We start from the raw sequence: 115343 nt of genomic DNA on the forward strand, positions 1-115343 counted from the left end.
TCATCTGCTATCCGCAGAACAGCGCGGGGTGAGGTTTTCTGTCGACACTTTAAAGTTCGACGAGGGATTGATCGGCTATCGCGCAGGCTTCCTTGGCCCACGCGACAAACACGTCTAAAAACTGACCCGAGATGTCAATTCTTTGATCACTCCACCGGAAAGTCATGTCTTTAGACGACAAGCCAAAGTGAATCGTTCGCACAAATCCATTTTCCTCAATCGGCTTTGGAGCATTCTTGCGAGATAGGTACAGCCGGTCGTCGATATGCTCAAAGTGATCCCTGGCCTGCTTGTAAAAGGTTAGGTCAAGCGCGCTCAAATGATTAGCCATTTTATTACCTAGGACTTTAGCTGCCAAGGCAATGCCATCCTTAACTCTGTCTACGGAAATTAGAAAAAAGTGTAGTTCCACTAGGGCCCGCCTAGGCTGCTTTGCCTGCCACGCTTCCATCATCAAAGCGTGTTGCCTCACCGCCGCATCAAGGTATCTCTCAACCAACACAATGCCATTGTGAAGTTGGCCAGTATGATCCTTCCGCATGTATCGGAAGGTATATTCGGGATTTTCGGTCATCGTGTCACATTATCCAAGCGGAGAAAGAAAATCAGGTCCCCGTTGAAATAGCAGCAGGCAGATTTCAATCAGGTCCAAACCCCAGTGACGTCGCACTCCCGTCATCCAACTTCGACAGCCATTCCACCAAGGTTGGCCGATAGCGTGTGAGCCCCTTGTAGGTGGCGAGTTCCTCGGGCAGATCGCGAATGACGCGGTGCAGGCGTCGCGCCCATTTCGGCTGCGTCACGAGTTCGTCCATCTTGATCAGGTAGCAGCGGATCGGGAAGACGATGCCGTTGGAGCGCGGCAGCCGCCAGAAGCTTTGCAGCTCGACGCGCAGATGCACCTTGTCGCCGACATTTTCGGGCGTCACGGTTGTCCGGTCCGGACCCCATTTGTGGTAATTTTCCGGGCTGGTATCGAGGCGCGGATTGATGGTCATAGTCCAGTTGAGGCGCCGCGCCGGCTTACCCTGCTGGATGTTGGTGAGGAATTTCAGCGCCCTGGTGAAAATGCCCTTCTCATGCGCCAGCGGCACCGGTGCGTGCCACTCGAAAAAATTCATGCCGATGTCGAAATCGAGCGACCAATCGGCCTGGGTGGTGACCATGCCGGCATCCATCCACAGATTGCCGTCGCGCTGGTCGAGGATGCAGAAATCGCCCTGGCTCTGGCGGGTGATGTATTCCATCGGACCGTAAGGCAGGGTCGAGGTGTCGCCGAAGGTGAAGGTGTCGTCGATGCCGAGCGGCCGGTTGATCCAGCGCCAGCGGTCGCCGTCCCGCGTCAGCGTGAAATGTTCGGGATAGCCAAGGGCTTGCTGTTCCATCAGCAGTTCGAGCAGATCCCAGCCGGCCAGCGTCATATGCGGCAGCGACTGGCAGCGCAGCGGATCCTCGGCCAGCACCAAAGCGCGGTCCTGCATCTCGGCGACGTAGTGCTCGTCGACATCGATCAGGTTCTCCAGCACTGAGCCCTTTGGCCCGGCGACATGCGGCTCGATGTTGACCGCATACATGTAGGCGTCTTCATGGAACGGGAACGGGAACCGCCTGATGTGCTCCGGGCTGTTCCTGAAGGTGAAGTCGTCGCGGAAGGTTTCCTTGCGAAAGGTGATGCCCAAGCTCGCCTCCTATCTTTCCAGCACCAGCGACCGGCCCTCGAAGCGCGACACGCACGGCATGATCTTGCAGCCGGAGCGATGGTCGTCCTCGCTCAGCCAGTGGTCGTTGTGGATGAACTTGCCATCGTAGGAGATCACGTTGGTCTCGCACTGGCCACAGACGCCGCCGCGGCAGAGATAGGGCGGGTCGACCCCGGCCGCCTCGATCGCTTCCAGCAGGCTCAGCTGTTCATCGACGCGGATGGTCTTGCCGCTGATTGCCAGCGTCACATCGAACGGCAGGCCGGGCTGGGGTGCCGCGAAATGCTCGAAATGCACGGCCTCCGATGGCCAGCCCAAGGCGGCCGCGCGGTCGCGCACCCAGTTGATCATGCCGGCCGGGCCGCAGACATAGAGATGCGTGCCGAGCGGCTGCGTCGACAGCAATCGATCAAGATCGATGCGCTCGTCACGGTCGTCATGGTAGAGCCTGATGCGCCTGTCGTAGCGCTCCCGCAGCACGTCGGCATAAGTGCCCAGAGAGGCGGTCCGGCAGGTGTAGTGCAGTTCGAAATTGCCGCCCTCGCCCGCCAGTTGCGCGGTCTGCGCCATGAAGGGCGTGATGCCGATGCCGCCGGCCAGCATCAGGTGTTTCCTGGCACGCAAGTCGAGCGAGAACAGATTGACGGGATAGCTGATCACCATCTCCAGGCCCGGCTTGACGGACCGGTGCATGAACAGCGAGCCGCCACGCCCGACATCGTCGCGGCGCACCGAGATCGTGTATTCGCGCGTGTCGAGCGGCGAACCCATCAGCGAATAGGGGTTGAGCCGGGTGCGGTCGCCGTCGCGCATCTCGACCACGACATGGGCGCCGCCGGAAAAGGTCGGCAACAGCTCGCTGTCGCGCCTGCGGAAATGGAAGCGGGTGACCAGTTCGTTGACCGGAACGACGTCGCTGACGACGACATCGAGTTTTGTGGTGCCGGTGCTCATGGGAAGGCCTCCTCCATTGGAGGAATCTCCGAGCGATCCTCGGCATTGATGCAGACGCCCTGGAAAGCGGCGAGGCGCCGCGAATAGTGATCGCGCACCAGAAGCAGCAAGCCGCAATGCGAACAGGTCGATGGCTGTGTCGTGACATTCTCGGTGATGCCCTTGCAGTGAACGCACTGCATGCGCCTGGCCAGCGAGCCGCGATGCTCCGTCTGCATGGAGGTGTGGTCGATGCCGGCTTCGAGCGCCACCTGCATGGCCTGGCCGATCAGTCCCTCGGTGCCGGCGAGGTAGAGGCGCAAGCCCATATGGGCATTGCCCAGCGTCTGCTTCAGCCTCGGCAGCAGGCTGGCAAAGGATGGCGCCTGATGAAACTGCGCCGGCCTCAGCGCTTCGAGGGCGGCGACGTGTTTGTTGTCCGGCCCCGGGATAAAGTCGATTTCGGCGCCATCGAAAAACCCGGCAGGCGCTTTTGCGGCCATGTCTGAAATAGCGACCGCACCTTCGGCATCGGCGATGAAAAGATGGTGTTTGCCGGGCTGCGGAGAGAGCGTTCCGTAGACCGGCCGGCTGATGATGCTTTTTGCTGCCATTTAAATCTTCGTGCCTCGAACCCCTCGCTGTTGATTATGCCTCAGCCTTTCGCCGTGCGCTTGGTCTTCTTGGGATCGTCGAACGGCAATGGCTGCGCCGTCGCCTTGATCGACCCGCTCTTGTTGCGGATTTCGAGCTTGGTGTCCTTGACCGCGCAGTCGACGTCGAGGCGGGCGATGCCCATCGATTTCTTGACCAGCGGCGAATACATGGCACAGGTCACCACGCCGACCTTCTTGCCGTCGCGATAGACCGGCGCGCCTTCGTCGGCCGGCTCCTTGCCGTCGAGCAGCACGCCAAAAATCTTGAAGCGCTCCTTGCCCTTCAAACGGTAGTGTTCCTCGGCTCCGCGAAAGCCGGTCTTGCCGGGACTGACGGTAAAGTCGAGGCCGAGTTCCCACAGCGTATCGCCGGGGCCTTCATTCTCGAACGGATATTTTTGCGAATTGTCGTAGGGATAGAACAGCAGATAACTTTCGACCCGCAGCATGTCGAGCGTGGTGAAACGGCACGGAATGATGCCGGCGCTCTTGCCCTCTTCGAGGATCCTGTCCCAGATCGTGCCAGCATCCTGGCCACGGCAGAAGATCTCGTAGCCGCGCTCGCCGGTGTAGCCGGTGCGCGAGATCATGACGGGCAAGCCGAACAGCTGCGTCTGCATGTGATGGAAATAGTTCAGGTCGCGAATCCCCGGCACATGCTTGGCCAGATAGTCGACCGCGGTCGGTCCCTGAAGCGACAGATCGTGCAGATTGTCGTCGAAGCGTAGCGAGACATCGCGGCCCATCGCGGCGCGCTGCAATTCCTCATGGCCGGTGCCCGAGCCATGCACGACCATCCAGCTGTTCGGGCCGGTGCGGTAGAGGATGCAGTCGTCGGTGAATTTTCCCGCCTCGTTCAGCATGCAGGCATAGGCCGATTTGCCGGGGTAGATCTTTTCCACGTCGCGGGTGGTCGCGAGATCGATGAGATGCGAGGCGTGCGGCCCTGTGATGTGCACCTTCTTCAGGCCCGACACATCCATCAGCCCGGCCTTGGTGCGGATGGCGATGTACTCCTCGTCGGCATCCTTGTCGTAGGTCCAGGCGGTGCCCATGCCGCTCCAGTCTTCGAGCTTCGAACCCAGCGCGCGATGGCGATCCGCCAGGGTCGAAAATCTCCAGGATGCCGTCATCCGCTCGTCCTCCGTTCAAAAATCCACTGTTCCCCGCTCCTTGGCGCGGTGGCCGGAGCTTTGGAGCGAATATTGACCGCAAACGCGGGAGAGCCGCAATCCCCTGAATGCAAATAATTTCATTGTCAGGCAAAATTGGCCGCCCCAAGCAAACAGTTAACTCAGCGTAAATTCGTCTTGACAATTGCGGTAAACGGTCTGAATTTATGAAAAAAATTTCACTCTCTTGAAAGAGAGCGACGCAAGGTGGATTCGGAACCGGGCGTCGAAAAAAGGGGACAAACCGATGTCAGACCTGCAGCAGCGCATCGAGGCGCTGTACCGTTCCGATTTGCGCGGATCCGCGTTGCTGATCGTCTGCCTGTGGGCGACGATCCTCTTCGTCCTGTTCATGACATGGCCGTACATCCCGCACGCCGGCATCAAGGCCGTCGTCGCGATTGCCGCCGCCGCCGTGCTGATCTTCAACACGGCCGCGATCCTGGCGATGGTCAAACACTACAAGGAAGACAAGGATTTCATCTACGGCCTCGACATCAAGAACGCCGACGCATCCCGCAACCGCCAGTCCTGAGGGGTACAAGAAATGTCCCGCTATACGCCGCCGGAGCAGAGCAAGGCCGGCCAGGTTTTCGATATCGTCGTCGTGGTTGTCGCCATCTTCGTGGCGTTGTGGCTGCCGCTGAAGCTCGGCCTTGCCGGAGCCGCCAAATCCATCGACGCGCTCGATGCCAAGACCTGGGAAGCGCTTGGCCAGAACCCGACCATGGCAGCCATCTGGGAGAAGCTCGGCTACACACCCGAGACGGCGCATGACATCATCCAGAACCGCTTCCACTATGTCATCGACTGGCCGACGCTGATCATCATGGCGGCGGTGCTGATCGGTTATTTCGTCTTCCTGTTCCGAGCCTCCGACCGCGAATATCGCGACGTCATCAACGAAAAATTCAACGACAAGTAAGAGTTCCGAAGGCAAGCAATCGGGGACGCACCATGTGGATTTCACTCTCTTACGCATGCTGGGGCATCTCGATCGTGCTCGCCCTGTGGATGCTCTACGACTGGTTCAAGGTCGACACGACCTATTCCGAAGACGTTCTGACCTCGTCACGCGAAGGCGAGCTTGAAGCCGTTTCCGAGAAACACCGGATTTGAGTGGGGACGAACAATGACGACGACCGTACTTGAACCGGCAATTCACGGCGACAGGGTTTCACTGCTGCGGGTGCTCGGCCCGGCCCATGTCTGGGCACTCGGCGTCGGCATCGTTCTGGTCGGTGAATTCACCGGCTGGAATTTTTCGGCCGACAAGGGCGGCGCGCTCGCCGCGCTGATCGTCTGCTGGATCGTCGGGCTGCTCTATACCTCGGTCGCCATGATCGATTCCGAAGTGACGTCGACGGTGGCGGCTGCCGGCGGCCAGTATGCGCAGGCCAAGCATATTGTCGGGCCGCTGATGGCCTTCAACGTCGCGCTGTTCCTGGTCTTCGCCTACACGATGCTGGAGGTCTCGGACGCCATCCTGCTCGGCGACACCATCGTCGCCAAGGCCGGCGTCGAAGGGCTCACCCACAATTCATTCATCGCCGCCACCATCGTCGTGCTGGCCTGGCTCAACTATCGCGGCGTGCTGATGACGCTCAACGTCAACTTCGTCATCACCGCAATTGCCTATATCTCGATCGTCATCCTGTTCTTCTCGGTCAGCCCGTGGACGCAAGGCGCGGTGCTGAAGCTCAACGAGCTGGTGACGCCGGGCAATGCGCTGCCCTATGGCTGGATCGGCGTCATCGCCGCCTTCCAGTTTGGCATCTGGTATTATCTCGGCATCGAAGGCACCACGCAGGCGGCCGAGGAAGTGCGTTCGCCGGCCCGCTCGCTGCCCTACGGCACGATGGCCGGCATGATCACGCTTTTGATCGCCGCCGCCATGACCTGGTATGTCTGCGCCTCGCTGATGCCTTGGGAATATCTCGGCATCACCTATTATCCGCTGTGGGACGCCGGCAAGCTCACCGGCAGTCCGCTGCTGGAAAACCTGTTGTTCATCGCAACGCTGCTGGCTGCGCTGGCTTCCGCCAATGGCTGCATCAACGATGCGGCGCGCGCATGGTTCTCGCTCGGCCGCGACCGTTATCTGCCGAGCTGGTTCTCGGCCGTGCACCCGAAATATCGCACGCCCTACCGCTCGATCCTGTTCCTGCTGCCGATCGCGCTCGCCTTCGCCTTCATTGCCGACCTCAACCAGGCGATCACGTTCTCGATCCTGTCGGGCGTGCTGCAATACACCTTCATGAGCATCAACATCATGATGTTCCGCAAGAAGTGGCCGCTCGGCACGATCCGCCGCGGCTACACGCATCCCTTCCATCCGCTGCCGGCGATCGTGTTGTTCTGCCTTTGCGTGGTGACCTTCTTCGCCATCTTCCTCGGGTTCGGCTCACAGCTGATCGCGATGACCATCTTCTATTTCCTGATCTCGCTGTGGTTCCATTTCTACCGTTACAAATTCGTACGGCGCGGCGACCAGTTCACCATGCCGTGGCCGAAACCGCAGGGCTATTGATGGGAGACGGCCCGCCCCGATCCTTGGCGGGCCGGACATGACAAAATGTCCGACGTGACATCAGCACTGTTCGCCGGGGCCATTGTCCTGGTTCTCGCTCTCCATCTTGCGTGGCTGGCACGGCGCAGCCGCAACAGGGCCTTGGCGGCGCTCGCCGCCGAGGAGGCCGGCATACGCACCATTGTCGCCGACGCCGCTGATGTTTCGGACGGCACCGCCGGTGTCGTCACCTGGGAAGGGTCGTGGAACGGCCAACGCGTTCAGTTGCGCACCATCGTCGACACGCTGGCGACACGAAAACTGCCGGCGCGTTGGCTCAGCGTTTCGATCACCGAAAAGGTCGCCGTCCCAGCGACCTTCGACATGATGATGCGGCCGGGCTCGCCGACGACCTTCTCCAATTTCGACCATCTCCAGCATACGCTGCCCAAGGCTCCGGGATTTCCCCCCGAGGCGGTGCTGCGGACCGACCGCCGCGGCACGCGGTTCCCGCAAGGCATCATCGCCGAACATCTGGAACCCTTTTCGGAAGGGCGCGCCAAGGAGCTGCTGATCACGCCAAACGGGGTGCGCATCGTGTGGCTGCTGGCCGAGGCCGAACGGGCGCGCTACGGCGTTTTCCGGCAGGCCGCGTTCGGTGAGGCACAGATCGATCCAGCGCTGATCGACCGGCTGCTCACCTCGCTCTCGGCGCTGCGCGACGCCATCAACCGAAGCGAACGGCAAGCCGCATGACCGGTTCGAACACGCAGCCGGCGCCGGTGAGCCCTTATCTCGTCCTCGGCGCGTCAATCGTGCTGCCGGCGAGCGGCCATGTCATTCTGGGCGTTCCGGTGCGCGGGCTGCAGTTCCTTTTCTTCATGGTTATCCTGGCATGGGTGACCGCCAAGATCGCGCTGCCCGACGCTAGCTTCATCGGCCGTCACGCCGGCGGCTTTCTGATCTATGCGCTATCCATCCTGGACGCCTACAAGCTCGCCCGTATCCGCCATGCCACGTGGGTTCACAATGCCACGCAGGGCAGCGATAACTCGCATGGCGGCATTACGCCCCATACGTAACTAGAGGAAAATTTTTTTCATATGATTGAATTTGCGGGACTCATTCGATACATCATCTTCTAGCTACAAATGCCGGGAGGCTGACATGTGTGGAATTGTCGGACTGTTTTTGAAAGACAAGTCGCTGGAGCCGAAGCTCGGCGCGATGCTGTCGGAGATGCTGGTATCGCTCAGCGATCGCGGGCCCGACAGCGCAGGCATTGCCATCTATGGCGCGCCTTCCAGGAATGAAGCCAAGATCACCATCCAGTCGGCGAAGCCCGCGCGCGATTTTCGCGACCTCGATACCGAGCTTGCCAAGGCCATCGGTGCGCCGGTGAGCATTGCGGTCAAGTCGACGCACGCCGTCGTGCGGACGACGCCGGCCAAGATTGACGAAGCGCGCGAGGCCATCCAGGCACTTCGCCCCGACATCCGCATCATGGGCGCCGGCGACGTCGTCGAGATCTACAAGGAAGTCGGCCTGCCGGAAGCGGTGGTCGATCGCTTCGACGTCCGCAAGATGGCCGGCACGCATGGCATCGGGCACACCCGCATGGCAACGGAATCGGCGGTGACGACGATGGGCGCTCATCCCTTCTCGACCGGCGCCGACCAGTGCCTGGTGCACAACGGCTCGCTGTCGAACCACAACAATGTCCGCCGTGAGCTGATCCGCGAAGGCATGAAATTCGAGACCGAGAACGATACCGAGGTCGCCGCCGCCTATCTCTCGTCCCAGATGGCGCATGGCAAGAACCTCGGCGAAGCCCTGGAAGGCACGCTCTCGGATCTCGACGGCTTCTTCACCTTCGTCGTCGGCACCAAGAACGGTTTTGGCGTGGTGCGCGACCCGATCGCCTGCAAGCCCGCCGTCATGGCCGAAACCGACCAGTATGTCGCCTTCGGCTCGGAATATCGCGCGCTGACCAAACTGCCCGGCATAGACAATGCGAGGGTCTGGGAACCGGAACCCGCAACCGTCTATTTCTGGGAGCATTGAGTTCATGACGGCAACCAAACTTTCAAAGGCGGCGGCCCACGACCACGCCTCGCGGATCTTCGATCTCGATGTGTCTTCGCTGCGCGAGCTCAACCAGGCGCTGCACAATCTGACGCCCGGCTCGAACGAAACGGTGTGGGAAGTGCTGCACCCGAAGGGCAGCCATTCGGTCGCCGTCGGCGTCGACCAGCCCGTGACCATCGATGTGCGCGGCAGCGTCGGCTATTATTGCGGCGGCATGAATTCCGGCAGCACCATCACCGTGCACGGCTCGGCCGGGCCCGGCGTCGGCGAGAATATGATGTCGGGCTCGATCATCGTGAAAGGCGATGCCAGCCAATATGCCGGCGCCACCGGCAAGGGCGGCCTGCTGGTCATCGAAGGCAATGCCTCGTCGCGCTGCGGCATCTCGATGAAAGGCATCGACATCGTCGTGCACGGCAATATCGGTCACATGTCGGCCTTCATGGCGCAGTCCGGCAATCTGGTGGTGCTCGGCGATGCCGGCGATGCGCTGGGCGATTCCATCTACGAGGCGCGGCTGTTCGTGCGCGGCAAGGTCGACAGCCTCGGCGCCGACTGCATCGCCAAGGAGATGCGGCCCGAGCATCTGGAACTGCTGCAGGGCTTGCTCGACCGCGCCGGCGTCACCGGCGTCAAGCCATCGGAGTTCAAGCGCTACGGCTCGGCGCGCACCCTCTACAATTTCAATATCGACAACGCCGACGCGTATTGAGGCAGCATGACCTATCGCAACCCGCCGACGACGCCGCGCAAATCCGCGACCTTCGACGACTACACGCTTTCCGAAATCCGCCGCGCCGCGGCGACCGGCATCTATGACATCCGGGGCGCCGGCGCCAAGCGCAAGCTGCCGCATTTCGATGACCTTTTGTTCCTCGGCGCCTCGATCTCGCGCTATCCGCTCGAAGGCTACCGCGAACGCTGCGACACCAGCGTCGTGCTCGGCTCGCGCCATGCCAAGAAGCCGATCGAATTGAAGATTCCGATCACCATTGCCGGCATGAGCTTCGGTTCGCTCTCCGGTCCGGCCAAGGAGGCGCTCGGCCGTGGCGCGACGCTGTCGGGCACGTCGACCACGACGGGCGATGGCGGCATGACCGAGGAAGAGCGCGGGCATTCCAAGCAACTGGTCTATCAATATCTGCCGTCGCGCTACGGCATGAATTTGCGCGACCTGCGCCGTGCCGATGCCATCGAAGTCGTCGTCGGCCAGGGCGCCAAGCCGGGCGGCGGCGGCATGCTGCTTGGCCAGAAGATTTCCGACCGCGTCGCGGAGATGCGCACCCTGCCGAAAGGCATCGACCAGCGCTCCGCCTCGCGCCATCCCGACTGGACCGGCCCGGACGATCTCGAGATCAAGATCCTCGAGCTGCGCGAGATCACCGACTGGGAAAAGCCGATCTACGTCAAGGTCGGCGGCGCCCGCCCCTATTACGATACCGCGCTTGCTGTGAAGGCCGGCGCCGATGTCGTCGTCGTCGACGGCATGCAGGGCGGCACGGCGGCAACGCAGGAAGTGTTCATCGAGAATGTCGGCCAGCCGACGCTCGCCTGCATCCGGCCGGCGGTGCAGGCGCTGCAGGATCTCGGCATGCACCGCAAGGTGCAGCTGATCGTCTCGGGCGGCATCCGCAATGGCGCCGATGTCGCCAAGGCGCTGGCACTCGGCGTCGACGCGGTCTCCATCGGAACGGCGGCGCTGGTCGCGCTCGGCGACAATGATCCCCGCTGGGAGGCGGAGTATAACGAGCTCGGCACCACATCAGGCGCCTATGATGACTGGCATGAAGGCCGCGACCCTGCCGGCATCACCACACAGGACCCGGAGCTGATGAAGCGGGTCGATCCTGTGGCTGCTGGACGGCGGCTGGCCAACTATCTGAAGGTGATGACGCTGGAGGCGCAGACGATCGCCCGCGCCTGCGGCAAGAACAGCCTGCACAATCTCGAACCCGAGGACCTCGTCGCATTGACGATCGAGGCAGCCGCGATGGCCGGCGTGCCGCTCGCCGGCACCAACTGGATACCGGGGAAGAACGGCTTCTGATCAACGAAGGGCCGAAGCCCGCACGCTCTGGGGCAACGATCGACAAAAAAATGGGGAACTTCCGTGACAGCTGATCTTGCAGAATTCGCAAGGGCGAAAAACGTCAAATATTTCATGATTTCCTACACCGACCTGTTCGGTGGCCAGCGCGCCAAGCTGGTGCCGGCGCAGGCGATATCAGACATGCAGAAGGATGGCGCCGGCTTTGCCGGTTTCGCCACCTGGCTGGACCTGACGCCGGCGCATCCCGACATGCTGGCAGTGCCGGATCCAGACTCGGTCATCCAGTTGCCGTGGAAAAAGGAGGTGGCCTGGGTCGCCGCCAATTGCGTCATGGACGACAAGGAGGTCGACCAGACGCCGCGCAATACGTTGAGGCGGCTGATCGCGGAGGCCGCCGGCGACGGCATGCATGTCAAGACCGGCGTCGAGGCCGAGTTCTTCCTGATCTCGCCGGACGGCGGCGTCATCTCTGACCAATACGACACGGCCTCAAAGCCCTGCTACGACCAGCAGGCGGTGATGCGCCGCTACGACGTCATCGCGGAGATCTGCGATCACATGCTGGTGCTCGGCTGGGGACCCTACCAGAACGACCATGAGGACGCGAACGGCCAGTTCGAGATGAACTGGGCCTTCGACGACGTGCTCGCCACCGCCGACAAGCACTCCTTCTTCAAGTTCATGGTCAGGTCGGTGGCAGAGAAGCACGGCCTGCGGGCCACCTTCATGCCGAAACCCTTCCAGGGCCTGACCGGCAATGGCTGCCATGCCCACATCTCGGTGTGGGACAAGGCGGGCAAGACCAATGTCTTCGCCGACAATTCGATGGAGCTTGGCCTGTCGGCCAAGGGCAAGAACTTCCTCGGCGGCATCATGAAGCATGCCTCCGCGCTTGCCGCGATCACCAACCCGACGGTCAATTCCTACAAGCGCATCAACGCCCCGCGCACGATTTCGGGCGCGACCTGGGCGCCGAACACGGTGACCTGGACCGGCAACAATCGCACCCACATGGTGCGCGTGCCGGGCCCCGGCCGCTTCGAACTGCGCCTGCCCGATGGTGCTGCAAACCCCTATCTCTTGCAGGCTGTGATCATTGCCGCTGGCCTCGACGGCATCCGCTCGAAGGCCGATCCCGGCAAGCGCTACGACATCGACATGTACCAGCACGGCCACACGGTGAAGGGCGCGCCGAAACTGCCACTGAACCTGCTCGACGCACTGCGCGAGTTCGACAAGGACAAATCACTCAAGGCGGCGCTGGGTGAGGAATTCTCGTCGGCATACCTAAAGCTGAAGCACCAGGAATGGAATTCTTATGCTTCGCACTTCACGCAATGGGAGCGCGACCACACGCTGGACATATAGCCGTCCTGCCGGTGCGAGCGACCTCGGAATGAACGTATGAAATACTCGATCTTCTCGCTCGCCCGTGCCGCCCTTTCCGGCCACAAGAACTGGCAGCGCACCTGGCGCGACGCCACGCCGAAGGATCGCTACGACGTGGTGATCATCGGCGGTGGCGGCCATGGCCTGGCCACCGCCTGGTTCCTCGCCAGCGAATACGGCATCAAGAACGTCGCGGTGCTGGAAAAAGGCTGGATCGGCTCCGGCAATGCCGGCCGCAACACCACCATCATCCGCTCCAATTACGGCCTGCCCGGCAACACCGGCTTCTACGAATTGTCGATGAAGCTGTGGGAGCGGATGGAGCAGGACCTCAACTACAATGCGATGGTCAGCCAGCGCGGCGTCATCAACCTCTACCATTCCGACGCGCAGCGCGACGCCTATGCGCGGCGCGGCAACACCATGCGCATCAACGGCATCGACGCCGAACTGCTCGACCTCGCTGCGGTCAAGAAGATGATGCCGTTCCTGAACTTCGACAATGCGCGCTTTCCCGTGCAAGGCGGATTGCTGCAGCGGCGCGGCGGCACGGCGCGGCACGATGCCGTGGTCTGGGGTTATGCCCATGCGGCCAGCGGGCTTGGCGTCGACATCATCCAGAATTGCGAGGTAACCGGCTTTGTCAGGGACGCCAACGGCAAGGTGACTGGTGTCGAAACCTCGCGCGGCAGGATCGGCGCCGGCAAGGTCGGCATGGCGGTCGCCGGCTCCTCGTCACGCGTCGCTGAAATGGCGGGCCTGCGCCTGCCGATCGAAAGCCATGTGCTGCAGGCTTTCGTCTCCGAGGCGATCAAGCCGTTGATCCCCAATGTCATGACCTTCGGCGCAGGCCATTTCTATGTCAGCCAGTCGGACAAGGGCGGCCTTGTCTTCGGCGGCGACATTGACGGCTACAATTCCTACGCCCAGCGCGGCAATCTGCCTGTGATGGAGGATGTCTGCGAGGGCGGCATGGCGCTGATGCCGATGATCGGACGCGTGCGGCTTCTGCGCCAGTGGGGCGGCATCATGGACATGTCGATGGACGGCTCGCCGATCATCGACAAGACGCCGGTCGACGGCCTCTATCTCAACGCGGGCTGGTGCTATGGCGGCTTCAAGGCGACGCCCGGCTCAGGCTTCGTCTTCGCCCACCTGCTGGCCCGCGACACGCCGCACGAGGAAGCTGCACGGTTCCGCCTCGACCGGTTCCGGACTGGCGCCATGATCGACGAAAAGGGCCAGGGCGCCCAACCGAACCTGCACTGAGGACGGCCGGAAAATCATGCGCATTGTCTGTCCCTTCTGCGGCGAACGCGAACTCGGCGAGTTCACCTATCTCGGCGACGCCAAACCGGTGCGGCCGGCGGCGGGTGCCGGTGAAGATGCTATCTACGATTATGTTTATCTGCGCGACAACATCGCCGGCGTGATGAGCGAGAACTGGTATCACAGCGGCGGCTGCCGGGCCTGGCTGAAGGTCACCCGCAACACGCTGACGCATGAGATTTCGGCGATCGAACCGGCAGCGGGCGCCGGTGCGGCGAAGGTTGGCGCGTGATGGCCGGTGGGCAGACAAACCGGCTGAACAATGGCGGCCTCATCGACCGCTCGGCGCCGCTGAACTTCCGCTTCGACGGCAAGAGCTTTTCCGGCTTCGAGGGCGACACGCTGGCGTCGGCGCTGGTTGCCAATGGCGTCAAGCTGGTCGGGCGCTCGTTCAAGTATCATCGCCCGCGCGGCATCCTGACCGCGGGCTCGGAAGAACCCAACGCGCTGGTCGAACTGCGCACCGGTGCCCGGCGCGAGCCGAACACCAAGGCGACGACGGCCGAGCTTTACGAAGGCCTCGAGGCCGCCAGCCAGAATCGCTGGCCGTCGCTGCGCTTCGACGTGATGTCGGTGAACCAGCTGTTCTCGCCGATCTTCGTCGCCGGCTTCTACTACAAGACCTTCATGTGGCCGGCGAAATTCTGGGAAGCCATCTACGAGCCGGCGATCCGCCGCGCCGCCGGTCTTGGCCGTGCCGCCGGTGTTGCCGACCCTGACCACTACGACAAGGCCTGGGCGCATTGCGATGTGCTGATCGCCGGCTCCGGTCCGGCCGGTCTGGCGGCAGCATTGGCCGCCGGCCGAAGCGGCGCCCGAGTCATCCTGTGCGAAGAGGATTTTGCGTTCGGCGGCCGGTTGCTGTCGGATGGCGGCACGATCGATGGCCTGCCGGCCGCCGAATGGTTGTCGCGGGCGCTGGCCGAACTGGCGGCAATGCCCGATGTCCGCATCCTGACCCGCACGACGCTGTTCGGCGTCTATGACGGCGGCACCTACGGCGCGCTGGAGCGGGTCAACGACCATATGCCCTCGCCGCCCGAACATCAGGTGCGCCAGCGGATGTGGCGCATCGTGGCCAAGCGCTGTGTGGTCGCGGCCGGCGCCCTTGAGCGGCCGATCGTTTTCGCCGGCAACGACACGCCCGGCGTGATGATGGCTTCGGCGATGCGAACCTATGTCGGACGCTATGCCGCTGTTCCAGCAAAGCGCATCGCGCTGTTCACCAACAATGAGGATGGCTGGCGCACGGTCGAGACCGCGCTTGGTGCCGGGCTGCAGATCGCGGCGGTGATCGACGCGCGGCCGGACGTTTCGCCGTCACATCGATCGCTGGCCTCCAGGAATGGCTTCACGGTGCTGCACGGCTCCGTCAGCGGCGTTGACGGCGGCAAGGACGGTGTTCGGAAAATCGCAGTGTCGCTCACCGGCGGCGCGCGCGCCGAAGTCGAGGCCGACGGGCTCGCGGTTTCCGGCGGCTGGAATCCGGCGGTCGGGCTCACCTCCTATCATCGCGGCCGACCGAAATGGCGCGACGACATTGCTGCCTTCGTGCCCGACGGCGCGCCCCCCGGCATGGTCGCAGCCGGTGCGGCCAACGGCGACTTCGGACTTGGCGCCTGCCTCGCCAAAGGGTTTGCCGCCGGCGTGGCAGCGGCACATGGTGCCGGACATAGTGGCAAGGCAGGCACCGCGCCTGTTGCCAACGACGAGGCATTCTCGCTGACGCCGCTCTGGCACGTCGCCGGCAAGGGCAAGGCCTTCGTCGACTACCAGCACGATGTCACCGCCTCCGACATCGAACTGGCGCAGCGCGAGGGTTTTGAATCGGTCGAGCATCTGAAGCGTTATACGACGCTCGGCATGGCGACCGACCAGGGCAAGACGTCCAATGTCGCCGGCCTAGCCATCATGGCAGCGGTGACCGGAAAATCCATTCCAGAGACTGGCACGACCATCTACCGGCCGCCTTACGTGCCGGTCGCCATCGGCGCCTTTGCCGGCCATCATCGCGACGAGACGTTCCACGCGACGCGGCTGACGCCGTCGCATCACTGGGCCGCCGAACAGGGTGCTGTCTTCGTCGACACCGGCCTATGGAAACGCGCGCAATGGTATCCGCGCGCTGGCGAGAAGGACTGGCTGGAATCGGTGACCCGTGAGGTCAAGGCCGTGCGAAGCGGCGTCGGCTTTTGCGATGTCTCGACGCTCGGCAAGATCGACGTGCACGGTCTCGATGCCGGCGCCTTCCTCGACCGCGTTTACATCAACACCTTCTCCAACCTCGCCGTCGGCAAGGCGCGCTACGGGCTGATGCTGCGCGAGGATGGCATCGTCTATGATGACGGCACGACGTCGCGGCTGGCCGAGGACCACTATTTCCTGACCACCACGACCGCCAAGGCCGGTTTGGTGATGCAGCACCTCGAATTCTGCCGGCAGGTGCTGTTTCCCGACCTCGACGTGCAGCTGACCTCCGTCTCCGACCAGTGGGCGCAATTCTCGATCGCCGGCCCTAAAACCCGCGACCTGCTGAAGGAGATCGTCGACCCGGCGGAGGACCTGTCCAATGAAGGTTTTCCCTTCATGGGCGCGCGGGAAGTCGCATTGCGCGGCGGCATCAAGGCAAGGCTGTTCCGCATCTCCTTCTCCGGTGAGATGGCGTTCGAGATTTCCGTGCCGGCACGCTACGGCGAGGCGACGGCGCGCAATCTGATGCTGGCCGGCGAGCCGTTCGGCGTCACGCCTTACGGCACCGAGGCGCTCGGCGTGATGCGCATCGAAAAGGGCCACGTAGCCGGACCGGAACTGAACGGCACGACGACGGCGGCCGATCTTGGCCTCGGCAAGATGACGTCGACCAAGAAAGATTTCATCGGCCGCGTCATGGCTGGTCGCGAGGCGCTTGTCGCACCTGACCGGCAGGTCGTCGTCGGCGTCAAGCCGACGGACAGAGCGCGCCGGCTGCGCTCGGGCGCGCACATCATCCCGAAGGGGCAGACGCCCGGGCCAGGCAACGACCAGGGCTACGTCACCTCGGTCTGCTTCTCGCCGACATCAGACCAGTGGATTGGGCTGGCGCTTGTCGAGCGCGGACGCGAGCGCATCGGCGAGATCGTCCATGCGCATGACCCGATACGCGCCGAGGACTATGACGTCGAGCTCTGCAATCCCGTCTTCTATGATCCAGATGGAGGGCGCCAGCGTGGCTGAGTTTTCCTGGGACGTTCGCAGTCCGCTCGATCGCGCGCTCGCGGTGGGGCGGTATGGTGCGCGTGGCGATGCCGGCGTGACGCTGACCGAGATCCGCAATTTCGACCTCGTCCAGGTGATGGCGCGGCGCGGCAAGGCGGCGGAGATGGCCAAGGCCGCGAAGGCACGCTTCGGCAGTGCGGTTCCGAAAACACCGCAGGCGGTGCAAGGCTCGGATGCCACGCTGATCTGGTCGGGACCTGATCAGTTTTTTGTCCTGTCGAAGGGCGGCAAGCACGCGATTGGGGCGCTTGGCCAAGCGTTCGCGCAATCGGCTTCGCTCTCCGACCAGTCGCATGCCCGTGTGCTGATCAGCGTTTCTGGCGTCAAGGCGCGGGCGATGTTGGCCAAGCTGTCGTCGATCGATCTGCATTCGGGTGTGTTCGCCGTCGGCGCGGCGGCGGCCACGTCGATGGATCACACCAGCGTCACGCTCTGGCGTGGGAATGACCTGGCGGATGGGCTGGCGGTGTTCAACATTCTGGTGTTCGCGACCTTCGCCGAGAGCCTTTGGCACACGATGCTGGACTCGGCTGCGGAGTACGGCCTGGCGATCGCGCATTCAGAGCAACTGGCGTAGCCCTTGCGCGCTTTTCCCTTCTCCCCTTGCGGGAGGAGGTGGCCTCGCGAAGCGAGGTCGGATGAGGGGTGTTCCAGCTTGGCAAGGACGGCACTCCGTCACCCACCCCTCAACCGTCTCGGCGCTGCGCGCCGATCCACCTTCTCCCACAAGGGGAGAAGGAAGAAGGGGTGGTCTGCCTTGCCAAACGCAACCGCGCTGCTATTCTTGCTGCTAAAATAATTTCACACACAGGCAAACTTGTTTCTCGAACCGCAAGGCTGAGATGAGCCAGTCGCCCTACCCAACAGTCACAGCCGGACCGCCGCGCCCGAGCCTCATCCTGAGGCCCGGTCAGATCGCGCTGCCGCCAGGCATGGAGCGCCACACGATCCAAGGCAACGGGGCTTTGCTGATCGAGGTCGAGGCCGGCGATATCATCACCGTACGCAATGTCGAAGGCGGCCAGGCCTGCGAAGTTCTGGCCTGGGACACCACAGGCACCACCGATCCCGGCATCTTCGGCGAAAAATCCAACAGCAATGCCGCCGGCATCAAGGCGCTCCTCGCCGAGGGCGATGACAGTCTCGCGTCCCTACGCCGCGGGCTGGCGCGCCGGCAAGTGGTGCTCGATCAGGCAAAGGCGCTGCGCGTGTTCGGCAGCACAACGCCCGCCGGGACCGAACAGGCTTTCACCGTCACGCGCGACGGCTCGATGGTCATCGCCGCGCCCGGCGGACCGATGCTGGTCGACAGCCATGACACGGCGACGCCGCTCACCGTCATCGTGCGCCGCGCCACGATCCGCCTGAAAACAAAATCGCAGGTGGCCGATCCCCTCGCCGATCCGGTGCTTGACCTGCGCGTCCATTCAGCAACGGCGGAATCCTATTTCGTCAAGGCCGGCGACTATCTGCAGATCATCGATGTCGACGGCCGGCAATGCACCGACTTCCAGTGCTTTTCGGCGCGCAAGCTGGACAAGGGCCTCGACCATCCGCTCGACGTGACGACGACGCGCACGCTGATGGGGTCGAGTTATCCGATGCCTGGCCTGCATTCCAAATATTACGACCAGGACATGGAGCCGCTGGTCGAGGTGGTGCAGGACACATGCGGCCGGCATGATGCCTTCGCGCTGGCCTGTGCTGCGAAATATTACGACGACATCGGCTATCCCGGCCACACCAACTGCTCGGAGAATTTCAATGGCGCCCTGGCCGGCAAGGGCATCAATCCCCGCACCGGGTGGATGGCGATCAACTTCTTCTTCAACACCGCCATCGACGCGCATGGCGTGATGGTGTCCGACGAACCATGGTCGCGGCCGGGCGACTATGTGCTGCTCAGGGCGCTGACCGACATCGTCTGCGTCTCCTCCGCCTGCCCCGACGACACGACGCCGGCCAATGGCTGGGATCTCACCGACATCCATGTGCGGACCTATTCCGGCCAGCACAAATTCTCGCGAGCGATCGCCAGACGCATGACGCCCGATTCGGAACCGAAAATGACCCGCGAGACCTCCTTCCATTCGTCCTTTGCCAAGCACACCCGCAATTTCTCGGAATACAGGGGCTACTGGCTGGCCAACTCCTTCGCCAAGGAGGGGCCTATCGCCGAGTACTGGGCCTGCCGGCAGGACGCCGTGATCATGGACCTGTCGCCGCTCAGAAAATTCGAGGTCACCGGCCCGGATTCCGAAGCGCTGCTGCAATACACGCTGACCCGCGACGTGAAAAAACTCGGCGTCGGCCAGGTCGTCTACTCCGCCATGTGCTACGAGCATGGCGGCATGATCGACGACGGCACGCTGCTGCGGCTCGGCAAGGATAATTTCCGCTGGGTCGGCGGCGACGATCTGTCCGGCGAATGGCTGCGAGAGACCGCCAAGAAGCTTGGGCTTCATGTCCTGGTGCGCTCCTCCACGGACCAGATGCACAATGTCGCCGTACAGGGCCCAAAAAGCCGCGATATCCTCAGAGAAGTGATCTGGACTTCGCCGCTGCAGCCTTCGATCGACGAGCTCGAATGGTTCCGCTTCGCGGTCGCCCGCATCGGCGGCGGCAACGGCATTCCGGTCGTCGTCTCGCGCACCGGCTATACCGGTGAGCTCGGCTATGAGATCTGGTGCCATCCGCGCGACGCCGAAAAAGTGTTCGACGCCATCTGGGAAGCCGGCCAGCCGCATGGGCTGAAGCCGATGGGCCTGCAAGCGCTCGACATGGTGCGCATCGAGGCCGGGCTGATCTTCGCGGGCTACGAATTCTCCGACCAGACCGATCCGTTCGAGGCCGGCATCGGCTTCACCGTGCCGCTGAAAAGCAAGACCGACGATTTCATCGGCCGCGAGGCGCTGATCCGCCGCAAGGAACACCCGCAGACGAAACTTGTGGGGCTCGACATCGACAGCAATGTCGCGGTCGGCCATGGCGATTGCGTGCATGTCGGCCGCGCCCAGATCGGCGTCGTCACCTCGGGCATGCGGTCGCCGGTGCTTGGCAAGAACATCGCGCTGGCCAGGCTCGACGTCACCCACGCGGCTGTTGGTGCCGAGGTCGAGATCGGCAAGCTCGACGGCCACGCCAAACGGCTGCCGGCGCGTGTCGTCGCCTTCGCCCATTACGATCCGCAGAAGACCCGGCCGCGCTCCTGACTGCTGCCCTCCGGACAGGTAAAACCGCGCGCGTCAGAGGTGCCGCGAGACGTATTGCCGCCTGCGCGCGCAAGCGTGATGTGCACGGCGTCACAAAACGCTTGACGTGAAAGCGCGCCGGATCAATCTTCACTCCTAAGAAAAAAATACGACTGAGTGGAAACACCGGAGTCGTAAGGTCATGTGCCGGGGAGCAAGCTTCGCAAAGCCGAGGCATCGCTGGCGGGGAACACGAGAAAAAGGGGAAGTCACTGACATGAGCACCATAAGCACGGCCCTCGAGCAGCCTGCCGAAAGCAAGCTGCTCAGGCATATCGACTGGCGCGGCGCCTTCTGGGTGGCGAGCGGCGTTCCGGCACTGGTCCTGTTTTCGATCGGCGGCATCGCCGGCACGACCGGGACGCTGGCCTTCCTGATCTGGACGGTGTCCATGATCATGGGCTTCCTGCAATCCTTCACCTATGCCGAGATCGCCGGCCTGTTCCCAAACAAGTCTGGCGGCGCTTCTATCTACGGCGCCACCGCCTGGCTGCGCTATTCCAAGTTCATCGCGCCGCTGTCGGTGTGGTGCAACTGGTTCGCCTGGTCGCCGGTGCTGTCTCTCGGCTGCTCGATCGCCGCCGCCTATATCCTCAACGCGCTGGCGCCGGTGCCGCTGTTCACCGAGACCTCGCCTGATGTCGTCGCCTATATAGCGGCGCATGCCGGAACAGCGCCCGCGGACGCCATCACGGCGGTGACCGCGGCCGCGACACCGGCGATCCGCAACTGGACGCTGTACAGCCACACGCTGGGTCCGGTCTCCTTCACGCTCAACGCCACCTTCTTCATCGGCGCGGTGCTGATGCTGATCATCTTCTCGATCCAGCATCGCGGCATCCTCGGCACGGCCAATGTGCAGAAATATATTGGCCTGCTGGTCATCATCCCGATGCTGATCGTCGGCGTCGTGCCGATCTTCACCGGACAGATCAACTGGGCCAATTTCTCGCCGCTGGTGCCGCTGGCGGCCGCCTATGCGCCGGACCCGGGCGCCTGGAACATCGCCGGCTGGACGCTGGTGCTCGGTGGCATGTTCATCGCCGCCTGGTCGACCTACGGTTTTGAAACCGCCGTCTGCTACACCTCCGAGTTCAAGAACCCCGGCACCGACACGTTCAAGGCCATCTTCTATTCCGGCCTGCTCTGCATGCTTCTGTTCATCCTGGTGCCCTTCACCTTCCAGGGTGTGCTGGGCTTGAACGGCATGCTGGCGACACCGATCGTCGACGGCTCGGGTGTGGCGGATGCGCTGGCCGGCATGGTCGGCGGCGGCAAGATTATCCACAGCCTGCTGGTGATGCTGATGATCCTGGCGCTGGTGCTGTGCATCATGACGGCGATGGCCGGCTCCTCGCGCACACTCTACCAGGGCTCGGTCGACGGCTGGCTGCCGCGCTATCTCAGCCACGTCAACGAACATGGCGCGCCGACGCGCGCGATGTGGACCGACCTCTGCTTCAACCTGATCGTGCTGGCCATCGCCTCGGCCGACGCGACGAGCTTCTTCTTCATCCTCGCCGTTTCGAATTGCGGCTACATCATCTTCAACTTCCTCAACCTCAATGCCGGCTGGATCCATCGCATCGACAACGGCCATATCGCGCGGCCGTGGAAAGCGCCGACCTGGCTTCTCGGGATCGGGGCGATCTTCGCCTATGTCAACGCGATCTTCATGGGCGCCGGCGCCAAGGTATGGAACCCGATGGCGCTGTGGGCCGGGCTGATCACCGCGGCACTGATTATCCCAGTGTTCTGCTACCGCCACTACATCCAGGACAAGGGCAAATTCCCCGACCACATGCTGGCCGATCTCGGCATGACGGGAGCTGACCTCGCGGTTAAGAAAGCGGGCATGCTGCCCTATCTGACGCTGATCGCCGGTGTGGCGGTGATGCTGATCGCAAACTGGGTATTCGTCATCTGACAGGCCGACTTATGAAGCATCGGGCGCGCTTCGGCGCGCCCGATGCTTTTCGTCAACCGGCCTTGCGGATCGTCGTCTTCTCGAAGAACCGGTTGGGCGGCCGCTTCAGGCCGAGATTCTCGCGCAGCGTGGAGCCCTCATACTGCCGCCTGAAGATGCCGCGCCGCTGCAGCTCGGGCACCACCTTCTCGACGAAATCGTCGAGCCCGGCGGGCAGATAGGGAAACATGATGTTGAAGCCGTCCGATCCCTCGGTGACCAGCCATTCCTCCATCTCGTCGGCAATGGTTTGCGGCGTGCCGACGAAGGCGAGCCCGGAATAACCGCCCAGCCGCTGGGCAAGCTGGCGAATGGTCAGGTTTTCGTTCCGGGCAAGCTCGATGACGCGCTCGCGGCTGCTCTTCGAGGCATTGGTCTCGGGTATGTCCGGCAGCGTTGCATCGGGATCAAAGGCCGACGCGTCATGCCCAAGCGCGATCGACAGTGAGGCAATGCCGCTCTCGTAATAGACCAGGCTGTCGAGCTTCGCCCGCTTGGCCCGCGCATCCTCGACGCTGTCGCCGACGATGACGAATGCGCCAGGCAGGATCTTGATGTCGTCGCGGGAGCGGCCGAACTTCTGTGCCCTGCCCTTGACGTCGGCAAAAAAGCGCTGCCCGGCGGCAAGATCGCCATGGGCGGCGAAAATCACCTCGGCCGTCTCGGCGGCCAGTTGCCGCCCGGCTTCCGAGGCGCCGGCCTGGACGATGACCGGCCAGCCCTGCACCGGCCGCGCAATGTTGAGCGGGCCACGCACGGAGAGGTGTTCGCTCTTATGGTCCAGCACGTGCAATTTGGCGGGATCGAAATAGAGCCCGCTTTCGGCGTCGCGGATGAAGGCGTCGTCGGCAAAACTGTCCCACAGGCCGGTCACGACATCGTAGAATTCCCGCGCCCGGTGATAGCGCTCGTCATGCTCGACATGTTCGTCCAGCCCGAAGTTGAGCGCCGCATCGGGGTTGGACGTGGTGACGATGTTCCAGCCGGCGCGTCCGCCGCTGATATGGTCGAGCGACGCGAAGCGCCTAGCAATGTGATAGGGCGCGTCGAAGGTCGTCGACGCAGTGGCGACCAGCCCGATGTGATCGGTGACGGCGGCCAGCGCCGACAGCAGCGTGAACGGCTCGAACGAGGTCACGGTGTGGCTGCGGCGCAGCGCCTCGATCGGCATGTTGAGCACGGCCAGATGGTCGGCCATGAAGAAGGCGTCGAACTTCGCCGCCTCCAGCGTCTGGGCGAAGCGCTTCAGATGCGCGAAGTTGAAATTGGCGTCAGGATAGGCGCCGGGGTAGCGCCAGGCGCCGGTGTGCAAGCTGACCGGGCGCATGAAGGCGCCAAGCCGCAGTTGCCGTTTTTCTGCCATGGGAAGACATCCTGATGAGGACGAGCGTTGCCGCTCCGGTGTCGCTCAACATGGAACCGCATTGCGGCCCTGGGAAGGAATTCTGTTTTGCAAAATCGGCAGCGGGGAGCATTTTCATCGGTGCGACGGACCAGCCGTCACACCGCATCATCCGGCATAGCTGACGGCGGATGATGCGATGAAACCTCCTTATTCCGCGGCCAGGGCCAGTTGCGGCCGCTCGGTCGCCAACTCTGGCTCGGGCGCCTGCTCATTGTTCACCACCTTCTTCGGCTCGCGGCCAAAGAACAGGGCGTAGCCAGCCGGCAGCACAAGGATGGTCAGCACGGTGGCAACCACGATGCCGCCCATCATGGCGTAGGCGAGCGGCCCCCAGAACACGGCGCGCGAGATCGGGATGAGCGCCAGCACCGCCGTCATCGCCGTCAGCACGATCGGCCGGAAACGACGCACGGCCGAGCCGATGATGGCCTCCGAACGTTCCATGCCTCTGGCGATGTCCTGGTCGATCTGGTCGACCAGGATGATCGAGTTGCGCATGATGATGCCGAGCAGCGCGATGACGCCGAGAATGGCGACGAAGCCGAACGGCGCGCCGCTGATCAAAAGCGCGGCGGCAGCCCCGATGATGCCGAGCGGACCGGTGGCCAGCACCAGCATCGCCTTGCCGAAGTTCTGCAGCTGGATCATCAGGAGCACGACGATGATGGCCAGCATGACCGGCGCCTTGGCGGCGATCGACGCCTGGCTTTCGGCCGAATCCTCGGCACCGCCCTGGATCTCGATCTTGTAGCCGGGCGCCAGGCCGTCGCGCAGGCCCTGCATGTCCTTGTACATCTTGGTGACGACGTCGTTGGACTGCACGCCATCGGGAAGCGTTGCACGCACGCTGATCGTCGGCAGGCGGTCGCGGCGCCACTCGATGCCTTGCTCCAGCACCGGCACCACCTTGGCCACCTGCGACAGCGGCACGAAACCGCCGAAATCGGTCGGGATGTAGACCGAATCGACCGAGGACAGCAGGCTGCGGCTGGCATCCGGCTCGCGGGCAACGATGGAGACCGTCTCCTCGCCGTCGCGGAAGTCGTCGAGCGGCGCACCGGCCATGGTCGCCTGCAGCATCTGGCGGATGCGCTGCGAGGTAACGCCGAGCGCCCGGGCACGATCCTGGTCGATGACCAGCTTCATTGCCGGCACCGGCTCGAGCCAATCGTCATGCACCGCGCCCAGCAGCGGATCCTCGCGGAATTTCGCCTTCACCTGGTCGGCGATGCGGCGCACCTCCTGGCGATCGGGACCCATGACGCGCATCTGCACCGGCCAGCCGGTCGGCGGTCCGAGGAACAGGCGATCGACCTTGGCGCGGATCGAGGGGAAATCCTCGGCCAGAACCGTGCGCAGCTTGACGATCAGCCGCTCGCGCGCAGGCTCGTCATTGGCCATGACAAGCATCTGGGCGAAGTTCGGGTTGCGCAGCTGCTGGTCGAGCGGCAGGAAGAAGCGCGGCGCGCCCTCGCCGATATAGGTGGCGATGAAGCGCTTGTCCTTGTCGTCCATCATCTTGGCTTCCAGCGCCTTGGCCTGCGTCTCGACCTCCTTGATGCTGGTGCCTTCCGGCAGCCAGAGGTCGACGAGGATTTCCGGCCGCGACGATTGCGGGAAGAAGTTCTGCGGGATGAACTGGAACGCCCACAGGCTGGTGCCGAAAGTCACCAGCGTCATGACGAGAACGATGATGCGGTGGCGCACGGCCCAGCCGACGGTCGAGCGCAGCCGGCGGTAGAAGCGCGTGTCGAAGACATCGTGATGGCTGCCGGCATGCTTGCGCTGCTTGAGGATCATGTTGCCGAGCCACGGCGTGAAATAGACCGCGACGAACCACGAGACGATCAGCGCGATGCCGACGACATAAAACAGCGTGCGCACATATTCGCCAGCCGTGGAAGCGGCGAAGCCGACCGGGATGAAGCCGGCGGTGGTGATGAGCGTGCCGGTCAGCATCGGGAAAGCGGTCGATGTATAGGCGAAGCTAGCCGCCTCGATCTTGACCAGCCCCTCCTCAAGCTTGCGCTCCATCATCTCGACGACGATCATGGCGTCGTCGACGAGCAGGCCGAGCGCGATGATCAGGGCGCCCAGCGAAATGCGCTGCAGGTCGATGCCGAGCTCGTACATGATGGCGAAGGTAGCGGCCAGAACCAGCGGGATGGCGATGGCGATGACCAGCCCTGAACGCCAGCCGATCGACAGGAACGAGACGACAAGCACGATCAGCAGCGCCTCGCCGAGCGCATGCATGAATTCGGCCACTGCATCGGTGACGACGCCCGGCTGGTCGGAAATCTGGTCGACCGACACGCCATAAGGCAGCGCTTCTTCAAAGCGCTTGTAGGTCGCCTCGACGTCCTTGCCGACATCGGTGACCTTGAAACCCTTCGCCATGACGACACCAAGCTGCACGCTGTCATGACCGTTGAAGCGGTATTTGCGCTGGAAGGGATCCTCGAGCCCGGAGGTCACGGTGGCGATGTCGCCGAGACGGGTTACCTGCCCACCGGCACGCAGGCGCAATTCCCTGATGTCGGCGGCCTTGGTGACGTCGCCTTCGACGGAGATGCGCACCGAATTGACGCCGGTGTCGACGGCACCGGCCGGATCGACATTGTTCTGGCCCTTGATGGCGTTCTGCAGGTCGGTCAGCGTCAGGCCGCGCTCGGCCAGCGCCTTGGACGAGACATCGATATAGAGCTTTTCCGGCTGGTCGCCGATGATGACGGCCTTCTCGACGCCTGGCGTGGTCAACAGCATGTCGCGCGCCTGGATGGCGAACTTCTTCAACTCTGGATAGGAGAAGCCGTCACCGCTGATCGAATGCAGGGTGATGAAGGTGTCGCCGAACTCGTCGTTGAAATAGGGGCCGAGCAGGCCTTGCGGCAGGTCGCCGGAAATGTCGCCGACCTTCTTGCGCACCTGATAGAAGGCGTCCGTCACCTCGGCGGCGTTGGTGTCGCCCTTGATCTGCACGGTGATGATGGCGCTGCCGGCGCGCGTGAAGGAGCGCACGAAGTCGAGATGCGGCGTTTCCTGCAGCTTGCGCTCGATCTTGTTGACGACCTGGTCCTCCATCTCCTGGATAGAGGAACCCGGCCAGATCGCCTGGACGACCATCACCCGGAAGGTGAAATCGGGGTCTTCCTTCTGGCCCATGCGCATCAGGCCGAGCGCACCGGCGATGATGATCAGCCCGAACAGGAAGCGCGCGATGGAGGGATGACCGATGGCCCAGCGCGACAGGTTGAAGGGCCGCTTTTCTTCAGTGGAGGTCGTCATCGTTGCAGGTCCACTTTGCTTGTTTGCCGGCGCCTGGCGCTTCGAAGAAGCAGGGCGCGCGAAACGAAATCATCCGTGTTCAATCTGGCTTCCGGGCGGCGAGGCTTTCCGAGCGGAGAGACACTCATCGCGGTGGGACGCTAGGTCGATGCGGGGGTACATCGGCCGTGACGTCTCAACCTTCGGGCGCACGCCGCCCGGAAACCTGCGGCCGCGGCAACGCGCGGCCGACCTATCTGTCCTCAGCGCAGCCGGCTGGCGTCGTCGCCCTCGGCGGACGCGGATTGCTGCGCCACGCCGCCGGCGAGCTTGACCTTCAGATTCTCGGTCATGAACTGGGTGCCGGCGGCGACCACGACATCGCCGGGTTTCAATCCTTCGGCCACACGCACGCCATCGGCGGCGAACTTGGCAACCTTCACCGGACGGGCATGAACGGTGTCGGCGTCACGATCGACGGTCCAGACGATCGACTGGCTGTCTTTCTCCGCCAACGCGCTCAAGGGGATCGAAACCAGCTGCTTTTCGTTGGCGGCCGAGGCCTCGATATTGGCGGTCATGCCGAGAAGCACACGTGGATCATTGGGCAGGCTGACACGGACGGCGAAAGTGCGCGACTGTGGATCTGCGCTGCCGGCAACCTCGCGGACCTTGCCGTCGAGCGCCAGCGCGCTGTCGGACCAGAACCCGGCCTTGACCGACTTGCCTGGCTTGAACTCGGCGATCTCCATTTCCGGCACCGCGATCAGAACTTCCTTTTCGCCGTCGACCGCGACAGTGACCACAGGCGTGCCGGAGCCGACCACCTGGCCGACATCGGCGTTGACAGCCGTGACGATGCCGTCCCTGTCGGCCTTGAGGTCGGTATAGCCGACCTGGTTCTTGGCCTGGTCGAGCGAGGAACGGGCGGAGTCGCGCGTGGCGACCGCCTGGTCATGGGTCAGCGTCGCCTGTTCGAGCTGCGATTTCGGCGCGAAGTTTTTGGCGAAAAGCTGCTCGGCGCGCTTGCGCGCAAGCTCTGTCGTCTCGACCTGCCGTTCGGCGGCATCGAGCGCTGCCTGCGCGCTCTTGACCGACAGATCGTAGTCGGTGGGATCGATGCGGGCGAGCACATCGCCCGGCACCACATGCTGGCCGATGTCGACCAGACGTTCGGTGATCTTGCCGTTGACGCGGAAAGCCAGGGCGCTTTCGGTGCGGGCCCGCACCGACCCCGAATAGGAGAGCGTGCGGGAGTCATGCGCCTGGGCGATCTCGACGACCTTGACCGGGCGGATGATCTCCTTGACCTCGGCCTTCTCCTGGCTGCAGCCGGCAAGCGCGAGCGCCGCGACTACCAGGCCCGCGACCGGCAACCCGCGGATGATGGAATGGGACAAGGACATAGTAATACTCCCGACTGGAGGCGGACTGCCGACACCGGCGACCGGCGGCTATTTCAAGGCTCTGATGGCGTAGTCGATAAGTTCGTCGGGCATTGCCCGGTTGGTCTTGGCAAGGCACTGCGCCACCATCTGCGGGTGGCAAAGGATGATTGTAGCGGCGCCGAAGCAGCGTGACGCGGTCACCGGGTCCTGCTTGGCGAACTCGCCGGCCTCGATACCCTCGCGGATCACTTCCGCGAAGAGATCGTGGATGCTGTCGACGTGCTTGTCGATGACGCCCCAATCGCGCTCAAGCGCGACGATGACCATCTCATGGACCTTCTGCGCATCGAGCATGGTCTCCAGCGTCATCTTGTATTGCGCATGGATGTAGCGACGAAGCCGCTCCTCGGCGCCGATCGGCAGGTGCATGATCTCGTAAGCCATCTTGTAGCTGGCGCCGAGCATCCGGCCGCACACCGCCTGGTGGATTTCGACCTTGGAGGCAAAGAAACGGTAGATGTTGGCCGGCGACATGCCGAGCTCGCGGGCAATGTCGGCTACATTGGTCTTGCCGTAGCCATAGTGCCGGAACAGGCGCTCGGCGCAGTCGAGAATGCGGGTCACATTCTCCTGTCTGGCGGTATCGACCATGATGTTGGCGGCTTCGGACATGGTTCTTTCGTTTGACAAGTGACGAATTTCAATTTTCGTCAGTCGTAAATTGAAGGAGGTGGGATGTCAACGCGAAATCGACGTACGCGTTCAAGATCGTGACAGATGGTGACATCCAACAGACGTCACCAAGCGGCCCAAGGATGCGGGCAACTCGAAATATTTTTTGAGAGGCAGTCGCTTTTCAGGCGAGTTTGGCCATTTCCCGGAGCCGGAATTTCTGGATCTTGCCGGTCGAGGTCTTTGGAATCTCGGCGAAAATCACGGCTTTCGGCACTTTGAAGCGGGCAAGCAGCGCACGGCAGTGCTCAATGATCTCGGCCTCGCTCGCCGTCTTGCCGGGCTTCAGCTCGACATAGGCGACCGGCACCTCGCCCCATTTGTCGTCATGGCGCGCCACAACGCCGCAGGAGGCGACGGACGGGTGCTTGTAGAGCGCATCCTCGACCTCGATCGAGGAAATGTTCTCGCCGCCCGAGATGATGATGTCCTTGGAGCGGTCCTTGAGCTGGATGTAGCCATCGGGATGCATGACGCCGAGATCGCCGGAATGGAACCAGCCGCCGGCGAAGGATTCGTCGCTGGCCTTGCGGTTCTTGAGATAGCCCTTCATGACGATGTTGCCACGGAACATGACCTCGCCGATGGTCTCGCCGTCGGCCGGCGTCGCCTGCATCGTTTCGGGGTCCATGACGGTCAGGCCTTCGAGCGCGGCGTAGCGCACGCCCTGCCTTGCCTTCTTGGCGCTGCGCTCGCCCTTTGCGAGATCGTCCCATTCGCCGTGCCATTCGTTGACCACGGCCGGGCCATAGGTCTCGGTCAGGCCATAGAGATGGGTGACGGCAAAGCCGGCATCGGCCATCCCCGACAGCACGGCTTCCGGCGGCGGCGCGGCCGCGGTGTTGAAGGTCACCGTCTGCGCGAACGTGCGCTTGTCCTCATCCCGGGCGTTGATCAGCACCGACATGACGACCGGCGCGCCGCAGAGATGGGTGACGCCGTGATCGGCGATGGCGTCGTAGATCGGCTTCGGCCGCACCCAGCGCAGGCAGACATGGGTGCCGGCCTGGACGGCCAGAGTCCACGGAAAGCACCAGCCATTGCAGTGGAACATCGGCAGCGTCCAGAGATAGACGGCGTGCTTGGCCATGCCGGCATGGATGGTGTTGGTGTAGGCCATCAGGGCGGCACCGCGATGGTGATAGACGACGCCCTTCGGATTGCCCGTCGTGCCCGAGGTGTAGTTGAGCGAGATGGCGTCCCATTCATCGTCGGGCATCGACCAGGCGAAATCCTCGTCGCCGCCGGCGACAAAATCCTCATAGTCGAGCCCGCCAATCCGTTCGCCCTTCGAATAGGGGGCGTCGGCGGCGTAGTCGGGATCGTCATAGTCGATGACCAGCGGCTTGACCTTGGCCAGATCGAGCGCCTGCCGGACGACGCCGGAGAATTCGCGGTCGACGATGAGCACCTTGGTCTCGGCATGGTCGAGCTGGAAGGCGATGACCGCGGCGTCGAGGCGGGTGTTGAGCGAATGCAGCACCGCCTTGGTCATCGGCACGCCGAAATGCACCTCCAGCATCGGCGGCGTGTTGGACAGCATCACGGTGACCGTGTCGCCCTTGCCGATGCCGCGCTTTTGCAGCGCCGATGCGAGCTTCAGCGAGCGGTGCCAGAAATCGCGGTAGCTGATGCGCTGGCGGCCGTGGATGATGGCGATGTGGTCGGGATAGGTCTTTGCCGCGCGCTCCAGATAGGTGAGCGGCGTCAGAGGCTGGTGGTTGGCCGCGTTCCTGTCCAGATCCTGTTCGTAGGAATTGCCCATCCCGTCCTCCCCAAGTCCTTTTCGAGCTTTCTAACCTTAGGGCTCTCGTCAGGCCATCCCCCTGAATGGTCGAAAATGCTATGCTGTCCGGACTTTGTAGAACGACCATCCCGGATGCGTTTTGTTTAGAGGCGATCGCACTCACGCATGCCAATTTGACTTTTGTCGAGAGCCGTGACTAATGTCAGCCGAGGAGACGGCATGGCGATCCGACCGGCAGAACAACTCATTCACAAAGCCGCCTGGCTCTACTATGCGCATGGCCTGCGGCAGGACCAGGTTGCGAGCCAGCTTAACATTTCACGTGCTTCGGTGGCCATGTATCTGCGCAAGGCGCGCGAGACCGGCATCGTCAACATCTCGACCTCGACGCAGCTGTTCACTGATGACGTGATGGCGCGCAGGCTCGAGGATGCCTTGAAGCTCGACGCGGTCTGGATCGCGCCGGAGAACGGCTATATCCCGGACCCGTCGACTGATATCGCCGTGCTGGCGGCGAGCGTCTTTCTCGAACTGGTCAAGAAGGGCGACCGCATCGGCGTCGCCTGGGGCCGCACCGTCTATACGATCGCCGACATCATGTCCTATGCCGACCTGCAGGATGTCACGGTGGTGCAGCTCTGCGGCAATCTCGGCGCGCCCTACTCCTATCGGCCCGACCAGTGCACCATGGAAATCGCGCGCCGGCTCAACGCCAAGGGGCTTAATTTCTACGCGCCGCTGGTGCTGTCGACGGAAGATCTCGCGCGCGCGTTGCGCGCCGAGCCGGTGATCCGCGAACAGCTGGCCGGCATCAGCGATTGCAATCTCGCGCTTTTCTCCGTCGGCACCGTCGATGCAGACAGCCATGTCGTCAAATGCGGCGCGCTCGACCCGGACGAAATGGCCGCGCTGCGCGGCATCGGCGCAGCCGGGGTGATTGCCGGACAGATCATCGACGCCAGGGGCGAGGCGCTCGATTGCAGCTACAACCGTCGGGTCATTTCGGCTGAACTCGGCTCGCTGCGTGCCATCGAAAAACGCTTGATGGTGGTGCAGGAGGACAGCAAGTTCGAGCCCCTGCTCGCGGCGCTCGCGGGCGAGCTTTGCACGCATCTTGTGGTCGGTGCGCATATGGCGCAACGGCTGCTCGATCATGCCGGAGCGGCACCACAAAAAGCATCCTGAAAAGGCACCCTTCGCCGACGCATTGTCATCAAGGCGTCGCGGCATTCCTGTTTCACCACCCAAGACAGCAACTGGACGAAGCGAACATGAAGAATTTGTGGAACGACGACACGGCCGAGAAACTCGTCGCCGACTATGCCAAGAAGGGCGTCGGCCGCGACCTCGCGCTGCGCGTCTACACGACGCGGCTGCTGGGCGGCGTGCCGCAGTTGGTGCTGCATGGCGGCGGCAACACGTCCTGCAAGATCAAGGCGACCGACCTCGTCGGCGATGAATGGGATGTGCTGTGCGTCAAGGGCAGCGGCTGGGACATGGCCGTCATCGAGCCGCAGGGACTGCCGGCGGTCAAGATGGGCGCCCTGCTCAAGGCGCGCGCGCTGGACAAGCTCGCGGACGAGGACATGGTGGCGCTGCAGCGGGCAAACCTCATCGATCCGTCCTCGCCCAATCCCTCGGTCGAGACGCTACTGCATGCCTTCCTGCCGCATAAATTCGTCGACCACACCCATTCGACCGCTATCCTGGCCATCGTCGACCAGGAAGGCTCGAAGCCGCTGGTAAAGACGGTCTTCGGCGAGAAGATGGGCTACGTGCCCTACATCATGCCGGGCTTCGACCTTGCCAAGGCGGCGGCCGACGTCTTCGATGCCGACCCGACGGTGGAAGGACTGATCCTCGACAAGCACGGCATCTTCACCTTTGGTAACGATGCCAAACAGGCCTATGACCGGATGATCCACTATGTGAACGTCGCCGAGGAGTACGTCGCCAGGAACGCCAAGCCGAAGGCTGCCAAGGCGGCGTTGCCGGCAAGGCTCGCGACGCCGGCGTCCATCGCGCCGATGCTGCGCGGCGCCGTTGCGGTGGCGCGCGGCGAAGGCCGCTTCGACCGCATGATCTCTGACTTCCGCACCTCCGACGCGATCGTCGATTTCATCAATTCGGCCGCCATCGCCGACTATGCCGGACGCGGCGTGTCGACACCGGATCTGTCGATCCGCATCAAGACCGGGCCGATGGCGGTGCCGGCGCCCGATGCCGACAAGGTCGGCGACTACAAGGCCGTCATCAAGAGCCATGTCGACGCCTTCGCCAAGGAGTACCGGGCCTATTTCGAGACCAATGACGCACTCGACGACGTCAAGCGCACCATGCTCGACCCGATGCCGCGGCTGACGCTGGTGCCGGGGCTCGGCATGTTCGGCCACGGCCGCACGCTAAAGGATGCCAGGATCGCCTCCGATGTCGGCGAGATGTGGATCGAGGCGGTGCGCGGCGCCGAAGCCGTCGGCCGTTTCCATCCGCTGTCCAAGGCCGATTTGTTCCCGCTCGAATACTGGTCGCTCGAACAGGCCAAGCTTGCCTCCAACAAGCCGAAGCCGCTGACCGGCCAGGTGGTGCTGATCACCGGCGGCGCCGGCGCGATCGGCGCCGCGACGGCAAAGCTGTTCGCCGATAATGGCGCCCATGCCGTCGTCGTCGATCTCGATGCCGAGAAGGCCGCCGATGCCGCCAAGAAAGCCGGCAACAATTCGATCGGCGTCGCCGCCGACATCACCGACCCGGCCCAGGTGCGCGCGGCCTTCGACAGAGCGGTCGCCGTCTTCGGCGGCGTCGACATCCTTGTCTCCAACGCGGGCGCGGCCTGGGAAGGCCGGATCGGCGAGCTCGACGATGCGCTGCTGCGCAAGAGCTTCGAGCTCAACTTCTTCGCCCACCAGTCGGTGGCGCAGAACGCCGTGCGCATCATGCTGGAACAGGGCACCGGCGGTGTGCTGTTGTTCAACACCTCTAAGCAGGCGGTCAATCCCGGTCCGAAATTCGGCGCCTATGGCGTGCCGAAGGCGGCGACTTTGTTCCTGTCCAGGCAATATGCGCTCGACTACGGCGCCCATGGCATCCGCTCGAACGCCGTCAACGCCGACCGCATCCGCTCCGGCCTTTTGACCGACGCCATGATCGCCAGCCGCTCCGGCGCGCGCGGCGTATCGGAAAAGGAATACATGTCCGGCAATCTGCTTGGCCAGGAAGTGACGGCGCAGGATGTGGCGCAGGCCTTCCTGCATCACGCGCTGGCCGAACGCACCACCGCCGACGTGACGACGGTGGATGGGGGCAACATCGCGGCGGCGCTGCGGTAGGGTTTCCGGCAGATAACAAAAAGGGCGGCTCGCAGGCCGCCCTTTTCATATGTGCTACGACGACCCCTACTTCGCGTTCGGGTTCGGCATCCAGGCCGGCATAGCGACATCTGCATGGGCGAACTGCGGCAGCTTGGCCGACAGGTCTTCCATGTTCTTGATGTCCTTGTCGATCAGCTCTTTCTGGGTGATCAGCGTCGGCGGCACGATGACGTTGTGGCCAGGGTCTTCACCGGCGAGCAGCTGCGCCAGCGCGCGCACCGAGACTTGGCCGACGACGGCTGGGTTGGTGGCGGCGGTCGCCGCCCAGGCGCTGTCGGGCTCGCGCATCGCCGATATGTCCGATGTCGAGATATCGGCCGAATAGATCTTGATGCCCTTGTTCAGGCCGGCTTCGTCGACGGCGATCTTCACGCCCTTGGCGAACTCGTCATAGGGGGCGAACATCACCTTGATGTCGGGATGAGCCGACAGCACCGAACGCGCCTGGTTGGCGACCGAGTTGGCGATCGGGTTGTCGAGCGTGCCGAACATCGCGACTTCCTTGACGCCCGCATATTTCTTCTTGACGTCGACCCAGGTCTCGTTGCGGCGGTCGAGCGGCGCGATACCGGCGACGTAGACATAGCCGGCATTCCAGCTCTCGCCATTGTCCTTCACCGCCTGTTCGAGCGCGAGGCGGGCAAGGTCTTTGTCCGACTGCTCGATCTGCGGGATCTTCGGGTTTTCGACATTGACGTCGAAGGCCACGACCTTGATGCCGGCGTCGACCGCGCGCTGGGCCGCATCCTTCATCGATTCCGTCAGGCCGTGCTGGATGATGATGCCCTGCACGCCGAGCGCGATGGCCTGGTCGACCATGTCGGACTGAAGGGCGGCATCCTGGCGACTGTCGAGCACGCGCAGGTCGATGCCGAGCGCCTTGGACTGCGCCTCGACGCCCGAGAGATAGGCCTGGAAGAAGTCACCGGTCGAGAGATAGCGCACCAGCGCGATCTTGACGCCGGGCTTGTCGAACGGGGCCGGCTTGTCCGCGGCAAAAGCTGGGACCTGCATCAGCATGGTTGCGCCGGCCAGCCCGAGCGCCACCTTCCCCAGAAGTCTTCTCGTGATGTTCACTTTGTTTTCCTCCACTCTTGTTGAACCCAAAAATCCTGTCCGGTCGAGACTACCCCCTGCCCCTGCCCGAAAGGGCAAAGGTGAAGACAAGGGCGACGACCAGAACCACGCCCTTGACGAAATCCTGCGTGTAGTAAGGCGCGTTCATCATCGTCAGGCCTTGCAGCAAGATGCCGACGAACAGCGCACCGACGGCGGTGCCGAAGGCGTTCGGCTTGGCGGCACCGAGCACCGCGTAGCCGATCAGCGCCGCGGCAACCGCATCGAGCAGCAGATTATTACCCGAGGCGATGTCGCCGCGTCCAAGCCGTGCGGCGAGCAAAATGCCGCCGATCGAGGCAAAAACTCCTGAAATAACGTAGGCCCAGATCTTGTATGCCTTGACAGGCGCACCAGCGAGTTCGGCCGCGCGCTCATTGGAGCCGACCGCATACATCATGCGGCCGAAGCGGGTGTATTCCAGGAAGAACCAGATCAGCACGGCCAGCACCAGCAGCACCACCACCGACACCGGAATGAGGTTCGGGATAAAGAAGTCGAAGCGGTGGCGGCCGAGCGCCAGGAAGGCGTCGCCGAATCTGCCATTGGCGACCGAACCGTCCGGCATGGTCATGCCGGTGGCGATCGAGCGGCCTTCGGTCGGGATGCGCTGCAGGCCGACGAGCAGGAACATCATGCCGAGCGTCGCCAAGAGATCGGGCACGCGCATATAGACGATCAGCCAGCCATTGATCAGGCCGACAATGGCGCCGATCAGCAGGCAGACGACGACCGCCACGACAGCGTTCTGCTCGAGCACCACCATGACATAGGCAGCCGCCATCATGGCCGATGTGGCGACCGAACCGATCGACAGGTCGAAGCCGCCGACGACCAGCGTGGCGGTGACGCCGAGCGCCAGCACGCCGGTGATGGCCACCGACTGGAAGATGAAGACGGCACTTTGCGGCGAGACGAACCCGTCGGCGGCGATCGCGAAATAGGCGACCAGCCCGAACAAGAGGACGATGAACCCATAGCGGATGGCGTAATCGCGCAGCGTCATTCAGCCCACCCGCGCGACGCAGCCATTCTTATCCAACTCGGACCCATAGTCTCTCCATTCCAATTCCACCCGCCGCGCGGCTTAGGCGGCGCTATGCAGCGGCCCGCCGGCGACCTCGGCCAGCAGGCGATCGAGATCGACCTCGGCGTTGCGGTGTTCACCGACGATCGTGTGTTCCGACATCACCAGGATGCGGTCGGCCGTCTCCAGCGCCTCGTCGAGTTCGGTGACGAACAACAGCGTCGCGCGGCCATTGGCGCTTGCCCTCAGTTTGGCGGCGATGTCGCGCCTGGCCGAGATGTCGACGCCCTGAAAGGGCTCGTCGAGGATGAACAGCGCGGCATTCTGCGCCATCCAGCGGGCGACCATGACCTTCTGCTGGTTGCCGCCGGACAATGCCGACATCTCGTCCTTCTCGGAGCGGCAGACGATGCTGAGTTCCTCGATCTGCCGGCGCGCGGTGGCGCGTTCGAGGCGGCGCTTGAGCACACCAAGATTCGACATGCGCTTGAGGAACGGCAGGCTGACATTGCGCTCGATGTTGAAGCCGCCGACGATGCCGCTGGTCGCGCGATCCTTGGCGACGAGGAACGCGCCGGCCGCGATCGCGTCACCCGCCGATCGCGGCGCATAGGGCTTGCCGTTCATCGTCATGGTGCCGGCCAGCGGCTTGCGCACGCCGAACAGCGTCTCGGCAAGCGCGGTCTTGCCGACGCCGACGAGGCCGGTGATGGCAACGACCTCGCCATCGCCAAGCGTCAGCGAAATCGGCCTGGCCCCATGCCCGATGCGCAGGCCTTCGACCGTCAGGACCGGTTTGGCGGAACTCCTGGTAACGATCTGGTCGAGATGGATCTTGCGGCCGAGCATGGCATTGACCGCGCCTTCATAGTCGAGCGGCGTGGTGTCAAAGACACCCGAAATAATGCCGTCACGCATCGAGACGATGCGATCGGCAAGCCGCCTGATGTCGGACATGCGGTGCGAGATATAGAGGATCGCCACGCCTTGCTCGCGCAGCCTGTCGACCAGCGCGAACAGCCGGTCGGCCTCGGCGCTGGAGAGCGAGGACGTCGGCTCGTCGAGGATCAGCACCTTCGGCTGATGTGCCAAGGCGCGCGCGATCGCCACCATCTGGCGATCGGCCAGCGAAAGGTCGTTGACGCGGGCCTTGAGATCGATGGCCAACCCCATGCGGTCGGCGACGGCCTTGGCCTCGCGGCGCACGCGGGTCGGATTGAACAGCGTCGGCACGCCCCTGCCGCTCAACCTGTCGAGTGTGAGGTTTGTGGCGACGTCGAGGTCGGCGACCACACCGTCATTGATGTTCTGGTGCACGGTGACGACGCCGGCGCGGATCGCCTCCGCCGGCGTGTTCGGCGCAAAATCCTGGTCCGCGAGGGTCATCGTACCGCCGCCGCACTCGTAGACGCCGCTGATGATCTTGACGAGGGTGGATTTGCCGGCGCCATTGGCGCCCATCAGCACAGTGACCTCGCCGGAATGCAGCTCGAGCGAGATGCCGCCAAGCACCTCGTTGCGGCCAAAGGATTTCCTCAGTCCGTCTACACGGAACACGGCATTGCCGACCATGCGTTCCTCCCTGACCATGACGCTATGGGCTACATCGGCAATTGTCAACACGATTGACAATTGCCAGATCGCTTCCTAGCTTGGCCCCGCCGTCAAGGCTCCCTTATGATCGGAGCGCATAGGCGGGAGGGACACGAATGACCGGAAAATCACCGTTCGAAGCACTGTCGGTGGAGACGCTTGCAACGCGCCTCGGCACGAACGCGGCGCTGTGCGCCAAGATCGGCAGGGACACGACACACTGGAAAGTCCGCGAGGTCGGCGACGGCAATCTCAACCTCGTCTTCATCGTCGAGGGCGCCGGCGGCGCGGCGGTGGTCAAGCAGGCCCTGCCCTATGTCCGCCTGGTCGGCGACAGCTGGCCGCTGCCGCTGAAACGTTCCTTCTTCGAGTATCACGCGCTGACAAGGCAAGAGGCGCGCGCGCCGGGCTCGGTGCCGGCGATCTATCATTTCGATGAAGGCCAGGCGCTGATCATCATGGAGTATCTGGCGCCACCACACGTCATTCTCAGGCGTGCCCTGATCGACGGGCGCCAGCTTCCCAACATTGCCAGGGATATCGGCCTGTTCATGGCCCGCACGCTGTTTCGCGGTTCCGACCTGTCGATGGTGACCAAGGATCGCAAAGCCGATCTGGCGCTGTTCGCCGACAATGTCGAGCTCTGCGACATCACCGAGAACCTGGTGTTCTCCGATCCCTATTTCGACGCCAAGATGAATCGGCATACGCCGCAGCTCGACGGAGTCGTTGCCGAACTGCGCGCCGATCGCGACCTGAAGGTCGAGGCGCAGCGGCTGAAGCACATTTTCGCCGCCAATGCCGAGACATTGCTGCATGGCGATCTGCATTCCGGCTCGATCATGGTCACCGACACGGAGACCCGGATGATCGATCCGGAGTTCGCCTTCTACGGACCAATGGCCTTCGATGTCGGCATGCTGCTCGCCAATTTCTGGATGTCTTTCTTCTCGCAGCGTGGACATGAGGAGAAGGGCAAGCGCGATGCCATGCGCGCCTATCTGCTCGGGGTTACCGCAGAGACATGGGCGGTGTTCCGCGCCGTATTCTCGCATCTGTGGCGCACCGAGCGCACCGGCATGCTCTATCAAAAAAGCCTGTTCGAGGATCAGGGCGACAAGCTGGGTGCGGAACAGGCGCTCGACCATGTGCTGCACCAGATCTGGACCGACCTGCTCGGCTTTGCCGGCATCGAGGTGCACAGGCGTATCCTCGGCCTCGCCCACAATGCCGATTTCGAGACCATTGCCGATGAAGAGCTTCGCGCCAGTTGTGAGGCAAAAGCGCTAAAATTCGGCCGTCACATCGCCGTCAACCGGCGCCAGATACACAGCATCGACGAGGTCAACACCCTGGCCGCGCTGGTCGAACAGGAGAGCAGCATTTGAACGTCGGCGACCGCCACTACCGCACCATCTGGCTGAGCGATGACGGGCGTTCGGTCGAGATCATCGACCAGCGCTGGCTGCCGCATGATTTCCGCATCGAAACGATCGGCACGGTTGCCGGCATCGCCACCGCCATCCGCGACATGTGGGTGCGCGGCGCGCCGCTGATCGGCGTCACCGCGGCCTACGGCGTCGCCATGCAGATGGCGGATGATCCGTCCGACGCAGCGCTCGATGCCGTGTGGGAGACGCTGCACGAGACGCGCCCGACGGCGATCAATTTGCGCTGGGCGCTGGACGAGATGCGGCGCTTCCTCAAGCCGCTGCCGACGGAACAACGCGCCGCAGCCGCCTATCGTCGCGCCGCCGAGATCGCCGACGAGGATGTCGGACTGAACCGCGCCATTGGCGAGAACGGACTTGCCGTCATCCAGGCGATCGCGGCGCGCAAGCAGCCGGGCGAGACGGTCAATATCCTGACCCATTGCAATGCCGGCTGGCTGGCGACCGTCGACTACGGCACCGCCACCGCGCCGATCTATCTGGCAACCGAAGCCGGCATCCCGGTCCATGTCTATGTCGACGAAACGCGGCCGCGCAACCAGGGCGCCCAGCTTACCGCCTGGGAGATGGCCGGCCACGGCGTGCCGCACACACTGATCGTCGACAATGCCGGCGGCCATCTGATGCAGCGCGGCGCGATCGACATGGTCATCGTCGGCACCGACCGCACCACCGCCGATGGCGATGTCTGCAACAAGATCGGCACCTATCTGAAGGCGCTCGCCGCCGCCGACAATGACGTACCGTTCTATGTCGCGCTGCCCTCGCCGACCATCGACTGGACTGTGCATGACGGGCTCGAGGAGATCCCGATCGAGCAGCGCTCAGCCGACGAGGTCTCGCTTGTCTGGGGCAAGACCGACAGCGGCGAGATCGCCCAGGTGCGCATATCGCCCGAAGCGACGCCGGCCGCGAACCCGGCCTTCGACGTGACCCCTGCACGGCTTGTGACCGGGCTGATCACCGAACGCGGCATCGCCAAAGCCTCGCGCGACGGCCTGAAGGCGATGTTCCCCGAACGGGCATAGCCCGACGCCGGCTAGTACAACGGCTTGCTCATGTGCCCCGGCGTCGGCCACTTGTCGGTGATGCCGGGCTGCACCGGCCGCTCGAGATAGGTCGACAGCACCACATAACTGCGCGTCGAGGTGACGCCCGGCGTTTCGTAGAGGCGAGCAAGCAGCCCTTCCAGCGCCCTCGTATCTTCCGTGCGGACCTTCAGCAGCATGCAGGTATCGCCTGCGACGGTATGGATCTCCTCGACTTCCGGATATTGCGAAACCGCCATCAGCTCCGGGGTCTTGCCCCAGCCCCTGGTGTCGATATGCACGAAGGCGAGCAGCGGCTTCTTCACCGCCTTGGGGTCGATGATCGCTGCCGTGCCGCGAATGGCGCCGCTGCGCCGAAGACGCTTGACCCGCTCATGCGCGGCTGGCGGTGAAAGCCCGACCCGATCGCCGAGTTCGGCGTAGCTGACCGTGGCGTCGTCAACGAGAACGCTTAATATTTTTCGGTCAATTGCATCGATATCGCGGGGCGCCGGCCTGTTCTGCAGAATGCCATCTGTTTCTTCATCCATGTCGACAATCCTGATTGTCACGGAATTTAATACGGCCATTATGATGATATGTCGAACAGCAATCAAGCCACCGCCCTGGCAGCAGATGCCAGGCCGCCGATCCCGGCCCTCGCCTATCTGTTGACAGGATGCATCGCCGTGATCGGCTCGAATTCGCTGGTCCTGGGGCCTATAGCCCCGGCCGTGGCATCGTCCTTCTCATGCAGCGTCCCGACCGTGATGATCGCGGCGGCCGCCTTCGGCCTCGGCACCTCGGCGAGCGCCCTGTTCCTCGCCCGCTACATCGACCGGCTCGGCGCCCGCCGGATGCTGCAAGGGGCATTGCTGTTGCTGGCCATTGCTCTCGTCGCCAGCGCGGCCGCACCGGTACTGATCATGCTTGTCGCGGCGCAATTCATCGCCGGCATCGCCGCCGGCGTCGCCATGCCGGCGATCTATGCGAGTTCGGCGGCGATCGCGCCGCCCGGCCGCGAAAGCGGCACCATCGGCGTGGTGCTGACCGGATGGACGCTCAGCATGGTGGCCGGCGTTTCGCTCTCGGCCGTGCTTGCTGATCTCGTGCATTGGCGCGCCGTGTTCGCCGCCGTCGCGGTGCTGGCAGTGCTGGCGCTGACCAGCCTCAGCATGACGTCGCTGAGCGACATCAGGAAGAGCGGCCCGGCACCAACGCCGCTGGCGGCGCTCGGCATTCCCGGCATTGTGCCGCTTCTCATCGCCTGCGCAGCCTTCATGACCGCCTTCTACGGTGTCTATGGCTATCTCGGCGACCACCTGCACAGCGGACTGGGCAAGCCGGTGAGCGCCAATGGCTGGGCCGCGCTCGCTTACGGCATTGGCTTCGGCACGGCTGCCCTCCTCGATGGCGCGATCGATCGCCTGGGCGCCCGCCGCGTCATGCCGTTCGCCTATCTTCTTGTCGCGGCCGTCTATGTCGCCATTGCCGCGACGAGCAACAGTTTCGGCCTGACGCTCGCCATGGTGGCTATCTGGGGGCTTGCCAATCATTTCGGATTGAATGTTCTGGTGATGCGGCTGGCGGCGCTCGATCCCTCACAGCGCGGTACGATCATGGGCCTGAACAGCGCCGTGACCTATCTCGCGGTCTTTATCGGCACCACCGGCTTCGGGCCGATCTATTCCAGCTTCGGCTTTGCCGTCTGCGCGATGGTTGCGGCGCTGCTGATGCTGGTTGCAGCAGCGGCTGCGGCGTGGCGCACGCGATAGAGCGGCTCTTCACAGAATTGCGCCAGTCGACAGAACGTGATTGGCCACCGGCCTGTCGCCTGGTTGACAGCGGCACCCCTGCCCTTCCATACAGAGGCGTTAATGTTCTCAGGGCGGGGTGAAAATCCCCACCGGCGGTAATGGTTTCGGCCAAAGCCCGCGAGCGCTTTCCGGAATCGGAAAGGTCAGCAGATCCGGTGTGATTCCGGAGCCGACGGTTACAGTCCGGATGAAAGAGAACGAAACGGAAAACGGACCGCTCCGGCGGGCCGGATTGCGTATCGTGCGTCCTGATTCTGGTTCGAAACGGAAGGATGGACCCATGAATCAGCATTCCCACAAAGACTATGAAACTGTTCGCATCGCAGTCATCCGCGCGCGCTGGCATGCGGATATCGTCGATCAGTGCGTCAACGCCTTCGTGGCGGAACTGGCCGACATCGGAGGCGACCGCTTCGCCGTCGATGTCTTCGATGTGCCCGGCGCCTACGAAATCCCGCTGCACGCCAAGACCTTGGCCGAGACCGGCCGCTATGGCGCGATCCTCGGCACGGCTTTCGTCGTCAATGGCGGCATCTACAGGCATGAGTTCGTCGCCAGCGCCGTCATCGACGGCATGATGAACGTGCAGCTGTCAACCGGCATTCCGGTGCTTTCGGCGGTGTTGACGCCGCATAATTATCACGACAGCGCCGAGCACCATCGCTTCTTCTTTGAGCACTTCACCGTCAAGGGCAAGGAAGCGGCCAGGGCCTGCGTGGAAATTCTCGCCGCGCGGGAAAAGATCGCGGCATGAAGTCTTCCCGGCCGGGTGGAAATCGCGGTAACACCCGGTAGTATTTGCGAAATGCCGAGTTCGGGGAGGATGCCGGTGCAGACCAAGAAGATCATCAATGACGGCAACCGCGCCGTCGACGAAATGCTCGAAGGGATCCTCGCCGCGCATCCTCGCCACCTCAGGAGCGCGGACGGCAGCCCGCGCTCGATCATCGCCCGCGACGGGCCACGCCCCGGCAAGGTCGGGCTGGTGATCGGCGGCGGTTCCGGCCATGAGCCGACCTTTCTCGGCTTTGTCGGCAAGGGACTGGCGGATGCGGCGGCCATCGGCAATGTCTTTGCCTCGCCGCCGCCCGATCCGATCCTCGAATGCGCCAAGGCGGTCAGCGGCGGCGCCGGCGTCTTGTTCATGTATGGCAACTATGCCGGCGACGTGATGAATTTCGACATGGCGGCCGAGATGGCAGCGATGGACGACATCGAGGTGCGTACCGTGCTGACCACCGATGACGTCGCCTCGGCGCCGCGCGACCAGCGGCAGAAGCGCCGCGGCGTCGCCGGCAATTTCTTCATCTTCAAGGCGGCCGGTGCGGCCTGCGACCGGATGCTCTCCCTGGACGGGGTGGAGCGCATTGCCCGCAAGGCCAACGACCACACCTTCACCATGGGCGTGGCGCTGTCGCCCTGCTCGCTGCCGCAGACAAGGCGGCCGAATTTCGAGATCGGCGCGGACGAAATGGAGATCGGCATGGGCATCCATGGCGAACCCGGCATCGCCCGCGGCAAGCTCGGGACCGCCGACGCGATCACCGACGAGATGCTGGACAAGATTTTCGCCGAGATGGCGCCGAAGCGCGGCGACAAGGTCGCGGTGCTGGTCAATTCGCTCGGCTCGACGCCGCTGATGGAGCTCTACATCATGAACCGGCGGGTCAAGCAGCGGCTCGGCGACATCGGCGTTTCCATCCACGCGACCTGGGTCGGCAATTACTGCACGTCACTGGAAATGGCCGGCGCCTCGGTGACGCTTTTTCATCTCGACGAGGATTTGCAGACCATGCTCGACCACCCCTGCGACTGCGCCATGTTCCGTGCCGGCTGACGAAAGAGCGTTCCCGTGACCATCGACACCGCTGACCTGAAAAGAATGTTCGATACGATCGCGGTGGCGATCGAGGCCGACAAGGACCGGCTCTGCCAGCTCGACGGCGTCATTGGCGACGCCGATCACGGCATTGCCATGGCGCTCGGCTTCAATGCCGTGCGCGATGCGCTGGCCTCGCTCGACCTCGCGGCGACCGAGCCGACGGCGTTGCTCAACACGGCGGCGAAATCGTTCCTCAACGCCGTCGGCGCGTCCTCGGGCCCGCTCTATGCGACGGCCTTCATGCGCGGCGGGGCTGCCGTCAAGGGCAAGGCGACGCTGGGGGACGCGGACTTCACCGCCCTGTTCCAGGCCATGGCACAAGGCATCAAGGATCGCGGCAAGGCCGAACCGGGCGAAAAGACGATGGTCGATGCCTGGCAACCGGCGGCCGAAGCGGCCGCCGCGGCCAGTGTAGCCGGCAAGACCTTGGCTCAGTGTCTCGAGGCGGCCCTTGCCGCCGCCGCGCGTGGGGCGGAAGCAACCAAGGACATGATTGCCGCCAAGGGCCGCTCCTCGCGGCTCGGCGAGCGATCGCTCGGGCATATCGACCCCGGCGCGGCATCGGCCGTCACCGTGATCGGCGCGATGCGCAAGAGCCTGAGCTAGCGCTTCGCTGCATCGAGCCTGTCGATCGCCTGGACATTGCCGGCCGACGGCCCCTTCTCGTCGAACTCGGAGGCGAGCCACGTATCGACGATCGCCTTGGCCAGTTCGGGGCCGATGACGCGGGCGCCCATGGTGATGATCTGCGCGTTGTTGGATTTCGCCGCGCGCTCGGCCGAATAGGTGTCGTGGGTGAGCGCGGCGCGGATGCCCGGCACCTTGTTGGCCGAGATCGAGACGCCGATGCCGGTGCCGCAGAACAGGATGCCCCGATCGTTCTCGCCGTCGACGATGGTCTGGGCGAGTTTTTGCGACAGGTCGGCATAGTAGCCGGCCTGGCTGAGATCGCTGACCGTCAGGCCGGATTTGGTGGCAAGGTGGGCGGCGATGACGTCGAGCAGCGGCTTGCCGGCGCTGTCGGCTCCAATGGCTATTTTCATGGTTGTCCCTTTCCGGTTCGGATGGTTTCAGATCGCCGCCGAGGCGCGGCCGAGAATGTCAATGTAACCGTCCGCCTGCCAGGCGGAGCGGCCGATGAAGAGGCCGTCTATATTGGGCTGGCCCACCAGCTCGGCGGCATTGCCGGGATTGACGCTGCCGCCATAAAGCACCGGCGGCAGCGACGGCAGCACGGCGCCGGCCACTGTCTTGATCAATGCCTGCTGCTTGTCGGCATAGTCCGCGCTGGCCGGAATGCCCTTGTCGCCGATCGCCCAGACCGGCTCGTAGGCGAACAGGATTTTCGCGCCCTTCGCCTCGCCTTCAAGGAATTGCAGCGCGCCCTCGACCTGGGCGCCCAGCACGGCATCGGCCTGCCCGCTTTCGCGCTCGGCCAGCGTCTCGCCGACACAGATCAACGGGATCAACCCGTGCTTCACAGCCGCTGCCGTTTTCAGGCCAACCGTGCGATCGGTCTCGCCAAAATGCTCGCGCCGTTCGCTATGGCCGAGTTCGACCAGATCGAGCCCGCAATCCCTCAGCATCAGCGGCGAGATCTCGCCGGTCCAGGCGCCGGCGTCGGCCCAATGCATATTCTGGGCACCGACCTTGATGTGCGTCGACGACAGCGCCTGCTTGACCTCGCGCACCGCCGTGAAGGGCGGTATGACGAAGGGCTGGATGCGGTCATCGAAACCGGGAATGAAGCCGGCCAGGCGCTGCGCGAAATCCAGCGCCTCGGCGAGCGTCTTGTTCATCTTCCAGCTTGTACCGACCCAGTAGACCACGCGTACTGCTCCTTAATTTTGCTGATCACGATCTCCCGATGCCGGGATCATGATCCCTTGTCGATGACCGTCAGCGAGACGCCGCCGGCATCCAGCACCGCGCGCACGCCCGGCTCCGGCGCGCGGCCGGTGAAGACCGCGTCGAATGCGCTGAGATCAGTCAGGAAATGCAGCGCCGTGCGGCCGAACTTGCCGTGGTCGACCAGCAGATATTTGCGGGTCGCCGCCGCTATCATCAGCCGCTTGGCCTGCACCACCTCCTGATCCTGGTGGAAGGCGGAAGCGCCATGGATGGCCGAAGACGACAGGAAGGCGACGTCGGCGCGCAGCGATTTGAGCGAAGCCTCGGCCAGCAGGCCGAAGAAGCCGTGGAACTTCTTGCTGTATTGGCCGCCGAGCGCGATCAGGTTGATCCCCCCGGCGCCGGCCAGTTCCTGGATGACGGCCAGATTGTTGGAGATCACCGTCAGCGGCCGCAGATCGGTGAGATGGCGCGCAATGCCTCCTGCCGTCGAGCCGTCATCGATGATCACCGTCTGGCCAGGTTCGATCATGGCCACGGCAGCCACCGCCAGACGCTGCTTTTCCTCGGTCGCCTGCTTCTGCCGGTAGCGGAAGTCGCTTTCGAACAGGCTGCTCGGCTGGATCGAAGCGCCGCCGCGCACCTTGCGCAGGAAACCGCTTTCCTCGAGCTCGTCGAGGTCGCGATGCACGGTCATCTTCGAGACGCCAAAGCGCAAGGCGAGATCGTCGACGCCGGCCTGACCGGCGTCCATCAGAAACTCCATAATGCCTTGCCGTCTGATGTCGCTCTTCATTGCCGCTGACCGCCAACGCCGAAGCGCGGCTGCTTGATCGGAGTTCAGAGATATAACAGCTATCGTCGCAAAAGTATCAAGTTTTTTGTGATAATGAGATGGATTCTTGGGATATTCCGCTTGCCCCGATCGCGGCGCTGTAACAAGAATTGCTGCCGGGACGGCCGGTGACGGTTGCGGTTGCGCGGAAATCCGGCCAGAAGCATCGGTGGGCTGGACGATGCGCGGACAGTCCGCAACCACCAGGTTTGAAACCAGATACGGGAGACTATTCGTTGGCTCGCATCACACTGAGACAATTGCTCGATCACGCCGCCGAATACGGCTATGGCGTGCCGGCCTTCAACATGAACAACATGGAACAGGGCCTCGCCATCATGGAGGCGGCGGAAGAGACCAAATCGCCTGTCATCCTGCAGGCAAGCCGCGGTGCGCGTGCCTATGCCAATGACGTGGTGCTGGCCAAGCTGATCGACGCGCTGGTCGAGATCCATCCCGACATCCCGGTCTGCATGCATCTCGACCACGGCAACAACGAAGCCACCTGCGTCACCGCGATCCAGTACGGCTTCACCTCGGTGATGATGGACGGTTCGCTCAAGGAAGACGGCAAGTCGCCGGCCGACTACGCCTATAATTCCGGCATCACCAAGCGCGTCGTCGACATGGCGCACTGGGGTGGCGTGTCTGTCGAAGGCGAGATCGGCGTGCTGGGATCGCTGGAGAGCGGCGGCGGCGAGCAGGAAGACGGCCACGGCGTCGAAGGCGCGATCAGCCACGACCAATTGCTCACCGATCCGGTGCAGGCCGAACAGTTCGTGCGCGACACCCATGTCGACGCGCTGGCGGTTGCCATGGGCACCAGCCACGGCGCCTACAAATTCTCGCGCAAGCCGGACGGCGCGGTGCTGGCGATGAACGTCATCGAGGAGATCCATCGCCGCCTGCCGAACATGCATCTGGTCATGCACGGTTCGTCTTCGGTACCGGAGGACCTGCAGGAGATCATCAACAAATATGGCGGCCAGATGAAGCCGACCTGGGGCGTGCCGGTGGAGGAAATCCAGCGCGGCATCAAGCATGGCGTGCGCAAGATCAACATCGACACCGACAACCGCATGGCGCTGACCGGAGCGATCCGCAAGGTGCTGACGGAAAACCCCAGCGAATTCGATCCGCGCAAATATCTGACGCCGGCAATGGCCGCGATGCGCAAGCTCTGCAAGGAGCGCTTCGAGCAGTTCGGCACGGCCGGCAACGCACCGAAGATCAAGCCGCTGCCGGTCTCGGAAATGGCCAAGCGCTACAAGTCGGGCAGCCTCGACCCGAAATTCGGCTGAGCCCCGGTCGATTGATCTGCTGAATTCAACGGGCAGGAGCCGCATCGGCCCCTGCCCGCTTTCTAACCGGCCTTTGGCAGAAGATCGGACCTGCCTGTCTCGATGAACGGCGCCCAGTAGTCGACGGACTCGCGGATCATGGCGACCACCTGATGGTCGACCGGCTCGCGCTCACGAAACGACAGTTCGAGGCAGATCTCGTTGTCGGTGCCGCCGCCGCGCCGCACCGTCTGCAGCAGTTTTTCAGGCGTGATGCGGCCGTCCCTGTTGTAGGCTGATGTGAACGGCCAATGGCCGCCCTTGTTCATCGACGACTGTTTGATGTGGATGATCGGCGATTTCGTGGGAAAGGCTTCGGCCCAGGCGTACGGATCGATGTCAGCCGGATTGCTCGAGGTGACGTCGCCATGGTCGATGTCGACCATCATCTCCAGCGGGATCGCCATACCTGCGGCGTCGATCGTACGCTGCAGCAGCCGGCAATTCTCGATGGTGTGGCCGAACTCGCGGCCAACCGACATCGGTTCCCAGAACAGATAGGTCAGGCCGGCCGCACGGGCGTGCTCGGCGACCTCGCGCCAGCAGTCCAGCGCGATGTCGAACAACCGCACGCGGCGCTGGGGGTCGTCAAAGTCGCGATGGGTGAAGATGGCGAATTGCGTGCCCATGCCACCGGCGCCAAGCTCGGCCGAGAGGTCGGCAAAGGTCTTGAACCAGTCAACATAGTAGCGGCGCACATCGGCGTCGGGGTGACCGAAATGATTGAGCCTGCCGTAAGGACCGGTCATGCCGGACGTGACACGCACGCCCGTGCGGGCGAGTGCGCCGCGAAACAGGCGGACGAATTTGACGATCGTCGCGGCGGGCCAGCCGGGATTGATGAATTCATGCGTGAGCTGCACGTCCCTTATGCCGATGTCATAGGCGATGGTGTCGATCAGGTCGTCCGGATCGGCGAAGCGATTGACCAGCGGATTGGTGTTGAGGGAGAGCGTGAAGGCCAAGGTCGCTATCCCTCCCCGACGCAAAGCAAGACATTGGAGCGGAATGCCGTCATTGCAGCGTCACCCCTTCGCGGTTGAGTTGCTGGCGGTATTTCTCGGCGTCCCAGTTCAGCAGTTCGGCGTTTTCCTTCGGACTGAGATAGTTGACGCGCGCAGCGCCATCGACGCGCGCGACGACGTCGGCCAGGCAACGCGCCATCGCTTCGGCGCCGGCATTGGCATCCCGGCGCATGAGCACACCCTTGCCGGGAAAGAGGATGGACGTCGGCGCGGCTGCAGTGCGGGCAACGACCGCCGCCGCGTCCTCGCCAGGGCCGGCGATCACCGAGCCGACGCCAAGGAAGATCACATGATCCGGGTAGAGGCTGCCGGAGGCGGCGATGCGGCAACTGGCGAGGTCGGTCGCAACGGCATGCGCGGCGGTCGAGGCCGGCAGCCGGTAGTCGCTGCCTGCGGCGAGCCTCAGCAGCGCATCGAGATCGGGGGGCGGAGCCGGGCGCGGCTGCCGTGCGAGCAGCCCGGTCACCCGTTGCAGCAGCAAGGCTGCCTCGGTGACCGTATCGGCAGCGACCACCAGGCCGTGATTGCCAAGCACGAGCACGTTGGCCGCGGGCTTCAGCCGCTCGGCGATCGCCTGCGCCAGCGGCAGGCCGGGTCGGCGATAGGGCACGAAGGCCCAGTCGAGGCCGCGCAGGCGCCCCTCCAGCAAGGCTTCGGCATTGGCCTGCACGGCGATCGAGATCGTCTCGACGCAATGGACGTGGACCACGATCTTCTGCGGCAGCAGCGCATGCACCGTCGTCTCGATGGAGGGCCGCAGCTGACGAGGGTTGAGGTCCGCCAGCGTGAACTGCCCCGCGGTCTCCGCCGCCGAGCTGCGATGCGCCACGGCATCAAGCAACGGCGCCAGCGCGACCGGCACCATGATCTCGTCGTCGCGCGCGTTCTTCAGCCAGGTGCCCGACGCCTTTATCCACAGCACACCGGCCTGCTTGATGGAGGTGTTGCCGCCGGCGCCCTGAACCAGCAACGGGTCGGCGCCGATGCTGGCCGACAAGGAGCGCAGCATGCGGAATTCCGCAGTGCCAGTATCGACGGAATGGACCATCAGCCTGTCCTCGCCAGCCGGTTCGCGCACCAATGCTCGAAGGCCACCCTTTCCTCGGCGGACAGATGCAGGCCGTGCTTGGTGCGACGCTCGAGAATATCGGCTGACGTCACGGCCCATTCCCGGTCGAAGAGATAGGCGGCCTCGCGCTCGAAGAAATCCTTGCCGAAGCAGCGCCCAAGCTCATCGAGCGAACGCGCCGCGCCAACCAAAGCCCGTGTCCTGGTGCCGTAGAGCCGGCCGTAATGCTTCAGCAGAGATGCCGGCATCCAGGGATATTCGCCTCCGAGATCGCCGAGGAACTGTTCGAAATCGGCATTGGCGATATCGCCGCCGGGCAGATGCGCCTTCGCGGTCCAGGGCTTGCCCATTTTGGGAAAGAACGGCGCGATCCTGTCCAGCGCATGCTCGGCCAGTTTGCGGAAGGTGGTGATCTTGCCGCCGAAGACGGAGAGCAGCGGCGCCTGTGCGTCCGGCGCGTCGAGCTCGAAAATATAGTCGCGGGTCACGGCACTTGGGTTGTCGGCATTGTCGTCATAGAGCGGCCTGACGCCGGAGAACGAATAGACGACATCGCCGCGCCCAAGGCCGCGCTTGAAATAGCGGTTGACCACCTTGATCAGGTAATCGATCTCGCTCTCATCCGCCGCCACGTCCTCGGGCCGGCCCTCATAGGGAATGTCGGTGGTGCCGATCAGAGCGAGATCGTTCTGATATGGGTTGATGAAGATCACGCGCTTGTCGCTGTTCTGGATGAGATAGGCTTGCCGCCCCTCCCAGAATTTCGGCACGACGATGTGGCTGCCCTTGACGAGGCGTACGTTGCGCCTGGAGTTCTGGCCGGCAACGCGGTTGACGATGTCGTTGACCCAGGGGCCGGCGGCATTGATCAGCGCGCGCGCCCGAACCACCGTCCTGATACCCGTCCTGCCCTCCTGCATCTCGACAACCCACAGGCCGTTCTCGCGGCGGGCGGCGGTGCAGGCGGTGCGCGTGAAAACCCTGGCGCCCCGCTCCGCGGCGTCGAGCGCATTGATGACGACGAGGCGGGCATCGTCGACCCAGCAGTCAGAATATTCGAAGCCGCGCCGGAAGGCATCCTTGATCGGCGCGCCCTCGGGCGCGGTGCGCAGGTTGAGCGTTCGAGTCGCCGGCAGCCGCTTGCGGCCGCCGAGATGGTCGTAGAGGAACAGGCCGAGCCGCACCAGCCAGGCCGGCCTGTCGTCGGGGCTGTGCGGCAGCACGAAGCGCATCGGCCAGATGATGTGCGGCGCCGATTCCAGCAGCACCTCACGCTCGATCAGCGCCTCCCGCACCAGGCGGAACTCGTAATATTCGAGATAGCGCAGGCCGCCATGGACGAGCTTGCCCGAGCGCGAACTGGTGCCTTCGGCGAGATCGTCCTTTTCGCACAGGATGACGGAAAGGCCGCGGCCCGCTGCGTCGCGGGCGATGCCGGCGCCATTGACGCCGCCGCCGACAACGAAGAGGTCGACGATTTCAAGGCCGCCGTTCATGTCGCCGCAGCCTCGATGCCGGTTTCATGCGTCATGGCCACTGCCTCAGCACGGATTGACCGGAGGCAGGCCGGCGAGGTAGCGGCGCACCTCTTCGGCGGCCTGTTCGGCGGCATAGGTGACGGTGCGCACCGAAGCGCCGGCGATGTGCGGCGTCAGCGTCACGTTGGGAAGCAGCAGCAAGGGCCAGTCCGACGGCACCGGCTCGACGGCGAACGTCTCCAGCATGGCGCTGGCGATCTGCCCTGAAACCAGCGCCTCGTAGAGCGCGTCATAGTCGACCAGCGGCCCGCGCGCGGTGTTGATGAGAATCACGCCCGGTTTCATCAGCGCGATGGTGTCCTTGCCGATGAGGCCGCGCGTCTCCTCGGTCACCCGGGGATGCAGCGTGACCACGTCGGAGCGGACGAGCAGATTGTCCAGAGCGACGAGTTCGACACCGGCATTGCGGTCGTCGGCGCTCAACTGCACATAGGGGTCGCAAACCAGGACGCGGCAGCCGAAGGCGCGCAGCAGCCGAACGACCTTGGTGCCGATGTTGCCGTAGCCGATGACGCCGACGGTCATCTCACTGAGCTCGCGGCCGGTGCGGTCGGCGCGGTATAGGTCGCCGCGCCATTCGCCCTTGCGCAAGGCCTCGTGGCCGACCCGGATCAGCCGTGTCTCGGCCAGGATGGCGCCAAGGGTGAACTCGGCCACGGCACTCGCGTTGCGGCCGGGCACATTGACCACGGTGATGCCTTGCGCCTTGGCCGCCGCCATGTCGATGTTGATCGGTCCGCCGCGCGAGACCGCGACCAGTCTAAGCGTCGGCAAGCGCCGCATCATGGCCTCCGACAGGGGCGCCAGCTGGGTGACGAGGATCTCGGCATCGCCGATGAAATCAACGACCTCGTCGGGATGGCCGAAATACTCCTTGACCTTGTCGAGGCCGAGCGCCGGATCGCCGAATTCCATCGGTTCATCGGGCCAGGCCGTCTGCAATGTCCTGATATCCAGGTCGCCACGCGCGACCTTCTCGATTTCGGCGCGAAACACCTGCGGAAGCATGAAGTTGTCGCCAATGATCGCTATTTTCTTACGCATACTCGACTTCTCAATTTGCCTGCACTGAAGCCATCGCGCGCCAGACAGGCCGCAACGCCTGATGCGCCAACATGTAGGACGGGGTCATCTTGTCGTAGATCGCGGCGAGGTTCCGGTCGCTCGGCTCGGCCTCGCCCAGCAGCGGCGTCACCCATTCGCCGACGCACGCGTCCATGGACGGGTAGAGACCCACGCAGACCGCGGCGATCATCGCCGCGCCCGCGGCGCCCGCCTCCTCGCGCGCGCTGGTGCGGATATCGGCCCCCACCGCCGCCCCCAGGATCTTGCGCAGCGCCGGGCTTCTGGCGGCGCCGCCGGTGAGGCGGACTTCGCGCGGCAGCGGCCCCATGGCCGCGTAGCAGTCGCGTGCCGCGAACGCCAAGCCCTCGAAGACGGCGCGGACAAGGTCGGCATAGCCGTGCCGCGAGGAAATGCCGACGAAGCCGGCCCTGGCATTGGCATCGACGAATGGCCCCCGCTCACCGGCTTCCGACACATAGGGCTGATAGAGCAGCGAGGCCGGCTGCGCGGCCGCGATCCAGGCATCGACCAGCGCGATCATCTCGCCATTGCTGCGCGAAATGCCTTGCGAGGCGAGAATGCCCGAGGCGAGCCCAAGCACCCAATCGATGTTGAGCGTCGCCGCCATGTTGGATTGCATCTGCGCGAACACGCCGGGCGCCGGCATCGCCATCGTATAACCGGTCGCCGCTTCGTTCAGTTGCACGTCGTCGGGGGTTGCGGCCAGCCGCATATGCATGCCGGTGGAACCGATGATCGAGCAGCCGGGCTTGCGCTCGCGGTCGAGCAGGCCGGCGCCGAGCGCGGTGCAGACGACGTCGACATAGCCGAGCACGACCGGCGTGCCAGCCAGCATGCCGGTGGCATCGGCTGCTGCCTGCGACAGAGCGGTGCTGTGCCTGGTGCCATCGACGATCGGCGGCAGCAGATGTCTCAGATCGGTGACGCCGAGCACGTCGAGCACATCGTCGCTGTAGTCGCGGGTGTGGAAATCGCCGAAAGTGAAGGTGCCCTCGGACGGATCGGTGGCGCGTTCACCGGTCAGCTTGAAATAGAGCCAGTCCTTGCAATGGAATGCCGTTGCCGCCTTACCAAGCATTTCGGGCATGGCGCGCTTCATGAAGACGAATTGCGAACCCTGCTGGCAGGCGGCGAGCCCGCTGCCGGTCTTCTCGAAGCGAAGCCGGTCCTCGGGCCGCGCGCGGATTTCCTCGACGATGGCCGCGGCGCGCGCGTCGAGCCAGAGCCAGCCTTTGGCGACCGGCTCGCCCTTGTCGTCGATCAGCCAGGTGCCGTCGCCCTGTCCAGTGACTGCTATCGCCACCGTCCGGTTGGCCAGATTGGGCACTTTGTCGGCGAGCTGTCGCAAGGTCGTGGCGGCATCGCTCCATGTGCGCGCCAGATCCTGTTCGGCGCCGCCGCCCGGCAGCGTTTCATAGTGGTTGGGCAACGCGGCGGCGGCAATCTGCCGGCCCGACGTGTCGAAGGCGATGGATTTGATGACGGAGGTGCCGGCGTCGATGCCGATCAGGATGTCGCGCATCAGGCAAGCTCCATGCCGTGCGAGATCGCCTTGCCGCTCGCCTGGTCGAAGACATGCAGGTTTTTCGGATCGATGGTGACATTGATCGGCGCACCCAGATCGAGGCGGGTGCGGTCGTGTTCGACCAGGACCAGCGAACCGCCGGCGAAGTCGGCGGCGATGTGGGTCTGGTCGCCGAGCCATTGGTTGGCTGAGACCCTGGCGGGAACACCCTCCTTCGAGCGTCGGACCGCGTAAGGCCTGATGCCGATAACCACCCGCTCGCGACTGAGCAATTGATCGCGAACCGCAGCGCTGAAGGCGTCCTTGTCGTAGTCGAGCGACAGGCCGTCGGGCAGCTTGAGATTGATGCGGCCGGCGGCGGTTGCGACATAGGCCTCGAAGACGTTCATCGGCGGCTCGCCGACGAAGGTGCCGGTGAACAGGTTCGCCGGGCGTTCCTTGATCTGGTCCGGCGTGTCGAACTGCTGCAGCACGCCGCCTTCCATCACCGCGATGCGGTCGGCAAGCGCATTGGCTTCGGTCTGATCGTGAGTGACCAGGATCGCGGTCAGGCCGCGCTCCTTGATGAAGTGCTTGATACGGCCGCGCAGCACGGCGCGAAGCTGCGGTTCGAGCTGTCCCATCGGCTCGTCCAGCAGATGTAGGTCGGCCTCGCGGATCAGTGCCCGTCCAAGGCTGGCGCGTTGCTGCTGGCCGCCGGAAATCGAACTCGGATAGCGCTCCAATATGTCCTCGATCTCGAGCAATTTGGCGATGCTGGCGACCTTAGCGTCGACCTCGCTTTTCGGCAGCCGGGCAGCCTTGAGCGCAAAGGCCATATTCTCGCGCACGGTCAGCGGCGGATAGAGCGAATAGCCTTCGAAGGCCATCGCCACATTGCGCTTGACCGGCGGCAAGGTGTGCACCCGACGGCCACCGACCGAGATGGCGCCGCGCGACACCTCCTCGAAACCGGCAATCATGCGCAGCGTCGACGTCTTGCCGCAGCCGGACGAGCCAAGCAGGGCGACGATCTCGCCCTTGCCGATTTCCATCGTCAGGCTCTTGACCGCATGCACGCCGCGATCGATCGGGCCGTAAAATTTGTCGACACCTGAAATGGTGAGCGCGCTCTGGCTCATGCGGCTTCTCCATTGCGCAAGGTGACGACGTTCTTCGAACCGAGGCGGTCGCCGCTGGCGTGATCGAACAGCAAGGCGCTCTTGCCGTCGACGGCGATATGGACCTTGCCCTCGCTGCGGCCCGGCGTTCCGGCCGGGCGCGAGACCAGGATCTCGCGGCCGCGCACGGTGCGCACAAGCGTGACGATCTTTTCGTTGAGCGGCGTCTCGGCCTCGACCGTCACCGGGATGGCGCCCGGGATACCCTCCTCGACGAAGCTCAGCGCTTCCGGCCGCAGACCGATGACGCAATCGCGGCCGACCGCCGCGTCGTAAGCGCCGGCCAGATGGACCTGGACGTTGGACAGGCCGACATAGATCCCCCTGGTATCCCGCGCGGGCTTCACGTCGAGCAGATTGATGGTGGGGTCGCCGAACAGCCGCGCGATCTCGATATTGGCCGGTTCGCGATAGATCTGCTCGGGCGTGCCAAGCTGCCGGATGACGCCCTGTGACATGACGGCAATGCGATCGCCGAGTGCCATGGCTTCCTTGTAATCCTGGGTGACGTAGACGACGGTGGCGCCGCGATCGGCAAGCAGGCGCGGCAGTTCGAGCCGCATCTCGAAACGCAGCTTGGCGTCCACATTGCGCAAGGGGTCGTCGAGCAACAGCAGCGGCGGCGAACCGACCAGCGCACGGGCAAGCGCGGTGCGCTGCTTCTGGCCGTTGGAAAGCGCGCGCGGCTTGTGCGAGAGCACATGGGCGATCTTCAACAGCTTGGCGACGCTTTCGACGCCGGCCTTGATGGCGCCGGGCGAGGACCGCTTGGCCTCCAGAGGCGTTGCGATGTTGTCGAACGCACTCATATGCGGAAACAGCGCGAAATTCTGGAACGCCATGCCGACGCCACGGAATTCCGCGTCGACATCGGTCATGTCGTCGCCGCCGATGAAGATCTTGCCCTCATCCGGATCGATGACGCCGGCGACCAGGCGCAGCAGCACCGTCTTGCCGGCGCCGGACGGGCCGAACAGGACAAGGGTCTCGCCGTCGGCAACCGTCAGCGACAGATTGTCGAGGACGGTCTGGCTCTTGTAGCGCTTGACGATGTTTTTGAGTTCGAGGCTGGCCATGTCTATCCTTTCACCGCGCCAAGCGAGAGGCCTTCGACGAGATAGCGCTGCGCATAGAGGGCGAGCGCCAGCGTCGGTGTGATCGAGAGCACGATGGCCGCCGAGATCTGGCCGTACTGGATGCCGGAGGAGGTGATGAAGGCAAGCGCGCCGACCGTCACCGGCTGCTTGTCGGCCGAGGCCAGCACCAGCGCGAAGACGAAATTGTTCCAGGCGAAGATGAAGGCGAGCAGGCCGGCGGCGGCGATGCCGGGACCGGCGAGCGGCAGCGCGATCTTGCGGAAGGTGGCGAACCAGGAATGGCCGCCGATGCGGTAGGCATATTCGATGTCGGCCGGAATATCCTCGAAATAGCCGCGCACGATCCACAGGATCAGCGGCAGGCAGATCAGCTGGTAGACCCAGATCAGCCCGACATAGGTGTTGGCGAGACCAAGCTTCTGGAAATAGAGGGTGAGCGGCAGCAGCACCAGCAGCGCGGGCGCGAACTTGAACGACAGCAGTGTGAAGGCGATGTCCTCCGAGCCTCGGAATTTGTGGCGCGCGAAGGCATAGGCCGCCGGCACGCCGAGAAGCAGCGAGACCGCGACCGAGGTCACCGACAGGAACACCGAATTCCAGAGGTTGCGCATGAAGGCGATGTCGAGCGTGCCGGCGGCGGTCATCAGCTTACCGGTGACCAGCGCGGTGTAGTTGGCGAGCGTCGGCTCGAAGATCAGCTGCGGCGGGATGCGCAGGATCGTCTCGTTGGTCTGGAACGACATCATGAAGATCCAGACGATCGGGAACATGAAGAAGATCACGACCAGCGTCAGGGCTATGCCGCGCAGGATGCGCTCGAGAAGCGAGGTGTGTTCCATCCCGGCCTCCTATGCCTGGCCACGGGCGCGTTCGCGCAGCCTGAGCCAGTTCTTGATGAAGATGTTGGAGAGGAAATAGGTGATCGCCCACAGGATGATCATCAGCGCCGCCGAGCGGCCGACATTGGTCGACTGGAAGAAGTTGAGATAGGCCTCGACCTGGAAGACGGTCAGCGTGTCGCCCGGCCCGCCTTGTGTCATCGCATAGATGATATCGAACTGCTGGATGGAATCGAGCAGCCGGAACAAAGTCGCCGTCAGGATGTAGGGCGTCAGCATCGGCAGTGTGATGCGGAAGAAGACGAAGCTTCGCGGCACGCCATCGAGCGCGGCCGCTTCGAAGGGCTGCGTCGGCAGGCTGCGCAGGCCCGCGAGCAGCAGGATCATGATGAAGGGCGTGTAGACCCAGATATCGACCAGCACCACCGTGAACAGCGCCGTCGACGGCGACGACGCCCAGCGGAAATCCTGCAGGCCGATGAGGCTGGCGACATAGCTGAGCACGCCGAAGCCGGGATTGGTCATCAGCTTCCACATCAGCGCGGCAAGTGCGGGCGCCGTCATCAGCGGCATCAACAGCATGATCGAGATGAAGTTGTTCAGCGTCGAGCGCTTCTGCAGCAGCAAGGCGATGGCGAGGCCGAGAAGCAGTTCCAGCACGACTGTGGTGCCGGCATAGAGCAGCGACACCTTGAGCGTATTCCAGAATTTCGGGTCGGTGAAGAAGGAGATGTAGTTGTCGCCCCAGTTGAACTGCCGCGCCCAGGGCTGGCTCAACCGATAGCGCTGGAAGGAATAGACGACCGAGGTGAGGAACGGGATCAGGATGCCGATGCAGACGAGCAACGCCGGCAGGCTGAGCACATAGGGCAGCACCCGCTTGCTGATCCTGAAGCCGGATGGCTTGGGCCTTTGCGATACCACCGCAGTCATCGAGTTGCTCCGTTGTTGCTGTCGCTTCGCCCTGCCGGCCGCCCAAGGGAGCAAGGCGACCGGTGGGGCGAATGGCGGCTACCTTCCGGCACCGCATCGCAAACGTGAAAAGGCGTGATGAGGGCCGGCCGGCCAGGCAGGCCGGCCCTCGTTGCGACTTAGCCGAGCCCGGCTTCCTTGAGCTGGCCGTTGATGCTTTCGGCGAGCTTGTCGAGGCCCTCGTCGACCGGCACTTCCTTGGCCACCATCTTCTGCAGCGTCGCCGCCCATTCGGTGGTGAGATCGAAGAACAGCGGCTGGGCGGTGAACTTGATCGAGGCGCCCGGCGCCGAGGCGTCGAACATCTCGACATAACCGGGATAGCTCTTGTTCAGCTTTTCGCGGAACATCTCGTCCTTCCAGACCGACTGGCGGACCGGATTGACGAAGTCCATCTTGGTCGCGCCGAACAGCCCATGCTCCGGCCCGGAGGCCCATTGCATGAAATACCAGGTGGCGTCCTTGTCCTTCGAGAAATTGGACATCGCCAGCGACCAGATCCAGATGTTGGGCGTCGCCGCCTTGGCTGCCGGGTTGGCCTTGAAGCTTGCGAAGGCGAGCTTGCCGGCCATCTTGTTGTCGCCGCCATTCATGAAGTAACCGAGGATATCGGCGTCGAAGATCATCGCCGAGGCGCCGGCGCCGAGATCGGTGCCGACCTGATACCAGGTGTAGGTCGACCAGTCCTTGGGGCCGCTCTCCTGGATCATCTGAACCCACTGCTTGTGGAAAGCCTTGGACTGGGTGGTGTTCATAGCGGCCGACAATTTGCCGTCTGCCGAAACGTTGAGGTCCTTCTGGTCAAAATTGGCGTAGGCCGACAGGAAGCCCGGATGGATCGTCGCCCAGGAACGCGAGCCACGCACGCCGATGCCATAGACGCCGCCACCGACATCCTTGGTGAGCTTGGCCGCCGCGGCAACCATCTCGTCCATGTTGCCGGGAATGGTGACGCCGGCCTTGTCGAACATCGCCTTGTTGTAGGTGATGTTGTTCTGTTCGAAGCCCCACGGAATGCACCACTGCTTTGCATCATCCGAACCCAGCGCGCCGCCCGGCTTGCCATTCCAGGCACAGGAATTCTTGACGCCGGGCAGGAAGTCGTCCCAGGCATAGTTCGGGTTGGTCTTGGCCGGATCCTTGATCCATTCATTGAGGTCGGTGATCCAGCCGGCAGGGCCATAGGTCCAGGTCATGTAGGCGCCGGTCATGAAGGCATCGTATTCGGGCGAGCTTGCCGAAAGGGCTGCCGTGACCTTGTCGAAATAGACGTCTTCCGGGAACACGTCATAGACGACGTTCATGCCGGTCAGCTTCTTGAAGTTTTCGAGATCGGCGATCATCGCATCGGCATAGGGATGCTTGTTGAGCAGGAGCTTGATGGTCTTGCCCTTATGCGCCTGCCAGTCGAAGTCGGCGGCAAGCGCGCGGGTCTGCCCAAGATTGAGCAGCGTGCCGGCGGTGCCGGCGGCAAGGCCCATGGCACCGAGGCCCTTGATCAGCCCGCGACGGTCGACTTGTCCGCGCAGGAAGGCATCAATGAGGTCTTTCTCTTTCTCATGCATTTCGTCTTCTCCTCCACAGGGTAGTTTCAACTGAAACTGATACCGGCTACCCGACCGGCGTCTCTTCCACGAGCGATCGCGCCGTCCGCTCGTCTGTTATCAAGCCCTTGAGATAGCGGCCTTCGAGCACCGACTTGATGGCGCGAACCTTGATCTTGCCGCCGGCGACGGCGACGATCCGGCGGCTGGCAATGTCCTCTCGCGTCAAGGCCAGCGCCCGGTCGGAAACGGTCGTCGCCACCGCCTTGCCGGCGTCGTCGAAGAAATGGCCGAGCAATTCGCCGACGCCGCCATTGCGGCGGATCTCCTCCATCTCGCCCTTTTCGATCATGCCGGTGGCAACCAGCGACGCCTCGCGTTCGGCGGTGCCGATGCCGGCGAACAACAGGTCGGCGGAGCGCGCGAGATCGAAGACCTCGCTGATGCCCTTCTGCCCGAGCAGGACGGTGCGGTCCTCGGCCGTGTTGGCGAACATCGGCACCGGCATGACATAGGCTTCGGCGCCCGTGCGTTCGGCCAGGCGGTGGATGACGTCATGCGGGTTGGCCGAGAATTTGCGCGTCAGGCCGCCCAGCAGCGAGACGAAGCGGATCTTGTCGGTCGAGGTGCGCGGCAGATATTCCACGCAGGCGGCAAGCGTGCGGCCATGGCCGACGCCGATCAGCGCTTCCTCGCCGCGCTCGATCTCGCGCTTGAGGAACTGCGCGCCGGCAATGCCGAGCGCCTTGAGCGGCAGATCCTCGGAATCGAAGTCCGGAACCACCTCGCAATAATCGAGGCCGTAGCGGCGGGACAGTTCGTCCTCGAGCTCGACGCATTCCGACACTTCGCCGTCGATATAGACCTTCACCAGCCCTTCCTGGTTGGCCTTGGTGATGAGGCGATGGGCCTTGAGGCTGGTCAGCCCCAGCCGCTTGGCGACCTCGGACTGGGTCAGGCCGCCGGCATAGTGAAGCCACGCGGCACGCGTCGCCATGCTGGTTTCGTCGTCGCGCAGGAGGCCGTTGCCGAACCCTACCATTTCCACCCTATGATATTTTTATCAGTTGCTGCAAAATTTTTCACAAGGCTTCGCCGGAGTCAAGCGCCGCCGTTCAAATCGCGCGGCGGCGTGGTCGATGGGCCGCGCGTTCGGCTGGAACCTCGAGGGGGCAAAACGGTTCTTCAGTTGAGGTTCAGGGTCGCAGCGCCGGCCGGAAGGAGCACGTCATGAGCAAGGATCGCGGCAGGCAGGGACCGGTTTTTTCCGGACAGGACGCAAGGCAGGGCGAAATCATCCTGCGCACCCGCGCGCAGCGAATCATCTTCATCGCCGGCCTGGTCGGTATCGTTGTCCTGGCACTGGTGCTGGGTTTCGCCGTCCGGTGACCGACACGCCAGGCTCGCCCCGAGGGCGTGAAGCATAGCGCCGCGAGGAACCATCGGTGCCGGGCGGTGTTGAAAATCCCGGGAATGGGGGGCGGAGCACGGAACGATGTTCGAACCGCTTTGCTGCGATATGCCGCTTCATCCGACCTGGCCCGATCTCGTCGCACGCCTCCTGCTTGTGCTGGCGGCAGGTTTCCTGATCGGTCTGAACAGGGAAGCGCGCGGCCACACCGCAGGGCTTCGGACGACCATCCTGGTCGGGCTTGCCGCCGCGGTTGCCATGATCCAGGCCAACTTGCTGCTCGATACGATGGGCAAGGGAGCGGACTCCTTCGCTCGCATGGATGTGTTGCGTTTTCCGCTTGGCGTGCTGACCGGCGTCGGCTTCATCGGCGGCGGCGCCATCCTCCGGCGCGGCGATCTCGTGACCGGCGTCACCACCGCCGCCACGATGTGGATCATGACGATGATCGGGCTTGCGTTTGGCGGCGGCCAGTTCGGCCTTGCCGCAATCACGACGCTGCTGACCCTGGTGACGCTTCAGGCGCTGAAATGGGTCGACCTCCGGATCCCGCGCGACCACCATGCGGTCCTGTCTGTCTCCTGGGCGAAGGAATCCCCGCCCGACCTTCAGGAGATGGTGCGCCCGCTTGGCTATGACGCGCGCCTTTCGATGATGGAGCACGACGCCGACCGCGACCGCTTCATCTACTCGTTCAATCTCGAATGGAAGCAGCCCGACGCGATCGAACCGTCGACGGAAATCCTGGCGCTGGTCGCCCGGCAATGCGAGATCGAACGGTTTGAGCTGATCGGCGAGAAAGCGTCCTGAAGAGGCGGCCAGCGCACTTACGCACCACGCAGGAACTCGATCACCATCGCCGCCGTCCATGTGAAACGGCCGCCGCCGAGCGGCTCGCCGGTCAGCGGATCGTAGTATTCGGCAAAGCCGCTTTCCCGGATGAGATCGAGGCTGGACTGAGTGATGCGCCGCGCCACTTGGCCGTGGCCGGCGGCGGTAAGCCCATCTGATATCATGTAGTTGACCACCAGCCAGACCGGACCGCGCCAATAGCGCTTGGCGTCGAAGCGCGGATCGCCTGGATCATGCGACGGCACGACATAGCGTGCCTTGCCGGCAAGCCGTTCGACGGTTGCGGCGATTGCGGCGGCACGAGGCTTGGGGATGGCCGCGAAGGCCGGCAGGAGGCCGCCCACCGACGCGCTGTCGATCAAATCGCCGGTGACGCGGTCGAGGCAGAGGTATTGGCCACGCGCCTCGCTCCACAGCCGTTCCATGGCCGCCAGGCCCTTTTGCGCGCGGGCACGGTTGGCGGCGGCAATTTCGGTCTCGCCGAGTGCCTCGGCGAGATCGGCAAGATCGGTCGCGGCACGGATCAGGATGGCGTTGAAGCCGGGATCGACGACCTGGAAGGGCGAGGCGTCATGCAGCCTCGCATTGTTCCAGCCAAGCCCGCGAAAATGCTGCACCAGCCAGATGTAGCGGTCATACTGCTCGCGCGTTGGCCGATGCGCCGGGTCGGCATGCAAGGTGTCGCGGCGCGTATAGGGCTCGACGCCGTCGGTCGGCACGCGCTCGAAGGCATCGTCCCAGTCAATGGAATTGTCGCGGCCGGACTCCCAGGGATGGATGATGGCGACCAGCCCCTCCCCCTTGGGGTCGCGGTTCTCATAGAACCAGCGGTGCCAGGCATCGATCTTCGGCAGCAATGCGCGAGCCCGCTCCGCCGCCAGTTTCTTGTCGTTCGCCCGGTCGAACAGCCGGCGCGCGGCAAAGCCGGCGACCGCCGGCTGGGTGATGCCGGATGTCGCTGTCGGACGGCCAGTCCGCCAGACTTCGGGGCCGGGAAAATAGCCGTCGTTCCAGACGTGAAAGACGATGTGCGGCACCATGCCGTCCGGCCACTGATGCGCGAACAAGGTCTCCATCTCGGTCCAGGCCCGCGCCTCGTCGTAATGGGCAAGGCCGAGCGCGGTCAGGCAGGAATCCCAATTCCACTGGAACGGGTAGAGATCCTTTGTCGGGATGGTGTAGGCGCCATGGTCGTTCTCCCTGAGCACCTCGACGGCGCGGGCGATGATGTCGGCATTGGCAGAAGAAGTCATGGGCGTTTCAGGGCTTTCGGTGTCAAAGGGCATTGGTGGTTTCGGGATCGAACCAGCGGATGCGGTCGGGTTTGGGCGCCAGGCGCAGATCGTCGCCGACCTGAACGCCGGCGTTGGAGTCCAGGATGGCGCGGAACAGGCCGCCCTCGACATCGCAGGTGACCAGCGTGTGCGGCCCGAGCGGCTCGATGACGCGCACCGTGGCGTGCAAACCCTCGCCGCCCGCGTCGACATCCTCGGGACGGATGGCGAATTCGAGCTTCGGCCTGTCCGAGCTGGGGCCCGGCAGCGTCAGCCCGGCAACGGTCCACCTGCCGTTCGCGGCCTTGGTCGCCGGGATAAAATTCATCGGCGGATTGCCGATGAAGGAGCCGACGAAACGTGCGGCCGGATTGCGGTAGACCTCGACCGGCGAGGCCGCCTGGACGATGCGGCCCTGATGCATGACGGCGATGCGGTCGGCGAGGCTCATCGCCTCGACCTGGTCGTGGGTGACATAGATGGTGGTGGTCTTCGATGCCGCCAGCACGCCCTTGAGTTCGGCGCGCATTTCCAGCCGCAGCAGCGCGTCGAGGTTCGACAGCGGCTCGTCCATCAGGATGACGTCGGGCTCCATGGCGAGCGCGCGGGCGACCGCGACACGCTGGCGCTGGCCGCCGGACAATTGGCCGGAATAGCGCTTCAGCAATTGCTCGATGTGCATGAGTTCGGCGGTGCGGTTGACGCGGCGCTCGACCTCCCGCTGCGGTAATTTCTTCATGCGCAGGCCGAAGGCGATGTTCTCGAACACGGTCAGATGCGGAAAGACCGCATAGTTCTGGAACACCATGGCGATGCCGCGCTCACGTGGCGGCAGATGGTCGACGCGGCGCCCACCGATCCACACCTCGCCCTGGCTTGGGCGTTCCAGCCCGGCGACAATCCTGAGCAACGTGGTTTTGCCGCAGCCCGACGCGCCGAGCAGCACCATGAATTCCTGGTCAGATATTGTGAGGTCGACCTGATGCAGCGCGGTGAAGCCGCCGAAGCGCTTGGCCACGCCCTTGATCGCGATTTCAGCCATGGGCCGTCTCCGTGTAACGCATCATCGGTTGGCGATCCCCCACATGGCGAAAAGGTATTTGCGGACGGCGAAGATGAAGATCAGCGCCGGCACGACCAGCGCCGCCCCGCCGGCGAATTTGAGATAGAGCGGCGACTCGCCAAGGCTCTGCAGCAGGAAGGCGGTCAGCGTACGGTTTTCGATGGTGAGCACGGCAGCCGCGAACACCTCGTTCCAGGAGATGGTGAAGGCAAATACCGCCGATGCGGCTATGCCCGGCAGCGCCAGCGGCAGGATCACCTTGCGGAAGGCCTGCCAGCGCGTGCAGCCGAGCGTCCAGGCTGCTTCCTCCAGCTCAACGGGAATGCCCGAAAACAGCGAGAAGGTGATCAGCACGGCGAACGGCAGCGCCAGTGTGGTGTGCACCAGCGCCAGCCCGATGGCGGTGTCGTCGAGGCCGGTGCGGATGAACATCACCGCCAGCGGCAGCGCCAGAAGCGGCAGCGGGAAGGCCCTGGTCATCAGCACCAGGAAGCGGAAGCTGCCCTTCCCTGGAAAATCGAAGCGCGACAGCGCGTAACCGGCCGGCGCGCCGAAACCGATGGCCAGGATCATCGTCAGCGTGGCGACGAGCACCGAATTCCACAGCGCCCTGGCAACGCCGGCGAAATTGATGAAGAACGAGAGGCTGCCGAGATCGAAGGACGGGAAGAAGCGCTTTGGGAAAGCCGTCACCTGATCGGGCGACGACAGCGCGTTGACGATCAGCAGATAGATCGGCAACAGCACCCAGACGCCAAGCAGGATGGCGGTGGCGATCAGCAGCCAGTCGCCGGCCTTGCGTGCGTCGGCGACGGCTGCGACCGGCGTCTCCGCAACGGCGCTCATATCCGGGCCTCCTTCATATCCGTGCCTCCTTGGGCACACGCAGCACCCTGAGGAAAAACAGCGTGAAGCCGATCGAGATGGCGAGGATGAGCAGCGCCGAGGCGGCGGCGACATTGCGGTCCTGCAGCGTGAACTGCCAGTTGTAGGTTTCGCCCATCAGCACCGGCAGATTGGTACCGCCGAGTGCCGCGACCACGGCGAAGACCTCGAAGGCGAGGATGACGCGCAGGATGATCGCTGTCTGCAGGCTGGGGCGCAGCAATGGCAACGTGATACGCCGGAAGCGCTGCCACGGGCTTGCCCCGAACACCTCGGCCGCCTCGTAATATTCCTTGGGGATCAGACCCATGCCGGCGACGAGGATGACCATCATGATTGCCGTGGCCCGCCAGATCTCCGCCAGCGCCACGGCGATGAAGATGGTCAGCTTGCTCTGGTAGCCGAGGAACATGACCGGCCTGTCGACGACGCCCAGGCTGGAAAGCAGCGTGTTGAGGAAGCCGGACTGGTCGAAGATGGCGAGCCAGATCAGCCCGGCGGCGAGGTCGGAAATGCCGAGCGGAATGGCGAAGACGTAAAGGGCCGCGCTGCGCCCGGTCTCCAGCCGCGACACCACGCTTGCCATCAGCAACGCCATGGTCAGTTGGATCGGCACGACGATTGCCGCCAGCATCAAGGTGTTGCGCACCGTGGCGGGGAATTTCCAGCTGCCGGCCATGGTGCGGAAATTGTCGAGGGTGAAGGCGCCGTCGCGGGTGACCGCCTCGAAGGCGACGAGCGCGAATGGATAAAGGAAGAAGATGCACAGGAACAGTGTCGCCGGCATCAGCAGCAGATAGGGCAGAGCCTTGCCGTGCATGGTGTTTGTCCTTTGCGATGCCGCCGTGCCGCGGTCTGGGCGCCCGGAGTGCAACAAACTCCGGACGCCCCCTCGGGAGGATGTCTTATCGTTTGACCATGATCTTTTGCGAAAACCGGCTTCCACTTTTCGCTGACGCGGTCCTTCGGTTCGGGATCATGGTCCGCCTATTCCACCGGGCAAGCGCCCTGGGATGGCTTGTCGGGCGCCCAGCATGGCGCCTTCGCCTGGTCGATGATCGCCTTCAGGGCGGCGGCCTGCTGTTCGAGGACGCCGTGCACGTCCTCACCGCCGAGCACGATGCGCTCGAAGGAGTCGGTGTAGACCTGGTTGAACTTGCCGCCGAGGTCGCCGAGCCCCATCGGCAACAGCGCCGGCACTGCATCGGGAGCACCGGTCATGGTGGCGATGGCAGGGCCGAACGCCTTGACCGAGGCCGGCATGTCGTCGGGCAGCTTGACGTCGACGACGGGGAAGAAATTGGTCGCCTTGAGCGTCGCGATCTGTGTTTCCGGCTTCAGCATATAGGCGGCCAGCGCCTTGGCCTTCTCCTGGTCCGGCGAGGTCTTCGGAATGGCAATGCCGGCTACGACAGGCATGAAGCCGCGACCGTCGGGCCCGGCCGGCGCGGGAAAAGCGACAAACTGATCCGGCTTCTTGTTGAAGGCATCGGCGAGCCGCGCGACATGGTCGAACGCCACCCAGACTTCGCCCGAAAGCAGCGGCTCCTGCATGAAGGCATAGTTGGTCGAGTTCGGGTTGGTGTACTGCCACAATTCCTTGAACTTGTTCCACGCCGTCTCGGCCTCGGCCGAACGGAATTTCGTGACCATCGAACCGGTGTAGGACGGATAGAGAAAGCCTTCGAAGAAGCGATGCTTCAGTCCCTTGGGGCCAGCCGGAAAACCGAATTTCGGCGAGCCGGTCTTCTCGGCGATGTTCTTCGACCATTCGATCAGCTGGTCATAGGTGATGGTGTTGAGATCGGTGCCCGCCGGCAGATATTGCAGCGCCTGCTTGTTGGCCGCCATCAGGTAGGTGGCCTGCATCCAGGGCAGGTATTTCTGCTCGCCGGTGCCGAGCATGCCGAGCTTCTTGTAGGCCTCGTTGACCTTGACCCCGCCGACATCGACAGCCGACAGGTCGACAAGATTGGCGCCGACCGTGGAGAAATCGCCGTGCAGGCCGCCAAGCAGGCCGATCGTGCCGGAGCCGGCCTGCAATTCCGCCTGCAGGCGGGTGAGCCAGGGACCGTCCTCGGCAACCTGATAGTCGACCGCGTCTTCGAAGCCTTTCAGCACCTCGTCGCGCATCTTCTGCGTCTCCTCGACCGGGCGCGCCTGTGTCGACCAAAACAGCACCTGCTGAGCCTGGGCGCCACCGACGGCGATCGACAGCGCCAGCGCGGCACCAGCCAGTGTCTTCAATGCTCTCATCATGGTCTTCCTCCCTGGATATGCGCCGGCATTGCGGCGTCAGCTTCTTGTCCGTGGCGCCGGCCCATGGCTTGCCCGCGCTACCAGTGTCGGCCGGATCAGCCGCGTCAGCGGCTTGCCGGGTTTCTCGGCAATGACAGTGAGCAGCATGTCGGCGATCTCGCGCGCGCAGTGGCGGATCGAGGCGTCGAATGTGGTGAGGCCCGGCGGCGCATAGGCGGAGGCGGCGATGTTGTCGAAGCCGATAACGGACAGGTCGCGCGGCACACCGAGCCCCGCACGGGCGGCCTCCTCCATCACGGTCAGCGCCAGTTCGTCGAACAAAGCGACAATGGCCGTCGGCCTGTCGGGGCCTCGCAGCATCCGGTTGACGGCCTCGATGCGCGCCTCTTGGTCGAAGCGCGGCGCCGTGACCACGTCGAGCCGCACCGAGGGGTCGCCCCGCCGGGCGATGGCCGCGGCAAGGCCATCTTGCCTGAGATGGCGAAAGGTCATCGCTTCCGAGATCGTCACCAGGCCGAAATGGCGGTGGCCGAGATCATAGAGCATGTCAAAGGCTTCGCCGAAGGCGTGCGCGCCATCCGTGTCGAGCCAGTTGTAGCCAAAGTCGCTGTCGAGCAGCCGGCCGTGAGCGACGAACGGGAAGCCACGCTCGCGCAGATAGGCAAGGCGCTCGTCGGTCTCGGCAATGCGGGTGACGACGACGCCATCGGCGCGCCCCGATTCGACGACGTGGCGCAGCACCGACAGTTCGGAATGGCCAAGTGCGGCCGTGGCCAAAATGAGGTCGGCGCCATGCGAGACCAGCCCTTCGCCGAGCCCGGTGACGAATTCGCCCAGGAAGGAATCGACAAGATTGGGGCCGCGTATCGGCAGGACGAGGCCGACGAAACCGCTGCGACCCGAGACGAGCGTACGCGCCGCGGTGTTGGGCACATAGCCGGCCTGGCGCGCCGCCTGCGCGACGCGCTCACGCGTCTTCAGCGCGATCTGCTCATGGCCGGCAAGCGCCCGCGAAACCGTCGTGATCGACAGGTCGAGGCTTGCCGCAAGCTCCTTCAGCGTGATGACGCGGGTGGTCATCGATCCTCCCTCACGCGAGTTTGAAACGTTTGTAATTGCCTTTTGCAAAAATGCAAACGTTTTAAATTTCGATCGGAGATGGCCGCTTTGCCCGAACATGGAGCGCAAGCAAGTGCGGCGCGCCTGCGTCATTCCGCAGGCCGCCTCCCCAAGGCTCCGTCAATTCGAGGAGAAAAGTCTACTGCAAGATCCGTGCCGCGGACGGCATGGAATGGTCATGCGCGATGCCGGCATCGGCGTCGCCGATCGCCCTATCGAGACCGGTTGCTACCACGGAAACCCTGAAACGGCCTTCCATGCTCTTGTCGAAGATGGCGCCGACGATGATATCGGCATCCTCGTAGACCTCTTCGCGGATGCGGGTGGCGGCCTCGTCGACCTCGAACAGGGTCATGTCGCGGCCGCCCGATATCGAGACCAGCACGCCCTTGGCGCCCTTCATCGACACTTCGTCGAGCAGTGGGTTGGCGATCGCGGCTTCCGCCGCCTTCATCGCCCGGCTTTCGCCTGATGCCTCGCCGGTTCCCATCATGGCGCGGCCCATGCCCCGCATGACCGATTTGACGTCGGCGAAGTCGAGATTGATCAGGCCTTCCTTGACGATGAGATCGGTGATGCAGCTGACGCCGGAATAAAGCACCCGGTCGGCAATGACGAACGCATCGGCGAAGGTGGTCTTGGCATCGGCGATGCGGAACAGGTTCTGGTTCGGGATGACGATCACGGTGTCGGCGGCTTCGCGCAGCCGCTCGATGCCCTCCTCGGCCATCTGCATGCGGCGCCGGCCCTCGAAAGTGAAGGGCTTGGTGACGACGCCCACCGTCAGTATGCCGGCCTTGCGCGCCGCTTGCGCGATGATCGGGGCAGCGCCGGTGCCGGTGCCGCCACCCATGCCGGCGGTGACGAAGCACATATGCGTGCCGGCCAGATGATCCATGATCTCGTCGAGCGATTCCTCGGCCGCGGCGCGGCCGATCTCGGGCAGCGAGCCGGCGCCCAGACCTTCGGTGACATGCGCGCCAAGCTGGATCAACCGCGTCGCCTTCGACATGGTCAGCGCCTGGGCATCGGTGTTGGCGGCAATGAATTCAGTGCCCTGAAGCTGCTCCACGATCATGTTGTTGATGGCGTTGCCGCCACCGCCGCCGACGCCGATAACGGTGATCTTGGGCCTCATCTCGGAGATTTCCGGCTTCTTGAACTCGGCCATGCCTGCTTCTCCTTCGCCAATTGCGCGCGCTTCACGACCCACGAGCAGACTGTCTGCAAGACACTGCAATCGAGCGGCATGACGCGAATCAGTCCGCTCGGATGGGTGCCCCAAAAAGCCAGAGAGCGGCCGGACGTGCAAGTGCGCGCAAGGTCAAGATTTGTGAGCGCGATATTGCAAACCGCCACGCGGATGCCGCGTGCCTGCAACCCAAGCCGAAAGGCCAGCAATTACGCTGCCCAGCGAACGTTGCGCCGAGGCGAACGCGATACATGGCGCCGACGCTGATCATGCATGCCAATCACAGACAAAGCCGGCTGCGTTGTCCGTGCTGCGCGAAACCGGGCTGCAGGACAATCTCCCGCCTGCGCCGGCATCGTGTCGCGCGACCTGCCCTTGGCCGCATTGCTGACGGCTTGCCGCGTAACGATTGAGGCGTCTATCATGCACCGATATATCGCTGACTTCGGCGTCCGCCGTGCTCGGCCCAATCAGGATCACCTGCGGCTGCCGTCGTCAGGCCAGATTTCAGAACGAACGAAGTAGCGCCCGCCAATGGCCGACAGAACACGATTCGGGCTGAGCGCCATCGACAGCGTACCCCTGCATGAGAAGGTCTATCTGGAGCTTGTGCGGGCACTGATGTCGGGCCAGTTCACGCCCGGCCAGAAGCTGACGTCGCGCAAGCTCGCCAAGGAACTCGGCACCAGCGACATGCCAGTGCGCAGCGCCTTCATGCGGCTGCAGGCGCTGCGCGCGCTAAGCCCGATGCCGAACGGCAGCGTCGAAGTGCCGGTCATTTCGGCCGAACGGTTTTCGCAATTGACCGCCGTGCGCACGATTCTGGAAGGCTCGGCGACCGAACTCGCGACAAAGCGCATCAACGGCAACAATCTGCGGACGATCCGACGCCACAGCACCGAATTGACCCTGGCTGCGCGCGAGGGCGATATCGACGACTATCTCAGGAAGAATTACGCCTTCAAATTCTCGATCTATCGCCATTGTGGTAACGAGCAGATGATCTTCCTGATCGAGACCGTGTGGATGCAGGTCGGCCCCTTCCTCAGGAACCTCGCCATGGGGTTCGAGGACGATCTCGCCTCCATCCTCGACATCGACTATCACGAGGAAGTCGTCGCCGCGATCGAGGCGCAAGACGCGGCGCGTGCTCGCGCGGCCATCGCTCGCGACATCGACGAAGGCGCGGCGCACATCCTGCGCCAGGCCAGATTTCCGGGCGCCAGAGGCTAGGATTGGACGGCGATAGTCGCTCGCCCCAAAGGCCGATCGTGCCAGCCCGGCGGCGAAGCAGGCATGCCGAATGCCCCTTGGCTTTCCGCCTTCTAGCCTCTATGTTGCGATCGCAGATCGCGCAATTGGTTTTGAAATGCCTCCCGATATCCCAGCTAGTGACTTGAAAAAATAAGGAAAAATATCCCGCAGTGGCTGGATAGGCTTTCCGAAAACTCACAAGCATTTTTTACCAGGGATAGCGCAGCCGGCAGGGCTTGGGCACCTTCGAAAACCAGAGGTTTTAAAATTGAGCGATGCAATTGCGGACGTTCTGAGCTGGCTTGAAAGCAGAAGCGACATACAGAGCCTGAGGGCGGCGGTGTGCGACCTCAACGGCGTCATGCGGGGAAAACGCATACCGGTGGAGCAGGCCCGCAAGGCGCTGAAAGGCAAGCTGCGCATGCCCTATTCGCTGATCGGGCTCGACATCTGGGGCGAGGATATCGAAGGCAACACGCTGGTCTTCTCCACCGGCGATGCCGATGGACTCTGCCAATGGACGGGACGCGGCATCCTACCGGTGGACTGGACGGCGCATCCGACCGCGCTTGTCCCGCTCTGGCTCGCCGATGAAAGCGGCGCGCCGTATCTCGGCGATCCCCGGCGGGCGCTGGCCCGTATCCTCGACCGCTACAGGGCGCTCGGCCTGACCCCGGTCGCGGCAACGGAACTTGAATTCTATCTGGTTGATCCGCAATCGCAGCGGCCGGTCGGCCCTGTCTCGCCGGTCACCGGGCGGCGCCTCGATTCCGACGCGGCGCTGTCGATCGACGAGATCGACGATTTCGAAGCCTTCATCCACGACGTCTACGAAGCCTGCCGGGCGCAAGGCATTCCCGTCGACACGGCGATTGCCGAAAATGGCGTCGGCCAGTTCGAGATCAATCTGAACCATGTCGCCGACGCGCTGCGGGCGGCCGACGACGCCGTGCTGTTCAAGCGCACGGTGAAGGGCATTGCCCGCAAGCACGGCTTTGCCGCCTGCTTCATGGCCAAACCCTATGGCGACCGCGCCGGCAACGGCTTTCACGTCCATTTCAGCCTGGTCGACGCCGAAGGGCGCAATGTGTTCGACGACGGCACCGACCAGGGCTCGGAAACCATGCGCCACGCGGTCGGCGGGCTGTTGGCGGCGATGGCCGAGAGCACGCTGGTGTTCGCACCGCACTTCAATTCCTACCGCAGGCTCCGCCCGCGTTCCTATGCGCCGACCGCGGTCGCCTGGGGTTACGAGAACCGCATGGTCGCGATCCGCATTCCCGGCGGCCCGACCGGAGCGCGCCGCATCGAGCATCGCGTGTCGGGGGCGGACGCCAATCCCTATCTGGTGCTTGCCGCCATATTGGGCGCGGCCCTGATCGGCATCGAAAGGCAGATGTCGCCGGGCGAGCCGACCGGGAGCGACGGACAAGGCGCGGCACCAGCCAAGCTGCCGCCGGACTGGGCCTCGGCGATCGCCACCTTCGAAAGCGGTACGCATGTGGCGGAGATCTTCCCGGCGATCCTGCGCGACTCCTTCGTCGCCTGCAAACGCCAGGAGTTGAATACGTTTGCTCTCAACGTCAGCGATTTCGAGATCGAGACCTATCTCGAAAGCGTTTAGGCTCAACTGACCATAAGCATCGGCGCGGACGACTTTCCAGCAGCCGCATTGCTGGCAGATGCAGACGCGGATCGGCAGGCCGAAGGCGATGATGGCACATGACGCCGCCGCGCTTGCCGCGGAAGCGACCGGCTTCTTCGGCCAGGCGCATCTGACGCGCGTGTTCAAGTCCGTGGTCGGAGTGACGCCCGGCGCCTGGATGAAGAGCGCCGGCAGCCCGTGACATTTCCACCTTCATGGAACCGAGCATCTAGCCAGTATGACAGAACTGGCGTGCAGCGATCGGTCATGTCCCGGCAGCTGCGGTACGGCCAGCAGGCCCCGAGCGTCTTGCGCACCGAAACCCAATCGTGTCAGACAGGCTCGCGCCAGGGCCGCATTGCTGTCGATGACGACCAATCCACTGACATCGTTGAGGCTGGCGGCCACCACCGACAGTTCGGTGCAGCCAAGAAGGGCGGCATCGGCGCCGGCCGTTTGCGCGATATCAAGCGCGCGCTCGGTCTCGATCGCCGCCTCCATCGTCGAACCGGCCTTGACGAGACTGATCGCGTTGTCCACGCGCTCCTGGAACTCGGTGTTCGCGGGAAGGCAGAGCCCAAATCCCGCCGCCGACATCTTGTCCTGATAGAAGCCGGAGACCAGCGTGCCCTGGGTGGCGAGAATCGCAACCCGGCCCCGGTCCAGGCCACGACGCGTTTCGGCCACGGCTGCGTCGCCGATATGGACGATCTGCGCTTGCGAATTCGCCGCCAGTTGGTCGTACCAATGATGGGCGGTGTTGCAAGGCATGGCAATACAGGTAACACCGAGCACATTGAGCGTCGAGACCGCGGCTTTCAGAGGCGCCAGTGGTCCGTCATGGTTGCCAAGGATCGCCTCGGTCCTGTCGGGCAGCTGTGGCACGCTGAGGATGACGGCAGGCACATGGTCGTTGTCCCGGAATGCCTGGGTCATTCGGGTCAGCTTGAAGTAGAAGTCGGCCGATGCAAGCGGCCCGAGGCCGCCGATAATGCCGAGTTGGGGACGGATGCTGTCGTCGATCATCGGACCGGCTCGGCTTCGAGGTGTTCCGAGACGGTTTCGACAGGCTGCGTCGCCTCCCTGTGGCTGGGCGCGATCATTGCCGTGCTCGCGGCGACCGTGCAAACGCTGGCCAGCGTCATGAACGTGTCCACGGCCGCATCCACCGCGACGAACAGGGCGAACGCCGCTTCAAAGGGGAGCTTCAGGTAGCCGCACACGATGGACATCTGGGACAGGATGAGCAGGCTGCCCATGCCGCCGGTCGTGAGTGCGAGAAGCGCGGAAGCGATGCCGACGAGCACCAGGTCCGACACGCCGAGCGGATGGCCGTAGAGCTGGGCGATGAACAGGGTGCCCGAGGTGTAGAGCAGCGCCGGGCCGGTGCGCAGCAACGCCGCCTGCAGCGGCACCAGCAGTTCGACGACCACCAGGTTGAACCGCAGGCGCTCGCTCAACAGGTTGATGACCCACGGCAGCGAAGCGACGGTGGAGCGCGTGGTGATGGCCACCATCAGCAGGGGCTGGCAGGTCTTGATCGTCGTCCAGTAGCTGCGCCGCGACCGGATGGCGATAATGGCAAAGGCGCCGGCGACGAATATGAGGCAGGAAAGCCCCATCACCAGCAGGTAACCGCCCATCAGCATGAGCGGCTTGGTCCCGGTCGTCGCGGTCTGGTCCGCGATCAGGATGAAGGTTGCGAAGGGCAATCCCCAGATGAACCAGTTGGTCAGGACCGTACAGGCCCGGTAGACCGCGTTGAGCGCCTGAGTCAGGCTCATGGACGAAGGTTGGGGGATCTTGCCCATGGCGAGCCCGAAAAGCAGGCAGAACAGCAGGACCTGGATGGTCTGGCCCGAGGCCAGCGCGTTGAAGACATTGTTCGGCACCAGGTCGAGCAGGATCGAATGCCCGGTGTCGGCGCCTTCGTTGGATGGCGGCTGGAACGGGAAGGCGAGATCGGTGGAGACGCTGCCCTGCGAATTGATGAACTCGCCAAGCTCGATTCGCGACTGGGGGTTCTCGATCTGGCCCGGCTGGAGGATCAGCGACAAGCTGCCGCTCACCAGTACGCCCAGGAACGACACGACCAGAACGGCCATACCCACCTTGCCGAGGTAACGCACCGATTTGGGGTCCTGGACCATCGCCGTGATGGAGAAGATGACCGACGAGACCAGGTAAGGCAGGACGACCATCTTGAGGAAATTCAGGTAGAGCTGCGCGACAGGGCTGATCGCATGGGCAAAGGCCGGATAGTAGAGACCGCACAGGATCCCTGCCCCGATCATCGCGAGCGTCGTTACCGGCGAGCGCAAGATGCGCCTTGCCGCGAGGCGCCAATCGAAAGGCACGGGACCGGCTACGTCGGAGATGGCCATGTCAGGCTTTGCTCCCCTGGCGATAGCGGGCGATGATCTCGTCCGTGTTGAGGACCTGCTGCCCCCGGGCGAGATCGAGATAGAGGTCGACAAAGGCCGCGAGGTGCGGATTGTCCGGCCGCACGCCGACGGCGATGGTGTCGACCTTGTCGGTCAGCGTGATCGAGCGCGCGACGACCGTCATCGACGGATCGTCGACCATCAGTTTCTTGATCTCGAAATCATCGCGGTAGGCCATGTCGAGCGTCCCGTTGCGGATCGCATCGATGATCAAATCCCAGCTGGCGAAGCGGCGGATCTGCGCCTGCGGGAAGGTTGTCGGCGCATAGGTGGCGAATGAAGAGCCCTCGATCACGCCGAGATCGCCCGTGAAATCGCGGATGATCAGCTCGGGCGGCTTGCCTTGCGCGATACGCGCAAGGTTGAGCCGGTTGGCGATCAGCCCTTGGCGCAGCATGGCGTAGGGCCGGGAATAAACGATCGACCGACCGCGCTGAAGGGTCCGGCTGAGCTTGCCGATCGCCAGATCCGCTTGGCCGGAACTCACCAGGTTCACCATGCCGTCGAATGTTGCGGCGGAGCGGTCGAACATCGGCTCCACGCCAAGCTGCGCAGCGATGCCGTGCGCCAGTTCCATGTCTATGCCATTGTCGCCCAGCCCATCGGCCGGGAAGAACGGATTGGAAGCAAAAGCCGGCATTGCGATACGCAACACATCGCCGCCTGCGACGGGCTTTGGGGCGTCCTGCGCCTGAGTGCTGGCCGCCTGAGCCTGCGAGATCAGCAACCCACCGCTTCCGGCCATAAGCAGCGTACGACGCGTAACCGACATGCGCATTCTCAATTCGTGCGGGAGAGCAAGCAAGCAGGTCTGCCCACTCCGCAGTATGCACGCGGAGGTTAAGTAAGCGTATATTTTACATTGCGCTCTTTCTGGATAGTGAGCGAAGCGGCACAGCATCTCAAAATATAAGTATTTCCTGATAGATAAGATCGCGGAAATGGGCGCGTTGCTGCACGTTTGAGGGCAATCGCGAGCCGACCTGCCGGTTCAAGCCGGTGGTTGGATCGGCACCGGGCGCGCCTGGCCGAAGGCCGTTCGTTCAAGCTGAGGGTGCACACGACCTGGTAGCGCTTTGCTGACCCCGCCAGCGATAACCCATCCGCCGACCAGGCGGCCCACGCCTACGAGGACCGCTCGGCCTTCAGCACCGAGACCGCCGCCTCGCTGTTGTGGACATAGTCGTTGGCGTCCGGCTGCTTCTGCAGAAAAAGGATGAACAACAGATCGGTCAGCGTCAGCTGCGCGTCGCGTGCGGTGATTGAGGAGGAGCGCGCGCGCTCCTCGTCGGCGATGGTGTAGAGGCGGATGTCGGCGACCCGGCTCAGCGGATTGTCGTGCAGGCCGGTGACGGCGATCACTGTCGTGCCGCGCTTGGCGGCGAGCTCGGCGATGCGCAAGGTTTCGATGCTGGCGCCGGAATAGGACAGCGCGAACAACACGTCGCCAGGCCCGAGCGTCGCGGCATTGGCCATCTGGATGTGGCTGTCGCTGTCGTGCAGCACGTTGCGGCCGAGCTTCATCAGCTTGTAGGAGAAATCGCGCGCCACCAGCGAGGAGGCGCCGACGCCGACCAGATGGATGCGGCGCGCGCCATCGAGCAGCTCCAGCGTCCGGGAGATGATGCGCTCGCTGTTGGCGGCGACGGTCTGCTGCATCGATAGAAGCTTGCTGCCGATCAGTTTCTTGAGGATGACCGGATAGGTGTCTCCAACCTCGATCGAGCCGTGGATGACGCCGGCCGGCACCTGCCAGTCCTGTGCCTTGGCCTCGCTGACGGCGAGCTTGAGCTCCTGGTAGCTGGCATAGCCGAGCTTCTGGCTGAACTTGACGACACTCGACTGACTACGGCCGATCTCGGCTGCCAGCGCTGCCGTCGACAGGCGCAGCATCTGGTCGGGATTGTCGACGATGTACTGGCCGATCTCGCGGTCGCCGGGCGCCATGCCGTCGAGCTTCGCATTGATCTTCTTGAGAACGGACATGGACCCTCAGGAGCGCTTCGATGCTCGGAGGAATAAAATATTCCAATTTCGATTGACAGCCAAGAACGCAGAATTAAATCTCGAACCTGCCAGGTTCGAGAATCGAATGGCTCTCCCGGAGAGACCCGCCTCTGACCGGGCTTTCGCCACGAAAGGGTTCAGCCATGGACAGATTGCGGATCGTCGGCGGACCAAGACTGGAAGGCGCGGTCACCATTTCCGGCGCCAAGAACGCTGCCTTGCCACAGATCGCGGCCGCCCTGCTCAGCCCCTACCCGCTCGAGCTGACCAATTTGCCTGATGTGACCGACGTCGAGAACATGCTGGGCGTGGTGCGGCTTCACGGCGCCGAAGTGACGCGATCGGCGCATGCCGCGATGATCGACACAAGTGCCGCCGTTTCCAAGGAGACATCCTACGACACGGTACGAAAAATGCGCGCGACGGTGCTGGTTCTGGCGCCGCTGCTGGCCCGTTTCGGCCATGCCCGTGTTTCGCTGCCGGGCGGCTGCGCGATCGGCGCGCGGCCGGTCGACATGCATGTCGCCGCCCTCGCCGCGCTCGGCGCCAAGATCGCCATCGAGAATGGCCTGATCGTCGCTTCGGCGCCGAGCGGGCTGACCGGGACGCGCATCGTGCTCAGCTCGCCGTCCGTCGGGGCAACGGAAACCGCCATGATGGCGGCGACCACGGCCAGGGGCGAAACCGAGATCCTCAACGCGGCGCGCGAGCCGGAAGTGGCCGATCTCGCCGCTTGCCTCAACGCCATGGGAGCGCGCATCGAGGGCGCCGGCACGCACCGCATCCTGATCGCCGGCGAGACAGGCTGGCACGCGGCCCGACACGACATTATCCCGGACCGGATCGAGGCCGGGACCTATGCCATCGCCGCGGCAATCACCGGCGGCCAGCTCGAGCTCACCCATGCCCGGCTCGAGCATATGGCCTCGGTGGTGCAATTGCTGGAAACCACCGGCGTCAGCGTCTGGCCCGGCGATCGCGGGCTCATCGTGTCGCGCGACCGGCCGCTCAAGGCCGCCGATCTCACGACGGAACCCTATCCGGGGTTTCCGACCGACCTGCAGGCACAGTTCATGGCGCTGATGTGTTGCGCCGAGGGTGCGTCGCTGCTGCGTGAAACCATCTTCGAGAACCGCTTCATGCATGTGCCCGAACTGATGCGCCTCGGCGCCAACATCAAGCTGCAAGGCACCATGGCTTTGGTGCGCGGCGGCGAGAAACTGCATGGCGCGCAGGTGATGGCCACCGACCTGCGCGCCTCGGTGTCGCTGGTTCTGGCAGCGCTGGTCAGCGAAGGCGAGACGATCATCAACCGCGTCTATCATCTCGACCGCGGCTATGAGCAGTTGGACCGCAAGCTGCGGCTTTGCGGTGCCGACATCGAGCGGCTGAGCACATGAGCGGCGCTGACTATTTTCTCGGCGTCGATGGTGGCGGCACCGGCTGCAGGGCTCGTATCGAAGATGCGGAAGGCTACGTGCTTGGACAGGGCCTGTCCGGCCCGGCGACGACGCGGCTCGGCATCGACGCGGCCTGGGCCTCCATAGCCAAAGCCTTTGGTGCGGCGATCGAGGAGGCTGGCTTTGGGCCGAGCGAGACCTCCCGGATCCGCGCCGGCATCGGGCTTGCCGGTATCGGCCGGAAGGGCGCGTTGGAAGTGCTGCGGGCGATCGCGCACCCCTTTGCGAGCATCGATTACGTCAGCGACGGTGTCGGCGCCTGCCTGGGCGCCCATTCCGGCAGGGATGGCGCCATCGTAATTGCCGGGACCGGCTCGATCGGCCTCGGCTTCGTCGAAGGGCGCGACCTGCGCGTCGGCGGCTACGGCTTTCCGATCTCCGACGAAGGCAGCGGCGCCGATCTCGGCCTGAAAGCCGTGCAAATGGCGTTGCGCGCCCATGACGGGCGGCACGAGCGGACGGCGCTGCTGGCGGAAGTGATGCAGCGCTTCGAGGGCGATCCCATGGAAGCGGTCGCCTGGATGGACGGCGCCAGCGCCACGGATTACGCCGCGCTGGCGCCGATGGTGATGCGCCATGCCGACCAGGGCGATCCGGCCGGACGACGCATCGTGCAAAGTGCCGCCGAGCAGATCGACACGCTGGTGCGGGTGCTGTTCGAAAAAGGCGCGCCGCGTGTGACCCTGCTGGGCGGCCTCGCCAGTCCGCTCGAACCCTGGCTTTCGCCCGATGTAAGGCGCCGCCTGAAGCCCGCCGACGGCGACGCCGTGTCCGGTGCGATCATCCTTGCCAAGAGATCATTCTGCGTAGGGCAGGCTTAGCGACATAGGAATAAAATATTCCAATTTCCTGTTGACGATACGAATATCCAATTCTAAAAAGTTAACAAAGAAAAACCTGTGATGACGGACCCAAGGTCCGTGTGCCTGGAGCCCGTTGAGCCATGTCGGACGCCGGCAGCAGAATTTTTTGAAAGCACTGGAATGACCGAGCAAGGGTTGATGTCTGAGCTGGACCTGCTGGTTTCCGAAGGCCGCAATCCGCGGACGATGGATATCGACCTGCTGCCGACCATCGATGTGCTGCGCAAGATCAATGACGAGGACAGGATTGTGCCTGTGGCTGTCGAAAAGGTGCTGCCGGAAATCGCCGCCGCGGTCGACCGGATCGTGCTTGCCTTCCAGAAAGGCGCGCGGCTTATCTATGTCGGCGCCGGCACCAGCGGCCGGCTCGGCGTCCTCGACGCGTCGGAATGCCCGCCCACCTTCCGCGTGCCCGAGGACATGGTGATTGGCCTGATCGCCGGCGGCCCGGACGCTTTGGTGCGGTCGACGGAAGGTGCCGAGGATGATCCGAAAATGGGCGCGCAGGCCCTGCAGGAGATCGGGCTCACACCGGACGATGTCGTGGTGGGCATCGCCGTCAGCGGGCGCACGCCTTACGTCATCGGCGGACTGAACTATGCGAAGCAGGTCGGCGCGACTACGGTTGCCCTGTCCTGCAATCCGGCATCGACCATTGCCGGCATCGCCGACATCGCCATCTCGCCGGTCGTCGGGCCTGAGGTTCTCACCGGATCGACCCGGCTGAAGTCGGGAACGGCGCAGAAACTGGTGCTCAACATGCTGACCACGGCCTCGATGATCCGCATCGGCAAGAGCTATGAGAATCTGATGGTCGACCTCAACCCGTCCAACAAAAAGCTGGTCGCGAGAGCCATCAGGATCGTCATGCAGACCAGCGGCTGCACGGTGCAGCGTGCCAAACAGGTGCTCGCCCAGACCGGCAATGATGTGAAGCTGGCGATCCTGGTGGCGATCACAGGCTTCGATGTCGAGGCGGCGCGCGCGGCGCTCGGCAAGGCCGGAGGTTTCCTGCGAAAGGCGATCAGCGACAGGACGGCATGAAGCCGCTTTAGACAAGACGACGTGAAGCCGCATAGACTGGGCCGATACTCCAAAGCATGTGTGTCTTGGAAGCGGTCCGTAGAAACTGCAAGGCCTCAAGTTCAAATCATAATGGGAGACGAAAATGGCAAGGCATCTCACAAGAACACTCCTGTCGGCCATCACGGTTGCCGCGATGCTCGGCGTGGCTGTGGTTTCGACACAGGCCGCGACGCTGCACATGGCGTGGTCGCAGGACGCCACGGGACTTGACCCGCATAAACAGACGGCCTTTTCGTCGCTGCGGCTCCTGGAACTGATCTATGAGCCGCTGGTGCGCGTCGATGCCAGCCTGCAGATCATCCCGGCAATCGCCACTTCCTGGGAATTCTCCAAGGACGGCAAGGAGCTGACCTTCAAGCTCGATCCCAAGGCGAAATTCCAGGACGGCACGGCCGTCACCTCCGCCGACGTCAAGGCCTCGTTCGAGCGCATCCTCGACGAGAAGACCGGCGCGGCCGCGCGCGCCAATTTCCTGTCGATCGCCGGCATCGACACGCCTGATGCGGCCACCGTCGTCTTCCATTTGTCGCAACCCGACGTGCCGATCCTGACGGCGATGAGCGATGTCAACGCGGCGATCGTCCCAGCCAGTGAAATCAAGGCCGGGTCGATCGGCACCAAGGCGCTTGGTTCCGGCCCGTTCAAGCTCGACAAATGGGACCCCAACGCCAAGGAGGTGCTCAGCGCCAACAAGGACTGGGCCGGCGGCGCGACGGGCGTCGACGGCATCGAGATCAGCGTGCTGCCGGACGAAGCGGCGATCCTGGCCGCCATGCGCACCAAGCAGATCGATTTCGCCCTGCTCAACGATCCGCTGGTCGCGACACTGGTGCCGAAGGAGGCCAGCCTGCAGCTGAACCGCGTGCCGGTGCTTGCCTATCACGTGCTGCAGCTCAACCCGTCGCGCAAGCCGATGACCGAGCTCAAGGTGCGCCAGGCGATCTCCTGCGCCATCGACCGGCAGGAGGTGCTGGACACGGCTTCGCTGGGCGAAGGCAAGGTCACCGGACCGCTGACCATCCCAGCGCTGGCGACCGATCCGAGCCAGCTGTTCTGCTACAAGCGCGATGTCGAAAAGGCCAAGAAGCTGATGGCCGAGGCCGGCTTTGCCGACGGCTTTTCGGCGACCGTGATCGGCGCCACCGGCGAGCCGCCGACGGCGGCCGCGGAAGCCCAGGTCATCCAGTCGCAGCTGGCTGAAATCGGCGTCAAGCTCGACATCAAGATGATGGAGCTCAACGTCTATGTCGACGCCTGGCTGAAGGGCGATTTCGACATGGCGATCGCGCTCAATGGCGGCCGCGCCGACCCGTACACGATGTACAACCGCTACTGGACCAAGGCAGGCAATCTGCAGAAGGTGGCCAACTACATCGACGACACGCTGGACAGCCAGATGCAGCAGGGCCGCGCCGAGACCGAACCGGCCAAACGCAAGGCGATCTTCGCCGCATTCGAGAAGCACCTCGCCGAGATGTCGCCGTGGATCTGGCTCTACACCTCCTACAGCTACACGGCCCAGCAGAAGAACATCGCCGGCTTCGTGCCGACGCCGACAGGCACGCTGTTCAGCCTGAGCAAGGTTACCATCCAGAAGTAGCCGCAGCAGGCATTGGACGAGAGGTATCCTTCGCGTGAACTATCTGATGCGACGACTGGCGACGTTTCCTCTCGTCCTGCTTGGCGTGTCCATCCTTGTCTTCGTGGCGATCCGGATGGTGCCGGGCGATTCGATCACGGCGATGCTGGGGACGGAGGCGGGGCTGCTGACGCCGGCACAGCGGGATTCGCTCGCCGCCTATTTCGGCATCGACCAGCCCTGGTTCGTCCAGTACTGGCGCTGGATCGGCGGCATCCTGCACGGCAATTTCGGCATTTCGGTCACCTATGGCAGGCCGGTGCTCGATGTCATCCTCGAACGCTTCCCGCTGACGCTGGAATTGGCTCTGCTGTCGATGGTCATCGCGCTTGCCGTCGGCATGCCGGCCGGCATCTATGCCGCCACGCATAGCGACAAACCGTCCGATCTCGGGGTCCGCGTCGTCGCCATGATCGGCCAGTCGACGCCGAGCTTCGTGCTCGGTCTCTTGATCATCTACACGCTGTCGGCCGGCTTCGGCGTGCTGCCGGCGATGGGCGAATTCGCGCCGCTCTGGCAGGATCCCATGCGCAATCTCAGCCAACTGATCCTGCCCGCCATCACGCTCGGCTTTGCCTTCGCAGCGTCGGTCACGCGCATATCGCGTTCGGCCATGCTCGACGTTTTGAGCGACGACTATGTACGCACCGCGCGCAGCAAGGGGGCGTCGGCCCGCAGCGTCATCTGGCGGCATGCGCTCCCCAATGCGCTGATCCCGGTGGTGACGCTGAGCGGCATCGAATTCGGCTATCTCCTGGGCGGCGCCGTCATCGTCGAGCAGATTTATGCCTTGCCCGGCCTCGGTCGCATGGTGCTGGACGCCATCCTGCAGCGCGACTACGCGCTGGTGCAGGGAGCCGTGCTGTTCATCGCCTTCAACTTCATGATCGTCAATCTCCTGGTCGACCTCGCCTATGTCGCGCTCGATCCGCGCATCCGGCTGGGAGAGCAATGATGCGCATCCTGCGCGCCATCTTCGGCCATGGCAGCGGCCGCATCGGCGGCGTCATCGTCGGCATCTATCTCATGATCGCCATCCTCGGCCTGCTCGGGCTGACGCCGTACAATCCGATCACGCAGTTCCGCGTCGACCGGCTGCACGCACCGAACGGCGCCTACTGGATGGGAACCGACCTTTTCGGCCGCGACGTCGCCAGCCGATTGATGGCCGGCATCGGCCAATCCTTCACCGTCGCCTTCTTCTCGGTGGCCTTCGCGACCCTTGCCGGCACCGTGCTCGGGCTGGCCGCAGCCTGGCTCGGACGCCGCTGGGATAGCGTGGTGATGCGCATCATGGATGTGCTGCTGGCCTTCCCCGCCATCCTTCTGGCGCTGCTCATCGTCACCGTCGCCGGGCCAGGCACATGGACCAGCGTCGTTGCCATCGGCATCGTCTACACGCCGATCTTCACGCGCGTGGTGCGCGGCCCTGCCCTATCGCTCAAGGCACGTGAATTCGTCGACGCCGCGCGCACTTTCGGCAGCAGTCCCAGCTACATCGTCACGCGGCACCTGCTGCTCAATCTGGTGGCGCCGCTGACCGTGCAGGTGACGCTGGCGCTGGCCTGGGCGCTGCTGACGGAAGCCGGGTTGAGCTTCCTTGGGCTGGGCACACAGCCGCCCGCCTCCTCGCTCGGCCTGATGCTGAGCGACAGCCGCAATCTGATGGAGACCGCGCCCTGGCTGATGATCTTTCCGGGACTGACCATCATGATCAGCATCCTCGGCTTCAACCTGCTGGGTGATGCCTTGCGCGATATCCTCGACCCCAGAATGCGGAGGGCGCCGGCATGACGCCGCTGCTGTCGGTCCGCGATCTGCACGTCGGCTTCGGTCGCGATCCGCACGCCAATGGGGTGGTGCGCGGCGTCAGCTTCGACCTTGCCGATGGTGAAACACTTGCCATTGTCGGCGAAAGCGGCTCCGGCAAATCCGTCACCGCGCTGTCGATCAACCGGCTGATCGATTTTGGCGGCGGCCGCATCACCGGCGGCGCGATGACGCTGAAGCGGGCCGACGGCAGCCTCTTCGACCTGATAGCTGCCACCGAACCGCAGCTGACCGGCATTCGCGGCGCCGAGATCGGCATGATCTTCCAGGAGCCGATGACCTCGCTCAATCCGGTGCTGACCATCGGCACGCAGATTGAGGAATCGTTCCGGCTGCACCGCGGCCTGACCGGCCGGCAAGCCACGGCGGCGGCCAGGGACGCGCTCGACCGCGTGCGCATTCCAGATGCCGCGCGGCGGCTGAAATACACGCCCAACCAGCTGTCGGGCGGCATGCTGCAAAGGGTGATGATCGCCATTGCGCTCGCCTGCAATCCGCGCCTGCTGATCGCCGACGAGCCGACCACCGCGCTCGACGTCACCGTGCAGGCGCAGATCATGGCGCTGCTGGCCGAGCTGAAGCGCGAAACCGGCATGTCTGTCATCTTCATCACCCACGATATCGGCCTGGTTGCCGGCATCGCCGACAACGTGATGGTGATGCAAAACGGGCAGGCCGTGGAGCAAGGCGAGCTGAACCAGATCCTCGACAGGCCGCGGCACCCCTACACCCAGCATCTGCTGCAGGACGTGCCGCATTTCGCCAATGGAAGCGCGACCCGCGCGGACGGCCTGCGCGACAAGGGTGAAAACACGGAGCCGGCCTTGAAGGTCGACGGACTGGTGGTGCGGTTTCCCCTCAAGAGCAATTTCTTCAGCCGCGCCACCGGCGCCGTGCATGCCGTCGACGGCGTCGACTTCGACTTGATGCCGGGCGAGACGCTGGCCGTTGTCGGCGAGAGCGGCTCCGGCAAATCGACAACCGCGAAGGCCGTCCTCGGACTGGTGCGCTCGACGCGCGGCAGCTTCTCGGTCGGCGTTAGAGCGGCTTCTGCGGAGCGCAGCGCCAAGCCCGTGCAGATGGTGTTTCAGAACCCCTATGCCTCGCTCAATCCAAGGCTGGCCATCGAAAGCATCCTGGCCGAACCGGTGATCGCCAATGGTGGTCGTGTGGACACCGAGACACGCGCCAGAATGGCGAGCCTGCTGGAACGCGTCGGCTTGCCCCGAAATAGCCTGGGGCGCTATCCGCATGAATTCTCGGGCGGCCAGCGGCAGAGGCTGTGCATTGCCCGCGCGCTGATGCTCAACCCGTCGGTGGTCGTTCTCGATGAGGCGGTGTCGGCACTGGACGTCTCGGTGCAGGCCAAGGTGCTGGAGTTGCTGGTCGAATTGCAGCGCGAGTTCGGTCTGGCCTATCTCTTCATCTCGCACGACATGGCGGTGGTCGAGCGGATCGCGCACCGCATCGCCGTCATCTATGCCGGCCAGATCGTCGAGATCGGCGACGCGGCCTCGGTGCTGTCGAAACCGAAGCACTCCTATACGAAGAAGCTGATCGCCGCCGTCCCGACCATCGAGCGGCGGCGCGAGCATTTCGAGATCGACACACGCCAGGTACCGTCGCTGGTGCGCCCGCAAGGGTTCGAGCCGGCGCCGGCGAAGTGGGAGCAGTTCGGCAGGGATCATATGGCGAGGGTCGAGGCGTGATGGCCCAGGGATATCTCAGGTTGGCGGGACAGCGCCCCCCTCTGCCCTACCGGGCATCTCCCCCACATGGGGGGAGATCGGATGTCGTCGCGGCTTTCGCAAATCTCCAACGTTGGAAGGTTGGCGGAACATCAACGCTGCTGATCTCCCCCCTCGTGGGGGAGATGTCCGGCAGGACAGAGGAGGGCGCGAAGGATCTCGGCCTTTCAAGAGGAGGGTGGCGTTGAGCGACCTCGCCCAGCTCTTCGACCGCGCTTTCCAACCACTTGCAACAGCGGTGTCCACCAAGCGCATTCCCGGCGGCGTGCTCGGCATTGTCGACAGCAATGGCCATCACATCGTCAGGGCAATCGGCTCGGCGCACCTCGTGCCCAAGCAGCGTCCAATGACCGTCGAAACCTGGTTCGACCTGGCATCGCTGACCAAGGCCATCTTCACCACGCCGCGCATCCTGGCGCTGGCGGAAACCGGCGTCATCGATCTCGACGCGCCGCTGACCTCCGTGCTGCCCGACCTTCGCCAGTACGATCAATCGGCGTGGGAGCGGAAGGTGACATTCCGCCAGTGCCTTGGCCACCAGACCCCCTTCCCGGCAGTCGAACCGATCTACACTTACGGGCGCGATCCCGAATTGCTGCGCACCTTCATCCTGCAGCGCGAATGGCGAGCCCGTGACCCCGTCTATTCCGACATCAATTTCATCCTGCTCGGCTTTGCGCTGGAGCGGCTGTCGGGCAAGACCATCCGCGACATGGATCCCGGCACCGGATTTGCCTGGTCCACGCAGCCGGATGCCGCCGCGGCGACCGAGGACTGCACCTGGCGTCATCGTGTGCTGTCCGGCGAGGTCCACGACGACAATTGCTCGGCGCTGCAAGGCGCCGGTCATGCCGGGCTGTTCGGCACGGCGGCTTCGGTGCTTGATTTCGCGCAAGGGCTGCTGTCCGGTGCTTCCAAGAATTCGACCGCGCTGATGCGCACGCCCTTGTCCGCCACCCGCACCCATGGCTGGGAGCGCTCCTATGACGGCTGGTCCGGCGGGGCCTTGTGCAGCCCGGGAACGATCGGCCACACCGGCTTTACCGGCACCGGCCTGTGGATCGATTTCGACAAGGGCAAGGCCTGGACCTTGCTCACCAACCGGATCCATCCGACACGTCATTTCGACAGCGGAATCGTTCAGCTTCGGCAAGCGGTCGGCGATCTGATGAATGGAGTTCAATGATGGAACCAATCTGGGCCGTCGGCCTGATGACCGGCACCGTGCTTGACGGCAATATCGACGTCGCGCTGATCAAGACCGATGGCGAGCGCATCGATGATTTCGGCACCTACCGGCTGATGCCTTATCCCCCATCGATCCGCTCGCTGCTGGAAGAGACGCTGACGGCGGCGCGGGCCTGGAATTTTGTCGGGCCGGAACCGGCGATCTTCCGCAAGGCCGAGGAAGCGCTGACGCGTGCCCAGTCGGCGGCGGTCAACGAATTGGTCGAGGGCTACGGCATGACGATGGCCGATATCGGCGTCGTCGGCTTTCACGGCCAGACGGTGCTGCATCGCGCACCGCAGGTCGGGCGGCTCGGCCAGACGCGGCAATTGGGTGACGGCGAGCTGATGCATTCCCTGTTGGGCACCAAGGTCGCCTACGATTTCCGCTCGGCCGACATGCGCGCCGGCGGGCAAGGCGCGCCACTGGCCGCCGCCTATCACACTGCTCTGATGCGCAGCGCCGGCGCCAGTGGCGAGGTGGCCGTGCTCAATCTCGGCGGCGTCGCCAACATCACCTGGTGGGACGGCGCCGACAATGTCGTCGCCTTCGACACGGGACCGGCCAATGCGCCGCTCAACGATTTCATCAAATCGAAGGGGCTCGGCGACATGGATCGCGACGGCGCGCTCGGCCGCGCGGGCAAGGTCGACGAGGCCCGGCTCGCCAAGCTGTTACAGCATCCCTATCTGACCAAGCCCTATCCCAAATCGCTGGACCGTTTCGATTTCGGCGCAGCCATGGCCGACGGCCTCAATGCCGAGGATGGCGCGGCCCTGCTCACCGCCTTCACGGCCGGCGCCGTCGGCAAGGCACTCGACCTGTTGCCGAGCCGGCCCCGAAAATTGGTGGTCAGCGGCGGCGGGCGCCACAATCCGACGATGATGGCAATGCTCGCGAACCGCGCCGGCATCGAGGTGGTGCAGGCGGAAAACCTCGGCTGGAGCGGCGACGCGGTGGAGGCAGAATGTTTTGCCTTCCTGGCGGTGCGCGTGCTGCGCGGCCTGCCGATCAGTTTTCCAAGCACCACCGGCGCGCCGCAGCCGATGCGCGGCGGAAAGCTTGCCGGTTAAACCAGTTTCTTCTGCAGGAAGATGCGGCTGCGACCGACCGGGAAATCGGCCAACGTGCCGAAGGGCTGATAGCCCTGGCGCTGGTAGACCTTGGCGGCGTTTGGATTGAAGGTGTCGATCCAGGCGTTGTTGCAGCCGCGCGCCACGGCTTCCTGTTCGGCCGCGTCCAGCATCCGGCCTGCCATGTGCTGGCCGCGCAGCCTTTCATCGACCCACAGCCATTGCACGTAGAGCCAGCCCCAGGCGGTATAGCCCGAAATGCCGGCGACGACCGCGCCATCCTCGTCGCGCACAAACACGGCGAGCGCCTCTCTTTCGGACGCGCCGACATCGCCGTCGTTGAATGCCGTCAGCCGTTCGGCGAGAAAGGCGAGGTCTTCCGGCAAGGGGTTTGCCGTTGTTTCGAGTGTCGTGTTCATGGGCTCTTTCCGCAAAGCTCGGCTGGATGGGATGAAGGGTTGCGGAGCACGAGGCTCTCGCGCAACTTCTATGTCTGCTCTCGAACGGGGGGCGGGTCGCCGCCATTGCGGAATTCGGATGCGGCAATGCCGTAGCGCTTGAGCTTGTCGTAAAAAGTCTTGCGTGGCACGCCGAGCGCGTCGATCGCGCCACGCACGTCGCCGCCGTGGTCGCGCAGTGCGTCACGGATGAGTTGCGCTTCGTAGTGGCCCACGCGCTCGGGCAGCGAGGCGGCAGGTTCCGTCGATTTCGGGGAAACCCCCTTCACCTCGTCGTCCGGGCCGAGGCCAAGTGCTACGCGACCGGCAAAATGGGCGAGCTCGCGCACATTGCCCGGCCAGGCATGCGACTGGAGATGATCGCTGACCGCGGCATTGACCTTGGCGACCGGCCGGCCGAACCGTTCAGCCGCCTTGCCGAGGAAATGTCCGAACAGCATCGGGATGTCGCCGCGCCGCTCGCGGAGCGGCGGGATGCGCAGCGTCACCACGTTGAGGCGGAAATAGAGATCCTCGCGAAAGTCGCCGCGCTGGTCGGGCCGGCCGAGATCGACCTTGGTTGCCGCGACGACCCTCAGATCGAGGCGCCGGACCTCGTTCGAGCCAAGCGGCGTAAGGCTGCGCGTCTCCAGCACCCGCAGCAGCTTGACCTGCAGGGCCGGCGGCATGGATTCAATCTCGTCGAGGAACAGCGTGCCGCCGCTGGAATGCTCGACGCGGCCGATCCGCCGCCGCTGCGCGCCGGTGAAGGCGCCGGCCTCGTGGCCGAACAGTTCGCTTTCTATGACGGTTTCCGGCAAGGCGCCGCAATTCAGCGCCACGAAGGGTTTGGAACGCCGCCGGCCCCACCGGTGCAAGAGGTCGGCCACCACTTCCTTGCCGGTTCCGGTCTCGCCCTCCACCAGCACGTCGACATCCATGTCGGCGATCTGCCGCAAGGTCTCGCGCAGGCGCCGGATGGCCGGCGCCTCGCCGATCAGCGGCAGGCCGTCGGCAGCGAGCGCCGCGGCTTCGCGCAGCCGCCGGTTCTCCATCACCAGCCGCCGCTTCTCCGATGCCCGTCTCAGCGCCTCGACCAGGCGATCGCCCGCGTAGGGCTTTGGGATGAAGTCGTAGACACCGTCCTTGAGGGCGGCCACGGCAAGATCGACATCGCCATGCCCGGTGACCAGGATCACCGGTATGTCAGGGTCGATCGCCTTGATGCGGTCGAACAGCTGCAGCCCATTCATGCCCGGCATGCGGATGTCGCTGACAACCACCCCGTCAAAGTCCCTGTCGACGACGGCAAGTGCGGGCTCGGCGGCCTCGCGCGCGACCACAGTGAAACCGGCGAGTTCGAGCAATTGCGTGGTGGCGTGCAGCAGATCGGCATCGTCCTCGACGAGCGCCACCAGCCCTGATCCCTCATTCATTCAATTCGCCTCAAATCGATGGTGAAGGACGCGCCGTTGGCGCTGTCGGAGTCGAGCCGCAGCGTGCCGCCCAATTCCTGGGCGATCTCCTGCGAGATCACCAGCCCGAGGCCGAGCCCCTTCTCCTTGGTGGTCTGGAACGGCATGAACAGATTGCCGGCAGCTTCCGGCCCGAGGCCGGGACCATTGTCGCGCACCGAAATCAGCACGTGATCGTCGCGCTCGGCGAGGTCGATCTCGATGCGGGGATCGGGCTGGTCCTTCATGGCGTCCAGCGCGTTCTGCAACAGGTTGACGAGGATCTGTTCCAGCCGGATGCGGCTTGCCATCACCACCGGCGAGGCGGTACCGCGCGGCTTGACGATGGTGACGCCGGAATCGCGGATGCGACCGGAAAGCAGCGACAGCGCGCCGTCGATCGCCTCGCGCACCGGCAACGGCGAAGCGGCGACACCGGGCCGGCGGGCAAAGGTGCGCAAGGTGCTGGTGATGGCGCCGATGCGCTCGGTCATCGAGACGATCGAGGTCAGATTACCGCTCGCCGGTTGGGTCTTGCCGCTGTCGAGAAAACGTCCGGCATTCTCGGCATAGGTGCGGATGGCGGCGACCGGCTGGTTGATCTCATGCGCCACGCCGGCGGCGATCTGGCCGAGGATGGACAGCCGGTTGGCCTGGGCGAGATCGTCGCGCAGCCGGCGAACCTTGGCCTCGGCATTTTCGCGCTCGGCGATCTCGCCGGCGAGCGCGGTGTTGGAGAGTGTCAGCTCGGCGGTCCGTGTGCTGACCCGGCTTTCCAGCTCGGCATTCATGCGCGCCAGCGCCTCCTGCCGCAGCCGGCGTGTGCGGCGGCGCCTTGTGAATACGTAGGCAAGCAGGCCGGTCAGCAGCAACCCGAGCAGCGTCGTCAGCCGCGCCGTGTTGGCCGCCGACGAGAGAGCGGCATCCGCCGGCGTCAGCACCCAAAGGCGCCAGCCGGGAACCGCGCCGGGCAGGTCCTGCACCACCTCGACAAATTGACGTGGCTTGCCGGGGCCGTCGATGGTGGCCAGGCCGTCGCCGGCACCGCGCCGTATCGGCAGGGGTTCGAAGGCGGCATCGTCCAGTTGCAGTTGCTCGTGGGCAGCTGCGGCGTCTTCGGCGGAGAGCGGCGCCAGCGCGTGAAACCGCCACTCAGGCTGGCTGGTGGCCAGCACGACGCCGCGTTCGTCGGTGACGAAAACGAGAAACCCGCTGGAGCGCCAATTGGCTTCGACGCCGTCGAGTTCGACCTTCAGCACCGCGACGCCCAGCGGCTTGCCATTGTCGTCGACGCGGCTGGCAAGGTAGAGGCCCGGCCGGCCGCTGATCGTGCCGAGGCCATATTGGCTGGCCGACCCCTTTGACATCGCCTCGTTGAAATAGTGGCGAAAATTATAGTCGATGCCGACGAAGCTCGTCGGCTCGCCGGCATTGCTGGCCGATATGGCGATGCCCGCCGTGTCGATGACATAGATGGCGGACGCGGAGGCATCGCCGGCGATCGCCTTGAGCTTTTCGTTGAGGGCCGCTTCTTGCATCTTTCCGGCCCGGCGCAGCGCCCCTCGCACCGCATCGTCGCGAGCCAGCACCAGCGGCACCAGGCGTTGTTTCTCGATTTCGCCTGTCAGCGTTCCCGCCGCCAGCGGCAGGGCGGCGAGCGCGCCATCACGCAGGCCATTGGTCGCCTGGCCGGTGGCAATGCGTCCGGCAACGGCGATCGCGCCCGCCAGGATCGCGAGGGCGACGACGATAACAAGCCAGCGGCCATCGCGCAGCCGCGCCACCGCCTCGCGCAGCAATTCACGGCCGGGAAACCCTGCGGACCCGCTATCGGTGCCTGCGTGCGGCGTCTGCCCTCTCCCTTTTTTCGCGGCCCCGTTTCTTCGCGGCTTGGCGGCCAGTGTAATGCGTAATTCCGCCCAGGCAAACGCTGCCTGTGCGGAAATCCGCACAGGCATTTGGCGCAAAGCACCGGACAACCGCAGGAATCCCGGGACTCCGGGCTTCCCCCGATCTGGCACATCGCTTGCAAACTCCTTGCCAGCGGCGGGCGACCGGAACGCCGCGATGGGAGAAGTCACGCAGGGCGGGTTCCGTCCATCCGGCCAGGGAGAGTTCGATGCACATCGCAGACCAATCAGGCGCGGCTGCCGCGCAGCGCAAGCCTTTCTATGCCCAACTCTACGTGCAGGTGCTCGTCGCGATCACCGTCGGCATCCTGCTCGGTCACTTCTATCCGTCGATCGGCGAGAGCATGAAGCCGCTCGGCGACGCCTTCATCAAGCTGGTCAAGATGATCATCGCCCCGGTCATCTTCCTGACCGTGGCGACCGGCATTGCCGGCATGAGCGACCTGCAGAAGGTCGGCCGCGTTGCCGGCAAGGCGATGCTCTACTTCCTCACCTTCTCGACGCTGGCCCTCATCATCGGCCTTGTCGTCGCCAATGTCGTGCGGCCGGGCGCCGGCTTCAACATCGACCCGGCGACGCTCGATGCCTCGACCGTCAACACCTACGCCGCCAAGGCGCATGACCAGTCGGTCACCGGCTTCCTGATGAACATCATCCCCGGCACGATCGTCGGCGCCTTCGCCGACGGCGACATCTTGCAGGTGCTGTTCTTCTCGGTGCTGTTCGGCATCGCGCTGGCGCTGGTCGGCGACAAGGGCGCGCCGGTGCTCAACTTCCTGCAGGCGCTGATGGCGCCGATGTTCAAGCTGGTCAGCGTGCTGATGAAAGCCGCCCCCATCGGCGCGTTCGGCGCCATGGCCTTCACCATCGGCAAATACGGCATCGGTTCGGTCATCAACCTCGCCATGCTGGTCGGCACCTTCTACGCGACGTCTCTGCTGTTCGTGTTCGTCGTCTTGGGCGCGGTCTGCCGCTACAACGGCTTTTCCATCCTGTCGCTGCTGCGCTACATCAAGGAAGAGCTGCTGCTGGTGCTGGGCACCTCCTCGTCGGAAGCGGCCCTGCCCTCGCTGATGGAGAAGATGGAGAAGGCCGGCGCCAAGCGCTCGGTGGTCGGCCTGGTCATCCCGACCGGCTATTCCTTCAACCTCGACGGCACCAACATCTACATGACGCTGGCCGCACTGTTCATCGCGCAGGCGACGAACATCCATCTGTCGATGGGCGACCAGATCCTGCTGCTGCTGGTGGCGATGCTGTCCTCGAAAGGTGCCGCCGGCATCACCGGCGCCGGCTTCATCACCCTTGCCGCGACGCTTTCGGTGGTGCCTTCGGTGCCGGTCGCCGGCATGGCGCTGATCCTCGGCGTCGACCGCTTCATGTCGGAATGCCGGGCGCTGACCAACTTCATCGGCAATGCCGTCGCCACACTGGTCGTCGCGCGCTGGGAAGGCGAGCTCGACGAGGCCAAGCTCGCCAGGGCTTTGGCCGGCACGGCCGACGACAGCCTGCCGGCGGATATCGTTCCCGCCGAGTAATTCGCGCGGTCGTTTAGCAATACGAATGGCCGGAGGCAGCGATGCCTCCGGCCATTTTCATGTGGGTGACGATGTCACGCGGAACGGGTCTTGCCGAGCGGCGCCAGCGCTCTGCATCGGCAGCGAAGAGATGGCAGTGGGACGGATCGACCTGATTGATGCGCGCACCGTCGAGCATGAACTCAGCCGTTGAAGTCCCTCCTCGCTTCGGGAAACGTGCTTGGACCGACGGGCATGCGGGCTGCCAGGCTGCCATCGTCGAACAGGACAAGGCTGGCGGCGCCGACCAGCCCGGCGTGGCGGCCGAGCTGGGCCTGGACGACCGGCACATCACGGTAAGCGCGCATGGCGCGCTGCCGGATGGTCGCCTCGATGACCGGATGCATCAGGTCTAGCCCATTGGCGATGCCGCCGCCGACGACCAGCACGTCGGGCGAATAGAGGTGCAGCAAATTGGTGAAGCCGACGCCCAGCCAGCGTGCTTCTTCCTCGAGCAGGGCCAGAGCGAGGCCGTCCTGCAGCCGCGCCGCCTCGACCACGTGGCGGCCGGTGACCTCGGCATTGGCCGAGAGGCGGCGCAACGTCGAGCCGTCAAAGGCCGATGTCGCGGCGTTGGCGCGGCGGCCAAGTGCCGTGCCCGAGGCGATGGCCTCGAAGCAGCCGACGACGCCGCACACGCAGCGCTCGCCCTCGTTGGTGATGGTCATATGACCGATCTCCGCGGCCAGCCCACGGCGGCCATGCAAGATGCGCCCGTCGGCAACGACGCCGCCGCCAATGCCGGTGGAAACCGTGACGAAGACCAGCGAGCGGGCGCCATGGCCGGCACCGAAGCGCCATTCGCCAAGTGCTGCCGCGTTGGCATCGTTTTCCAGCCGCACCGGCAGGCCGAGCCTACGCTCGAGGATGTCTGCCAGCGGCACATCCTGCCAGCCGGCCAGCGTCGGCGGTCCGACGGCGATGCCGGCCAGCGGGTCGAGCGGCCCCGGCGCACCGACGCCGACGCCGACAATGGCGAGGCCCGGCGCCTCGGCATGCACGGTCGCGGCCAGCGCCTCGATCTGGCCGATCACCACGTCGGGTCCGGCCTGTGCCTGCGTCGGCACGGCGGCGAAGGCCAGGATCTTGCCGTCACGGTCGACCAGCGCGGCACGAAGCTCGGTGCCGCCAAGATCGATCGCGAGGGCGGCTTCAGTGGTCATGCCGCAACCTTCAGCCCATGCAGCCAGCCGATGCGGCCGGCGAGATCCTTGTCGCCGAAGGCGAGCGAACCGAGAACCACGGTCTCCGCACCGGCGGCACGCAGCAAGGGCACGGTCTCGTGACGGATGCCGCCGTCAGCGGCAAGCACCACTTCTGCCTCACGGCCGGCTCCTCTCAAGATGGCACGGGCAGCGCCCAGCCTTTCGCATGCCTTGTCCGACAGGCTCTGACCCTTCACGCCGATCGCGGTGCCGAGCAGCGTGACGAAGGCGACCTCGGAGACGAAAGGCTTCACTGCCTCGACCGGCGTCTCAAGCCTCAACACGACGCCCGCTTCGGCGCCGAGGTCGCGCGCCAGCCGCACGGCGCGCAATCCCGCCTCGCCGTTTTCGGCATGGACGCTGATCATGTCGGCGCCGGCATCGATGAACTGGCGCGTCTGCGCCTCGACGATTGCGGCATCGACCATCAGATGGACATGGATGGGTTTGGCCGTCAGTCCGGCGATGCGGGCGACGAGATCGGGGAAGAACAGGAAGGACGGCGCGAAATGGCCGTCCGCCACATCGATGTGATGCAGATCGACATGGGGTTCGATGCGCCTGAGGTCGCTCTCGAGATTGGCGAGATTGGCCGACCAGAGCGAGAATTCGGCGATCAAGCGATCGCGCGGCAATGCGGCGATAGCGGCCGGGCCTGACAGGGGCTTGGAAGTCATGATTGGTCCTGATTGTTGAAATGTCTGTCGAGAAATCCGCCGATAGCGGCGCGGATTTCGGCGAAATGGCGATCCTTGTCGGCCGCTTTCGGCGTCACCTCGACGAAGGCCGCATTGGGGATGGTCTCAGCAAGCTCGCGGGCGGTCGCCAGGGGATGGACGAGATCGATGCCGCTGCCGATGACCAGCGAGGGAATTGCCAGGCGAGCGGCCGCCGCCTGCGTCACGCCAGGTCCATCATTGGCGATCGCCTGCATCACTTCGGCAAAGACGGTTGCGTTTTCGCGCGCGAAGAAGCCGAGCAGCGAGGCGAGATTGTCCGGTGCTTCCGCGCGAAAGTGGGCCGATGTCGCGGAGGACTCGAAGGCATCGCGGGCCTCCGCCAGCGGAAGCCGGCGAATGAGTTCCGCCACTTCCGTGTAGGGACGCATATTTTGCGGCGCCGCGTCGAAGGCCCAGGCAGGACGCACCAGCACCAAGCCAAGCACGCGTTCCGGATGGCGGGCGGCAAGCCGCAAGGCAATGGCCGCGCCCATCGAAATGCCGCCGGCAACGAAACGGTCGAGGCCGGCGGCGTCGGCGGCGGCCAGCACATCGTCGGCGAACATGGCGATCGAGAACGGACGCTTGCTGCCGGCGCTGGAGCCGCCCTGCGCGCGGCATTCCACGGTCAGCCGGCGGTATGATGGTTGGTCAGGAAAGTTCTGCGCCACCTGGTTGGCATCACCGCCGAGACCATGCTGAAAGACGACGGATAGCCCGCCCTGCCCCGTGTCGAAGACACGAAGCGCGGCATCGTCGCGAAGCATGATCGTCGCCGCGTCGCCCATCAGAGCAGCCCTCGCAGGAAGGCGGCGACATCGGGCGCCTCATCGGCGGGCAGTCCGTGCGTGACGAGCGCGCCGTCGAAACCCACAGCCTTCAGCCGCGCGACGAAATCCGGAAAATCGACGATGCCTTGCCCTGCCGTGGCGAAGCGGCCGTCACCATGCCGGTCCTTGGCATGCGCCATGGCGATGTGGCCGGCAGCCTCATCGATCGCGGCGGCGACGATGGCACGTGCCTCGTCCGGCGTGGCGTACTCGAACAGATTGGCCGGATCGAGCACGATCTTCAGTCGCTTCGAGCGCATGTCGGCGATCAGACGTGTCGCATCGCTGGCCGAGGTTACGATGTTGGCCTGTTCGGGCTCGATGCCGAGATCGACGCCGGCATCCTCGGCCAGCGCCAGCGCCTTGCCCATCTCGGCAGCCATGTCGAACCAGGCGGAAGGCGTGGCATTTTCGGGATGATAGGCCCATTGATCGGCGATATTGCGCGATCCGGTGCAAAGGGTGACCAGCGGGATGCCGAGGGATGCAGCCGTCTTGATGACGACGCCAAGACGGCGAAGACCATCATCGCGCACCGCCCTGTCGGGATGCGCCATGTTGTAGGTGCCCGAGAGGGCTGCAAGCGAAACGCCTGATGATTGCACTGCAGCGCGGATGGAAGCGCTGGCATCCGCCGGGACGGCATCCGGCATAGACGGCAGGCCGGCGCAAGCAAGATTGAACTGCGTCGTCTCATATCCGGTCTGCTTCACCGCAGCCAGCACGGCGGCGGGATCTGTTCCCGGGAAAGTCTTGGCGAAGATGCCGAGGCGCATCAGACCGCACCCGAAACCGAGGCGAGTTCGACCCGCTCGCCTGTCTCCACAGAACGGGCAATGGCTACCATGCCACGGATCGAGGCGATGCCGTCCTCGACATTGGCGCCGCGCATCGGCGTTCCGTTCAGCACCGTGTCGGCAAGACCTTCCAACTGGCGGCGGAAGAAATGGCCGTCAGCGCCAAGCGGTTTGCGCGAGGTCGCATCCTTCTCATGAAAGATATCGACCTCGCTGGCGCGGAAATACCAGGGGTTGAAGGTTTTGGCGATGACGGAACCGTTCTCGCCATAGAGCTGGAACCCTTCGTGCCAATCCATGCGCACGGCGACGGTGAGGTCGAGATGACCGAGCGCGCCGCTGGCGAATTCGGTTTCGACGAACCAGCAATAGGCGCCGAAGCGTTCATTGAGACGGGCGCGCACGGCGGTGATCTCGCCGCACAGGAAGCGCGCCGTGTCGACCAGATGCGAGCCATGCGCCAGCATGAAATATTGCCGCAGGTCCGCCTTCGGATTGCCCGAAGGTTTCCTCGCCAGCTTGCTGGTGACCGGCAGCGGCTGCACGGCATCGGTGTTGGTGTAGCGATGGGTGGAATCGCAATACCAGGCCTTCAGCGCCAGCACCTCGCCCATCTCGTCACGGACGAAGTCGCGTGCGGCCTCCAGCGCCGGATCGAAGCGCTTCATGTGCCCGACCTGCAGCACCTTGCCCGAACGCTTCACCGCCGCCGCCAGCGCCTCGCCCTCCTCGACCGAAGTGCCGATCGGCTTTTCACACAGCACATGCTTTCCGGCGTCGAGCGCCTTGATCGACATCGGCACGTGATAGGCGTCAGAGGTGGCGACGATCACCGCCTCCAGCTCGGGATCGGCGAGCATGGCGTCATAGTCGGCATACATTTTTTGCGGCTCGTAGGTAGCCCCCATGCGGGCGAGCAGATCGGGGGCCGCGTCGCAGATGGCGTAGAGATCGGCATTGCCGGCTTTCACGCAGGATTCCAGATGCGCGAACTGCGCGATCGGGCCGCAGCCGAGCACACCGACCCTGAGGCGTCTGTCTTGTTTCTTGATCATCGTCTCGTTCTTCAGGCGCCGTAGCTGCGCATCGTCTGGCGGTTGGTCTTGACCGCGCCGGCGGGATCGGCGGCGGCCGTTTCGGATTCCTCTTCGAGCACCAGCCAGCCGTTGAAACGCGGGGCGGCGCCGGCGATCTCGATAACCGCCGGCGTGTCGCAGACCCCCTTGCCCAGCATCGCCCAAGTGCCGTTGGCGTCGACGTCCTTCAAATGGATGTAGCGGATGCGATCGCGATAGGTGCGCAGCGTATCGGCCATGTCCTTGTGGCCGCGCAAGATATGACCGGTATCCGGCACCCAGCCGACCAGATCGCGGTCCAGCAAGGCAAAGATCCTGTCGTAGTCGGCGCGGTCGAACAGCAGCGTGTTGTGGTGCGAACTCGGATGCACCGCCACCTGGACACCGGCCTTGCGGCCAAGCTCGCCAGCCTTGTTGTAGACCTCCGCCGCGATGGCGAACTTGTCGCCGCGCGGCCCGTCGGACACCACGGTTGCCGACCCCATCGACACCAGCGCGCCGGGAAAGGTGGAAGCGAAGTCGATCCAGCGCTGCGCCGCCTCGAGGTCGGCGCCGATCTCCTCCTTGAGCGTGAAACCGCTCCTCGAGCCGAAGGCGAAGGAAACGAGCGTCAGGCCGGAGGATTTCAGCGCGGCGGCGAACTCCGACGACCGGTCGGCGTAGCGGCCGATCATGGTGTCGGTGATCTCGATGCCGGAGTAACCGCCGTCGGCAATCGCCTTCAGGAGATCGTCGGGGCCACCGACAAAACGGTCGCCGAGCATTTCCCATGTAAAGGTCTGGCAGCCGACTTTGAGGTCTTTCACGTTCATCCTTTCAATCCTTGATACTGCTCATTACTTGATGCCATGCTGCGTCGCCGTGGGAAGGACATCCTATTTGACCGAGCCCGCGGTCATGCCGGCGAGGAAGTACCTCTGGGCAACGAGGTAGATCAGCAAGAGCGGTAGCGAGCCGAGCACGCTCATCGCCATCATCTGGTTCCATTCGAAGGCGTGCTGGCCCATCAACAGCTGGATGCCGATCGGGACGGTGCGCATGGACGTTGACTTCGTCAGCGTCAGCGCAAACAGAAATTCGTTCCAGCACAACAGGAAGGTGTAGACCGACGTCGCCACGATACCAGGCAGTGAAATCGGGACGATCACCCGCCAAAGCGCTGTCCAACTGGTGCCGCCATCGACAGCCACGGCTTCATCTAGATCGCGGGGCAAGGTGTTCAGATATCCCGTCATCAGCAGGATCGCGTATGGCAGTGTAAACACCAGGTAAGTCAGGATCAGTGCGACGTAGGTATCGAAAATACCGTATGAGACGACAAGCCCGAAGAAGGGGATCAAAAGTGTGATCGGCGGAATGGTCTGCGTGCTGATGATGAGCGTGTTCAGGCTGCCCTTGCCGCGGAAGTTGAAGCGGCTGAAGCCGTAGGCCGCCAGCAAGGCGATCACCACCGTCAGAACGGTCACCGCTCCCGCCACGAAATAGCTGTTGAAGAAGAAGCGCAGCTTTACCGGGTCGCCGAGGATGGCTGCATAGGCTTCCAGCGTGAATGCCTTTGGCAGAATGGTCGGTGGCAGGGCAAAGATTTCGGTGTTCGATTTGAACGAACTGTTCAGCATCCAGTAGATCGGGAATGCCGCGAAAAAGAGCCCCGCTGCAAGCGCTACATGGAGCGCGGCGGTGATCAGCCTGTCTTTCGGCGTATGCCTTTTCCTCATGGGACTACCGAGCCTTTTGATAGCGAATATAGAACAGCGTCAGGCCGAGAGAGATCAACAAGATGACCACAGCGCTCGCCGAAGCCTGCGACAGGTTGTAGCTCGAAAACGCCAGCTTGTACGTGTAGGTGCTGAGGACCTCGGTCGAGTAGATCGGGCCGCCGCCCGTCGTTATCCAGATCAACGGGAAGACCTGCATGGTCCAGATGAAGTCGAGCAGCGAGATGCTGATGATGATCGGCATCAGCTGCGGGATGGTGATGAAGATCAGCTTCTGGTAGGCCTTCGCCCCGTCGATATCGGCGGCCTCGTAGAAATCCTTGGGAATGCCCTGCAAACCCGCGAGCAGGCTGACCATGAAGAGCGGATAGCCCGCCCAGATATTGGCGAAGGTGACGGCGTGCAGCGCGGTCTCAGGCGAGGAAAACCACTCGACCTTGGAACCGATGATGCCGATTTGCATGAGAATGCTGTTCACGACACCGTTCGGCTCAAGCAGGAGGCGCCAGATCACGGCGATAATCACCGCGGTGAACAGCCAGGGCAGTATGTAGAGCACGCGCAGAATATTGCGCAGTGTCGGATTGATGCGGTCGTTGTTCAGCATCAGCGCGAAGACCATGCCGATGGTCATGTGGAAAATGACACTCATGCATGTGAAGTAGAGCGTGTGCCACAGCGAAGCCCAGAACACGGGGTCGTCGAAGATCGCCTGGTAGTGTTTCAGTCCGGCAAAGGATGGGTCGCGACGCAGCACCGCGCTGTTCTGGAACGAATAGGCAATCACCGTCACCATCGGCAGCAGCATCAGAAGCCCGATTATGAGCAGCGAGGGCGTCAGATAGAGGTAGGGTGCGACCGCTCGTTTCAGCTTGTGGTGGGAGCGCTTTTGCCGGGTCATGTGCCAACCTTGGGATACGCCTTCAAGAGAAGGTAAGCTTCGGAAACAGGTCCATCTAAAATTGCCGATCCGTTATTGCCGGGTGGCCCGAAGTCAGGCCACCCGGTAGAGACAGCAGACGGGAACGGGCCGATCAGAATTTCGCCGTCCAGCCCTTCTGAGCGGCGGCAGCGGCTTGTTCCGGAGACTGCTCGCCGGCGAGCATCTTCTGGGCTTGCACGTCGAACTGGGTCATCAGGTCTTCAGCGACCGGCAGACCCGTGAACTCATTGGCGAGATAGCCGGTCTTGAAGATTTCAAAAGCCTTGCCGAAAGCCTTGTCCGAGGTCACGAAATCGGGCTTGGCGTTGACGTTGCCTGGGAAGGCGTTTGCAAGCGACACGAGCTTGGCGTTCACCTTTTCACTCATCAGATATTGGACGAGTTTCCAGGCCTCTTCCTGATGTTTCGAAACAGCAGAGATGCCGATGCCCCAGGAGGCATAGGGAAGGCCGCGCTTGCCGGTATAGTTTTCCACGACCGGGACGGGGATGAGGTCGAAGTTCAGCTTGGGATTGCGCTTGCGGATGAGGTTCACATGCGCGAGCGAGTCGATCATCATTCCGACGCGGTCGTTGACGAATTCCTCGACCTTTTCCTGCTCGGTCTTGGTGGCGATGCCGGGCGAGATGGTGCCGGCGTCGTTGAGTGATTTGACGAAGGTGAGCATATCCACCACCGGTTTGCCCTCAAGGGCTGGCTTGCCGTTCGCCATCATCGACTGACCCGAAGCCCAAACCCATGACATCATGTCGTTCTGGACGCCGGATGGCGTTTGCAGCGACAGGGGCAGCACCCAGCCATACTGGTTCTTGTCGGCGTGCGTCATCTTCTTGGCGGCTTCGAGAAACTCGGCACGGGTCGACGGCAGCTTGGTCACGCCCGCCTGGGCGGCGAGGTCCAAATTCACGAAGACCGGATAGACGAAGGAAGCCACGGGAAACATCACCGCCTTGCCGTCCACCTTGATGATGTCCGCGACCTGGCTCTTGTCGAAACCGCTCGCATCCATCATCGGGCTCATGTCGGCGAGTGCGTTCTGCGCATTCAGATTGTTCACCCAGGCACCGTCGAGACCGACGACGTCGCTGAGCGTTCCAGTTGCAGCACCAACCGAGATCTGGTCTCGCGTGGTCGCGTAGGGGCCGCTGACCAGCGTCACCTTGATTCCGGGGTTTGCTGCCTCGAAGTCATCCATGATTGCCCTGAGCGAGCCAGCCGGCAATTCGGGCTCCCACCATTGGGTGAATTCCAGCGTCGTGTCCGCCGCCATGGCGCCGGTTGCGCCAAGCAACCATGCGGCCGCGGCTATTTTCAGCACAGCGGGTTTTATACGAAACATCATTTTCTCCTCCTTCTTTAGGATCGACCGCACAATGCGGCCGATCGTCTGGTTATTCAGAAGTCTTCTTATGCGGGCGCCTCACCCTCGCTCGCGGGTCTCGTCGCGGATATTCAGATCGCCAGATGCGTCTCGGGATCGAAGAAATGCAGCTTGGCGTCATCCAGGGCCAACCTGATTTCCGAGCCGGAACGGACTGTGCTGACCGGTTCGAATTTCGCCACCGCATTCGACGCCAGGCCGAAATCCTGCACCGCGTCAGGGTCGCCGGAGTCCACCCGGACCGCGTCGATGTTGAGATGGACGATGTGTTCGGATCCGAGTTCTTCGATCGAGGTCACCTTTGCCGGTATCGTCTGATATTTGCGGCCGGATTCGAGGCTGCTGTCATAGAGATGCTCCGGTCGAATCCCGAACACGACCTTGCGCCCCGCATATGATCTCAAACCCGGCCTGCGCACGAAGGCCGCATCCTGCAGCCGGATGGTGAAGGCGCCGGCCATAAGCTCGTCGCCCGTCAGGGTCGCTTCGAAAAGGCTCATCGAAGGAGAGCCGATGAAGCCGGCAACGAAGGCGTTCACCGGTGATTCATAGAGCCTCTTGGGCGTGTCGACCTGCTGCAGCACGCCACCCTTCAACACCGCGACCCTGTCCCCCATCGTCATCGCTTCGGTCTGGTCGTGGGTCACGTATATGGTCGTGACGCCGAGCTGCTTTTGCAGGCTGGTGATTTCGGCGCGCATTTGCACGCGCAGTTTCGCGTCCAGATTGGAAAGGGGCTCGTCCATCAGAAAGGCGGCCGGCTCGCGAACCATGGCGCGGCCCATGGCAACCCTTTGACGCTGTCCGCCGGAAAGGTTGGCGGGTTTGCTGTCCAGCAAAGACGTCAGCTGGAGGGTCTTGGCGATCTCGTCCACGCGCTTCTTGCGTTCGGCCTTGGGCTTGCCTGCCAGCCGCATCGAAAAGGCGATGTTTTCGAACACGGTCATATGCGGGTAGAGCGCGTAGCTCTGGAAGACCATCGCGATGTCGCGGTCCTTGGGCGGCATGTCGACGACGTCGACTCCGCCGATCCGAAGGCTGCCGCTGGTGATGTCCTCCAATCCCGCGATCATTCGCAACGCGGTGGATTTGCCGCAGCCGGACGGCCCGACGAGAATCAGGAACTCGCCGTCCTCGACCGACAGGTTCAATTGGTCGATTGCGCGAAAATTGTTCCCGTAGGTTTTGCAAATATTCTCAAGAATGACTTCTGCCATCTTCCTCCCTCCACAAGTCTAAGCCGTTGATTTTGTTATTCTCCTTGGCTTATTTTCACCTGTGAAAATGTTTCCTCGGATAGTTTCAGGCTATGTTCCGGTATCGAGTTCCGCATACTTCAGTTCGACTGCCGACGGCGCGTTCGCCGACGCCAGGAGTTCCGTCACCCGGTCATTCGTCGGAAGCGCCTCGCGCCCGCCACGCCCCGTTATCGAAAGGGCCGCCGCCGCGGCAGCGAATGCCACCCGGCCTGCGGTGTCGGCCCCGCGCGTCAATGCATGGGCATAGGCGCCGTGAAAGCAGTCACCCGCGCCGGTCGAGTCGACGACGGCAACCCGGTGCGGGGGCAGGTGCCAGAGCCGTGTCTCTTCACGCCCGCGATAGTACACGCCCCTGCCGCCATCGGTCAGAACAACGGCGGCCCGCGACGGCAACCATAATGCATCGAGCATCTCGGCGGGCGATCGGCACCCCGTGGCAGTCCGCGCAAAACCGAGCGGAAGAATGAGATGGTCGCAGAGCGCGATCAGCCGATCCGTGGCTGGGCCGCTGCTCCATTCGATATCGCCCAGGATCGCAAGGCCGAGATCGCGAGCCCGGGCCACGACATCCAGTGACCGGATCGCATAACCATCGACGATCAGGACGGTCGCGCGGCTGAGGACTTCATCCGGAAAGTCCGGCGCGGTGCCCAGCATCGCTACATCGTCATACGCGATGAACCGCTCCCCATCCGAGCCGACGGTGATCCGCGAGCGCACCGGGCGCGCATCCGGGTGGCGCGGCGCGAATGCCGTTTCAACGCCGCTCGCAACGAGATCGCACAGCACGGCGTCGTCCGCGGCACTGCCCAGCCATCCGACGAACCCGGCGGCTCCGCCGAGCCGCGCGACGGTGGCAAGGGCCGTCGCGACATTTCCCCCGAAAGCTCGGGCACTTTGCAGAACCTTCCCCTTGCCCGCCGACAACGGCTGATCGACATAGACGATGTCGTCGATCGCAATAGCACCGAAGCCGAGGATTGAGGGAACGGTGGGCATCGCTCAGGCCGCCCCCGCTCTCGCCAAGGCGTCTTGCGCCGAAAGGCCGTCATGGATGACGCCCCGAAAGGCAAGCGCTGCCTTCTGAGGATCGCCATGCCCCCAGAGATTGCGGCCCACCACGGCCCCGCGCGCGCCGGCACGGATGGCGTCCGCCGTCTGCTGAAGCGCGCCGAGCAGCGTATCGGTCTTCGGCCCACCCGCGATCACAACCGGCACCGGGCAGGTTCGCACGGTCTCTTGGAACGACTCGAAATCGCCCGTGTAGCCGATCTTGATCACGTCGACGCCGGACTCGTAGCCGATGCGCGCCGCATAGGCGATCTCGTCGGGGGTGAAGACGATCTTTGCCCCGTCGGTGAAATCGCGAGGATAGATATGCGCCACCACCGGCATACCATAGCGGGCCGCCGCATTCACCGAATCGGTCAGCCAGCGAATGTATTTGCCCTCGGTCGCGCCGCGCACCGGAATGGCCACGGCCAACGCATCGGCGCCAGCGCGCACCGCATCCTCGGGCGTTGCAATCAGTTCACTGATGCGATCGTCTGGGGTGAAGCAGCCGGCCTGGATCACCAGGGAAGCCTTGCCCGCGTATTGCGGCCACAGATGGCGCGCGGTGCCGGGCTGGATGCTGACGTAGTCGGGTTTGCCCACCATGACGCGTGCAAGCGCGCCCGGCAGATCGGCAAGGCCGCCTTTGCGCACGTCGCCATAGCCGACAAAGTGGTCGACCGCGCCGCCAAAAAGATTCCCCGATGGATGTGAGAAGAGGCGCGCGAGGCGCACCTTGGTTCCGAGGCTCATGAGTCCAAAACTCTCCAATCGATTGATTTCAAAATCCCGGACCCAGTGTTTGCGAAAGAAATGACAAATGCAATCTTTCGAAATCTTTCGAATTCGCGTATTTTTGGTAGAGTGAACCGAGGCCAGGGCGATCGCATGGCGCATGGAGGCAAGGACAAGGCAATGTTGTCAGAGCAGAGACGCCAATCGATCCTGGGTGAAGTGCAACGCAGCGGACAGGTTCGCATCAAGGACCTGTCAGACGGTTTTGGCGTGTCGGAAGTCACGGTGCGCTCCGACCTCGAGATACTGGACCGCAAGGGACTGCTGACCAAGACCCGTGGAGGAGCGGTGACCCGGACCACAGATTCGACCACGGCCGCGTTCGCCCGGCGGATGCAAACGAACCTCGATGCAAAGAAACGCATCGCCCGGGCAGCGGTGGAACTGTTCGAGGACAACCAATCGGTCATCTTCGACGGCGGCTCGACACTGATGCAGGTTGCCATGCTGTTACCGCCACTCAGCAATGTCGTGGTCGCGGCCACGGCGATGAATATCGTGCAGCATCTGATGCATCGGCCCGGGCTCGACGTTCACATGATCGGTGGCCGGGTCTATCCAGACACGGTGAGCACGCTGATCACCGATGCCGACACGGCTCTCGGCGGCTTGGTGGCGCATCAGGTCTTTGTTGGAGCGCATGCGATTGACTCGTCACTGGATGTGGTCGACGTGAACGAAGACATGGCGCGGACGAAGCGAAACCTCGTGCGCATGGCCCGGCGCGTTGTCCTCCTTGCGGATTCAAGCAAATGGGGTGTCAGCGGGACCTCCAAGGCATTTTCGCTGTCGAGCGTCGATGTTGTGATCACCGACGATGGCCTGTCCGGCCCGATACGCAGCCAGCTTGATAGGACCGGGGCCAAGGTGATCTATGCCTGACCGCGTCGCGGTCCCTGGCCGCGACGGAAATATCCAATGCGCTCATGGCCCACGGAATCCGCATCGGCGCCCGGCCGTTTTTTCCGGTCTGTCATTTTCTCCTCCTCGGGCTGGCAGCCTCCCGACGTTGCGCCAGCATTTTCGCATGATCTATAAAAATTTTACGCGCGTCAATATTTAAAATGTTGTATAGCGCTCTTCCACCCCGATCCGTTGCCGGTGCAGCTGATCCGGGAGAGCATGAGCCTAGTGAGAGGACCGACCAGAAATGCAGGCAAGATCAAAGGCGAAGCTGGGAATTGGCGTCATCGGATGCGGCAACATCTCGATGACCTACCTGCGCAATGCCGCCCTCTTCGGTGGAATCGAACTCAGCGCCTGCGCCGATATCTCCGCCGACATGGCGGCGTTGCGGGCCAAGGAATATGGCATCCGGGCGCTCGGTGTCGATGCGCTACTGGCCGACCCCGAGATCGATCTGGTCCTGAACCTGACCATTCCCGCCGCGCATTTCGACATTTCGTTTTCAGCCCTTTCGGCGGGAAAACACGTCTTCACCGAAAAGCCGCTGGCGACGTCGGCCAGCGATGGGCGCCGTCTGGTGGCGGAGGCGGCCAAGCGCGGCGTGCTGCTCGGCTCGGCGCCCGACACCTTCCTCGGCGCCGCCGGACGCCGCGCCCGCCGCCTGATGGATGAGGGCGCCATCGGCCGCCCGGTCACCGGCACCGCCTTCATGATGGGGCGCGGCATGGAGCACTGGCACCCCAATCCGCAGTTCTACTATCAGCGGGGCGGCGGCCCGGTGTTCGACATGGGTCCCTATTACCTGACCATGCTGGTCAATCTGCTCGGCCCGGTCGCGCGCGTCATGGCTTTGGCGACACGCGGCCAGGAGGAACGCCTGATCACGGCCGAAGGGCCGTTCAAGAACACGACATTCGAGGTCGGGACGCCGACCAACGTGCTGTCCCTGCTCGAATTCCGCTCGGGTGCCACCGTTACCTTCGGCGCCTCATGGGACGTCTTCAAGCATTCCAACCATCCGATCGAATTGCACGGCACGGAAGGCTCGCTGCGCCTGCCCGATCCCGACACGTTCGGCGGCACCGTCTCGCTGTCCGAACGTGGCGCGCAGTGGAAGGATTTCGCCAGCGAAAGCGAGTTCTACGGCGCCCGCAACTGGCCCTACGCGGCGCCTGATCGTGCCAATTACCGCATGGTCGGCGTCGCCGATCTGGTGCGTTCGCTGAAGACAGGCGCCGCACCCCGTGCGTCCGGCAATCTGGCGCTGCATGTGCTGGAGATCATGGAGGCCGTTCTGCACTCCGGCGAAACGAAAAGTTCCGTCGTCATCACCGGCGATGTCGTCCAGCCGGCGCTGTTGACCGAGGAGGAGGCAAGCAGCCTCCTCGCTTAGAACGGTTCGCCTTTTCGCGGCAACGGCGAACCGCCCTATCTCTTGTATTCACGCAATTCCCAAGGAAAAACCGCCGTACACTTTTCCTGGAATTGCTTTCGATGGAGATGGCGATGACGCTTGACCCTGATGCTTTGCACGTCCTTGAAATGGGCCGTGCGGCCGGCGGCGAGCCTTTCGAAGACGGTAGCGTGGCGGCGGCTCGGGCCGCCTATAACGCTTCGTTCCCGACACAGCAGGGCGAACACGAGCCAGTGGCGGCGACCTTGCGGCAAGAGATCCATGGGCCGAACGGCCCGGTCACGATCCGCATCCATCGCGGCATCGGCGCGCCGCGCACCGGGGCGCGCGCCGTGCTCTATCTGCATGGCGGCGGCTGGGTCATAGGCAACCTCTCCTCGCATGACGAGATTTGCCGATGGCTGGCCAATCTGGGCAACGCCGTCGTGGTCTACCCCGATTACCGACTGGCGCCGGAGCATAAATTTCCCGCCGGGCTCGAGGATTGCACGGCAGCGCTCCGCTTCATGGCGCAGAATGCCGGCGCGCTCGGTATCGACCCGGCCCGTATCGCCGTTGCCGGTGACAGCGCCGGCGGCAACCTTGCCGCCGTTCTGGCGTTGCTTGCCCGCGACGGGCTGGCGCCGCCGCTTGCCGCGCAGGTCCTGATCTATCCCAACACCGATGCCCGCCAGACGGCGGACAGCTATCGGCGTTTCGGCGACGGCTTCGGGCTCACCGCCGCTACCATGGCCTGGTTCCGCGACCACTATTTGCGGAGGCCGGACGACATCACGGACTGGCGCGTCTCGCCGCTGCTGGCATCAAGCCTTGCCGGCGTGGCACCTGCATTCGTCGTGATCGCCGGCCACGACATTCTTGCCGACGAAGGCACGGCCTATGCCGAGCGTCTCCGGATCGAAGGCGTGCCTCTGATCCTGCGGCCCTGGCTCGGTCAGATCCACGGCTTCGTCTCGATGGGTCGCCATATACTGGCCGCGCGGCAGGCGGTGAGCGAGGCGGCCGCCTGGCTGCAATTGCAGACGCGTGTTCAGGCAGACTGACGCATCACCAGCGTCGCACCGAGCTTGACGTTGCGTGCCGGACCCTGACCGGGTGAATCGGCCTCGTCCAGCAAGGCCAGCAGGATCTCGACGCTGCGGCCGGCCATGGCGGCGAAATCCTGCGCCATGGTGGTCAGCGCCGGACAGGTGTAACGGCTCAGCGGATGATCGTCATGGGCGGCGACACGGAAATCGCAATCGGCCCGGCGGCCAATCTTCAGCCCGCGCGAGAAGGCCGCCGCCATGACGCCGAAAGCGAGGCGGTCATTGGCGCACAGCAGCGTGCGCGCCGGCAGGCCGCCTGTCTCGAGCGTCCTGTCCATCCATTCATGGCCGATGCGCTCAAAATCCCAGCTGTAATCGCCCGCCGCCTTAAGCACGACGGGTTCCAGTCCGGCGGACCGCATCGTGTCGATATAGCTCTGCAGGCGCTCGCCGGAATTGTGGTTGACGTGCGGAATGTCGACATAGGCCGGCGGTTCGCCGGACCGGCAGAGATAGTCGACGATGGTCGAGGTGCTCTGGTGGTTGTCGTTGCCGACGAAAGGCGTGTCGCCCTCGATATAGGTGTCGAAATAGACGATCGGAATGTCCTTGCTCATCCGCTCGAAGACGCCGGGTTCGGAGACCAACCCCAGCGGAGCGACGATGGCGCCGGCGACCTTCAGCGACATCAGCGTGCTGACCGATTCAGCCTCGAGCTTCGGCGAACCGTGCGAGGAGATGACGATCGGCCAGAAACCTTCGTCGCGGCAGCGCAACTCGATGCGGCTGACCATTTCGGCATAGAACGGATCGGTGAGCGCCGGCACGACGATGCCGACATTGCGGGTGCGCTTGCGGTTGAGATTGCGCGCGAAAACGTTCGGCTGATAGTCCGAGGATCGCAGCGCCGCCTCGATGCGCGCCCGCGTCGCCGGCTTAACGCTGGCCGGATCGTCGAAATACTTCGACAGGGTCGGCCGCGACACGCCTGACGCCCTGGCGAAATCATCCATCGTGCGGTGGGTCTTCTCCGCCATCGATTTTCCACCCCCTTGCCCGCGCCCGCCAACCTTCCCGGTCGGGCCAGAATCAGTCCTGCGGCCGTTGCCGTGTGGCAGCATTGCTTGACCGAATTTGTTCAGTCAAATTTTTGCGTTTCCAGTACAGCGCAAAAGAGTTGCGCGCGTCAAATTCTTTATTGACGCTCCTAAAGCTGCAACTTAGGTTTTGAACCCGCACGGACGTGACGAAAGGCGCTCGGCAACCGGCCGCCAACCATCCGGCAATGGTGAGGACATGAAGAAACTGGTTTGCGCCGGCGAGATCCTGGTCGAGATCATGGCCGAGCGGATCGGTCAGAGTTTCCTTGCTCCCGGCCCGCTCGTCGGCCCGTTTCCTTCTGGCGCGCCGGCGATCTTCATCGACCAGGCGGCTCGGCTCGGCCAGCCGGCTGGCCTGATCGCGGCCGTTGGCGACGACGATTTCGGTCATTTGAACATCGAGCGCCTGCGCGCCGACGGGGCCGACATCTCGGCCATCAAGGTCCATCGGGGTGCCGCCACGGGCACCGCCTTCGTCACCTATGAAACCGACGGCAGCCGGCACTTCGTCTACAACATCAAGCACAGTGCCGCCGGCCTGATCGAGATCGGCGCCGAGGCGCGCGCGCTGCTGGCCGGCGCCGACCATTTTCACGTCATGGGCACCTCGCTGTTCTCGCCAGAAGTGATCGAGGTGGCGCGTATCGGCATCGAGACGGTCAAGGCGCGCGGCGGCACGGTGTCCTTCGACCCCAACATCCGCAAGGAGATGCTTGATTTGCCGGGCATGCGCGACGCCTTGCATTTCGTGCTGTCGAAGACCGATGTCTTCCTGCCGAGCGGGCCGGAACTGTTCATCTTCGCCAGGGCGACCGACGAGGAGAGCGCGGTGCGCGAAATGCTGGACCGCGGTATCTCCGCCGTGGTCATCAAGAAAGGCGCGCAAGGCGCCGTTCACTACGACAACACCGGACGCACCGCGTCACCCGGCTTCGTCGTCGACGAAATCGACCCGACCGGCGCCGGCGACTGCTTTGCCGCGGCCTTCGTTTCCTTCTGGCTGCGCGGAGAGGCGCCCGAAAAGGCACTGCGCGTCGCCAATGGCTGCGGCGCGCTGGCGGTGACCAAGAAGGGACCGATGGAGGGCATCGCCTCGCTTGCCGCCGTCGAGGCCTTCCTCGCGACCGCTAAGACCGGAACACCGGCATGAGCCAGGCGACGGACAGGCTGGCTGCCATCGCGGCGCGCCGTGCGGCCGGCGAACGCTGCGGCATCGCCTCGGTCTGCTCGGCCCATCCGCTGGTCATCGAAGCGGCGCTGCGCCACGGCAAGGCGCGCGGCGCCGACGTGCTGATCGAGGCCACCTGCAACCAGGTGAACCACGAAGGCGGCTACACCGGCATGACACCGGCGGATTTCCGCCGCTTCGTGGAGGCGATCGCCGGCAGGATCGGCTTTTCCCTCGACAGGCTGGTGCTCGGCGGCGATCATCTCGGCCCCAATCCGTGGAAGCATCTGCCGGCGCCCGAGGCCATGGCCAAGGCTTCGCGCATGGTCGACGCCTATGCCGAGGCTGGTTTCACCAAGATCCATCTCGACGCCAGCATGGGCTGCGCCGGCGAAGGTGTCGCACCGCCCGATGTGACGATCGCCGTGCGCGCCGCCGAACTGGCCGAGGTGGCGGAGGCCGCGGCCGAAGGAGCGGGCGGCCCCAAGCCCGTCTATGTCATCGGCACGGAGGTGCCGGTGCCAGGCGGCGCGCTGGAGGCGATGGACCATCTGGCGGTGACGACGCCCGAGGCGGCACGAGAGACGGTGCGTATCCACCGCGATGCCTTCAGCCAGCGAGGCCTCGACCAGGCCTTCTCGCGGGCGCTCGGCGTCGTCGTGCAGCCGGGTGTCGAATTCGGCAATGCCGAGGTGATCGGCTATAAACCGGAACGCGCCCGTGCATTGGCCGGCACGTTGCGGGGTCTGCCGCAATTCGTCTTCGAGGCGCATTCGACCGACTACCAGCCGGTCTCGGCACTGACCGCGCTGGTCGACGACGGCTTCGCCATCCTCAAGGTCGGGCCGTGGCTGACCTTCGCGCTGCGCGAAGCCTTTTATGGCCTGAGCCATATCGCCGACATTCTGGCTCCCGACCCGGCGCGCGAAGGACTGCCGGCAGCGATGGAACGCGTCATGCTGGCGGCGCCGGGCAATTGGAAGAACTACTATCACGGCTCGGAGGCCGAACAGCGCATCGAACGCCATTTCTCCTACAGCGACCGCATCCGCTACTATTGGCCCGCCCCGGCAGCCCGGCAGGCCACCGACGCGCTGATGCAGGCGCTCGGCGACCGCGACATCCCCCCGCCCCTCATCAGCCAGCATCTCGGCCGCCTGAACGGCGTGGTGGCGAACGGGTCGGTCGCGCCAAAAGCCGAGGCGTTGCTGATCGCCAGCGTGACAGAGGTTCTCGACATCTACGGCAGCGCAACCGGCTGATCCGACGGTTACGGCTTCGTTGGCACGACCAGCGCCCAGTCATGCTACAGGGTTCCAGATCGCGGTGCGCGTCGGGGAGGCACCGCCTCCCCGATCTCGGGATATCACTCGCCGCGCATTGTCGCCTGGAAGGTCGGCAGGTGCTTCTTCTGCGCTTCCAGCATGCGTTCGCGGTAGACGCCGTAGATGACGTCGGTGTCGTGCAGCGTCACGCCTGATATCGTCGGCGAGGCGAAGACCGGCAGTTCGATGCCGCGCTTGGCGAGTTGCTCGGCGGTGCGCGCGATGAGTTCGTGCGCCAGGATCATGGCGAGCACCGTCGACGAGCCCGACACAGGGCGGCTCCAGCCTTCGACCGGCACGATGGCGTCCTCGATCGGCGAACACGTGTCGATGACGAGGTCCGCCGCATCGGCCAGCCGCTTGCCGGAGGAGTGCGTCGCCGGCTTGTCGAGATTGTTCTTGCTGGTCACCGCGACGACGAAGATGCCGCGTTTCTTGGCATAGAGCGCGGTGTCGATGCCGGAGGAATTGCGGCCGCTGTGGCCGAAGATGATGATCGAATCGCCCTTGTTGAGTGGTTGGTGGTCGAGGAATTTCTCGGCGTATTTCTCCGTCCGCTCCAGCCACAGCAGCTCGCGCACACCGCCGGCGCCGAGCACGTTGTGCCACATGACACGCGGGTCGGTCAGCGGGTTGAAGCCGACATAGCTGCCGTAGCGCGGGAACACTTCCTGAACCGGCAGCACCGAATGGCCCGAACCGTAGAGATGGACCAGCCCGCCGCCTTCAAGCGAGTCGGCAAAGCGGCTGGCGGCCTGGCCGAAGGCCTCTTCATTGGCTTTTGCCGCCTGGTCGATAAGGACGGTGAGACGGTGGATGTAGAGATCGGACACTTGGGTACTCCTGTTGATATCTAGGCTTGGAAAGGATCAGCTTCTGGGGGTTGACGGGACACGGCCGGCGCGCAGCGTCGAGCGGATTTCATAGCGGTCGCCCCGCATGATCGAGACGGTGAATTCGAACGGGCCGCGCTCGTCGGTGGTGATGCGCTCGACGACGAAGGCGGGGCTGCCGGCCGGAAGATCGAGCAGTTCGGCATCCGCCGCGCCAACTGCGCCAACGCGGTAATTCTCCCGCGCGGCCACCGGCACGATGCCGTAATGGCGCTCCAGCGCCTCGTAGAGCGAGCCCTGAAGCAGGCCGGCGTCGAGGAAGCCCGGCACGCGCACGGCCGACAGCTGCGCCGTCTGGATGCCGATCGGCTCATTATTGCCGAGCCGCAGGCGCCGGATGCGCACCACCGGATCGCCCTCCTCGATCTCAAGCGCGCCAGCGGCGGCGGCATTGGCCGTGGTCAGGCTGCAATCGAGAAGGCGCGAGCCGGCGACCACGCCCATATTGCCCATCTCCTGGGTGAAGCTGGTCAGTTCTCGCGTGCCGGCGACCAGCGTGGTCGAGCGCACGAAGGTGCCGCGGCCATGTTCGCGCCGCAGCAGCCCAGCCTCCTCGAGATTGCGCAAGGCATGGCGCAAGGTAATGCGGCTGACGCCGAACAGCGCGCACAGCCTGTCCTCGGCCGGGATCTGGTCGCCCGTTGCCCATTCGCCGCTCTTGACGATGGCGCGGATCGCTTCCTCGACCTGATACCAGAGCGGCTCCGGCCTTCTGCGGTCCGGCTGCTGAAAGCTCGCTTCGCTCATCGCACCTGCCTCCACCCTTCCCCCACACGGCCGGCCAGCGCCGCGCCGACCAGTCCCGCCCCCGGGCCGAACTGGCCGGGCTGGATCTCGATGCCGCGCAGATGCGAGGGCAACTGACGGCGCAGCGCCGCCAGCAGCGGCGGCCGTATCACGTCCAGCGCCTCGGCCAACCCGCCTGAGATCAGCACCGCCTGCGGATCGAGCAGCGCCACCGCGCCGGCAAGCGCTGTGCCGAGCTGGCGTGCCGGCACTTCAAGCAAGGTCTGCGCGGCGAGTTCGCCTGCGCGGGCAGCGGCGATCAGCTGGCGGCTGTCGGCGAGCCCGATCTGGCCGGCAAGCGCATCGAGCGCCCGGCCGGAAGCGACACGCTCCAGCCAGCCGCTGCGTTCCGCGCCATCGTCCTTGATGTCGGCGCAGGCCCAGCCGAACGAGCAGGCGCCGCCATGCGCGCCGGCAACGATGCGGCCATTGGCCAGCACTGCCGAACCGATGCCGGTGCCGATGGCCAGCAGGATCGCGTCCGACATGCCGTTCGCGCTGCCTTCGACGGCTTCCGCCAGCAACGCGATCTGCGCGTCATTGCCAAGCGCGATGCGCAGGTCTGGAAAGAGGGTCTGGAGATCGACGCCGTCGAGGAACCGCAGGTTCGGAATCCAGCGGCAGGCCGAGCCCTCGACCAGCCCCGGCACGGCGATGCCAAGCGCCTCGACCGGGCCGGCTTCCGCGCGCAGCGCGTTAATGCGAGCGACAAAAGCATCGAGGCTTGCCGGTGCCGGCTCACGGCTCAGCACCTTCAGTGCGGCGATGTCGCCGGTCGAGATCGCGGCCCGCAGATTGGTGCCGCCGAGATCGATGGCCAGAACCCGCGTCATCGGCTCGACCCTTTGCCGAACGGTGGCGAGAACAGGCCGCTGCCGGCATTCCAGGAATGCGACGCCGCCGCGAAAGCCTGGGCATAGCGCGTGCCGCGCAGGCAGCCGCGCAGCCGGTAGAGCGCGCTGTAGTAGTCGACATAGGGGAAGCTGCTCAGGCCGCGCGCCAGTTCGTATTCCTTGACCGCCTCGTTCCAGGCCTCGAAGCCGTCGCTGACATCGACGAGATGCTCGGGGCGGAAACCGTCATCGTCCTCCCAGTTCTCGCCGAACAGGAGCAATTGCGGCGTGTGCGCCGCATGATCGCTGGCAATGGTCGGCAGGGCCGCGAAGAAGATGCCGGTCTGCGTCAGATGCGCGGCGGCGCGATGGTCCTTGTGCCAGCTGCCGTGCCAATGGGTGAT

At 64.0% G+C, this 115343-nt stretch carries 105 protein-coding genes, 1 pseudogene and 1 riboswitch (2 of these 107 cut by a window edge); of the genes and pseudogenes, 46 read left to right on the plus strand and 60 right to left on the minus strand.

The window, feature by feature from the left end:
* Positions 1 to 32, plus strand: the 3' end of a protein-coding gene (locus tag CK228_RS01885) for an XRE family transcriptional regulator (RefSeq protein ID WP_064983208.1). Its footprint begins 682 nt before the window's first position; 32 of the gene's 714 nt are visible here — the last part of the coding sequence; the start codon falls outside the window, past its left edge; its stop codon occupies positions 30 to 32.
* Between the two features lie 17 nt (positions 33 to 49).
* Here the strand turns inward: CK228_RS01885 and CK228_RS01890 are convergent, their stop codons facing one another.
* The 5 genes from CK228_RS01890 to CK228_RS01910 all read right to left on the minus strand — a co-directional run bounded on the left by CK228_RS01890 (position 50) and on the right by CK228_RS01910 (position 4422).
* A complete protein-coding gene (locus CK228_RS01890) occupies positions 50 to 574 on the minus strand; it encodes a hypothetical protein (RefSeq protein WP_095771129.1) in 525 nt (174 codons plus the stop codon).
* 64 nt (positions 575 to 638) lie between these two features.
* The gene (locus CK228_RS01895; protein WP_095786679.1) at positions 639 to 1679 is read right to left on the minus strand and encodes a DUF3445 domain-containing protein; all 1041 of its coding nucleotides are present in this window, start codon (positions 1677 to 1679) and stop codon (positions 639 to 641) included.
* Positions 1680 to 1688: 9 nt separating this feature from the next.
* On the minus strand, positions 1689 to 2654 hold the full coding sequence (locus tag CK228_RS01900; protein WP_095786680.1) for a PDR/VanB family oxidoreductase: 966 nt from the start codon (positions 2652 to 2654) through the stop codon (positions 1689 to 1691).
* On the minus strand, positions 2651 to 3247 hold the full coding sequence (locus tag CK228_RS01905) for a dimethylamine monooxygenase subunit DmmA family protein (RefSeq protein WP_095786681.1): 597 nt from the start codon (positions 3245 to 3247) through the stop codon (positions 2651 to 2653). The genes CK228_RS01900 and CK228_RS01905 overlap by 4 nt, the downstream gene beginning before the upstream one ends.
* A gap of 41 nt (positions 3248 to 3288) precedes the next feature.
* A complete protein-coding gene (locus tag CK228_RS01910) occupies positions 3289 to 4422 on the minus strand; it encodes an aminomethyltransferase family protein (protein WP_095771133.1) in 1134 nt (377 codons plus the stop codon).
* Positions 4423 to 4708: 286 nt separating this feature from the next.
* On the opposite strand from CK228_RS01910, the gene CK228_RS01915 reads away from it, so the two are divergent.
* From CK228_RS01915 to CK228_RS01995, 16 genes are all read left to right on the plus strand, one after another.
* Positions 4709 to 4996, plus strand: a complete 288-nt coding sequence (locus CK228_RS01915; protein ID WP_095771134.1) for a hypothetical protein — start codon at positions 4709 to 4711, stop codon at positions 4994 to 4996.
* Between the two features lie 12 nt (positions 4997 to 5008).
* Positions 5009 to 5386, plus strand: coding sequence for a hypothetical protein (locus tag CK228_RS01920; RefSeq protein WP_095771135.1), 378 nt, complete (start codon positions 5009 to 5011; stop codon positions 5384 to 5386).
* Positions 5387 to 5418: 32 nt separating this feature from the next.
* Complete coding sequence (locus CK228_RS01925; RefSeq protein ID WP_019856863.1) at positions 5419 to 5580, plus strand: hypothetical protein; 162 nt, start codon at positions 5419 to 5421, stop codon at positions 5578 to 5580.
* A 13-nt stretch (positions 5581 to 5593) separates the two neighbouring features.
* The gene (locus tag CK228_RS01930) at positions 5594 to 6991 is read left to right on the plus strand and encodes an amino acid permease (RefSeq protein ID WP_095771136.1); all 1398 of its coding nucleotides are present in this window, start codon (positions 5594 to 5596) and stop codon (positions 6989 to 6991) included.
* A 45-nt stretch (positions 6992 to 7036) separates the two neighbouring features.
* Positions 7037 to 7726 (plus strand): hypothetical protein, encoded by a 690-nt coding sequence (locus CK228_RS01935; RefSeq protein ID WP_179295774.1) that lies wholly within the window; start codon positions 7037 to 7039, stop codon positions 7724 to 7726.
* Positions 7723 to 8052: a hypothetical protein gene (locus tag CK228_RS01940; protein WP_095786682.1), complete on the plus strand. Its 330-nt coding sequence runs from the start codon at positions 7723 to 7725 to the stop codon at positions 8050 to 8052. Before CK228_RS01935 ends, CK228_RS01940 begins: the two co-directional genes overlap by 4 nt.
* An 85-nt stretch (positions 8053 to 8137) precedes the next feature.
* Positions 8138 to 9034, plus strand: coding sequence for a glutamine amidotransferase family protein (locus tag CK228_RS01945; protein WP_095786683.1), 897 nt, complete (start codon positions 8138 to 8140; stop codon positions 9032 to 9034).
* Between the two features lie 4 nt (positions 9035 to 9038).
* Complete coding sequence (locus CK228_RS01950) at positions 9039 to 9770, plus strand: GXGXG domain-containing protein (RefSeq protein WP_095786684.1); 732 nt, start codon at positions 9039 to 9041, stop codon at positions 9768 to 9770.
* 6 nt (positions 9771 to 9776) lie between these two features.
* Positions 9777 to 11105 carry an FMN-binding glutamate synthase family protein gene (locus CK228_RS01955; RefSeq protein WP_095771140.1) on the plus strand — a complete coding sequence of 443 codons (1329 nt, stop codon included), beginning with the start codon at positions 9777 to 9779 and terminating at the stop codon, positions 11103 to 11105.
* Between the two features lie 63 nt (positions 11106 to 11168).
* Complete coding sequence (gene glnT, locus CK228_RS01960; RefSeq protein WP_095786685.1) at positions 11169 to 12476, plus strand: type III glutamate--ammonia ligase; 1308 nt, start codon at positions 11169 to 11171, stop codon at positions 12474 to 12476.
* A 36-nt stretch (positions 12477 to 12512) separates the two neighbouring features.
* Positions 12513 to 13766 (plus strand): sarcosine oxidase subunit beta family protein, encoded by a 1254-nt coding sequence (locus tag CK228_RS01965; RefSeq protein ID WP_095786686.1) that lies wholly within the window; start codon positions 12513 to 12515, stop codon positions 13764 to 13766.
* Between the two features lie 16 nt (positions 13767 to 13782).
* Positions 13783 to 14058 carry a sarcosine oxidase subunit delta gene (locus CK228_RS01970; RefSeq protein ID WP_095786687.1) on the plus strand — a complete coding sequence of 92 codons (276 nt, stop codon included), beginning with the start codon at positions 13783 to 13785 and terminating at the stop codon, positions 14056 to 14058.
* Positions 14058 to 17039, plus strand: a complete 2982-nt coding sequence (locus tag CK228_RS01975; RefSeq protein WP_095786688.1) for a sarcosine oxidase subunit alpha — start codon at positions 14058 to 14060, stop codon at positions 17037 to 17039. The genes CK228_RS01970 and CK228_RS01975 overlap by 1 nt, the downstream gene beginning before the upstream one ends.
* On the plus strand, positions 17032 to 17658 hold the full coding sequence (locus CK228_RS01980; protein ID WP_095786893.1) for a sarcosine oxidase subunit gamma family protein: 627 nt from the start codon (positions 17032 to 17034) through the stop codon (positions 17656 to 17658). Before CK228_RS01975 ends, CK228_RS01980 begins: the two co-directional genes overlap by 8 nt.
* Positions 17659 to 17923: 265 nt before the next feature.
* The gene (locus CK228_RS01990; protein ID WP_095786689.1) at positions 17924 to 20293 is read left to right on the plus strand and encodes an aminomethyltransferase family protein; all 2370 of its coding nucleotides are present in this window, start codon (positions 17924 to 17926) and stop codon (positions 20291 to 20293) included.
* A gap of 256 nt (positions 20294 to 20549) precedes the next feature.
* Positions 20550 to 22259: an APC family permease gene (locus CK228_RS01995; RefSeq protein WP_095771146.1), complete on the plus strand. Its 1710-nt coding sequence runs from the start codon at positions 20550 to 20552 to the stop codon at positions 22257 to 22259.
* 52 nt (positions 22260 to 22311) lie between these two features.
* On the opposite strand, the gene CK228_RS02000 is transcribed toward CK228_RS01995, so the two are convergent.
* The 5 genes from CK228_RS02000 to CK228_RS02020 form a co-directional block, all read right to left on the minus strand.
* Complete coding sequence (locus CK228_RS02000; protein ID WP_095786690.1) at positions 22312 to 23661, minus strand: LLM class flavin-dependent oxidoreductase; 1350 nt, start codon at positions 23659 to 23661, stop codon at positions 22312 to 22314.
* A 189-nt stretch (positions 23662 to 23850) separates the two neighbouring features.
* The gene (locus CK228_RS02005) at positions 23851 to 26991 is read right to left on the minus strand and encodes an efflux RND transporter permease subunit (protein WP_095786691.1); all 3141 of its coding nucleotides are present in this window, start codon (positions 26989 to 26991) and stop codon (positions 23851 to 23853) included.
* A 242-nt stretch (positions 26992 to 27233) separates the two neighbouring features.
* Positions 27234 to 28376 carry an efflux RND transporter periplasmic adaptor subunit gene (locus tag CK228_RS02010; protein ID WP_095786692.1) on the minus strand — a complete coding sequence of 381 codons (1143 nt, stop codon included), beginning with the start codon at positions 28374 to 28376 and terminating at the stop codon, positions 27234 to 27236.
* A gap of 48 nt (positions 28377 to 28424) precedes the next feature.
* Positions 28425 to 29030, minus strand: a complete 606-nt coding sequence (locus CK228_RS02015) for a TetR family transcriptional regulator (protein WP_095771150.1) — start codon at positions 29028 to 29030, stop codon at positions 28425 to 28427.
* 184 nt (positions 29031 to 29214) lie between these two features.
* Positions 29215 to 30855, minus strand: a complete 1641-nt coding sequence (locus tag CK228_RS02020; RefSeq protein WP_095786693.1) for an acyl-CoA synthetase — start codon at positions 30853 to 30855, stop codon at positions 29215 to 29217.
* A gap of 201 nt (positions 30856 to 31056) precedes the next feature.
* On the opposite strand from CK228_RS02020, the gene CK228_RS02025 reads away from it, so the two are divergent.
* Positions 31057 to 32022 carry a sugar-binding transcriptional regulator gene (locus CK228_RS02025; protein WP_095786694.1) on the plus strand — a complete coding sequence of 322 codons (966 nt, stop codon included), beginning with the start codon at positions 31057 to 31059 and terminating at the stop codon, positions 32020 to 32022.
* Positions 32023 to 32108: 86 nt separating this feature from the next.
* Positions 32109 to 34163: a bifunctional aldolase/short-chain dehydrogenase gene (locus CK228_RS02030; RefSeq protein ID WP_095786695.1), complete on the plus strand. Its 2055-nt coding sequence runs from the start codon at positions 32109 to 32111 to the stop codon at positions 34161 to 34163.
* 66 nt (positions 34164 to 34229) lie between these two features.
* Here the strand turns inward: CK228_RS02030 and CK228_RS02035 are convergent, their stop codons facing one another.
* The 3 genes from CK228_RS02035 to CK228_RS02045 all read right to left on the minus strand — a co-directional run bounded on the left by CK228_RS02035 (position 34230) and on the right by CK228_RS02045 (position 37920).
* Complete coding sequence (locus CK228_RS02035) at positions 34230 to 35282, minus strand: substrate-binding domain-containing protein (protein WP_095786894.1); 1053 nt, start codon at positions 35280 to 35282, stop codon at positions 34230 to 34232.
* A 49-nt stretch (positions 35283 to 35331) separates the two neighbouring features.
* The gene (locus CK228_RS02040; RefSeq protein ID WP_095786696.1) at positions 35332 to 36327 is read right to left on the minus strand and encodes an ABC transporter permease; all 996 of its coding nucleotides are present in this window, start codon (positions 36325 to 36327) and stop codon (positions 35332 to 35334) included.
* 81 nt (positions 36328 to 36408) lie between these two features.
* Complete coding sequence (locus tag CK228_RS02045) at positions 36409 to 37920, minus strand: sugar ABC transporter ATP-binding protein (protein WP_095786895.1); 1512 nt, start codon at positions 37918 to 37920, stop codon at positions 36409 to 36411.
* Between the two features lie 137 nt (positions 37921 to 38057).
* Between CK228_RS02045 and mtnK the strand changes: the two genes are divergently transcribed.
* Both mtnK and mtnA read left to right on the plus strand, forming a co-directional pair.
* Complete coding sequence (gene mtnK / locus CK228_RS02050; protein ID WP_095786697.1) at positions 38058 to 39329, plus strand: S-methyl-5-thioribose kinase; 1272 nt, start codon at positions 38058 to 38060, stop codon at positions 39327 to 39329.
* Positions 39326 to 40420 (plus strand): S-methyl-5-thioribose-1-phosphate isomerase, encoded by a 1095-nt coding sequence (gene mtnA, locus CK228_RS02055; RefSeq protein ID WP_095786698.1) that lies wholly within the window; start codon positions 39326 to 39328, stop codon positions 40418 to 40420. The genes mtnK and mtnA overlap by 4 nt, the downstream gene beginning before the upstream one ends.
* 11 nt (positions 40421 to 40431) lie before the next feature.
* On the opposite strand, the gene CK228_RS02060 is transcribed toward mtnA, so the two are convergent.
* Positions 40432 to 40971, minus strand: coding sequence for an Lrp/AsnC family transcriptional regulator (locus CK228_RS02060; protein ID WP_095786699.1), 540 nt, complete (start codon positions 40969 to 40971; stop codon positions 40432 to 40434).
* Positions 40972 to 41019: 48 nt separating this feature from the next.
* On the opposite strand from CK228_RS02060, the gene CK228_RS02065 reads away from it, so the two are divergent.
* The 4 genes from CK228_RS02065 (at position 41020) to dhaL (ending at position 44725) form a co-directional block, all read left to right on the plus strand.
* The gene (locus CK228_RS02065; protein WP_095786700.1) at positions 41020 to 42195 is read left to right on the plus strand and encodes an MFS transporter; all 1176 of its coding nucleotides are present in this window, start codon (positions 41020 to 41022) and stop codon (positions 42193 to 42195) included.
* 100 nt (positions 42196 to 42295) lie between these two features.
* Positions 42296 to 42440, plus strand: a riboswitch (FMN riboswitch).
* Between the two features lie 77 nt (positions 42441 to 42517).
* Positions 42518 to 42991, plus strand: a complete 474-nt coding sequence (locus CK228_RS02070) for a 6,7-dimethyl-8-ribityllumazine synthase (protein ID WP_095786701.1) — start codon at positions 42518 to 42520, stop codon at positions 42989 to 42991.
* Positions 42992 to 43066: 75 nt separating this feature from the next.
* Positions 43067 to 44074, plus strand: coding sequence for a dihydroxyacetone kinase subunit DhaK (locus tag CK228_RS02075; RefSeq protein WP_095786896.1), 1008 nt, complete (start codon positions 43067 to 43069; stop codon positions 44072 to 44074).
* Positions 44075 to 44089: 15 nt separating this feature from the next.
* A complete protein-coding gene (gene dhaL / locus CK228_RS02080; RefSeq protein WP_095786702.1) occupies positions 44090 to 44725 on the plus strand; it encodes a dihydroxyacetone kinase subunit DhaL in 636 nt (211 codons plus the stop codon).
* On the opposite strand, the gene CK228_RS02085 is transcribed toward dhaL, so the two are convergent.
* From CK228_RS02085 to CK228_RS02095, 3 genes are read right to left on the minus strand one after another with little or no spacing between them, the layout of a single operon-like run.
* Positions 44722 to 45162, minus strand: a complete 441-nt coding sequence (locus CK228_RS02085; protein ID WP_095786703.1) for an RpiB/LacA/LacB family sugar-phosphate isomerase — start codon at positions 45160 to 45162, stop codon at positions 44722 to 44724. The genes dhaL and CK228_RS02085 overlap by 4 nt on opposite strands.
* Positions 45163 to 45189: 27 nt before the next feature.
* A complete protein-coding gene (locus CK228_RS02090) occupies positions 45190 to 45948 on the minus strand; it encodes a triose-phosphate isomerase (protein WP_095786704.1) in 759 nt (252 codons plus the stop codon).
* A 47-nt stretch (positions 45949 to 45995) separates the two neighbouring features.
* Positions 45996 to 46766 carry a DeoR/GlpR family DNA-binding transcription regulator gene (locus CK228_RS02095; protein ID WP_095786705.1) on the minus strand — a complete coding sequence of 257 codons (771 nt, stop codon included), beginning with the start codon at positions 46764 to 46766 and terminating at the stop codon, positions 45996 to 45998.
* Between the two features lie 275 nt (positions 46767 to 47041).
* Between CK228_RS02095 and fba the strand changes: the two genes are divergently transcribed.
* Positions 47042 to 48106: a class II fructose-bisphosphate aldolase gene (fba, locus tag CK228_RS02100; protein WP_095771163.1), complete on the plus strand. Its 1065-nt coding sequence runs from the start codon at positions 47042 to 47044 to the stop codon at positions 48104 to 48106.
* Between the two features lie 62 nt (positions 48107 to 48168).
* Here the strand turns inward: fba and CK228_RS02105 are convergent, their stop codons facing one another.
* The 11 genes from CK228_RS02105 to CK228_RS02155 form a co-directional block, all read right to left on the minus strand.
* The gene (locus CK228_RS02105) at positions 48169 to 49110 is read right to left on the minus strand and encodes a TIM barrel protein (protein ID WP_095771164.1); all 942 of its coding nucleotides are present in this window, start codon (positions 49108 to 49110) and stop codon (positions 48169 to 48171) included.
* A 49-nt stretch (positions 49111 to 49159) separates the two neighbouring features.
* Positions 49160 to 50218 carry a class II aldolase gene (locus CK228_RS02110; RefSeq protein WP_179295776.1) on the minus strand — a complete coding sequence of 353 codons (1059 nt, stop codon included), beginning with the start codon at positions 50216 to 50218 and terminating at the stop codon, positions 49160 to 49162.
* Positions 50218 to 51735, minus strand: coding sequence for a glycerol-3-phosphate dehydrogenase (locus CK228_RS02115; RefSeq protein ID WP_095771166.1), 1518 nt, complete (start codon positions 51733 to 51735; stop codon positions 50218 to 50220). The genes CK228_RS02110 and CK228_RS02115 overlap by 1 nt, the downstream gene beginning before the upstream one ends.
* A 45-nt stretch (positions 51736 to 51780) precedes the next feature.
* On the minus strand, positions 51781 to 52821 hold the full coding sequence (locus tag CK228_RS02120) for a 2-hydroxyacid dehydrogenase (protein WP_095786706.1): 1041 nt from the start codon (positions 52819 to 52821) through the stop codon (positions 51781 to 51783).
* Positions 52822 to 52831: 10 nt separating this feature from the next.
* Positions 52832 to 54385, minus strand: coding sequence for an FGGY-family carbohydrate kinase (locus CK228_RS02125; protein ID WP_095771168.1), 1554 nt, complete (start codon positions 54383 to 54385; stop codon positions 52832 to 52834).
* The gene (locus tag CK228_RS02130; RefSeq protein WP_095786707.1) at positions 54385 to 55509 is read right to left on the minus strand and encodes an ABC transporter ATP-binding protein; all 1125 of its coding nucleotides are present in this window, start codon (positions 55507 to 55509) and stop codon (positions 54385 to 54387) included. The genes CK228_RS02125 and CK228_RS02130 overlap by 1 nt, the downstream gene beginning before the upstream one ends.
* Entirely contained in the window at positions 55506 to 56624 is a 1119-nt protein-coding gene (locus CK228_RS02135; RefSeq protein ID WP_095771170.1) for an ABC transporter ATP-binding protein, read from the minus strand. The genes CK228_RS02130 and CK228_RS02135 overlap by 4 nt, the downstream gene beginning before the upstream one ends.
* 2 nt (positions 56625 to 56626) lie before the next feature.
* Complete coding sequence (locus CK228_RS02140) at positions 56627 to 57484, minus strand: carbohydrate ABC transporter permease (protein ID WP_095771171.1); 858 nt, start codon at positions 57482 to 57484, stop codon at positions 56627 to 56629.
* A gap of 9 nt (positions 57485 to 57493) precedes the next feature.
* Complete coding sequence (locus CK228_RS02145) at positions 57494 to 58417, minus strand: sugar ABC transporter permease (RefSeq protein WP_095771172.1); 924 nt, start codon at positions 58415 to 58417, stop codon at positions 57494 to 57496.
* Positions 58418 to 58575: 158 nt separating this feature from the next.
* Positions 58576 to 60021, minus strand: coding sequence for an extracellular solute-binding protein (locus CK228_RS02150; protein ID WP_095771173.1), 1446 nt, complete (start codon positions 60019 to 60021; stop codon positions 58576 to 58578).
* Between the two features lie 46 nt (positions 60022 to 60067).
* Entirely contained in the window at positions 60068 to 61042 is a 975-nt protein-coding gene (locus CK228_RS02155) for a sugar-binding transcriptional regulator (protein ID WP_095786708.1), read from the minus strand.
* A gap of 188 nt (positions 61043 to 61230) precedes the next feature.
* Here CK228_RS02155 and CK228_RS02160 point away from each other — a divergent pair, with 188 nt between their 5' ends.
* Together CK228_RS02160 and CK228_RS02165 are read left to right on the plus strand one after the other, a co-directional pair.
* Entirely contained in the window at positions 61231 to 61389 is a 159-nt protein-coding gene (locus CK228_RS02160; protein WP_095771174.1) for a peptide ABC transporter permease, read from the plus strand.
* A gap of 106 nt (positions 61390 to 61495) precedes the next feature.
* Positions 61496 to 62221: an MgtC/SapB family protein gene (locus tag CK228_RS02165; RefSeq protein ID WP_095786709.1), complete on the plus strand. Its 726-nt coding sequence runs from the start codon at positions 61496 to 61498 to the stop codon at positions 62219 to 62221.
* Positions 62222 to 62238: 17 nt separating this feature from the next.
* On the opposite strand, the gene CK228_RS02170 is transcribed toward CK228_RS02165, so the two are convergent.
* From CK228_RS02170 to ftsZ, 7 genes and pseudogenes are all read right to left on the minus strand, one after another.
* Positions 62239 to 63516, minus strand: a complete 1278-nt coding sequence (locus CK228_RS02170; RefSeq protein WP_095786898.1) for a trehalase family glycosidase — start codon at positions 63514 to 63516, stop codon at positions 62239 to 62241.
* Positions 63517 to 63538: 22 nt separating this feature from the next.
* On the minus strand, positions 63539 to 64579 hold the full coding sequence (locus CK228_RS02175; protein ID WP_095786710.1) for an ABC transporter ATP-binding protein: 1041 nt from the start codon (positions 64577 to 64579) through the stop codon (positions 63539 to 63541).
* 21 nt (positions 64580 to 64600) lie between these two features.
* A complete protein-coding gene (locus CK228_RS02180) occupies positions 64601 to 65446 on the minus strand; it encodes a carbohydrate ABC transporter permease (RefSeq protein ID WP_095771177.1) in 846 nt (281 codons plus the stop codon).
* 13 nt (positions 65447 to 65459) lie between these two features.
* A complete protein-coding gene (locus CK228_RS02185) occupies positions 65460 to 66305 on the minus strand; it encodes a sugar ABC transporter permease (protein ID WP_095771178.1) in 846 nt (281 codons plus the stop codon).
* Between the two features lie 167 nt (positions 66306 to 66472).
* On the minus strand, positions 66473 to 67744 hold the full coding sequence (locus tag CK228_RS02190; protein WP_095786711.1) for an ABC transporter substrate-binding protein: 1272 nt from the start codon (positions 67742 to 67744) through the stop codon (positions 66473 to 66475).
* Positions 67745 to 67780: 36 nt separating this feature from the next.
* Positions 67781 to 68824, minus strand: coding sequence for a substrate-binding domain-containing protein (locus CK228_RS02195; protein ID WP_095786712.1), 1044 nt, complete (start codon positions 68822 to 68824; stop codon positions 67781 to 67783).
* 253 nt (positions 68825 to 69077) lie between these two features.
* Positions 69078 to 70034 (minus strand): annotated as a pseudogene (gene ftsZ, locus CK228_RS02200) (cell division protein FtsZ); the annotation flags it as partial.
* Positions 70035 to 70589: 555 nt separating this feature from the next.
* Here ftsZ and CK228_RS02205 point away from each other — a divergent pair.
* The 3 genes from CK228_RS02205 (at position 70590) to CK228_RS02215 (ending at position 73156) form a co-directional block, all read left to right on the plus strand.
* Positions 70590 to 71288, plus strand: coding sequence for a GntR family transcriptional regulator (locus CK228_RS02205; RefSeq protein ID WP_095771182.1), 699 nt, complete (start codon positions 70590 to 70592; stop codon positions 71286 to 71288).
* 289 nt (positions 71289 to 71577) lie between these two features.
* The gene (locus CK228_RS02210; RefSeq protein ID WP_095786713.1) at positions 71578 to 72933 is read left to right on the plus strand and encodes a glutamine synthetase family protein; all 1356 of its coding nucleotides are present in this window, start codon (positions 71578 to 71580) and stop codon (positions 72931 to 72933) included.
* A gap of 58 nt (positions 72934 to 72991) precedes the next feature.
* Positions 72992 to 73156, plus strand: a complete 165-nt coding sequence (locus CK228_RS02215; RefSeq protein WP_179295777.1) for a helix-turn-helix transcriptional regulator — start codon at positions 72992 to 72994, stop codon at positions 73154 to 73156.
* An 11-nt stretch (positions 73157 to 73167) separates the two neighbouring features.
* Here the strand turns inward: CK228_RS02215 and CK228_RS02220 are convergent, their stop codons facing one another.
* The 4 genes from CK228_RS02220 to CK228_RS02235 form a co-directional block, all read right to left on the minus strand.
* Positions 73168 to 73980, minus strand: a complete 813-nt coding sequence (locus CK228_RS02220; RefSeq protein ID WP_095786714.1) for an amino acid racemase — start codon at positions 73978 to 73980, stop codon at positions 73168 to 73170.
* On the minus strand, positions 73977 to 75338 hold the full coding sequence (locus tag CK228_RS02225) for a cation:dicarboxylase symporter family transporter (protein WP_095786715.1): 1362 nt from the start codon (positions 75336 to 75338) through the stop codon (positions 73977 to 73979). Before CK228_RS02225 ends, CK228_RS02220 begins: the two co-directional genes overlap by 4 nt.
* A gap of 1 nt (position 75339) precedes the next feature.
* Positions 75340 to 76170, minus strand: coding sequence for a transporter substrate-binding domain-containing protein (locus CK228_RS02230; protein ID WP_179295778.1), 831 nt, complete (start codon positions 76168 to 76170; stop codon positions 75340 to 75342).
* 353 nt (positions 76171 to 76523) lie between these two features.
* On the minus strand, positions 76524 to 77384 hold the full coding sequence (locus tag CK228_RS02235) for a MurR/RpiR family transcriptional regulator (RefSeq protein ID WP_095786716.1): 861 nt from the start codon (positions 77382 to 77384) through the stop codon (positions 76524 to 76526).
* A 164-nt stretch (positions 77385 to 77548) separates the two neighbouring features.
* Between CK228_RS02235 and murA the strand changes: the two genes are divergently transcribed.
* The 9 genes from murA (at position 77549) to CK228_RS02285 (ending at position 88332) form a co-directional block, all read left to right on the plus strand.
* Positions 77549 to 78805: a UDP-N-acetylglucosamine 1-carboxyvinyltransferase gene (gene murA / locus CK228_RS02240; RefSeq protein ID WP_095786717.1), complete on the plus strand. Its 1257-nt coding sequence runs from the start codon at positions 77549 to 77551 to the stop codon at positions 78803 to 78805.
* A complete protein-coding gene (locus tag CK228_RS02245) occupies positions 78802 to 79686 on the plus strand; it encodes an N-acetylglucosamine kinase (protein ID WP_095786718.1) in 885 nt (294 codons plus the stop codon). The genes murA and CK228_RS02245 overlap by 4 nt, the downstream gene beginning before the upstream one ends.
* A gap of 162 nt (positions 79687 to 79848) precedes the next feature.
* Positions 79849 to 80772: an N-acetylmuramic acid 6-phosphate etherase gene (gene murQ / locus CK228_RS02250; protein WP_095786719.1), complete on the plus strand. Its 924-nt coding sequence runs from the start codon at positions 79849 to 79851 to the stop codon at positions 80770 to 80772.
* Between the two features lie 124 nt (positions 80773 to 80896).
* Positions 80897 to 82414, plus strand: a complete 1518-nt coding sequence (locus CK228_RS02255) for an ABC transporter substrate-binding protein (RefSeq protein WP_095786720.1) — start codon at positions 80897 to 80899, stop codon at positions 82412 to 82414.
* 34 nt (positions 82415 to 82448) lie between these two features.
* Positions 82449 to 83408, plus strand: a complete 960-nt coding sequence (locus tag CK228_RS02260) for an ABC transporter permease (RefSeq protein WP_095786721.1) — start codon at positions 82449 to 82451, stop codon at positions 83406 to 83408.
* Entirely contained in the window at positions 83408 to 84247 is an 840-nt protein-coding gene (locus tag CK228_RS02265) for an ABC transporter permease (protein WP_095786900.1), read from the plus strand. The genes CK228_RS02260 and CK228_RS02265 overlap by 1 nt, the downstream gene beginning before the upstream one ends.
* The gene (locus tag CK228_RS02270) at positions 84244 to 85992 is read left to right on the plus strand and encodes an ABC transporter ATP-binding protein (RefSeq protein WP_095786722.1); all 1749 of its coding nucleotides are present in this window, start codon (positions 84244 to 84246) and stop codon (positions 85990 to 85992) included. Before CK228_RS02265 ends, CK228_RS02270 begins: the two co-directional genes overlap by 4 nt.
* Before the next feature lie 223 nt (positions 85993 to 86215).
* Positions 86216 to 87217 carry a serine hydrolase gene (locus CK228_RS02280; RefSeq protein WP_095786724.1) on the plus strand — a complete coding sequence of 334 codons (1002 nt, stop codon included), beginning with the start codon at positions 86216 to 86218 and terminating at the stop codon, positions 87215 to 87217.
* Entirely contained in the window at positions 87217 to 88332 is a 1116-nt protein-coding gene (locus tag CK228_RS02285) for an anhydro-N-acetylmuramic acid kinase (protein WP_095786725.1), read from the plus strand. Before CK228_RS02280 ends, CK228_RS02285 begins: the two co-directional genes overlap by 1 nt.
* Here the strand turns inward: CK228_RS02285 and CK228_RS02290 are convergent.
* The 3 genes from CK228_RS02290 to CK228_RS02300 form a co-directional block, all read right to left on the minus strand.
* A complete protein-coding gene (locus CK228_RS02290) occupies positions 88329 to 88751 on the minus strand; it encodes a GNAT family N-acetyltransferase (RefSeq protein WP_095771195.1) in 423 nt (140 codons plus the stop codon). The two genes, CK228_RS02285 and CK228_RS02290, sit on opposite strands and share 4 nt — an antisense overlap.
* A gap of 68 nt (positions 88752 to 88819) precedes the next feature.
* A complete protein-coding gene (locus CK228_RS02295) occupies positions 88820 to 90205 on the minus strand; it encodes a sigma-54 dependent transcriptional regulator (protein ID WP_095786726.1) in 1386 nt (461 codons plus the stop codon).
* Entirely contained in the window at positions 90202 to 92175 is a 1974-nt protein-coding gene (locus CK228_RS02300; RefSeq protein WP_095786901.1) for a sensor histidine kinase, read from the minus strand. The genes CK228_RS02295 and CK228_RS02300 overlap by 4 nt, the downstream gene beginning before the upstream one ends.
* A gap of 167 nt (positions 92176 to 92342) precedes the next feature.
* Between CK228_RS02300 and CK228_RS02305 the strand changes: the two genes are divergently transcribed.
* Positions 92343 to 93671, plus strand: a complete 1329-nt coding sequence (locus tag CK228_RS02305; RefSeq protein ID WP_095786727.1) for a dicarboxylate/amino acid:cation symporter — start codon at positions 92343 to 92345, stop codon at positions 93669 to 93671.
* 13 nt (positions 93672 to 93684) lie between these two features.
* On the opposite strand, the gene CK228_RS35165 is transcribed toward CK228_RS02305, so the two are convergent.
* The 13 genes from CK228_RS35165 to CK228_RS02365 all read right to left on the minus strand — a co-directional run bounded on the left by CK228_RS35165 (position 93685) and on the right by CK228_RS02365 (position 105444).
* On the minus strand, positions 93685 to 93849 hold the full coding sequence (locus tag CK228_RS35165) for a hypothetical protein (RefSeq protein ID WP_179295779.1): 165 nt from the start codon (positions 93847 to 93849) through the stop codon (positions 93685 to 93687).
* Positions 93850 to 93853: 4 nt separating this feature from the next.
* Entirely contained in the window at positions 93854 to 94873 is a 1020-nt protein-coding gene (locus CK228_RS02310; protein WP_095786728.1) for an ROK family protein, read from the minus strand.
* The gene (locus CK228_RS02315) at positions 94870 to 95592 is read right to left on the minus strand and encodes a ribulose-phosphate 3-epimerase (RefSeq protein WP_095786729.1); all 723 of its coding nucleotides are present in this window, start codon (positions 95590 to 95592) and stop codon (positions 94870 to 94872) included. Before CK228_RS02315 ends, CK228_RS02310 begins: the two co-directional genes overlap by 4 nt.
* A complete protein-coding gene (locus CK228_RS02320; protein ID WP_095786730.1) occupies positions 95589 to 96422 on the minus strand; it encodes an alpha/beta hydrolase in 834 nt (277 codons plus the stop codon). Before CK228_RS02320 ends, CK228_RS02315 begins: the two co-directional genes overlap by 4 nt.
* Positions 96422 to 97240 (minus strand): sugar phosphate isomerase/epimerase, encoded by an 819-nt coding sequence (locus CK228_RS02325; protein ID WP_095786731.1) that lies wholly within the window; start codon positions 97238 to 97240, stop codon positions 96422 to 96424. The genes CK228_RS02320 and CK228_RS02325 overlap by 1 nt, the downstream gene beginning before the upstream one ends.
* Positions 97240 to 98316, minus strand: coding sequence for a Gfo/Idh/MocA family oxidoreductase (locus CK228_RS02330; RefSeq protein ID WP_095786732.1), 1077 nt, complete (start codon positions 98314 to 98316; stop codon positions 97240 to 97242). Before CK228_RS02330 ends, CK228_RS02325 begins: the two co-directional genes overlap by 1 nt.
* Positions 98317 to 98327: 11 nt before the next feature.
* Entirely contained in the window at positions 98328 to 99149 is an 822-nt protein-coding gene (locus tag CK228_RS02335) for a sugar phosphate isomerase/epimerase (protein ID WP_095786733.1), read from the minus strand.
* A gap of 63 nt (positions 99150 to 99212) precedes the next feature.
* Positions 99213 to 100055: a carbohydrate ABC transporter permease gene (locus CK228_RS02340; RefSeq protein WP_095771204.1), complete on the minus strand. Its 843-nt coding sequence runs from the start codon at positions 100053 to 100055 to the stop codon at positions 99213 to 99215.
* 4 nt (positions 100056 to 100059) lie between these two features.
* Positions 100060 to 100956 (minus strand): sugar ABC transporter permease, encoded by an 897-nt coding sequence (locus tag CK228_RS02345; RefSeq protein ID WP_095786734.1) that lies wholly within the window; start codon positions 100954 to 100956, stop codon positions 100060 to 100062.
* Positions 100957 to 101089: 133 nt separating this feature from the next.
* On the minus strand, positions 101090 to 102340 hold the full coding sequence (locus CK228_RS02350; protein ID WP_095786735.1) for a sugar ABC transporter substrate-binding protein: 1251 nt from the start codon (positions 102338 to 102340) through the stop codon (positions 101090 to 101092).
* Between the two features lie 110 nt (positions 102341 to 102450).
* On the minus strand, positions 102451 to 103596 hold the full coding sequence (locus CK228_RS02355; protein WP_095771207.1) for an ABC transporter ATP-binding protein: 1146 nt from the start codon (positions 103594 to 103596) through the stop codon (positions 102451 to 102453).
* 90 nt (positions 103597 to 103686) lie between these two features.
* Positions 103687 to 104637 (minus strand): PfkB family carbohydrate kinase, encoded by a 951-nt coding sequence (locus tag CK228_RS02360; RefSeq protein WP_095786736.1) that lies wholly within the window; start codon positions 104635 to 104637, stop codon positions 103687 to 103689.
* 3 nt (positions 104638 to 104640) lie between these two features.
* A complete protein-coding gene (locus CK228_RS02365) occupies positions 104641 to 105444 on the minus strand; it encodes a class I fructose-bisphosphate aldolase (protein WP_095786737.1) in 804 nt (267 codons plus the stop codon).
* Positions 105445 to 105606: 162 nt separating this feature from the next.
* Here CK228_RS02365 and CK228_RS02370 point away from each other — a divergent pair, with 162 nt between their 5' ends.
* From CK228_RS02370 to CK228_RS02380, 3 genes are all read left to right on the plus strand, one after another.
* Positions 105607 to 106368 (plus strand): DeoR/GlpR family DNA-binding transcription regulator, encoded by a 762-nt coding sequence (locus CK228_RS02370; RefSeq protein ID WP_095786902.1) that lies wholly within the window; start codon positions 105607 to 105609, stop codon positions 106366 to 106368.
* A gap of 268 nt (positions 106369 to 106636) precedes the next feature.
* Positions 106637 to 107785: a Gfo/Idh/MocA family oxidoreductase gene (locus tag CK228_RS02375; RefSeq protein ID WP_095786738.1), complete on the plus strand. Its 1149-nt coding sequence runs from the start codon at positions 106637 to 106639 to the stop codon at positions 107783 to 107785.
* Positions 107786 to 107898: 113 nt separating this feature from the next.
* The gene (locus CK228_RS02380) at positions 107899 to 108849 is read left to right on the plus strand and encodes an alpha/beta hydrolase (protein ID WP_095786903.1); all 951 of its coding nucleotides are present in this window, start codon (positions 107899 to 107901) and stop codon (positions 108847 to 108849) included.
* On the opposite strand, the gene CK228_RS02385 is transcribed toward CK228_RS02380, so the two are convergent.
* On the minus strand, positions 108837 to 109871 hold the full coding sequence (locus tag CK228_RS02385) for a LacI family DNA-binding transcriptional regulator (protein ID WP_095771211.1): 1035 nt from the start codon (positions 109869 to 109871) through the stop codon (positions 108837 to 108839). The genes CK228_RS02380 and CK228_RS02385 overlap by 13 nt on opposite strands.
* A 259-nt stretch (positions 109872 to 110130) precedes the next feature.
* Here CK228_RS02385 and CK228_RS02390 point away from each other — a divergent pair, with 259 nt between their 5' ends.
* Positions 110131 to 111084, plus strand: coding sequence for a sugar kinase (locus tag CK228_RS02390; protein ID WP_095786904.1), 954 nt, complete (start codon positions 110131 to 110133; stop codon positions 111082 to 111084).
* Positions 111081 to 112364 carry a D-tagatose-bisphosphate aldolase, class II, non-catalytic subunit gene (locus CK228_RS02395; protein ID WP_095786739.1) on the plus strand — a complete coding sequence of 428 codons (1284 nt, stop codon included), beginning with the start codon at positions 111081 to 111083 and terminating at the stop codon, positions 112362 to 112364. The genes CK228_RS02390 and CK228_RS02395 overlap by 4 nt, the downstream gene beginning before the upstream one ends.
* 104 nt (positions 112365 to 112468) lie before the next feature.
* Here CK228_RS02395 and CK228_RS02400 read toward each other — a convergent pair whose 3' ends face one another.
* The 4 genes in view from CK228_RS02400 to CK228_RS02415 are tightly spaced (at most 36 nt apart) and all read right to left on the minus strand, a layout consistent with a single transcriptional unit that may run on beyond the window.
* Positions 112469 to 113260 carry an SIS domain-containing protein gene (locus CK228_RS02400; protein WP_095786740.1) on the minus strand — a complete coding sequence of 264 codons (792 nt, stop codon included), beginning with the start codon at positions 113258 to 113260 and terminating at the stop codon, positions 112469 to 112471.
* Positions 113261 to 113296: 36 nt separating this feature from the next.
* Complete coding sequence (locus tag CK228_RS02405) at positions 113297 to 114067, minus strand: GntR family transcriptional regulator (RefSeq protein ID WP_032920989.1); 771 nt, start codon at positions 114065 to 114067, stop codon at positions 113297 to 113299.
* The gene (locus tag CK228_RS02410) at positions 114064 to 114939 is read right to left on the minus strand and encodes an ROK family protein (protein WP_095786741.1); all 876 of its coding nucleotides are present in this window, start codon (positions 114937 to 114939) and stop codon (positions 114064 to 114066) included. Before CK228_RS02410 ends, CK228_RS02405 begins: the two co-directional genes overlap by 4 nt.
* Positions 114936 to 115343: the 3' portion of a PIG-L family deacetylase gene (locus CK228_RS02415; protein WP_095786742.1), read on the minus strand. 333 nt of this gene lie beyond the right edge of the window; 408 of the gene's 741 nt are visible here — the last part of the coding sequence; its start codon lies beyond the right edge, outside the window; the stop codon is at positions 114936 to 114938. The genes CK228_RS02410 and CK228_RS02415 overlap by 4 nt, the downstream gene beginning before the upstream one ends.

Source organism: Mesorhizobium sp. WSM4312, assembly GCF_002294875.1.
In the GTDB taxonomy this organism is placed as follows: Bacteria; Pseudomonadota; Alphaproteobacteria; order Rhizobiales; family Rhizobiaceae; genus Mesorhizobium.

Coding starts and splice junctions, on each gene's coding strand:
- CK228_RS01890 (WP_095771129.1), bottom strand. CDS start 574: ATGACCGAAAATCCCGAATATACCTTCCGATACATGCGGAAGGATCAT.
- CK228_RS01900 (WP_095786680.1), bottom strand. CDS start 2,654: ATGAGCACCGGCACCACAAAACTCGATGTCGTCGTCAGCGACGTCGTT.
- CK228_RS01905 (WP_095786681.1), bottom strand. CDS start 3,247: ATGGCAGCAAAAAGCATCATCAGCCGGCCGGTCTACGGAACGCTCTCT.
- CK228_RS01910 (WP_095771133.1), bottom strand. CDS start 4,422: ATGACGGCATCCTGGAGATTTTCGACCCTGGCGGATCGCCATCGCGCG.
- CK228_RS01915 (WP_095771134.1), top strand. CDS start 4,709: ATGTCAGACCTGCAGCAGCGCATCGAGGCGCTGTACCGTTCCGATTTG.
- CK228_RS01920 (WP_095771135.1), top strand. CDS start 5,009: ATGTCCCGCTATACGCCGCCGGAGCAGAGCAAGGCCGGCCAGGTTTTC.
- CK228_RS01925 (WP_019856863.1), top strand. CDS start 5,419: ATGTGGATTTCACTCTCTTACGCATGCTGGGGCATCTCGATCGTGCTC.
- CK228_RS01930 (WP_095771136.1), top strand. CDS start 5,594: ATGACGACGACCGTACTTGAACCGGCAATTCACGGCGACAGGGTTTCA.
- CK228_RS01935 (WP_179295774.1), top strand. CDS start 7,037: ATGTCCGACGTGACATCAGCACTGTTCGCCGGGGCCATTGTCCTGGTT.
- CK228_RS01940 (WP_095786682.1), top strand. CDS start 7,723: ATGACCGGTTCGAACACGCAGCCGGCGCCGGTGAGCCCTTATCTCGTC.
- CK228_RS01945 (WP_095786683.1), top strand. CDS start 8,138: ATGTGTGGAATTGTCGGACTGTTTTTGAAAGACAAGTCGCTGGAGCCG.
- CK228_RS01950 (WP_095786684.1), top strand. CDS start 9,039: ATGACGGCAACCAAACTTTCAAAGGCGGCGGCCCACGACCACGCCTCG.
- CK228_RS01955 (WP_095771140.1), top strand. CDS start 9,777: ATGACCTATCGCAACCCGCCGACGACGCCGCGCAAATCCGCGACCTTC.
- CK228_RS01965 (WP_095786686.1), top strand. CDS start 12,513: ATGAAATACTCGATCTTCTCGCTCGCCCGTGCCGCCCTTTCCGGCCAC.
- CK228_RS01970 (WP_095786687.1), top strand. CDS start 13,783: ATGCGCATTGTCTGTCCCTTCTGCGGCGAACGCGAACTCGGCGAGTTC.
- CK228_RS01975 (WP_095786688.1), top strand. CDS start 14,058: ATGGCCGGTGGGCAGACAAACCGGCTGAACAATGGCGGCCTCATCGAC.
- CK228_RS01990 (WP_095786689.1), top strand. CDS start 17,924: ATGAGCCAGTCGCCCTACCCAACAGTCACAGCCGGACCGCCGCGCCCG.
- CK228_RS01995 (WP_095771146.1), top strand. CDS start 20,550: ATGAGCACCATAAGCACGGCCCTCGAGCAGCCTGCCGAAAGCAAGCTG.
- CK228_RS02000 (WP_095786690.1), bottom strand. CDS start 23,661: ATGGCAGAAAAACGGCAACTGCGGCTTGGCGCCTTCATGCGCCCGGTC.
- CK228_RS02005 (WP_095786691.1), bottom strand. CDS start 26,991: ATGACGACCTCCACTGAAGAAAAGCGGCCCTTCAACCTGTCGCGCTGG.
- CK228_RS02010 (WP_095786692.1), bottom strand. CDS start 28,376: ATGTCCTTGTCCCATTCCATCATCCGCGGGTTGCCGGTCGCGGGCCTG.
- CK228_RS02015 (WP_095771150.1), bottom strand. CDS start 29,030: ATGTCCGAAGCCGCCAACATCATGGTCGATACCGCCAGACAGGAGAAT.
- CK228_RS02020 (WP_095786693.1), bottom strand. CDS start 30,855: ATGGGCAATTCCTACGAACAGGATCTGGACAGGAACGCGGCCAACCAC.
- CK228_RS02025 (WP_095786694.1), top strand. CDS start 31,057: ATGGCGATCCGACCGGCAGAACAACTCATTCACAAAGCCGCCTGGCTC.
- CK228_RS02030 (WP_095786695.1), top strand. CDS start 32,109: ATGAAGAATTTGTGGAACGACGACACGGCCGAGAAACTCGTCGCCGAC.
- CK228_RS02040 (WP_095786696.1), bottom strand. CDS start 36,327: ATGACGCTGCGCGATTACGCCATCCGCTATGGGTTCATCGTCCTCTTG.
- CK228_RS02045 (WP_095786895.1), bottom strand. CDS start 37,920: ATGGTCGGCAATGCCGTGTTCCGTGTAGACGGACTGAGGAAATCCTTT.
- mtnK (WP_095786697.1), top strand. CDS start 38,058: ATGACCGGAAAATCACCGTTCGAAGCACTGTCGGTGGAGACGCTTGCA.
- CK228_RS02060 (WP_095786699.1), bottom strand. CDS start 40,971: ATGGATGAAGAAACAGATGGCATTCTGCAGAACAGGCCGGCGCCCCGC.
- CK228_RS02065 (WP_095786700.1), top strand. CDS start 41,020: ATGTCGAACAGCAATCAAGCCACCGCCCTGGCAGCAGATGCCAGGCCG.
- CK228_RS02070 (WP_095786701.1), top strand. CDS start 42,518: ATGAATCAGCATTCCCACAAAGACTATGAAACTGTTCGCATCGCAGTC.
- CK228_RS02085 (WP_095786703.1), bottom strand. CDS start 45,162: ATGAAAATAGCCATTGGAGCCGACAGCGCCGGCAAGCCGCTGCTCGAC.
- CK228_RS02095 (WP_095786705.1), bottom strand. CDS start 46,766: ATGAAGAGCGACATCAGACGGCAAGGCATTATGGAGTTTCTGATGGAC.
- CK228_RS02110 (WP_179295776.1), bottom strand. CDS start 50,218: ATGGTCCATTCCGTCGATACTGGCACTGCGGAATTCCGCATGCTGCGC.
- CK228_RS02115 (WP_095771166.1), bottom strand. CDS start 51,735: ATGAACGGCGGCCTTGAAATCGTCGACCTCTTCGTTGTCGGCGGCGGC.
- CK228_RS02120 (WP_095786706.1), bottom strand. CDS start 52,821: ATGCGTAAGAAAATAGCGATCATTGGCGACAACTTCATGCTTCCGCAG.
- CK228_RS02125 (WP_095771168.1), bottom strand. CDS start 54,385: ATGCGCGACATCCTGATCGGCATCGACGCCGGCACCTCCGTCATCAAA.
- CK228_RS02130 (WP_095786707.1), bottom strand. CDS start 55,509: ATGAGCCAGAGCGCGCTCACCATTTCAGGTGTCGACAAATTTTACGGC.
- CK228_RS02135 (WP_095771170.1), bottom strand. CDS start 56,624: ATGGCCAGCCTCGAACTCAAAAACATCGTCAAGCGCTACAAGAGCCAG.
- CK228_RS02140 (WP_095771171.1), bottom strand. CDS start 57,484: ATGGAACACACCTCGCTTCTCGAGCGCATCCTGCGCGGCATAGCCCTG.
- CK228_RS02145 (WP_095771172.1), bottom strand. CDS start 58,417: ATGACTGCGGTGGTATCGCAAAGGCCCAAGCCATCCGGCTTCAGGATC.
- CK228_RS02150 (WP_095771173.1), bottom strand. CDS start 60,021: ATGCATGAGAAAGAGAAAGACCTCATTGATGCCTTCCTGCGCGGACAA.
- CK228_RS02155 (WP_095786708.1), bottom strand. CDS start 61,042: ATGGTAGGGTTCGGCAACGGCCTCCTGCGCGACGACGAAACCAGCATG.
- CK228_RS02160 (WP_095771174.1), top strand. CDS start 61,231: ATGAGCAAGGATCGCGGCAGGCAGGGACCGGTTTTTTCCGGACAGGAC.
- CK228_RS02165 (WP_095786709.1), top strand. CDS start 61,496: ATGTTCGAACCGCTTTGCTGCGATATGCCGCTTCATCCGACCTGGCCC.
- CK228_RS02170 (WP_095786898.1), bottom strand. CDS start 63,516: ATGACTTCTTCTGCCAATGCCGACATCATCGCCCGCGCCGTCGAGGTG.
- CK228_RS02175 (WP_095786710.1), bottom strand. CDS start 64,579: ATGGCTGAAATCGCGATCAAGGGCGTGGCCAAGCGCTTCGGCGGCTTC.
- CK228_RS02180 (WP_095771177.1), bottom strand. CDS start 65,446: ATGAGCGCCGTTGCGGAGACGCCGGTCGCAGCCGTCGCCGACGCACGC.
- CK228_RS02185 (WP_095771178.1), bottom strand. CDS start 66,305: ATGCACGGCAAGGCTCTGCCCTATCTGCTGCTGATGCCGGCGACACTG.
- CK228_RS02190 (WP_095786711.1), bottom strand. CDS start 67,744: ATGATGAGAGCATTGAAGACACTGGCTGGTGCCGCGCTGGCGCTGTCG.
- CK228_RS02195 (WP_095786712.1), bottom strand. CDS start 68,824: ATGACCACCCGCGTCATCACGCTGAAGGAGCTTGCGGCAAGCCTCGAC.
- CK228_RS02205 (WP_095771182.1), top strand. CDS start 70,590: ATGGCCGACAGAACACGATTCGGGCTGAGCGCCATCGACAGCGTACCC.
- CK228_RS02215 (WP_179295777.1), top strand. CDS start 72,992: ATGCAGACGCGGATCGGCAGGCCGAAGGCGATGATGGCACATGACGCC.
- CK228_RS02220 (WP_095786714.1), bottom strand. CDS start 73,980: ATGATCGACGACAGCATCCGTCCCCAACTCGGCATTATCGGCGGCCTC.
- CK228_RS02225 (WP_095786715.1), bottom strand. CDS start 75,338: ATGGCCATCTCCGACGTAGCCGGTCCCGTGCCTTTCGATTGGCGCCTC.
- CK228_RS02230 (WP_179295778.1), bottom strand. CDS start 76,170: ATGTCGGTTACGCGTCGTACGCTGCTTATGGCCGGAAGCGGTGGGTTG.
- CK228_RS02235 (WP_095786716.1), bottom strand. CDS start 77,384: ATGTCCGTTCTCAAGAAGATCAATGCGAAGCTCGACGGCATGGCGCCC.
- murA (WP_095786717.1), top strand. CDS start 77,549: ATGGACAGATTGCGGATCGTCGGCGGACCAAGACTGGAAGGCGCGGTC.
- CK228_RS02245 (WP_095786718.1), top strand. CDS start 78,802: ATGAGCGGCGCTGACTATTTTCTCGGCGTCGATGGTGGCGGCACCGGC.
- murQ (WP_095786719.1), top strand. CDS start 79,849: ATGACCGAGCAAGGGTTGATGTCTGAGCTGGACCTGCTGGTTTCCGAA.
- CK228_RS02255 (WP_095786720.1), top strand. CDS start 80,897: ATGGCAAGGCATCTCACAAGAACACTCCTGTCGGCCATCACGGTTGCC.
- CK228_RS02265 (WP_095786900.1), top strand. CDS start 83,408: ATGCGCATCCTGCGCGCCATCTTCGGCCATGGCAGCGGCCGCATCGGC.
- CK228_RS02270 (WP_095786722.1), top strand. CDS start 84,244: ATGACGCCGCTGCTGTCGGTCCGCGATCTGCACGTCGGCTTCGGTCGC.
- CK228_RS02285 (WP_095786725.1), top strand. CDS start 87,217: ATGGAACCAATCTGGGCCGTCGGCCTGATGACCGGCACCGTGCTTGAC.
- CK228_RS02290 (WP_095771195.1), bottom strand. CDS start 88,751: ATGAACACGACACTCGAAACAACGGCAAACCCCTTGCCGGAAGACCTC.
- CK228_RS02295 (WP_095786726.1), bottom strand. CDS start 90,205: ATGAATGAGGGATCAGGGCTGGTGGCGCTCGTCGAGGACGATGCCGAT.
- CK228_RS02305 (WP_095786727.1), top strand. CDS start 92,343: ATGCACATCGCAGACCAATCAGGCGCGGCTGCCGCGCAGCGCAAGCCT.
- CK228_RS35165 (WP_179295779.1), bottom strand. CDS start 93,849: ATGCTCGACGGTGCGCGCATCAATCAGGTCGATCCGTCCCACTGCCAT.
- CK228_RS02310 (WP_095786728.1), bottom strand. CDS start 94,873: ATGACCACTGAAGCCGCCCTCGCGATCGATCTTGGCGGCACCGAGCTT.
- CK228_RS02315 (WP_095786729.1), bottom strand. CDS start 95,592: ATGACTTCCAAGCCCCTGTCAGGCCCGGCCGCTATCGCCGCATTGCCG.
- CK228_RS02320 (WP_095786730.1), bottom strand. CDS start 96,422: ATGGGCGACGCGGCGACGATCATGCTTCGCGACGATGCCGCGCTTCGT.
- CK228_RS02325 (WP_095786731.1), bottom strand. CDS start 97,240: ATGCGCCTCGGCATCTTCGCCAAGACTTTCCCGGGAACAGATCCCGCC.
- CK228_RS02330 (WP_095786732.1), bottom strand. CDS start 98,316: ATGATCAAGAAACAAGACAGACGCCTCAGGGTCGGTGTGCTCGGCTGC.
- CK228_RS02335 (WP_095786733.1), bottom strand. CDS start 99,149: ATGAACGTGAAAGACCTCAAAGTCGGCTGCCAGACCTTTACATGGGAA.
- CK228_RS02340 (WP_095771204.1), bottom strand. CDS start 100,055: ATGAGGAAAAGGCATACGCCGAAAGACAGGCTGATCACCGCCGCGCTC.
- CK228_RS02345 (WP_095786734.1), bottom strand. CDS start 100,956: ATGACCCGGCAAAAGCGCTCCCACCACAAGCTGAAACGAGCGGTCGCA.
- CK228_RS02350 (WP_095786735.1), bottom strand. CDS start 102,340: ATGATGTTTCGTATAAAACCCGCTGTGCTGAAAATAGCCGCGGCCGCA.
- CK228_RS02355 (WP_095771207.1), bottom strand. CDS start 103,596: ATGGCAGAAGTCATTCTTGAGAATATTTGCAAAACCTACGGGAACAAT.
- CK228_RS02360 (WP_095786736.1), bottom strand. CDS start 104,637: ATGCCCACCGTTCCCTCAATCCTCGGCTTCGGTGCTATTGCGATCGAC.
- CK228_RS02365 (WP_095786737.1), bottom strand. CDS start 105,444: ATGAGCCTCGGAACCAAGGTGCGCCTCGCGCGCCTCTTCTCACATCCA.
- CK228_RS02370 (WP_095786902.1), top strand. CDS start 105,607: ATGTTGTCAGAGCAGAGACGCCAATCGATCCTGGGTGAAGTGCAACGC.
- CK228_RS02375 (WP_095786738.1), top strand. CDS start 106,637: ATGCAGGCAAGATCAAAGGCGAAGCTGGGAATTGGCGTCATCGGATGC.
- CK228_RS02380 (WP_095786903.1), top strand. CDS start 107,899: ATGACGCTTGACCCTGATGCTTTGCACGTCCTTGAAATGGGCCGTGCG.
- CK228_RS02385 (WP_095771211.1), bottom strand. CDS start 109,871: ATGGCGGAGAAGACCCACCGCACGATGGATGATTTCGCCAGGGCGTCA.
- CK228_RS02390 (WP_095786904.1), top strand. CDS start 110,131: ATGAAGAAACTGGTTTGCGCCGGCGAGATCCTGGTCGAGATCATGGCC.
- CK228_RS02395 (WP_095786739.1), top strand. CDS start 111,081: ATGAGCCAGGCGACGGACAGGCTGGCTGCCATCGCGGCGCGCCGTGCG.
- CK228_RS02405 (WP_032920989.1), bottom strand. CDS start 114,067: ATGAGCGAAGCGAGCTTTCAGCAGCCGGACCGCAGAAGGCCGGAGCCG.
- CK228_RS02410 (WP_095786741.1), bottom strand. CDS start 114,939: ATGACGCGGGTTCTGGCCATCGATCTCGGCGGCACCAATCTGCGGGCC.